This window comes from Sphingobacterium sp. UBA7249 (assembly GCF_002472835.1).
GTDB classification, from domain to species: domain Bacteria; phylum Bacteroidota; class Bacteroidia; order Sphingobacteriales; family Sphingobacteriaceae; genus Sphingobacterium; species Sphingobacterium prati.
In genome coordinates, this window is the sequence record NZ_DKST01000018.1 from 58062 (window position 1) to 148729 (window position 90668).

Annotated in this window: 59 protein-coding genes and 1 pseudogene (1 of these 60 only partly in view); 28 read left to right on the forward strand and 32 right to left on the reverse strand. The window is 39.5% G+C overall.

From position 1 onward, the window contains the following. On the reverse strand, window positions 1–1813 hold the 5' portion of the coding sequence (locus B4A24_RS14695) for a SusC/RagA family TonB-linked outer membrane protein (RefSeq protein ID WP_293945883.1). The gene continues 1304 nt to the left of window position 1, outside the view; 1813 of the gene's 3117 nt are visible here — the first part of the coding sequence; its start codon is at window positions 1811–1813; the stop codon falls past the left edge of the window. A gap of 374 nt (window positions 1814–2187) precedes the next feature. Between B4A24_RS14695 and B4A24_RS14700 the strand changes: the two genes are divergently transcribed. The 5 genes from B4A24_RS14700 to B4A24_RS14720 all read left to right on the forward strand — a co-directional run bounded on the left by B4A24_RS14700 (window position 2188) and on the right by B4A24_RS14720 (window position 8452). Beyond that, window positions 2188–3711: a PQQ-dependent sugar dehydrogenase gene (locus B4A24_RS14700; RefSeq protein ID WP_293945884.1), complete on the forward strand. Its 1524-nt coding sequence runs from the start codon at window positions 2188–2190 to the stop codon at window positions 3709–3711. A gap of 4 nt (window positions 3712–3715) precedes the next feature. Further along, entirely contained in the window at window positions 3716–4948 is a 1233-nt protein-coding gene (locus B4A24_RS14705) for an Nramp family divalent metal transporter (RefSeq protein ID WP_293945885.1), read from the forward strand. Window positions 4949–4955: 7 nt separating this feature from the next. Further along, window positions 4956–5978 carry an NAD-dependent epimerase/dehydratase family protein gene (locus B4A24_RS14710; RefSeq protein ID WP_293945886.1) on the forward strand — a complete coding sequence of 341 codons (1023 nt, stop codon included), beginning with the start codon at window positions 4956–4958 and terminating at the stop codon, window positions 5976–5978. An 18-nt stretch (window positions 5979–5996) separates the two neighbouring features. Beyond that, a complete protein-coding gene (locus B4A24_RS14715) occupies window positions 5997–7055 on the forward strand; it encodes a dihydrodipicolinate synthase family protein (protein ID WP_293945887.1) in 1059 nt (352 codons plus the stop codon). A gap of 197 nt (window positions 7056–7252) precedes the next feature. Further along, window positions 7253–8452 (forward strand): MFS transporter, encoded by a 1200-nt coding sequence (locus B4A24_RS14720; RefSeq protein WP_293945888.1) that lies wholly within the window; start codon window positions 7253–7255, stop codon window positions 8450–8452. Window positions 8453–8633: 181 nt separating this feature from the next. Here the strand turns inward: B4A24_RS14720 and B4A24_RS14725 are convergent, their stop codons facing one another. The 10 genes and pseudogenes from B4A24_RS14725 to B4A24_RS23900 all read right to left on the reverse strand — a co-directional run bounded on the left by B4A24_RS14725 (window position 8634) and on the right by B4A24_RS23900 (window position 33155). Beyond that, entirely contained in the window at window positions 8634–12809 is a 4176-nt protein-coding gene (locus B4A24_RS14725) for a hybrid sensor histidine kinase/response regulator transcription factor (protein ID WP_293945889.1), read from the reverse strand. A 62-nt stretch (window positions 12810–12871) separates the two neighbouring features. After that, window positions 12872–15565 (reverse strand): glycoside hydrolase family 88 protein, encoded by a 2694-nt coding sequence (locus tag B4A24_RS23810; protein WP_312399590.1) that lies wholly within the window; start codon window positions 15563–15565, stop codon window positions 12872–12874. A gap of 86 nt (window positions 15566–15651) precedes the next feature. Then, window positions 15652–16839: an alginate lyase family protein gene (locus B4A24_RS14735; RefSeq protein WP_293945890.1), complete on the reverse strand. Its 1188-nt coding sequence runs from the start codon at window positions 16837–16839 to the stop codon at window positions 15652–15654. Between the two features lie 19 nt (window positions 16840–16858). Next, the gene (locus B4A24_RS14740; RefSeq protein WP_293945891.1) at window positions 16859–19429 is read right to left on the reverse strand and encodes a glycoside hydrolase family 95 protein; all 2571 of its coding nucleotides are present in this window, start codon (window positions 19427–19429) and stop codon (window positions 16859–16861) included. A gap of 4 nt (window positions 19430–19433) precedes the next feature. After that, on the reverse strand, window positions 19434–21908 hold the full coding sequence (locus tag B4A24_RS14745; RefSeq protein WP_293945892.1) for a glycoside hydrolase family 2 TIM barrel-domain containing protein: 2475 nt from the start codon (window positions 21906–21908) through the stop codon (window positions 19434–19436). Window positions 21909–21938: 30 nt separating this feature from the next. Beyond that, the gene (locus B4A24_RS14750; protein WP_293945893.1) at window positions 21939–23393 is read right to left on the reverse strand and encodes an alpha-L-fucosidase; all 1455 of its coding nucleotides are present in this window, start codon (window positions 23391–23393) and stop codon (window positions 21939–21941) included. Between the two features lie 18 nt (window positions 23394–23411). Continuing rightward, window positions 23412–24980, reverse strand: a complete 1569-nt coding sequence (locus B4A24_RS14755) for a RagB/SusD family nutrient uptake outer membrane protein (protein ID WP_293945894.1) — start codon at window positions 24978–24980, stop codon at window positions 23412–23414. 11 nt (window positions 24981–24991) lie between these two features. Continuing rightward, window positions 24992–28081, reverse strand: coding sequence for a SusC/RagA family TonB-linked outer membrane protein (locus tag B4A24_RS14760; RefSeq protein WP_293945895.1), 3090 nt, complete (start codon window positions 28079–28081; stop codon window positions 24992–24994). Window positions 28082–28437: 356 nt separating this feature from the next. Further along, on the reverse strand, window positions 28438–29952 hold the full coding sequence (locus B4A24_RS14765) for a RagB/SusD family nutrient uptake outer membrane protein (protein ID WP_293945896.1): 1515 nt from the start codon (window positions 29950–29952) through the stop codon (window positions 28438–28440). Between the two features lie 114 nt (window positions 29953–30066). After that, a pseudogene (locus B4A24_RS23900) lies at window positions 30067–33155 on the reverse strand (SusC/RagA family TonB-linked outer membrane protein). Between the two features lie 322 nt (window positions 33156–33477). Between B4A24_RS23900 and B4A24_RS14775 the strand changes: the two are divergent. The 5 genes from B4A24_RS14775 to bglX all read left to right on the forward strand — a co-directional run bounded on the left by B4A24_RS14775 (window position 33478) and on the right by bglX (window position 45170). Then, complete coding sequence (locus B4A24_RS14775) at window positions 33478–36363, forward strand: triple tyrosine motif-containing protein (RefSeq protein WP_293945897.1); 2886 nt, start codon at window positions 33478–33480, stop codon at window positions 36361–36363. Between the two features lie 266 nt (window positions 36364–36629). Beyond that, on the forward strand, window positions 36630–39731 hold the full coding sequence (locus B4A24_RS14780) for a SusC/RagA family TonB-linked outer membrane protein (protein ID WP_293945898.1): 3102 nt from the start codon (window positions 36630–36632) through the stop codon (window positions 39729–39731). A gap of 20 nt (window positions 39732–39751) precedes the next feature. Further along, window positions 39752–41182, forward strand: a complete 1431-nt coding sequence (locus tag B4A24_RS14785) for a RagB/SusD family nutrient uptake outer membrane protein (protein WP_293945899.1) — start codon at window positions 39752–39754, stop codon at window positions 41180–41182. 74 nt (window positions 41183–41256) lie between these two features. Then, on the forward strand, window positions 41257–42642 hold the full coding sequence (locus B4A24_RS14790; RefSeq protein WP_293945900.1) for a glucoamylase family protein: 1386 nt from the start codon (window positions 41257–41259) through the stop codon (window positions 42640–42642). 251 nt (window positions 42643–42893) lie between these two features. Further along, a complete protein-coding gene (gene bglX, locus B4A24_RS14795) occupies window positions 42894–45170 on the forward strand; it encodes a beta-glucosidase BglX (RefSeq protein ID WP_293945901.1) in 2277 nt (758 codons plus the stop codon). An 87-nt stretch (window positions 45171–45257) separates the two neighbouring features. On the opposite strand, the gene B4A24_RS14800 is transcribed toward bglX, so the two are convergent. Together B4A24_RS14800 and B4A24_RS23905 are read right to left on the reverse strand one after the other, a co-directional pair. Beyond that, a complete protein-coding gene (locus tag B4A24_RS14800) occupies window positions 45258–46622 on the reverse strand; it encodes a sulfatase-like hydrolase/transferase (RefSeq protein WP_293945902.1) in 1365 nt (454 codons plus the stop codon). A gap of 42 nt (window positions 46623–46664) precedes the next feature. Then, window positions 46665–46775, reverse strand: a complete 111-nt coding sequence (locus tag B4A24_RS23905; RefSeq protein WP_409456465.1) for a RagB/SusD family nutrient uptake outer membrane protein — start codon at window positions 46773–46775, stop codon at window positions 46665–46667. 741 nt (window positions 46776–47516) lie between these two features. On the opposite strand from B4A24_RS23905, the gene B4A24_RS14805 reads away from it, so the two are divergent. Beyond that, entirely contained in the window at window positions 47517–48854 is a 1338-nt protein-coding gene (locus tag B4A24_RS14805; protein ID WP_293945903.1) for a cytochrome ubiquinol oxidase subunit I, read from the forward strand. A 6-nt stretch (window positions 48855–48860) separates the two neighbouring features. Then, complete coding sequence (cydB, locus tag B4A24_RS14810; protein WP_293945904.1) at window positions 48861–49937, forward strand: cytochrome d ubiquinol oxidase subunit II; 1077 nt, start codon at window positions 48861–48863, stop codon at window positions 49935–49937. 16 nt (window positions 49938–49953) lie between these two features. On the opposite strand, the gene B4A24_RS14815 is transcribed toward cydB, so the two are convergent. The 5 genes from B4A24_RS14815 to B4A24_RS14835 all read right to left on the reverse strand — a co-directional run bounded on the left by B4A24_RS14815 (window position 49954) and on the right by B4A24_RS14835 (window position 54528). Then, on the reverse strand, window positions 49954–50577 hold the full coding sequence (locus tag B4A24_RS14815) for a response regulator transcription factor (RefSeq protein WP_293945905.1): 624 nt from the start codon (window positions 50575–50577) through the stop codon (window positions 49954–49956). Between the two features lie 18 nt (window positions 50578–50595). Beyond that, on the reverse strand, window positions 50596–52563 hold the full coding sequence (locus tag B4A24_RS14820) for a sensor histidine kinase (RefSeq protein WP_293945906.1): 1968 nt from the start codon (window positions 52561–52563) through the stop codon (window positions 50596–50598). Between the two features lie 223 nt (window positions 52564–52786). Further along, window positions 52787–53359: an NADPH-dependent FMN reductase gene (locus B4A24_RS14825; RefSeq protein WP_293945907.1), complete on the reverse strand. Its 573-nt coding sequence runs from the start codon at window positions 53357–53359 to the stop codon at window positions 52787–52789. 6 nt (window positions 53360–53365) lie between these two features. After that, on the reverse strand, window positions 53366–53857 hold the full coding sequence (locus tag B4A24_RS14830; protein WP_293945908.1) for a DUF2480 family protein: 492 nt from the start codon (window positions 53855–53857) through the stop codon (window positions 53366–53368). A gap of 44 nt (window positions 53858–53901) precedes the next feature. Next, window positions 53902–54528 (reverse strand): superoxide dismutase, encoded by a 627-nt coding sequence (locus B4A24_RS14835; RefSeq protein WP_293945909.1) that lies wholly within the window; start codon window positions 54526–54528, stop codon window positions 53902–53904. 238 nt (window positions 54529–54766) lie between these two features. Here B4A24_RS14835 and B4A24_RS14840 point away from each other — a divergent pair, with 238 nt between their 5' ends. From B4A24_RS14840 to fabF, 3 genes are all read left to right on the forward strand, one after another. Next, complete coding sequence (locus tag B4A24_RS14840) at window positions 54767–55354, forward strand: helix-turn-helix transcriptional regulator (protein WP_293945910.1); 588 nt, start codon at window positions 54767–54769, stop codon at window positions 55352–55354. Between the two features lie 79 nt (window positions 55355–55433). Then, the gene (locus B4A24_RS14845) at window positions 55434–56027 is read left to right on the forward strand and encodes a TetR/AcrR family transcriptional regulator (RefSeq protein WP_293945911.1); all 594 of its coding nucleotides are present in this window, start codon (window positions 55434–55436) and stop codon (window positions 56025–56027) included. A gap of 59 nt (window positions 56028–56086) precedes the next feature. Continuing rightward, window positions 56087–57325, forward strand: a complete 1239-nt coding sequence (fabF, locus tag B4A24_RS14850; RefSeq protein WP_293945912.1) for a beta-ketoacyl-ACP synthase II — start codon at window positions 56087–56089, stop codon at window positions 57323–57325. A 368-nt stretch (window positions 57326–57693) separates the two neighbouring features. On the opposite strand, the gene B4A24_RS14855 is transcribed toward fabF, so the two are convergent. The 3 genes from B4A24_RS14855 to B4A24_RS14865 all read right to left on the reverse strand — a co-directional run bounded on the left by B4A24_RS14855 (window position 57694) and on the right by B4A24_RS14865 (window position 63848). Further along, entirely contained in the window at window positions 57694–59205 is a 1512-nt protein-coding gene (locus B4A24_RS14855) for a SusD/RagB family nutrient-binding outer membrane lipoprotein (RefSeq protein WP_293945913.1), read from the reverse strand. Window positions 59206–59247: 42 nt separating this feature from the next. Beyond that, complete coding sequence (locus B4A24_RS14860; protein ID WP_293945914.1) at window positions 59248–62490, reverse strand: SusC/RagA family TonB-linked outer membrane protein; 3243 nt, start codon at window positions 62488–62490, stop codon at window positions 59248–59250. Window positions 62491–62963: 473 nt separating this feature from the next. Beyond that, window positions 62964–63848: an AraC family transcriptional regulator gene (locus B4A24_RS14865; protein ID WP_293945915.1), complete on the reverse strand. Its 885-nt coding sequence runs from the start codon at window positions 63846–63848 to the stop codon at window positions 62964–62966. 461 nt (window positions 63849–64309) lie between these two features. On the opposite strand from B4A24_RS14865, the gene B4A24_RS14870 reads away from it, so the two are divergent. From B4A24_RS14870 to B4A24_RS14880, 3 genes are all read left to right on the forward strand, one after another. Continuing rightward, window positions 64310–65761, forward strand: a complete 1452-nt coding sequence (locus tag B4A24_RS14870) for an aminopeptidase P family protein (protein WP_293945916.1) — start codon at window positions 64310–64312, stop codon at window positions 65759–65761. Between the two features lie 78 nt (window positions 65762–65839). Further along, window positions 65840–68014 (forward strand): S9 family peptidase, encoded by a 2175-nt coding sequence (locus tag B4A24_RS14875; RefSeq protein ID WP_293945917.1) that lies wholly within the window; start codon window positions 65840–65842, stop codon window positions 68012–68014. 24 nt (window positions 68015–68038) lie between these two features. After that, a complete protein-coding gene (locus B4A24_RS14880; protein ID WP_293945918.1) occupies window positions 68039–69712 on the forward strand; it encodes a M1 family metallopeptidase in 1674 nt (557 codons plus the stop codon). 108 nt (window positions 69713–69820) lie between these two features. On the opposite strand, the gene B4A24_RS14885 is transcribed toward B4A24_RS14880, so the two are convergent. From B4A24_RS14885 to B4A24_RS14905, 5 genes are all read right to left on the reverse strand, one after another. Beyond that, window positions 69821–71086 (reverse strand): NAD(P)/FAD-dependent oxidoreductase, encoded by a 1266-nt coding sequence (locus B4A24_RS14885; RefSeq protein ID WP_293945919.1) that lies wholly within the window; start codon window positions 71084–71086, stop codon window positions 69821–69823. A gap of 27 nt (window positions 71087–71113) precedes the next feature. After that, window positions 71114–72112: a 4-hydroxyproline epimerase gene (locus tag B4A24_RS14890; RefSeq protein ID WP_293945920.1), complete on the reverse strand. Its 999-nt coding sequence runs from the start codon at window positions 72110–72112 to the stop codon at window positions 71114–71116. A 6-nt stretch (window positions 72113–72118) separates the two neighbouring features. Continuing rightward, a complete protein-coding gene (locus tag B4A24_RS14895) occupies window positions 72119–73588 on the reverse strand; it encodes an aldehyde dehydrogenase (NADP(+)) (RefSeq protein WP_293945921.1) in 1470 nt (489 codons plus the stop codon). A gap of 163 nt (window positions 73589–73751) precedes the next feature. After that, window positions 73752–74651 (reverse strand): dihydrodipicolinate synthase family protein, encoded by a 900-nt coding sequence (locus B4A24_RS14900; protein ID WP_293945922.1) that lies wholly within the window; start codon window positions 74649–74651, stop codon window positions 73752–73754. 569 nt (window positions 74652–75220) lie between these two features. After that, on the reverse strand, window positions 75221–75751 hold the full coding sequence (locus tag B4A24_RS14905) for an NAD(P)H-dependent oxidoreductase (RefSeq protein WP_293945923.1): 531 nt from the start codon (window positions 75749–75751) through the stop codon (window positions 75221–75223). A gap of 157 nt (window positions 75752–75908) precedes the next feature. Here B4A24_RS14905 and B4A24_RS14910 point away from each other — a divergent pair, with 157 nt between their 5' ends. After that, the gene (locus B4A24_RS14910; protein WP_293945924.1) at window positions 75909–76268 is read left to right on the forward strand and encodes a winged helix-turn-helix transcriptional regulator; all 360 of its coding nucleotides are present in this window, start codon (window positions 75909–75911) and stop codon (window positions 76266–76268) included. Window positions 76269–76501: 233 nt separating this feature from the next. Here B4A24_RS14910 and B4A24_RS14915 read toward each other — a convergent pair whose 3' ends face one another. Together B4A24_RS14915 and B4A24_RS14920 are read right to left on the reverse strand one after the other, a co-directional pair. After that, window positions 76502–77917 (reverse strand): Gfo/Idh/MocA family oxidoreductase, encoded by a 1416-nt coding sequence (locus tag B4A24_RS14915; protein ID WP_293945925.1) that lies wholly within the window; start codon window positions 77915–77917, stop codon window positions 76502–76504. Window positions 77918–77928: 11 nt separating this feature from the next. Next, entirely contained in the window at window positions 77929–79320 is a 1392-nt protein-coding gene (locus tag B4A24_RS14920) for a 3-keto-disaccharide hydrolase (protein WP_293945926.1), read from the reverse strand. Between the two features lie 645 nt (window positions 79321–79965). On the opposite strand from B4A24_RS14920, the gene B4A24_RS14925 reads away from it, so the two are divergent. Then, window positions 79966–80451 (forward strand): hypothetical protein, encoded by a 486-nt coding sequence (locus tag B4A24_RS14925; RefSeq protein WP_293945927.1) that lies wholly within the window; start codon window positions 79966–79968, stop codon window positions 80449–80451. Between the two features lie 33 nt (window positions 80452–80484). Here the strand turns inward: B4A24_RS14925 and B4A24_RS14930 are convergent, their stop codons facing one another. Both B4A24_RS14930 and B4A24_RS14935 read right to left on the reverse strand, forming a co-directional pair. Then, entirely contained in the window at window positions 80485–81057 is a 573-nt protein-coding gene (locus B4A24_RS14930) for a Crp/Fnr family transcriptional regulator (RefSeq protein ID WP_293945928.1), read from the reverse strand. Between the two features lie 111 nt (window positions 81058–81168). Next, entirely contained in the window at window positions 81169–82341 is a 1173-nt protein-coding gene (locus B4A24_RS14935) for a hypothetical protein (RefSeq protein ID WP_293945929.1), read from the reverse strand. A gap of 332 nt (window positions 82342–82673) precedes the next feature. On the opposite strand from B4A24_RS14935, the gene B4A24_RS14940 reads away from it, so the two are divergent. After that, entirely contained in the window at window positions 82674–83072 is a 399-nt protein-coding gene (locus B4A24_RS14940; protein ID WP_293945930.1) for a hypothetical protein, read from the forward strand. 143 nt (window positions 83073–83215) lie between these two features. Beyond that, window positions 83216–83824 carry a hypothetical protein gene (locus tag B4A24_RS14945; protein ID WP_293945931.1) on the forward strand — a complete coding sequence of 203 codons (609 nt, stop codon included), beginning with the start codon at window positions 83216–83218 and terminating at the stop codon, window positions 83822–83824. Window positions 83825–83866: 42 nt separating this feature from the next. Here the strand turns inward: B4A24_RS14945 and B4A24_RS14950 are convergent, their stop codons facing one another. Beyond that, window positions 83867–84163 carry a hypothetical protein gene (locus B4A24_RS14950; protein WP_293945932.1) on the reverse strand — a complete coding sequence of 99 codons (297 nt, stop codon included), beginning with the start codon at window positions 84161–84163 and terminating at the stop codon, window positions 83867–83869. Window positions 84164–84460: 297 nt separating this feature from the next. On the opposite strand from B4A24_RS14950, the gene B4A24_RS14955 reads away from it, so the two are divergent. From B4A24_RS14955 to B4A24_RS14970, 4 genes are all read left to right on the forward strand, one after another. Further along, the gene (locus B4A24_RS14955; RefSeq protein ID WP_293945933.1) at window positions 84461–85483 is read left to right on the forward strand and encodes an acetylxylan esterase; all 1023 of its coding nucleotides are present in this window, start codon (window positions 84461–84463) and stop codon (window positions 85481–85483) included. Between the two features lie 296 nt (window positions 85484–85779). After that, window positions 85780–86160 carry a hypothetical protein gene (locus tag B4A24_RS14960; protein ID WP_293945934.1) on the forward strand — a complete coding sequence of 127 codons (381 nt, stop codon included), beginning with the start codon at window positions 85780–85782 and terminating at the stop codon, window positions 86158–86160. A 131-nt stretch (window positions 86161–86291) separates the two neighbouring features. Further along, on the forward strand, window positions 86292–86825 hold the full coding sequence (locus tag B4A24_RS14965; protein WP_293945935.1) for a GNAT family N-acetyltransferase: 534 nt from the start codon (window positions 86292–86294) through the stop codon (window positions 86823–86825). 243 nt (window positions 86826–87068) lie between these two features. After that, window positions 87069–87599 (forward strand): NADPH-dependent FMN reductase, encoded by a 531-nt coding sequence (locus B4A24_RS14970; RefSeq protein ID WP_293945936.1) that lies wholly within the window; start codon window positions 87069–87071, stop codon window positions 87597–87599. A 316-nt stretch (window positions 87600–87915) separates the two neighbouring features. On the opposite strand, the gene B4A24_RS14975 is transcribed toward B4A24_RS14970, so the two are convergent. Then, a complete protein-coding gene (locus B4A24_RS14975; protein ID WP_293945937.1) occupies window positions 87916–88149 on the reverse strand; it encodes a winged helix-turn-helix transcriptional regulator in 234 nt (77 codons plus the stop codon). A gap of 188 nt (window positions 88150–88337) precedes the next feature. Between B4A24_RS14975 and istA the strand changes: the two genes are divergently transcribed. Both istA and istB read left to right on the forward strand, forming a co-directional pair. Then, a complete protein-coding gene (istA, locus tag B4A24_RS14980) occupies window positions 88338–89915 on the forward strand; it encodes an IS21 family transposase (protein WP_293945938.1) in 1578 nt (525 codons plus the stop codon). Between the two features lie 43 nt (window positions 89916–89958). Continuing rightward, window positions 89959–90668, forward strand: a 710-nt coding sequence (gene istB, locus B4A24_RS14985; RefSeq protein ID WP_293945939.1) for an IS21-like element helper ATPase IstB, incomplete at its 3' end; no start/stop codon positions are given.

Here is a 90668-nt window from a genome sequence, read left to right on the forward strand (position 1 = left end):
AATCATAATTCAAACGGCCAAAATAAGACTGAAGGGCATCGTCTGTTCCGGAACCATTGATCGCTTCAAGGTTTGCCCCCGCATCCAGAATATAGATCGCATCATCCCCCAATATATCATTCTTTTTTGCATCAAATTTGTCCATACGGTTATACTGCTGATCAAAACCCAGCAATACCGCCAAATGATGATTCTCCGCAATTGTTTCACGGTACCGCAACAGGGTATTCAGCACCGTTGTATAATTACGGATGCTACCATTGAACAAACTACTTACGCTTGGCTTTTTTTGATATTCCAATCCGGTCTGTAAGTTCCACAAGGAGTAAGGCCGCACATATTCCCAATTCCGGTTATTATTGTAATTAAAACCAAAACTACTCTCCCACTCCAGATTTTCCATGAAATTCACTATACTAAAAAACTTAAGCCCAAGCTTTTGCCTTTCGTAGTCACCCCGAATATTATCTACATAAGCTCTTGGATTAGACCCCTGAGGCAGCCCCGGAAACATCTCCCCTCCATAACGGCCGTCCTCATACTGTGGCACGACCCCCGGTGTCGTATTACGGATCGCTCCAAAAAAGCTATTCACATCCAGAGGCTGCCGGTTTGACCAGGTACCAAAAACATTTCCGCCCAAGGTCAAGATATTCTTGATCTTTGTATCGGCATTGATCCGAAAATCATATTTTTTGAAACCGGAATTATCCACCACCCCCTTGTTATCCAGAAAACCCAAGGACATGGCAAAATTTCCTTTTTTTCCGCCGCCACGAACAGACAGCGTATGTTCGGTTAACGGCGCGGTATTCAGCATTTCCTTGTACCAATCTGTATTTGGATACAGCGGATTACCGGCCGCCGACTCCTTTCTCCAGGTATCAATTAATTCAGCACCATATTTTTCCCGCCCTTCCGACTCGTTAACAAGCTCCATATGGGTTGCCATATCAGTTATAAAATCGATATTTTTAGCCACTTGCTGACGCCCGAAGTACCCATTATAGGTTACAGTAAAATCTTCTCCCTTCCCGCGCTTGGTAGTTACCAATATAACGCCATTCGCAGCCCGGGAACCATATATTGCAGCCGATGATGCGTCCTTCAACACGGATATGCTTTCCACATCATTGGGATTAACATCATTCAATGCACCGGGCACCCCGTCAATGACAACCAAAGGGGAAGCATCATTCATTGTCCCCTTACCACGAATCAACAGATCAAATCCTTCTGCACCGGGACTACCGGAGGTCTGCGCAATATTAAGTCCAGATGCCTTACCGACCAAAGCGGATGCCAAATTCATGTTTGGTCGGCTCACCGTTGACTCATCAAACCTAACACTGGAAATAGAACCCGTCAGTGTCTCTTTCTTCTGCTTACCATAACCAACTACAACGACTTCATCAAGCGTACTTTCATTCGTTTCAAGCACCAAAGCCTGCACATCCCTTGCCGAAGCCTCCTTTGGACTAAAACCGATCAGGCGAAACTGAATCTGATCCGAAGAAGACCCATTCAATTTGAACCGCCCCTCCTGATCTGTCACCGTGACGGATGAATTTTTAAGATTGCGCACCTCCACTCCAGCCAGTGGCTGACCTTTCGCATCGAGCACCTGCCCAACGATCTGCTGTTGAAAATTTGCTGCGCTCCCTGCCGAATTAAGAACGCGTTGAATAGGAATCTTTTCCAGATAGGGAAAAGAGGGAACAGAGGCAAACGCACCCATTGAAATAAAAGGCAGTCCAACCAAAAGACAGTTCCTGTTTATCACATCCCGTATTTTAATCTGTTTTAGTATCATGAATACTCAGGTTAAAGTGGTTAAATAAATGATTTATAAGCTCTTCAGTTTATTGGTATTTTAAAGAAGCGGCATTTCGTTTTATAATTTACAATGACTTCGCTCCTATACTTTATCATAGTGAATACAATAATATATATTTTTTGTATACAATTCAATATTTTTTTTACTTTTTTACAAAACTGCATACGTAATAAATACAGATCAACCTAATAAAACCATCTACAGAATTAATTGATGAGAACACTAAATCGAATTTAGCAATGCGTATTTAATAAATTTGTATACAAATTACATTATTTTTTGTATATTTATTTTTAATAAACTAATTTTGACATAACCAGATAAATTAAAAAAGTAACCATTGACCGACAATGAAACAACAAATAAACTATGTTTGGTTATTGCCATTGATGTTCTTCTTGTCTTCCTGCTCTACAAGGGACGAAAAGGAGACAGTGATAATCAATAGCATCCAATTGGAGAACAGCATACTTTCTTTATCCAAAGAGGCCACTGGCCTACAAGTTCCATGGGACTTACAATACGATCATGTAAACCGGGCTATTTTATTTTCGGAAATTGGCGGAAGTATCCGAAGGCTGGATATACAAACAAAAAAGGTCAGTTTAGTCGACAGCCTAAAAGACGTCTACCATCAGCGTACGCTCGGCTTGTTAGGTATGTCCCTGTATCAGCCTGAACACGAGCAGGCCTACCTCTATCTGTCGTATACCAGTAAAAGAGACAGCCTTATTTTTTCAAATTTATACCGCTACGATTATAGTGCCGATGGCAGACTGTCCAACCCAAAGCTCCTGTTGCAGATACCCGGCAATACCGGACACAATGGTTCGCGCGTCATTGTATCTTCTGACAAGAAAGTGTATTGGGCGACAGGCGATGCGGCAAGTGATACCTTTGCCCAGGATAGCAGTTCGTTAAATGGAAAGATCTTACGGTTAAACTTGGATGGTACGATTCCTTCGGATAATCCGATAGCAAACAGTTGTGTTTATGCCTGGGGTTTCCGTAATATGCAGGGGCTTACCCATAACGGCAAAGGAACAATCTACACCTCCGAACATGGGGATGCCATTGAAGATGAGATTAATCTTATCCAGCCCCTTAAAAATTATGGCTGGCCGCAAATTGAAGGTATGATTGATACCGAAAAGGAAAAAGCTATAGCCAAGCTAAGCCCTCGAACTGAACCGATAAAATCGTGGACACCAGTGGTTGCCCCCTCCGGAATGGCTTATTATGGTGCCGCAACCATCCCTGAATGGCAGAACAGCTTGATTTTAGCAACGCTAAAAAACCAGTCCTTACGGATTCTGAAATTATCAGCCGATGGCAAAAAGATAACCGATGAAAAAGTTTTATTTAAAGATCAGCTTGGCCGCTTGCGCTCGGTATTGGTTTTACCCAACGGCGATATCTATTTCTGTTCGAGCAACCGTGACTGGAATCCGCAAAAAGGATTTCCGAAGCCAGATGACGATGTTATTTATCGGCTTCGGCTTTCAGACAACGCGGCCGCTCCCATCCTTAAGCCACAAACGGCCAACAGTATCGCGCCGACCGTAAAAAACGGACAAACATTATACGATTCTTACTGCGCTTCCTGTCACAAATCTGATGGTAAGGGACTGGCAAATACATTTCCGCCATTAACACAGTCAACCACGGTCATTGGTGAGCCCAAAACACTATTAAAGCTGCTTTTACATGGACTGAGCGGTAAGTCGATCAATGGGGTTAACTATGAGGGCGCAATGCCTGCATTTTCGTTTCTCAAAGACGAAGAGGTCATCGCGGTTGCAAATTATATTCGAACTCATTTTGGGAATAATGCTTCTAAAATCAACCAACAGAACTTAACCTCTTTACGCTAAATTTATGGAACAACAACAGAGCCCCAAGCGCTCCTTATTCAAGAACTGGTTATCCATCCTGGGACCGGGTATCATTACTGCGGCGCTGGTTTTCGGCCCAAGTAAAATGACCATTACCTCAAAAATGGGCGCCGATTATGGTTTTTCACTCCTTTGGGTCGTCGTTATCGCCATCTGTTTTATGACAGTTTTCACCAATATGGCGGCACGCATCGGCATCGCCCGTGACGAATCCCTCCTTACTTTAATCCGAAATAAATTCGGGAAGACGATATCCATTGTTATTGGCATCGGTATTTTTCTCGTCGCCACCTGCTTCCAATCGGGCAACGCAACCGGGGTATCTATTTCCATTTCGGAGGCAACAGGAACAAATCCGCAAATTTGGATTATTGTGTTCAATGTGATCGGTATTCTGTTACTCTTCTTTAAATCATTCTACGTACTGCTGGAAAAATTAATGCTGGCATTGATTATTCTTATGCTCTTTGCCTTTCTTTCAACAGCGATTATGATTGAAACACCTGTAGGCGACTTTCTCAAAGGATTTGTACCGAGTATCCCACCCAGCTCAGTCGGACTGATCATTGCTTTTACGGCTTCCTGTTTTTCGATTGTGGGCGCTTTCTACCAGAGCTATCTCGTACAATCCCGGCGCAAATTATCCGGCGATCAGCAGACAACCCAAAGGCAGCTCATGGGAAGCCGGATCGGTATCATTATCCTTGGCATTATGAGTGCCGCCGTAATGGTATGTGCCGCGAATACCCTCCATCCTCAGGGTATCAAACTGAGTTCGGCTGCTGAAATGGGTCGTGCGCTGGAGCCGCTTTTAGGAACTTACGCTTCGCACCTCTTTTTCGTCGGATTGTTTGGCGCCTCTTTTTCGTCCTTAATTGGAAACGCCGTCCTCGGCGGATCATTACTCGGTGATACCTTTGGTTATGGCAACAACCTGAACCATCCGAAAGTCAAGCTGTTCATTTCCCTGGTTATGATTTTTGGTTCTGTCATTGCGCTTATCTTCGGAAACCTACCCTTGGAACTTATTGTTTTTGCGCAAAGCATCACCATTTTCCTCGTCCCTTTTATTGGCATTATCCTATTTCTTATCGCCAACGATAAGGAAATCATGAGCGATCTCCGAAACAAACCATTGACGAAATTGTGGGCCATCCTGGGACTTGTATTGCTCGTCGCCCTCGCTATCAGTAATTTTTACAATTTAATCAAATAAACCAGCTATGGATAACAACACTTTAACAGCATTAGAGCAACAGATACTCGCACCATCGGCGGAGCTCATTGAAGACATAAAAAAAATCGAGGGAGATATCCTATTCTTAGGAATTGGCGGAAAAATGGGGCCAAGTATGGCTAAATTGGCTATTCGGGCGATTGAGGCTGCTGGAATTGAAAAAAAGGTCATTGGCGTCTCACGCTTTTCGACAAAAGAGCTACAGCAGGAATTGGAAGACATCGGTATCTCGACTATTGCCTGTGACCTATTGGATCCCAATCAGCTCAAACAGCTTCCACAGGTTCCCAATGTCATCTATCTGGCTGGCCATAAATTTGGCACAACGGGAAATGAAGACTTCACCTGGGCGATGAATACCTACCTCCCTGGAATGGTTGCCTCACATTTTGAAAAATCCAATATTGTGGCCTTTTCGTCAGGAAATGTACTTCCTTTTGTCCCCATCAATCGAGCGGGTGTATCCGAAGAAACCACACCAGAACCTGTGGGTGAATACGCACAGTCTTGTTTGGGGCGAGAACGTATTTTCGAATATTTCGCCAAGAAAAATCATACTCCAACGCTCATCTATCGTCTAAACTATGCTGTCGATTTTCGCTATGGTGTATTGGTTGAAATAGCAAAAGCTGTCAAGGAGCAATTACCCATAGACCTAACAACCGAAAATGTCAATGTAATCTGGCAAGGAGATGCCAATGAAATTGCATTAAGATCTCTACTACATTGCCAGACACCAGCCAAAATATTGAATGTGACTGGTCCTGAGATCCTATCTATCCGTTGGATCGCCGAACGCTTTGCGGAACATTTTGATACCACACCGGTATTTGTAAACCAAGCTGCAGGAACCGCTTTGCTCAACAATGCCTCCGAATGTCACCGCCTATTTGGCTATCCAAAAACGACCATCAGGGAAGCCATTGATATCACCGCGCACTGGTTAATGAACGGCGGTGAGCTTTGGAACAAAGACACCCATTTTCAAGAAAGAAAGGGAAAATTTTAAGGAAAAACAATTATTCTAATGAAAAAATTAGACGCTAATTTACAACAACATCTCTGGGCTGGAACCGTCATCCCCGCCCATCCCCTGGCTCTTCACGAGGACCGTAGTATAGATGAAGAGTCTCAACGTCTTCTGACAAAATATTATATCGCAAGTGGCGCCGGAGGGATTGCCGTCGCTGTACATTCTACCCAGTTCGAAATTCGTGATCCGAAAATCAACCTGTTCGAAACTGTTTTAAAATGGGCCAGCGAAGAGGTGGACAAGGCAGAGATTCAACGTCCCTTCCTTAAAATTGCAGGTATCTGTGGGCCTACCGAACAAGCCGTACAGGAAGCAAAGACGGCGCTAAAATATGGTTATGATATCGGTTTATTGAGTATGGGAGGACTCAACGACTGGACAGAAAAGGCTATACTTGATCGCGTTCGTACAGTCGCTGCCATCATTCCAGTATTTGGGTTTTATCTCCAACCTTCGGTAGGTGGTCGTATTTTTTCCTATTCCTTCTGGCAGGAGTTTGTTGCGATAGAAAATGTTGTTGCCATCAAATGTGCTTCTTTCAATCGTTACCAAACCCTGGATGTCATGCGTGCGCTCGCAAATTCAAATCGTAGCGATCAAATCGCCATGTATACAGGCAATGATGACAATATCGTCAATGATCTAATGACTACCTATCAATTTCCAGTGAACGGGAAGACAGTTGCTATAGATTTTAAAGGGGGCTTACTAGGGCATTGGGCGGTGTGGACGCAAAAAGCGGTAACACTTCTGGATGAAATTAAGAATTACAAGCGCCATCCTGATAATCAGACAGCAAATCACCTCTTAAGCAAAGCCATTGCTATAACCGACAGTAATGCTGCATTTTTTGATCCAGCAAATGCATTTCATGGCTGTATACCGGGCCTCCATGAAGTCCTCACACGCCAAGGCTTGATGAAGGGTATTTGGTGTATCAATCCAAACGAGCAACTATCGCCGGGGCAAAAAGAAGAAATTGACCGTGTGTACAGCGATTATCCAGAACTAAACGATGATGCTTTTGTACAGCACTTCCTAAATTCCAGATAATACCGATAGCGCGGTCTGAAAATATTTTCAGGATCTTGGTCCGGCCATATTTCTACAGCAATGTTGAGTCATTTTTGGGTCAACATTGCTGTTATTGATGTCCCTGGGATGGGCTGTTTGATTTTCACAATAATTTGTTTGAATTCTATATATTTTGTATGCATCAATGTAATTATTTTTGCCGGCAAATTATCACAATGGAAAAAAACTCTAAACCCCGCCAATCTTTTATTCCGACGGTACTGGCTTTTGCACTTGTTCCCATTACAGGACTTGCTACAGATATCTATCTTCCTTCGATGCCACAAATGGCTTCGGAGCTTGGTCTCAACGAAAGTAGCATCCAGTTAACACTTTCCTTGTTTCTGATCAGCTATGGTGTCGCTCAATTTTTCACGGGCGCACTGGTAGACGCGTGGGGGAGGTATCGGATTAACTTAATTTCACTGTTTCTCTTTATCCTTAGTTTTTGGATAACGGCAACCACACATGATATCTGGGTTATTTATGGCATGCGTATTCTCCAGGGAATTCTGTCTGCGTTCGTTGTGATTTCCAAACGGGCCTACTTTGTGGATGTGTATGAAGGTGAGCAGCGCAAACATTACCTCAGTATCATGACCATCGTCTGGTCTATTGGACCTATTATTGCGCCTTTTATTGGCGGCTACCTGCAAACCCTGTTTGGATGGCGTTCTAACTTTATGGTTCTTGCCGTATATAGTGCCGTGCTTTTTGTACTGGAATTGATCTTCTCCGGAGAGACCATCAAACAAAGAAAACCTTTACACATCAGCTATCTTATCGGCGAATTTAAAATGATGTTAAAAACAAACGACTTTACTTTTGGGATATTGATGTGCGGAATATCCTATGGACTAGTGATGTTTTATAACCTTAGTGGCCCATTTTTCATCGAGCACCAATTGGGTTACGGGGCAATTACCACAGGCTACACATCACTTATCATGGGATTGGCCTGGATGTGTGGGGGCTTTATTGGAAAAGCATTGATCAAGAGAGCCCTCCTCCCCAAATTGCGAATTGCGAATTTTATTCAGATCATCTTGGTGTTAGTCATGATTATGGTCTCTCCTTATTTAGCAAATTTATATACGTTGACATTCTTCGCGTTTGCCATCCATTGCACGGCCGGATTTATATTTAACAATTATTTCAGTTACTGTCTGGGCAGATTCCCCTTGTCCGCGGGGATTGCAGGCGGATTAGTCGGTGGAATTACCTACTTGGTGACTTCCTCGCTGAGCTATGGAACCGTCAGCTTAGTCAACCCTTCCTCTCAACTTGAAATCGGCTTGGGATATGCCTTATTCGCGATACTGGGCTTGCTCGCTCTTCTTTTCATCAGCAAACTAGCTAAAACGAATAGGCTGTAAAATAAACAGATAAAACAACATTGTAGATTTTAAGCTACACATTTCAATAAGAGTGCTATTTTATTTTTGGAATAAGTTTAAAACAGCTATTTTTGTATCATCATAATTTAGGTTTATAATTGGTTATTGAAGGTTTTCATTCTCCCCGTTTGAAAACCTTTTTTTTGCGACACAAGTCCCCTTAATTTTCTTTCACACTAAATTTCTCGATATAGGTACGTGGGCTTTCTTTATAGAATTTCTTAAAGGTCTTACTAAAATATTTTGGATCATTGAAACCTACTTGATAGGCAACCTCACTGATACTCAATTCGCTGTCGTGTACTAATATTTGTGCGGCTTTTTTCAAACGGACCATATTGATAAATTCGACCAGATTCAAGCCAGTCTGCTGCTTTATTTTACGATATAAAACAGATCGGCTCACCCCTATTGCTTTTGTCAATTCCAGTACGCCAAAGTTTTCACAGCCCAGATTATCTTCTACAGTAACCAATACCTGATCCAAGAATCGGGTGCGTTCGGACGTCTCTGTTGTTCCCTGGCCTCCCATGAGATAGTTCTGAACAAACTTCTCCTCCAGTCGTTTTCTCGTCTGTATAATGTTTGCTATCTTCTGCATGAGATGTGGCATACTGAATGGTTTGGTAATATAGTCATCGGTACCAACTTCAAAGGCTTCAGTAATATAAGGGTCTGCGGTGCGGGCAGTTAATAAAATAACAGGGATGTGATTTGTGCTATTGTCATTTTTTATTTGTTGCAACAATGTTATACCATCACAATTTGGCATTGTTACATCTGAAATAATAATATCAGGTTGTCTGGTATGAACCAATGCCAACGCCTCATTTCCATCATTAGCTTCTAAAACCACATATTTCTTGCGTAAATTTTCGTAAAGAAAACATCTCAGTTCCACATTATCTTCGGCAACAAGAATAACCGGTTTCTCATCAGCCGTCCGGTCATTTTCAACTTCCACAAGCCCCCGATCATCTACCAATTCAGACTGTTCAGAGACATTCATTTCTGTAATTCCGCTTAAAATATCGGTTGTAGATGAAGCATCTATATGCAAATTCTGCTGCGGCAGACTGATCCGGAAGACCGTATTATAAGCTGAAGGTTTTGTAGCCATATTACTTTCAACAGTTAACAAGCCTCCATGTAAATGGATAATGGACCTTGATAATGCAAGTCCTATACCGCTACTTGTGGCGACAAAACCCTCGGTGTTTGCCTGATAGAATTGTTCAAATACAAAGGGTATATCTTTTGTGGGGATACCTCTACCGGAATCCGAGACGGAAACAAGTAATTTAGCTGCATCGCCATTGCCCTCGAGTTCAACTTGTACTTTTATCCGTCCCCCCTTATCGGTAAATTTAAAGGCATTGTAAATGAGGTTGACAAGCACTTTCTCAAACTGCTCAGGGTCAAAATATGCCTGGTAATCGGTGGAAATATTATTTTCAAGAAAAAATTGGATATTATTCTTCTCTGCTATAAAATGGAAGTTTAATAAAACGTTTTTAAAATATTCGGATACAAGAACTTTCTGATAGTTCAGTTTCATTTTTCCACCTTCTTGTTTTCGAAAATCAAGCAACTGATTGACCAAATTCATTAAACGGTCAGCATTTCGTGTGGCGTAGCCCAAATGTTCCTTTGCGTACTCGGACAGAGAATTATCCGTTTTCAATTGATTCAATGGACCTATAATTAACGACAAAGGTGTACGGAACTCGTGTGAGATATTTGTAAAGAAATTCAGTTTAGCTTCGTGCAATTCTTCTTGTTGTTCGGAGGCGAGTTTTCGAATCAAAAGGTCACGTTTTAATTTATTTCTACCATGAAAAAATCGAATAATCAAAAATACAACAAAGCCTAAAATCAAAAAATAACCGGTATAGGCCCACCATGTTTTCCAAGGTGCCGGGAGAATCCTTATTTTCAAAACCCGGGCATTTTCATTCCAAATACCGTCGTTATTGGATCCTTTTATCCAAAGTTCATAATTACCGGGATCTAAATTCGTATAGGTAGCTACTGGGTTTGTGACGTAGTTCCAGTCCTGTTCAAATCCTTTTAAATAATAAGCATATTGATTTTTTTCAGGATGGACATAATTCAACACACTGAATTCAAGGCTAAATACATTCTGATTATGATCTAACACCAATTCATCCATCATGGAAATATCCTTTGGAATCACTCCATCGACACCGGGTCTGACCGTACGATTAAACAGTTTGAGATCGGTAAACTGTATCGGCGGGACATAATTATTTACACTTAAGCTGTCAGGGTTGAACAGGGTAAAGCCAGAGAAGCTACCGAATGCAAATTTTCCGTCACGCAGTATGGTTGCTGCATTTTGGATATATTCGTTACCGGGTAAACCATCCACTTTTGTATAACTTCTAACGCTGCCTTCCTGTGGATCGAAACAAGTAATCCCTGTGTTGGTACTCAACCATAATTTGTTCTTCCGGTCACTCAGGATGCCAAAGACATTATTCACCGGTAAGCCATTTTGTTCATTGTAGCGTTTGAAGCTTTTTTTATCAGGTAGATATCGGTTCAAACCACCCATGTAGGTTCCGATCCAGATCTGTCCTTTTCTATCTTCATGAATACTTATTATATCATTACCACTAATCGAAAGGGAGTCATTTTTGTGGTTAAAAAAAGAGAAAAATTTATCGGTACCGGCGATTTTAACATTTAACCCATTGGAAGTCCCAATCCATAAGTTGCCATTGGAGTCCTCCAACAGTGCTCTAACCATGTTCGAGCTCAACTGTTTGCCAGCTACATTAAACGTCTGAAAATAGACAGGCTTTTGATTCTTCCTGAGCACCTGCAAGCCGCCACCGAATGTTCCGATCCAAATATCACCTCGGCGATCTTCCAACAGGGCATACACGTTATTGTTAGCTAGCCCATTTGTTAGATTTGGGTCAAAACGAAAATTTTCGTATGCCTGCTGTCCTTTACGTTTTAAATTTAATCCACCATCATACGTTCCAACCCATAAATTTCCTTCACGATCGCGACAGATAGACTTCACATTATTATGGCTTAAGCTTCCAACACTACTTTTATCATGTTTTTCATTAAAAAATTCACTCTTATAACGGTTAAAATAATTCAGTCCCCCACCCTCTGTTCCAATAATTAGCTCTCTGTTTGGGTCCTCTAGAAAAGCGCTCACGACATTGTAACTCAAGCTATTTCGTCGGGACTGATGCGTAAAATTCTGAAAATTTGGTATATCCTTATCGTAGATATTAATTCCTCCAAAATAAGTACCGATCCAGATAGATCCTCTTTTATCCTGAAAAATTGGCCGAATCGAATTGTTACTTAAACTATTGGGATTGTTATCATCAGCGTGTATAAATAATAATTTCCCATTTCTGTATAAATAGAGACCATTGAATGTTCCAATCCAGATGCTTCCATCATCAGCCTTCTTAAGCGAACGGACATCCTGATTTTCCAAATTTGCTGTATGGTTATGGTCACCGCTCAACGAAGATACTTCGCCTGTATTTTCATTGATTATTTTTATTCCGTTATACTTTGTTCCCACCCAAAAAATTCCGGGAGAAAATTCCAGTATCGACTGAAAGCGCTGATTTACTTTATTAATCAATCCTTTCTGATTGAAATACGTACGCAAAACCTTGAGCCTATTGCCGTCCCTTAATGCTGACTGCATCAGGACAATTGCATCATCTGTGCAAAACCATAATCTCTTTTTCCCATCCTCGTAGATAGTTCTAAAATTTCTAAAATGCGATCTGTCATTACTACCTTCTACCGTTATTTCATTGAAAACAAGCTCCGCCTCCAAATGAGCACCTTCCTTGATGCGATATAATCCGACATTAGTTGCAATCCAAATTACATTTCTAGAATCTTGAAAAATCTGGTGAACATTTACTTCTATCTTCCCGCTGCTACTCTCTACCACGGGTAAGGAGATCCGCATAAAATTATCTGCATCACGATTGTATAGGTTGAGACCGCCTGTTGTGCCCACCCAAAGCCTTTTTTTCTTATCTTCGGTAATAGCTTGTATAAAATTATGTTCCAACGAAAAGCTATCTTGGGGATTGCTTCTGTAAATGATAAATTTTCGCCCATCGTATTTGTTCAGTCCATCGCGGGTGCCAATCCACATAAATCCCAGGTGATCCTGTTCAATTGCAAAAACACTGCCTTGCGATAAACCTTCATTTACATCAAGATGTAAAAAACGATAGTTCTTTTCCTGTGCACGAGAAATCGAAAAGGCAGTTAGTGTACTGAAAAACCAGAGTATACAAATACGCAATAGCATCATGAGGAATATAATTGAAATTGGATACGATAAAAATAATCATTCCATTCTATAAACACCAATAGTTATTTATTTAATCTATCGTTCAATTGTTGCCCATAAAGTGACTCTATTCGCATTTTTTTATTTTGATTTTCCCAAAAACCTGCAGGCCTGTCTTTAAACCTTCCGGGGATTTTTTCACCATCAACTCCTATCGCAAAATTTTGACCTGACGCCCAGGGCTGTTGTACAGCAGCACTCCTGACCTTACAATTCCATAAGACTTGAGTTACTCCCGCCCAGCCGTGCCCACTTCCCCAGTTACCCCGATCTTGCACATTAATTTCGCCATCTGTCGTGATTTGATCGTACAAGGTACCTACAGCCCAACGATGATGCGGACCAATATCCGCATGCGTAGTCTTCGCGGTAGACATACTAAATACATTCGGTCCCAAAGTTCTTGCCCCCGTGACATAATCATGTCTTCCCTCCGTCGTATATAATTGGCTAAATAAATTGAGTTGCCCATTGTTATTGAATGAATACCTACGCCCCCCTGTTATTTGAGATTTGGCATCAAGACATTTAGACTGGATGACTGTCGTTTGTTTCGCCAACGGTCCTAAGCTCACTGCAGCATAACCAAAGTAGCGCGCTGTAATATTACGTACCCATGCATTTTCAATTTTATCCATCTCAATGGCTATCCAGCCATGTTTTTCGTCCGTTTCGCTGGCAAATTCAGATTCAAACCGTATCTTTTCAACTCCCACTTCCCGGATACGTCCAACGAATTTAAAGGGTGTGACAGACACTTTCCCAAAGTGCGGATTTATGGCCATAACAACCGGATTATCAAAAAAAAGCGTATCTCCGCGAATAGCGGAAATAACACGTTCAAATTTCAGATTATATTCTTTGGTTGTCCATTGCTTTGTTCCTTCACGTGCAACAATTTGGTCCATTTTAATTGCAGCAATCCAAGTCGCATTCAGTTCGTAAGATAGGAGCACCTGCTCTCCTTCCTTAAGATCTCGACTATTACCGACAAGCACATACTTGCTTCCAACAGGGATATATTTTGTTTCAACCGACTGTGTTTTAACAAAATCTTCAACATAATTACCGTCACCAGAAATGATCAATAAGCTACGTTGTTGCTGCCCAGTAGCACGTAATAATGTTTCACCCTCAGCATCCCCTTCCCCTCTCAGCACAATTCCACTCGATTTGATGTATAAGCTGCCGGGTATATTGTAGGTTCCCTTTTTTAATACAATTGCTCCGCGGTACCCATTCTTATCGATGGGTCTTGTTGAAATTTCATCAATAGCGCGTTGTATCATCTGCTGGTCAGTTCCGTCCGCTGTGGGACTCAGTGAAATAGCACTGACTACGGCAGGGAGCGGTCGATTTCCTTGATGATAGCCAACCTTACTGAAATCAGGGATGACATTTCCCTTATCATCTGGAAAATAGATGAGTTTTCCTTCAGGGTCTTTTCTAACCAAACTTGATTGAGTCAGTCCTGAGCGCAGGTTTTCCTCCCGAAGCAAGGCTTCTAAAAAATAGTAATCTGCATAACTTAAGGGTTTATCCACTTCGGAATTGGAGGGTTTTGATCCCGTGCTGTGTAACAGTATAAAACCTTTATTTTTATTTGGAGGAGACATATAATGATCAATCAGATTAGACATTATTGTCTGTGCTTTGGTCAAATAGTCTTTTCCTTGATCGCTGAATGTACTCAACTCCAAGAGTCCCGACGCGATCACGGAGGCAGCTGAAACATCCCTGGGCTCATTCGGAATATGAGGTGCATCAAAATCCCAGTAGGGGATCAGATCTTTCGGCATACGCGGATGTGCAAAAAGCCAATGTGCGACCTGCTCTGCTTGCTCTAGATATTTCGGGTTACCTGTTTCGCGATAACACATGGTATACCCATAAAGTGCCCATGCTTCGCCACGGGCCCAAGTAGACTCATCACTAAATCCCTGATGGGTATTTTTATGTTGTACCGCACCAGTTTTCAGATTATAATCTACAACATGATAGGTACTATAATCCGATCTAAAATGATTTTTCATCGTTGTATTTGCATGACTCACAGCGATCTGATAGTAGCTAGAGTCTCCGGTCAATTTGGTTGCTTCAAATAGCAATTCCAAATTGAGCATATTATCAATAATGACTGGAAAATCCCAACGATGGCTATTGTGATCCCAAGAACGAATACATCCGACCTTTGGATTAAAGCGTGTTGCCAAGGTTTTTGCAGACTGGATGATGACATCCCGATAATGCGGATTAGCGGTAAGCCGATAACCATTGCCAACACTACAGAAGATCTTAAAACCCATATCATGAGTCTTCCCATTATATTGCTCATCTTCTATTGTTGCTGTCAATTTGCCAGCCAGTTCTTTCCATTTTTGTTTTCCAGATTTTTCATATAAATACCATAAAACCCCGGGGTAAAAACCACTTGTCCAATCGCCTCGTTTAACGGCCACCAACTCGTTATTTTCGGAGAGTGTACGTGGAGATGCTAATGTAGAATCAGCTTTTTTTAGCACCTGTAGCTCTTTATAGAGCAATTGCGACTGTCGATCAGCAAGATCCCAGGCTTTTTTCAATTGGTTTGCGCTCTGCGCTTTTGTTTCCTGAACAGCACAAAGGATAGTTGTCAAGCCCAGGATAGAAATGATAAATCGCCTTTTTCGGATAAAACAATTCGAAATATCTACATATTTTGATAACAGCGTATTCATATTGAAAATCATATTACATTTAGGTTTGTTTAAGTAAAAGGTTAATCGGTAAGATTTATAACCGGAATACAATTATTATCCCTGTATTACAACCATATTAAGGGATTACGGATAGGCAAGTTGCGAATGACCTCTTCCTCCTTGGGGTTATGATCGAGCTTAGCCCAAAGTTGCAAATAGGTGTTGTCTTGGTAAGCATTTGCGGCAAAGACAAGAGCAGGTTGAGCGACAGGCCATTGATCCCAGTACATCACATCTTTTTGATAAGGCCATTTGTTCTTATCACTGATATAAGGCATCATAAAATCCACTCCTTTTTTGATCATGCGTCCATCGGGCAAAGTATATTGCCATAGCGGTACATTTGCTGTAGACAGGATATGGCAAATCATGGTCATGGCATCTAGATTAAAGAGCGAATATCCAAAAGGCTTGGTCCGTTGAAGCTCTCTCGGAAAACTGCCATCTTGTTCCATTTGATTGGGTAATAAAATTTGCCGGTAACGTTCAGCGCACATGCTGAGCAAAGTCGTATCCTGCACTAGACTGGCAAAGGATGCGACCTGCATCACCCAACAAGTTCCATGATTATTTGCTGCATTCATTTCGTCTTTACCATATTGGTGCTCCGTCAGCCAACGTAGATATGTCGCAAACCAATGATGTATGACATCTTTGGTCGACTGTGGAAAATTTGGATCATTTTCGAGCACTTTTACACCCTGCGCCACTTCCATTAAATGAATGGTATCAATAATACCGATACCGCGACCTGTAAATCGTCCATGTATAGCTTGGGCATACAGCAGGTTGGGGTTCATCATCGTCTCGGAATCGACAAACCAGGCCTTTAAATGAGCCAATGCCTGCTGTACATATTTTTTATCGGGATTCAAACGATAGGCCGAAGCTAGGGCACCAATAATTCGGCTAAAACGGATCATGGCTTTTCGATGTTCAACAAAGTTGGCTGGATTGCTCATACCATCCCGTTGGACATAGGGGGCGCCCGCATCCATTGGATCGGGCCACCAATAGTCGCCTTCCGAGTAAAAGTCATGGATACCACCGCTACTTCGAACTGCAGGGTAAGCCGTCACGGTCAAGGGCTTTTGCTTCATGGCCCATTTTGATTGCTTTTTTATAATAGGACGTAAAACCGTCATGATTTTACTCTTGAAAGATCCATTGGGTTCATTCGCCTCAACGAATAGGGGGAGCAGCACAATCCCAATAAATGTGCAAGCTAGTCTGAAGATTGATTTTAAATTCATTTCCTTAGATTTTTATATGCTATATCGGGATAATTCGGTACTCCTTGCCCTTGACTGTTTGAAATTCAATTTCAAAAGTTTCTTTGGTTGATAAAGGCGATAATTTTTCGCGGTCAAGGATATGATATTTCAATGAACCTGGTTTGTATAGCAATTCATTTTCAGCCCCATTGACTTTATTCCCACTCGTTCCAATTACCTTCACTGGCATAGAGGTGCGCAACTTGCATATTCCACCTATATTGGAAACGATGCGTGTCTGTTGCAATTTATTATCCTTCCAATCGATGTCTACTGTAAAGTTTCCCCTTGCCTTAATTCCCTTGATATGCCCTGTCGACCACTCATCGGGCAGCGCGGGCAATAGATGAATAGCACCATCGTGACTTTGCAAAAGCATTTCAGTCATTCCAGCTGTTGCGCCAAAATTGCCGTCGATCTGAAAAGGGGGATGTGCATCAAATAAGTTCGGATAAGCACCACCTCCGCTCATCTGAGCGCGATCCAGTTTGGGATCAATAAAGTTCAGCGCATCCTTAAGAATTTTATAAGCGTGGTTTCCATCCTGTAATCTTGCCCACCAATTTGTTTTCCATGCCATGGACCAACCTGTGCTCACATCACCGCGCAAAAGCAGTGATTTTTTTGCCGCAGCGGCCAATTCACTATTTGCTGTAACACTAATCTGATTACCCGGATAGAGTCCAAAAAGATGCGAAATATGCCGATGTTGATCTTTGGGGTCATCCCAATCTTTAAACCATTCTTGCAATTGACCATACTGTCCCACCTGATAAGGATATAACTTTGCGTTCGCTTGTTCCAATGTCGATTTAAACTCAGGGTCAATCTGTAATACGTCGCAAGAGCGAATAACCGCAGTAAATAACTCGCGGATAATAGCCATATCCATCGTGGACGCCCTAGTCAATTGATATTCCTTTCCTGCTATTTTAATCGTATTTTCTGGCGATGTAGAAGGATTTGTTATCAGGTATTTATTATCAGGATCAGCGATCAGCCAATGTAACATAAACTGAGCAGCCCCCTTCATAAGTGGATATGCCTTATTTTGGAGAAAATATTTATCTCCTGTAAAGCGATAATGCTCCCACAGATGCGTGCTGAACCAAGCAGCAGCCATTGGCCATGCGGACCATCGTGGCATACCTTTAGGATCCCAGTCATAGCCCCCCGGAGGAGAGGTCTTGGCCCAGAGATCCGAATTATGATGAACTACCCACCCCGCCTTTATGTTGTAATTTACAGCTGCAGTTTTGGCTCCATTGACAGCCAATTCCTCCATAAAATCAAATAGGGGTTGATGGCATTCGGACAAGTTGGTATTTTCCGCCAGCCAATAATTCATTTCGGTGTTGATATTTGTGGTGTAATTGCTTCCCCAAGGCGGCTGTACATGATCATTCCAGATTCCTTGCAAATTGGCTGGTCTCCCACCTTGTCTCGAACTTGCGATCAGCAAGTAACGTCCAAAATGATAATACAAAGTCAGTAAATCGAGATCAGCTGGGCCTTTTGAAAATTGCATAATCCGCTGGTCGGTCGGTAAATTTACATGTGTTGAAATTCCCGCCAGTTCAAAATCAACCCTGTCAAACAGAGACCTATAATCCTTCTGATGATCAGCAAGCAGTGTTGCAAAGTTTTTCGCAGCGACCTGTTTCAACAAGCTGTTAACTGTTGTCTTTACATCCTTTCCGGCCCGGCTCGGCGATTTGTCAAAACCATTAAAACTAGTCGCTTCTGTGAGTAATAATAGCACCTCATCAGCACCAATGATACGAAGTTTATCCTTTTCTTGCTTTACCTTCCCTCCTCTTGCCTGTACTTTAACACGCATTTCGAAGGTCATTCCTTTTCCTTCAATGCTATCGTAAACCACTTGTTTAGGTTCATAATCCCGATTGGCCACAAAACTGGGCGCTTTACCGACAAGACTCAGTACATCGTTGCCGAATGCCGAAACCGTACTTTTCAGTTTACTGGTCATGGACAGATCCAAAGTGATCGATTTAGCTTTATTTGCTTTTAAGCGAATGACCAAAGCTTTGTCGGGGTAGCTGACAAAGCTTTCTCTTTGATATTGAACTCCTTTATACGTATAACTTACGGTACTCACCGCCCCTTCTAAATCCAAATCCCGCCGATAAGCTTTTACCTCCTTCTCGTCTTGATGAAAATCCAGCCACAGGTCACCCATGGGTAAATAACGTGCTGAATAAGGGCCTTGCATTTTCTTCCAGAGAACAGCAGCCTCTTCATATTTCCCAGCTAAAATAGCTTCACGTACTGATGGTAAAATTTGCGGACCATTGGGGTTGTTTCCAGCCTCAGGTTCGCCCGACCACAGGGTATTATCATTAATCTGAAAACGATCCCTGTTCACCCCGCCAAAAACCATTGCTCCTGTCGTACCGTTACCCAATGGTAGTGCCTCCTCCCAATATGCAGCAGGTTTATCGTACCATAGTTGGCGCTTCTTTTGTTTATGTTGTGCATGACCACAGGTAGCAGTGGTCATTATCCCGAGCAAAAGAAAAAAGCTCAAATTAGTGCTTAATTTTATCATCTCCCTATTTTTCAATTGTCAACAGTGTAGTTTTCAATTTGTCCATACGTCCGGACACGACGGCTTTCCCTTCGGACAGGCGAAGCCTTATCAAAGCTCTTCCATTATATGCCTGCACTTTTTTAGCTCCTATCGAGGTTCCCTGGTTAACGATCAATTCACCATCTCCCGTTGCATCAAAATAGATCCAGTTTTTAGCATCGAGGCAGAGAACACCGTCTTTATCCAACACCTTTGCCTGCACAGTTATCACATCGCCTTCCCGTCCAATCTCTTCAACCAGCAATTTTGCGGGTTTGTCCCAATGCTGTGTTTGATACACCTGTTCGATTTGGTCCGTCAATAGCGTCTTTCCATTTTTAACAACTGCTTTGATCACATTTTTCCCCTCCTGTAACTTGACCATCCAACGTAATCCGGCAGCGGGGAAATCTTGGCTATTTCTTTTCTTTATCCCCTGACTTTCGCCATTAACAAATAGTTCGACCGCCTTTGCATTGGAATATACTTTGATCATCTTTGCTTCATCCGGCTCTCCCCAACGAACAGGCCAAGAGTGTCCGTAGATATGCAACATGGGTTTTGAAGTCCAATACGATTGAAATACATAATAGGACTCCTTCTTCGTAAAATCGCGTTCGACAACACCTTTCTGGTTGACATAGGGAACCGGATTATCTGGCCGAACAGGTGTCGAAAAATCTTTGAAGGGCCAATATGCGGTACCCGTAAGCCAAGGCATGGTTTCCTGCTCCTTGAGGTGCCAATCGATCAAATTACAGATATAGCTTTCACTCCAGTCTCCATCCTTGGAAACTCTTGCAGCACCCCCCACGAGGGATGCATCGCCAGCCCGTTCATCGGTGGCACCATCACCTTCTATTTTGGCTAGTGCCCGATCCGGATCCTCTGCATGGCGGCGAGCATGGCTATCTCCGCCCCATTCCACATGAAGAAAATGTTTGACCTTTTTCATTTCCTCTGCCGAGGCCGTTTTATAGTCTGTATACACTCCACGATACCAACCAGCCCAGATAGAGGGTGAATACACATCAACAATATCTTTACAAAAGTCACAACGTCGTATGGCTGTTTTTCGACTGGGATCCAATTGGTGGGAAAGTAAATGTAATTCCCGCATAAATGTCCTGATTTTCTCTTTGTCGAATTCGGGGAAATCGCCGGGCCAATCATTTTCATTACCGAGCCCCCAAATAATGATCGAAGGGTGATTATAGTGCTGCTCAATCATATTTGTCAACATCCGCTTCCCTTGTTGCTGATAAATTTCTCCGCCTAAGCCACCTCTACACCAAGGGATTTCCTCCCAGACCAAAATACCGAGGCTGTCGCAGGCTTCTAGCACCCTGCGGCTTTGTTGATAATGACCCAACCGAATGAAATTGACGCCCATCTCTTTCATCATCGTCATTTCTTGCAAGATCTGGGCATCAGTCATCGCTGCTCCGACACCAGCATGATCTTCATGCCGATGCGTTCCCCGAAGCAAAAGTCTTTTCCCATTTAATAAGAAGGGACCATTCTCTTTAAATTCTACATAGCGGAAACCGAAGACACTTTCTTCTTTGAATGTCTGTCCATTGCTCTTGACAGTAGTCACTAGACGGTACAATGCCGGGTGGTCCGGGCTCCACAGTTGGGGTTTCTTAACCGTTAGCTTTCCAAAGTCAAGAGATCCTTCCACCAAACGAACAACCGGTGTCTGACTCAGTAGCAATTTACCTGAAGGATCATAAAGCTGTGTTTCGACATCAAAATTTGAGCTGTTGGATGGTGTTAATAGGCGACCACGGATTTGCAATACCCCCTGTTTTCCATCTGCATCCACTGTAGGGCTAACAAAGACTTTTTCTAAGGCCGTCTGTGGTACATATTTTAAATTCAGATGGCGATAGATACCACCATATAGGTTAAAATCGGATAGGTCTGAGGGAATCATTTCGAGGTCACGTGAGTTGTCTACCCGAATTGAAACCGGTATCTTCCCTTTAAACTGTGTTTTATAGGCTTCCGTTTTTTTAAACTGTTCGACAGCCTCAGTAATATCCACTGTCCATTCGTCATAACCGCCGACATGTTCCCCAACCTTTTGCGTATGGATATAAACCGTAGACTTTTGTCCTGCACCTTCAAAATGAAGCAATGTACGACCATTTGGATACGGATTTTCAATGGTTAATGTCTTTCTATACCAACCTGGGCCCTGATAATAATTGACAGCTGGATCAACAGCATCTAAGGCATTGTAACAATGCGGCAAACTAACTGTTTGCCATAGTGGAACTGATTCTGGGTTGCCCGCCCCGACCGGCCGTACAGCTTCCCAAATCCCCCCAAGATCGCTCTTCAGAAAGTCCCATTCCCGGTCAATTCGCTTTGATTCCTGAGCTTGGAGCTGTAAAGCGCCAAATCCCAATAATAGTGTAAGTATTTTATAAAATTTATTTTCTGTTATCATTAACGTGTTTTTCTTTTTCTTAACAGTAGGTTATTCGTCCAAGGCTCCTGTTTTCATTTTCTTAGCTGTAGCTTTCTTATCGCTTTCTAGTTTTCCAGCCAACTCAATTTTGATCACAGTTGCGACAGGATCAATTGCCTGTTTGGGAACTCCAATTTTGATCGCATCAGACTGCGATTTCACTTTAAGCGTTTTACCATTCGCTAAAAAACTGGCTTTTAAAACTTTATTTTTTATTGGAAGAACGATCGTTCCATCTTGAGGCCAATCAAATATGGTTAGGTAAAGCAGGGTCTTGTCGCCCTGTTCCTTCATTGTACATCTTCCCCACTCAAAGGGTTGCAGCGGACTGCTTTTGGTTGCGTAAATTGCTTCACTGTTTATTTTCATCCACTTGCCTATCGTCGCCAACCTATCTATGCTTTCCTGCGGAAAGCTTCCATCTGGTTTCGGGCCGACATTGAGCAAATAATTCCCGCCTTTTGATGCGATATCAACCAAATTACGGATCAATGTTTCTGCCGACTTCCATTTCTGATCAGACGTACGAAACCCCCAGGTTCCATTCATGGTCATACAGGTTTCCCAATGCTTTCCTTCCAACTCGCTCCAATCTGGGATTTTCTGTTCTGGCGTCTTTGTATCACCCGGAAAATTTGGTCTTTTCAAGCGATCATTGGTAATAATATTGGGTTGCAGGCGCAGTTGTTCCTGTAACATGCTTGCCGCTTCATCCGTCATATTTGTTGGTGTATCCCACCACAAGACGGAAATATCACCATAATTACTCAAAAGTTCTTTCACCTGTGGTACAGATACATTTTTGATATAGTCGTCAAAACTCGCAGTTTCTTGCTTTGGGTCCCAATGGCCTTTATGTGCTAAGGTATAGGCATCTATTTTGGCTGAGTCAGGATTGGGCCAGCCTTCCCGCATTACCTTTCGAGCAGCTGAACCTCCAGGGTTATTCCAATCTTGTGCTTGCGAATAATAGAAACCTAATTTGACGCCGTACTTTTTACACGCTGCAGCCAAAGGCTTTAACAGATCTTTACCATAAGGAGTCGCATCAACCATATTCCATTTGCTGGTTTTGGTTTCGAACAATGCGAAACCGTCGTGATGTTTGGCCGTAATAATGAGGTATTTCATGCCAGCATCTTTCGCCATCCGCACCCATTCGTCGGGATTATATTGTAGGGGATTAAACTGACCTGCCATAGCCTGATATTCGTCAACAGGGATTTTTGAACGGTTCATAATCCATTCCGCTCCACCCCGAGCCTGTTCATGACCACGATAGACACCGCCAAATTGTGCATATACGCCCCAATGGATAAACATCCCAAATCTGGCTTCCTCCCACCATTTCATCCGGAGACTATCAGGTAGTTTATTTTCCTGCGCTATTGAAGCGCCACTGGATATTCCTGAGATCAGGAGTATCAGGAATAATATTTTATACATCTTGAGTTTAGTTTTCATGCCTATAATGGTTATATTTTAGAAACCTTTTGTCTGCGTAAATTTATCATTTCCCAAACTTTTAGCAATATCTACTTCGGACTGTGGTACAGGCCATAAGGTATCCCGCTCAGCAAATAAGCGCATTGCACCATCGGGATCTTTGGTTTTGTCCATGACTTGTTTTATAAGTCCCCAACGCTTTAGATCAAAGTAACGCTGTCCTTCCAGCGCTAATTCAACACGTCGCTCGTGACGGATAATAGCGCGAAATTCTTCTTTTGTCAACCCGGAACTAAATTGCAGCAAAGGCATTTTCACATCTGCACGGGATCGTACCTGATTCAATGCATCTACGGCTGTTTGCTCAGGTCCAGCACTTTCGTTTTTTGCTTCTGCATACATCAGCAGAATATCCGCGTAACGAAGAAATACCCAATCTTGATCACTTTGTGTAGCGTAGCTGGTTGGCCATTTGGCTTCATTGATATATTTCCTGGGCAAGAAGCCTCCCTTAACATCCGCCGCTACAGGATCAAAGGCAGAAGAAGCTGTCGTTCCACGCCATACCCCCTGATAGATAATAGTTGCCTTCAATCGGGGATCACGATTTTCATAAGGATTTTTCGCGTCATATTTGGCAGAAGTACTAATATCTTTGCCATCAATACAATAATAAGAATCAACCAGATACCCCAGCGGTTGTACCGTCATTAAATAGGAGTACATCATATCTGCGGGGCTATACATATTAGGTGGTAAAAAACGCGCTGAAAACATAATTTCAGGATTACTATTTTGGCCAGGTTTTCTAAATAAATCCCGATAGCCACCTTGATAAATTGAAAATTTGTTTTCATCCATCACCATCTTTGCTACTTCAGCAGCTTCAGCCCATTTTTTATTTGTCAATAATACTTTTGCTTTATAACCGAGTGCAGCACCTCTGACAGCATGTCCTTTATACGCGGTATTTGGCAACTTTTCAATGGCATAATCAAGATCTGCTAAAACAGCTTCTAAAACTTTGCTCTTTTCAGTCCTTCCCAGTCTTGCACTGGCATCATCCATTCCTAAAGGCTCAAGTGTCAATGGCACATCCCCGTAGAGATTCGTTAGCAAAAAATAATAGTGCGCACGAATGAAACGTGCTTCGGCTCTATAACGATCGCGGTCCTGTTGGCTCATGCTTGTAATTCGATCGATGTTAGCAACCAATGTATTACAGGCCGCAATTGCCTGATAAGAAATTTCGTAACCTTCCGACTGCATACCACCCGTCGTTGAGGTCAATCCACCTCTGGAAATGGTATTAAAATTATTGGATGAACTGGATATGAAAGCATCATCAGACAGTCCATCCCAGAACATACTTGCTCCCCCCCAGCCTCCTCGGGCATTGGTAGAAGAAGTAGAGTTGTATCCGCGGCATAGGAATTCATACACGCCAGATAAAGCGAGGTCTGCGTCCGCCTGAGTTTTCCAAAACGTCGATTCAGGTATTTTATCGGTTGGATTTTTTTCTAAGAAATCTTTTGCACAGCTGCTCAGCGCTGTTGTTGCCGCCAAACAAAAATATAGATACGTCTTTTTCAGTTTAATTTTCATGATCTCATCAGTTAGAAGGTGATATTCGCACCAAATGCAAAAACTTTATTTTGAGGATGGGTTACATAACGTCCTGAGGTCGCCCCACCACTGGACGATACGCCGCGTTCTGGATCTAAACCTGGGAACTTCGAAAAAGTAACCAGATTATCCACGGCAAAATAAACACGTAGTCCCGAAATACCTGCCTTTGATAATGTATTCTGTGGGATACTGTAACCTATTTGAATATTTTTCAACCGTAAGAAAGATCCGTCTTTCAGGAAAAATGTAGAAGCAGTTCTGACGTTATTTGCTGCAGGCGAATTATCCAAGCCTACAATTGGTAAGGATGCATTCGGATTTTCTGGCGTCCAGGCAGCCATCCAGTCACGCGTAAAAGTTCCTCCTTGTCTGAAAGGCACGATACCCCATTCGCTAACAAATATTTTTTGGCCTTGAGATCCAAAGAAAAATGCTGTAAAATCAAAGTTTTTCCATACTGCGGTTGCATTAAATGAATAATCAAAATCTGGAAATGCCCCAGGTACTACAACGCGGTCATTATTGTCCACCTTGTTATCACCATCAACATCCGCAAATTTCAAATAGCCAGGTTGCGCTGGGACTTGTTGTTTTGGCGAACTTGCGATCTCTTCCTTCGAGCGAAATATGCCTACACTTTCCAGCAAGTAGAAACTGCCATATGGTAAACCTTCCCGAATAATTGTATTACCGGAAATTCGTTCGGCACCATATTTTATCACCTTGTTTTTATTTGCTTGAATATTTCCATTTAATGTCAGGGAAACTGCACCAATTTTTTCGCGATATTGAAGTCCGAGTTCAATTCCCCTGTTGCGCAATGTTCCATAGTTTACTGTCGGTGCAGTCAGACCGATGTAGGATGGAAACGCAGTGGATGAGGATAGAATATCAGAGGTCACTTTATTGTACCAGTCAAAAGAGGCCGTCAACTTATTATTCCAAAATCCAAGGTCGATACCAAAGTCCAAGACCTTTGTACTTTCCCATTTGATGCGTTCATTTGCCATAGCAACCTGACGTGCTCCCTGCTGTAGCGTTTCTTCGAAAGGATAAGCAAAAGCAGAACTATAAACAGTCTGATAGGGATAATTTCCGATATTCTGATTCCCGAGGGCTCCGATGGAAGCCCTAAGTTTAACTTCATTAACTGTCTCTTTAAGTCGTTCTCCAAAAAAAGCTTCATCTGAGATCTTCCATCCTGCTGATACAGATGGGAAAAAGGCCCATTTACGATTTTCGGGAAAACGTGAAGAAGCATCATAACGGGCATTTCCTTCCAACAGGTACTTGCCTTTGTAGTCATAATTCAAACGTCCATAATAGGATCTTAGAGACCATTCATTCGTGATACCACTATTGGACTGTTGTCCCGCACCACCACCATCCAATTCAAGCAGATCTTTATTAGGGAATTGTAATCTACTACCAAATAATTTTTGCGTTTTGTTATATTCTGCTTGTGTGCCGGCTAGTACTTTCAAATTATGGTCTCCAAATGACTTGTCGTAAGTCAGTTGGGTATACCCCACAGGATATACATTGTTATCATCAGTCACCTCCAATCCTTGTCCTCCGACATCCAATTGACGTGCTGGCAGTGCATCTGCTGTTGCCTGCCACATGTATTGATTGATCACAGGCTTGTTGGTATAGTTTTTGGTAAATCCATAGGTCAGACCACCACTGGTTTTCCATTCTAAACCCTCCAACAGTTTTACATTGACAAAAATATTGCCCTGCATAAAGTAATTGTTTAGTCTTGTAAATGCATTTTCAGCAACGGCTACAGGATTTTTATTGGGTGACTGAAAAGGATATGCTCTTGAGGTATATCGCCCACTGCCATCCGGAAGTACAGGACCATATAATGGAGATTGACTTATTGTTGAAAGGAACTGATCTTCGGCTCCATTTCTGGGATATTTCCGATCACCGTAATTCAGCGTAATGCTTGAACCAAAACTTATTCTATCATTGATTTTTGAGTTCAGATTCAATTGGAGATTATATTTCTTAAAGGAAGTCCCGATCATAATATCGGGCTGATCAACGTAACCGAGGATAACGTTATAATTGGTTCCATTGGCACCACCGCTTAAACTTAAGTTATGTGTTTGCACCGGTACAGTTTTAAACACGGCATCCAACCAATTAAAGTCAGGATAAAGTGTTTTATCTGTCGCATTTTTATAAGCATCAATCATTTCTTGACTGAACAGCGAATTCGCATTGGTGATCCCTGAATTTTTAGCAGCTTGATTATATAAGGTCATATAATCTACCGAATTATAGACCAAATCGGGTAATGCTGAAGCCTTTGTGATTCCAACATTGTAATCGTAACTCAGCTGTGCTTTTCCGGATTTACCCTGTTTGGTTGTCACAAGGATCACACCATTTGCGGCTCTTGCTCCATAGATTGCTGCTGAGGCGGCATCTTTTAATACCGTAATATTTTCAATTGCCTGTGGATTCAGGTTTTCCAGACTACCGGGAATCCCATCCACAATGACCAATGGTGCGGAAGAAGCACCATAAGATCCTAATCCCCTAACTTGTAAATTCACATTTTCATTACCCGCCTCTCCGGATCCTTGTGTCACACGAAGTCCTGGCATACGCCCTTGAAGTAATTGGGTAGGATTAGTCGCAATTCGTTTATTCAAGGTTTTTCCGTCTACTGCAGCAACTGCTCCCGTCAAATTGCTCTTTTTCTGTGTTCCGTACCCTACAACGACGACTTCGTCCATTAAGCTATTTGACTCCTGTAATACGAGATTGATGTGATCTTTTTTATCAACAGCGATTTCTGTTTTTTCTCTTCCCACTAAAGAGAAGATCAACACATCAATGTCCTTGGCAAGAATCTGATAATTGCCGGATGCATCTGTAACGGTTCCATCCTTCATGCCTTTAATCTGTACTGTCACCCCTGCGAGTGGTTCGCCCGCTGGGGAGGTTACTTTTCCGGATATTTTCAGCTGTGACTGAGCAAACACTTGTGGTGCAGCCATACTCATCAGCGAAAACAAAAGCACCCCTTTCCCTACCGTTTTGGTTATCGGTGTTATCATAGTTCTCTTGGTTTATTTGGTTATTTAACTCAATAAATGAAACCAAAGATCAAGAATAGCCCCCAGCTATGAGGGGTATTTTTCGATCAAATAGGTGGAAAATTTGGTTTCTTTCCCAATTTTCAAGCCCTTGAAACGGATTTTTAAGAAAAAAAGGTTTTTATCGCTGTTTTATTCTGATTGAGCGTTAAATAATAACTTTTTACAAAAAAAAATGATAAATCGTAAAAACGAATCAGTTGAGAACGAAACGGTAAAAATTGTAAAATCACAATTTTCTAAACAAATTAATGAAGGATGGGGATGTCCAATTTTTCTGAACACCTCCATCCTACAAATACTTTAATACTTCTGGTTTAATACCCTGGATTTTGAGGTAGTAAATTTGTATTACGGGCGATTTCATCCTGCGGAATAGGCATCAGCGCATGAAAATCTTTTACTTTCGGTTGGCTTTCATAAGCTCCTGGCTTGGTAAATACTTCTACGACCTGTCCCCAGCGTTTGATATCGTACCATCTTTTCCATTCAAAAGCCAGCTCCACACGACGTTCCTCCTGTACAGTTTTTCGAAACTCAGTCTGTGTCATCCCCGTCTTCAAATCGGTAGGATAGTTCTGCATTCCCTGAGGCGTATATCTCGCCCTAGTCCGAACTGCATTTATGTAGCCATAAGCCTGCTCTGTAGGTCCACCCTTACTCTCATTTATGGCTTCTGCAGCCATTAGAAGAACTTCCGCATAGCGAAAGATAACATGTTTTATATCCGAGTCCGAACCATCGGCTCCAGCATTCGTTCCCGGATGTAGACACCATTTTGCAGTATGTATGCGAGGCCACTTCCATTTCTGATAGGAAGTCATCACTCCTTTCACTGGCGTTTCGGTCAAAAAGCTAATTTTTTTCCGGTAATCTTGATCAGCAAAGCTAGCATACACACCATTTGATGGCACAATAACACTCCATCCCTGCATATCTGCATCCCGAACGCCAGTCATTGCCGCTGTATAATCCTGATTGGATGAATTTTCCCCCGTAATCCCTCCTAAGAAATCTACTACCCAAACATGTTCAGTTTGAAATCCAAGATCGGCATCCCACAGACTACGATAATCTTTTACCAATGCATATTGATATTTGCTTGCATCATTGATCACGGCTTCGGCCATTTTTGCAGCGTCATCCCATTTTTTTAGGACCATATAGACGGAGGCTAATAAGGTTTGCGCAGCTCCTTTAGATGGGCGTGCTTTATTGTTGTTGACATAGTTATCGGGTAAATTTGTTATCGCGTATTCACAGTCAGCGATGATATTGTCATAGACTGTTGCTGCCGGAGTTTTGCTAATAGCTACTACCTTGCTTGGATCACTGACGAATTCACCGATATAGGGAATATCACCAAATAGTTGAACCAAGTGGTAATAATATAAAGCGCGTAGCAATCTAGCTTCGGCAATAAGTGCAGATTTTTTAGCTTCATTCATTTTTACCCCTGGAATGCCATCGATCGCTGCATTTGCAGCTCCGATACCCAAATAAGCTGTTTTCCAAACGGCAAGTAAATCCTGGTTGCTTGCATCATGTGTAAAACTGTTCAACTGGATCCGGCTGGACTGTGTACCAATATCCGCAATATCGCAGTCGTCGCCCAGCAATTGCAATACCATGGTTAATCTTCGTCCATAAAAATCTGCGTTGGCCAAAAGCCCATAAATCCCCATCACTGACGCTTCTGCATCTGCTTCGGTCTTAAAATATTGTTTAGGGTCCAAAATACTTACCGGTTCTTCATTCAATTTAGTACAGGAGAACAAGCTGGTAAAACACAGTATTGTAAGTATAGTATGATATATATTTATCTTTTTCATTAGCATGAATTGTTAACGAGTGTATATTTCAACAGATTAATAAAATGATACACTCAGCTTATTTATTTGTCATTTTTCATTCACCGATGACGGTGCCTATTGTACTCAGTGCGTTTAAAACCGCAGGTTCAGACCAAGAGTATAGGATTTAATATTAGGATAACCCATGTAATCTAATCCAATATTTCGATTTGAATCCTGATAGCTTACTTCGGGATCAAAACCAGTATAATTGGTCCATGTCCATATATTTTGCGCGCTAACATATATCCTTAAATATTTTAAATGGATCTTTTCGAGTGACTTTTCTGAGAAATTATAACCCAGGGCGAGGTTTTTTAACCGGAGGTATGAACCATCTTCTACCCATCGCGAGGAAACCTCAGGACTATTTGTTGAGCTTGCCCTTGGCACGTCGGTATTCGTGTTGGTTGGTGTCCAGCGGTGCAGCGCATCTTTAGTGGCGTTCCCTTTTCCAGCCATCCAGTCCAGCTCCATCCTTGTGATATTCAACATGTCATTACCATAGCTCCCTTGCATAAAAATATTCAGGTCAAAATTTTTATACTTGAAGTCATTATTAAAACCAAAGGTAAAATCAGGATTTGGATCACCTATAATCGTCCGGTCATCGGCATTCACAACACCGTTAGCTCCGACGGTCAATTGATTATTTTTATCCCGGCCAAATAAATCCTTGTAACGAATATCACCGGGTTTCTTATTCGGCTGTGCGCTAAAATCATCCCCTTCTTGATAAATTCCATCTGTTACCCATCCAAAAAATGCCCCCAACACTTCACCTTCACGTAACAACTGCGAATCCGTTGAAAGCATATGACCAGGAATTGTATTATATCGAATCTCACCTCCCGGAAGCTGCAAGATCCTGTTTTTATTGAAACTGATATTAAAATCTGTTTTCCATCCAAAAGTACCGTTCAGATTTGTTGTCTGCAACCCGAATTCCCAGCCCTTATTCTGCACGCTGCCAATATTTTGAAGTGCTGTCGTAAAACCTGAATAAAGTGGCAAGGGTACCTGATACAATAAATTGATTGTTTTTTTGTAATAGTAATCTATAGACAAGTTAATTCTACTCTTTAGAATGCCAATGTCCAATCCAGCATCCGTTTGCTTTGTTGTCTCCCAAGTCAAGTTTGGGTTGGCAACATTTGTCGGACGCACGGCATTTACAGGACTCCCCCCCATTGTTGTCAAGGTAGGTGAAAATCTAGCCAGAGATTGGTAGGAACCAATTTCTGAGTTTCCGGTTTCGCCATAGCTGGTCCGTACTTTTAAATTGCTTAACCAGTCAACAGATTCCATAAAACGTTCCTGACTTACATTCCACGCAAGCGCTCCGGAAGGAAAGAAAGCCCATTTATTGTTATCACCAAACTTTGAAGAACCGTCGTACCTTCCAGTCGCTGTAATAAAGTAACGATTTTTGTAATTGTAATTTACACGCCCATAAAATGAGGACATTACCCAGTCTTCGAGATTGGAAGATGCATTCTGATAATTGGAACCAGCGCCCAGGTTCCAATAGCTAAAATTGTCAGAAATGAAATTTCGGTTATTGGCCTGCCAGGTTTCATTTCTAGAACTTTGGTAAGAATAACCGGCCATCGCATTTAAATTGTGGTCTGCGTATAATTGAAGAAGTTTTCATTGATTAAATTGGTATTTTTATGCGCTGAGATTGAGCCAACTCCACCAAAATTTCTCCCCTCAACCAATTCTTTTGAAACATAATTACCTGTGCGCTGATTACTGACCTGTATGCCAAAGGTACTGCGAAAGGTTAGATTTTTCAGAATCCCCAACTCGACAAAGCCATTTCCCTGGAACAAGTCGGTAATCACCTCATTTTTTCTTTCCATCGCAGCCGCCACTGGATTATCATGCGGATCACCGAACTGCTTCAACGTATATTTTCCCTCCTCATCGTAAACCCCTTGTGTAGGTTCGAAACGTAAAGCTGCAGAGATGACTCCCGCTCCAGTAGCTCCACTGCTCCCCTCCTGGGTTCTTACACCATTTAATTTATTTCTATTAAATAATAATCTGGTTCCGATTTTAATTCGGTCAGAAACTTTCATTTCTAAATTTGAGGTCCCCGAAAGTCTTCTAAAATCGGAATTGATTACCGTTCCTTTTTGTCCAAAATGACTTACAGAAGTATAGTATTTGACATTATCACTACCTCCAGATACAGATAATTGATTATTTAACTGGCCGCCATTTCTAAAGATAAGGTCCTGCCAGTCTGTTCCTTCGCCTAGGGATTGAGGATCGCGAAAGGGCACATTTGTATTTCCGGCATTAGTGTAAGCCTCATTAATATAAGAAGCAAATTCCGAAGCATTCAATAATGAAAGACGCTTACCTACCTTTTGGGAGGCAAAAGAATTATTTAGCTCAATCACTGGTTTACCTGAGCGTCCTTTTTTTGTCGTTATCATAATCACACCGTTGGCTCCCCGTGAGCCATAAATAGCTGTCGCAGAAGCATCTTTCAACACTTCAATAGATTCAACATCTTCTGGTGCTGGAGCAGAGCTGCCGGGGAATCCATCCACAACATATAATGGATCACTACTGGCATTTATAGAACTACCGCCTCGAATACGCACCCTCGGGGCTTTACCGGGCTCACCATTCGTACTCGTTACCGAAACCCCTGGAGCTCGTCCCTGTAAGGCTTGAGCAGTACCGGCTAATGGAAACGCATTAATTTGATTTGCATTAATGGAAGAGACAGAACCTGTTAAATCACTTTTTCGTTGTGTTCCATAGCCCACGACGACAACCTCATCCATAAGTGACTCGTTCGACTGTAAGGTGAGCTGTACCGTCTTTTGATTCGCCCCAAGTTTAATTTCTTGTCCAGCGTAACCTATGGACGAAAAAATTAATGTTGCACGGGAGGGTGCCTTAAGTATAAATTCTCCTTTATCATTCGTTTGGGTACTCCGACCAGCGACTCCTTTTACACTTATGGAAACACCCTGCAATGCAGAATTTTCTTTGTTGACAACCTTACCTCTGATTTCTGTTTCTTCCTGAATAATTTGATGATAGATATCTCTATTTTCGCCCTTAGTGATCCCCAGCGATAATCCCGGTGACAAAAATATTGCCATGGAAGCATAGGGAATAAGCGCACATGGCCCTCTTCTGAAAAGCTTTGATTTCATAATTTTAAATATTTAGTGTTTTTGTGGTTTATATTTTGATTGATGGATTCACTCCTTGAGCAATTCGTTTAAATCCAAATCCAATTTTTAAAGGTTTGTTTAAGTCATAGTCGTGTTTTGTCTGGTTATTTGTTTCCAAGGTAATTAAAAAACGAGTAGGCTTCAATGAATTGGACGATTAAAAATGCGAAAACGATTTCGAATATTTAATCCAAAAAGACAGCCTAGAATGTCTATAACGATATTCATCTGCGCCCGTATTCTCACATTTGCAATAAAATCTATATATTGCTTTTCAAATCAGTTTAAAGTGAGGGATTCGATGATATCAAAAAAATATAGCATTACCTATATCTTTTGGTTTTGCGCTTTTTTTATTCTTAATATGAAGGTTGGCCATTGCCAGACAATCATACCCACAGGCACACCATTTGTAAAGCAGTACAAAAAAAGCCAATACAAAGCAGGCAATCAGAATTGGTCTCTAGCTATTGATCAAGAAGGGCGAATCTACAGCGCCAATACAGAGGGACTACTGCGATTTGACGGACAGTACTGGCGGATATACCCACTTCCCAACCACTCAACAGTTCGCAGTGTTGCTGTTGACAAAGCGGGGAAAGTATACACAGGTGGACGAGGTGAATTTGGTTACTGGACATCAAAATCATTTGGAGATATGACCTATCATAGCCTATCCAAATTAGTCGCAGATAAGATTTATTTTCCGAACGAAGAGATCTGGAAAATTATAGTGGAGGATCATCGTGTATTTTTCCATACTTTTTCCAAGTCCTATATCTGGGAAAACAATACAATCAAACAACTCACTGCTAAAGGTGAACCATTTCTATTTCCTCATCAGCTCAACAATCAACTATTTTTTGAGCAACTTCCGAGTGGTCTACATGAATTCAAATCAGGCAAATTAGTCCCCATACGGGGTAAGGACGTTCTTAAGGACAAAAATGTCTTAGCAATATTGCCCTTTGATAAAAGCAATTCGATGATAGCGACCGCTCGCCATGGACTCTATCTAATGGAATCCAATGGAAATATTAGGCCCTGGTCAATTCCGGCCAATTCTATCCTTAGTCAATCTCAAATAAACAATGGAATTTATTTATACAATGGGCAATACGCATTTGGAACCATTCAAAATGGGGTAATTATTATCAATAAAAATGGTGAAGTTATCCAACATATCAACAAAAACAATGGTTTACAGAACAATACGGTGCTCAGCATCGTAAAAGATAAACAACAAAATATTTGGGTAGGATTGGATAACGGAATCGACCGCATCGAAATCAACTCATCGTTATCTTTCTACACCGACTTTGTGGGTAAAATTGGGACTGTATACACTTCAATTATCTATCAAGGGAAAATTTACTTAGGTACAAATAAAGGATTATTTGTCAGTGAATGGAGAGGACTAAACAATTATAATTCATTAGATTTCGTGCAAGTCCCTAATTCGAACGGTCAAGTCTGGACATTGGCCATTTTCGGCGATGACCTCATCTGCGGTCATAATGATGGAACCTTCAAACTGGTCAGTGGTCAACTTGTAAAGATTTCCAAAATTACTGGGGGCTGGATATTCAAACCTATCTTTGGGACAAAAAATATTCTCCAGGGGAATTATACCGGATTATCAAAATTCGTTTTTGATGGTACACAAATTCAATTTGTACAGCAATTTTCTTCAATCAAAGAACCTGTTCGATTCCTTGCCCAAAAAGATAACCATTCATTTTGGATTGGGGATTGGGGACAGGTACAGTTAATTGATTTTGATCCGAGCTTCCAAAAAGCACATATCCAATTTACATCGATGCAAGACAGTCTCGCTGCTAAACGAAGATTTAATGGAATTTATACCTTAGAAAATAATCTCGTTTTCGCGACAGACAGTGGCTTCATGCAGTTTGATAACATTGTCAAACGCTTTAGCTATTCCGATGAATTGAACAATGCATTAGGAAGTTACAAAAATTCAAATAAGATAATTCCCATCAACACCAATAGTTATTGGTTTATTCAGAAAACAAAAATTGCCAAAGTGGATTTTGATAGCAAAGGAAAACTGAAGATAGACTCCAACCTCCTCAGCCCTTTGCAAGATCGTATGATGAATAATTATGAAAACATCCTACCCATAGAAAATCACTACTATCTCATTGGGTTGGATGACGGTTTTGCCATTTACCGGAATTCTGATGAGCCCGCTAAATTTATATTGCCACCACCGCAGATTACTCAATTGACCAATCTCACAACCGGAGAAACTATCCTACCGGGGGCTGACCTTAAATTGGCCTCATCCGAAAACAATCTCCGGGTGAGCTTCTCAAGCCCTTATTATTCCTCTTCACCACTACAATACCAATATTATCTTGAAGGGTATTCGGATAAATGGTCTGAGTGGAGTGAAACAGCCTTTCAAGATTTTACAAACTTGCCCTATGGGCATTTCGAAATTAAAGTTCGGGCCAGAACCAACACTGGCTTGACTTCGGAGGTACAGACGGTTGCTCTCACCATTAAATATCCCTGGTACCTCTCCTGGTGGGCAAAAAGCATTTATCTTTTGATGTCCGGCGGAATGGTTTATCTCCTTTATAATTTCAATCTTCAACGAGAAAGAAAGAGACAGTTTCAGGCGAAGCGAAAATGGCTGGAAGAGAAGAAAATTGCATTGGAAAGAGAAGCCGAGCAGCAGGAAAAGGAATGGATTAAATTGAAGAACCAACAATTAGAAGATCAACTTAATCTTAAAAACAAGGAACTAGCCAATGCTGCACTCAATATTGTTTATAAAAACGAAATGTTGAACAATCTGCACGATGAACTCAAACAGCTTAAAGATGCAGAAGGCAACAAGCTCAGTTCTGATGAACTGAAAAAAATAAATAAACTGATCGAAGACGCACATAACGATGATCGTGACTGGCACATTTTTGAGAAGAGTTTTAACGAATCGCATGAGAATTTCTTTAAAAAATTAAAGCATGAATTTCCAGACCTTGTCCCCAATGATCTAAAATTATGTGCTTACCTGCGGCTCAACATGTCGAGTAAAGAAATTGCTTCGCTACTCAACATTAGTACGCGGGGAGTCGAAATCAGACGTTATCGTTTACGCAAGAAATTGGGTATTCCAACAGATAAAAACCTCTCTGAATTCCTATTGGAACGTTAAAATTTCGCTACAAACACTACATCATTACCACACACATGCGTTAGTGTCAGCCTCACACTAACGCATACTTTTTTTTGTACAAAATCACTTCTTTAGATTCTTAATATCAGCTATTTAACGTAAAAACATATTTTCCGTGAGAAAGTAAAAATTAACTGTAGTAGTGATGTGAAAATGTTAAATTTTGGCAAAGTTGTACTACATCAACATATTTGCTCCAGGGAAATAACCAACTGTATTTTAAACAAACACCAAAAATTTACGATATGAGGAATCTATCCGCATTATTTTTGACATCCATGGTCGTCTCGGTAGCCTATGGACAAACTTCTATACAAGGGGTAGTCAAAGATGGCTCAAGCATGGTATCCATGCCTGGGGTCACCATTAGTATTAAAGGGAAAACAGTATCTACAAAAACCGACGCAACGGGGAAATTTCAGATCAACGCCTCTCCTACCGATTCTCTAGTCTTTAACTTTTTAGGGTATCGTAAACAAACGGTATACATTGGAAACCAAACGCAACTAAGTGTATTTTTAGAGAATGAAAATCAAGCCTTGGAAGAAGTTGTTGTCATCGGTTACGGTACGCAAAAAAAGGCTGACTTGACAGGATCAATTAGCTCCTTGAAGTCATCCGATATTACGAAGCAACCGGCAATGTCAGCGATGCAATCCATACAAGGTAAAGCTGCAGGTCTAAATATTGTTGCCAATGAAGCCCCGGGCTCTTCACCAAATGTCATTATTCGGGGTTTAGGAACAGCATTGTCAGGAAGGAATCCATTATACATTGTAGATGGCATTGCGCAAACAGACATCAATAATATCAATCCATCTGACATTGAATCCATGGATGTTTTGAAAGATGCATCTTCGGCCTCAATTTACGGTCTTCGGGCGGCGAATGGTGTTATTATCGTCACGACGAAGAAAGGTAAGGCTGGAACTACAAATATCAATTATGAAAGTTACGCCGGGATGAAGAAGATTCTCCACCGCGTAAAAATGGCTAACGCTGATCAATTCAGAATATTTGCCAACGAATACTTAACTTCTACTAAAGGATCTTATCGATTGTCAGAAAATCAAAGATATAATACGGATTGGTATGACGAATTGTTGCATACGGGATCAGTATTTAATAATGCTGTAAATATTTCTGGTGGAACAGATAAGATAGATTATTTTGTATCTGCAAATAATTACACTGAAAACGGCATTTTAGATGGATCTAAATATGTAAGAAATACCGTCCGTAATAACAACGTTTACAAGTTTTTAAATAATCGTCTGAAATTCAGCCAAAATTTAAATCTTACATTAACCAATGCAACGCCGAAGCCTTATAGTGCCTTCACCACAGCTTACCGTCAATCACCACTTGCTCCGCTCATGTTTGATAATGGCCGTTATGGTCTTGGTCGCGTAAATACGACAACAGGTGTGGCGGGAATTGAAGCAGCTCCAGGACAAGCCATTGGAAACCTCAACTCTATAGGTAATCCTGTATATGAAGTTCTACGCCAAAATGAACGGACAAACACCCTTCGTTTACAAGGAAGTTTTGAAGGAGAATTTAAAATAACCGATTATTTAAAAATCAATTCGCGTATCGGTGGGAATAAATTCTATTCGAAACAAAGAATTTTCAATAATGTGAAGGATCAATGGTTAAATGCAAACACTTTACTGGATGAATCTAGATTTATCGCATTAAAGCAAGCAAATCCTAAAGCTATTGATTATGTCGACAACAGTTTAAAATATGAAAATCTCGAACAATTTCGTTGGTCATTTGAGAATTTCTTGACATTTAATAAAAGTTTTGACAAACATCATGTCGAAGCTGTCGTAGGTATGTCTCGTGAAAAATACGACATTAACAGCATGAACAGCCAAACTGGCTATAACGTACCTGAACAAGAACAGTATTGGAATATTAATTTAGCCAAAGGAACAAATGATTATGGTATTGTGTCTCTACAAACCTATTACACGCCCAGGGCATTAGCATCCTATTTTGGAAGACTACAATACAATTATGACAGTAGGTATTATTTAACAGCAACCTTACGAAGAGATGGATCTAGTGTATTTCGCAATACTGGAAAATACTGGGGCACATTCCCATCTGTGGGCTTAGGCTGGACAGTGACCAATGAAAGCTTCATGAAAGATGCCAGTTGGATCAATTTATTAAAAGTCCGCGGAAACTGGGGTAAGTTAGGAAACCAAGATATTCCATTAAATGTTTCGACGATCTTGACGAGCCCTGAAAGCTCAAACTACAACTATGTACTTGGCCCTGAACAGAATATGGTTTATGGAAGTGCAAAGGGCACACCAGCAGTAGATTTGACTTGGGAAGTAACTAAAGAGACTGGTGCTGGCTTAGACTTTGCATTTCTGAACAATCAGCTTTCAGGATCCATTGACTATTATCATAAGCTAAACACAAATACGATTTTGGATGTAACACCCATCTATTCTTCACCAGACGAGAAAAATTATTATGCTCATGGAGCCAAAATATTGAACCAAGGTGTCGAAATTGCTTTAAACTGGAATAAAAATATAAGTTCCGATTTTAGCTATAATGTAGGAGTGAATTACGCATACAATAAAAACAAAGTAACCGAAGTTGTCAATACATTCGACGGCGCCACTGGCGGAAGTTTAAATAATGGCGAAATCACTAAACAACTACGCGTCGGACAACCTATCTATGGTTGGTGGATGTTTGAAGCCAATGGCGTATATCAAGATGACCTAGATGTTGCAAATACACCGGCATTTGGAACAGCTAAACCTGGTTACCTAAAATACAAAGACCAAAATGGAGATGGCGTAATTGATACGAGAGATAAAAAATTCTTCGGTTCATTTCTCCCTAGCTCTACCTATGGAATTAATATAGGGCTCAATTATAAAATGATCGATTTCAATCTTTCTGGCTACGGCGTTGCAGGAAACAAAGTATATAATGGTTTAAATAGTGTACGCTCCAATGCGGGGGAAAATATCGCGCTTTCCACTTTTGAGAATCGCTGGACTGGAGCAGGTTCAACAAATGAACATCCTGGTGCAGAAAGAGCTTATTGGGCTTCTAGTTATTTTCTTGAATCAGGAGCCTACTTCCGGATCAATAACATAACTCTTGGATACACTTTCAATAATCTCTATAGCTCAAAGTCTAAGCTAAGATTATATGTAACCGCACAAAACCCTTTTATGTTTACAAATTACAGCGGTTTCTCTCCTGAACTTGCAGGTGATGGCAGTCCAAATCTTACCTCTGGTATTGAGCTTTCAGCTTACCCTACTACGCGTAATTTCCTCTTCGGGCTTAACATGCAATTTTAATCACTTTAGTTTTGAAAACAATGAAAATTAACAAACTCTATATAGCGCTCTTATTCACCGCAGGAATTGCAATGCAGAGCTGCAAAGACAATAAATTCCTAGATGTACCATCGAAGGAACTGGTTGAAGCTGAGGACAGTGAAGAAATCTTCACACCAGAGCGATATGTCAATGGAATTTACGGTATGTTTACCGACTGGGACTATTCCTTCTCTTATATTGGTATTACGGATATGCTGTCCGATAATGCCGACAAAGGTAGCTCTGAAACAGATGCTGGTGGCGATAAACTGAGCCTAGACAATTTAACATATACTTCTACTACCGGTTCTTTTGAATCAATGTGGACACGATGGTATAAGTCAATTGGCCGTGCAACGAGAGCCATAGAATATACCGAAAATTACGGATTAACTGATGAAACATATAAAAATAGACTGATTGCTGAAGCTCGTTTTTTACGTGCTCTCAATTATTTTTATTTAGTGCGTGGGTGGGGTGACGTCCCTATCCAAGAACGAGATTATATAAAAAGGGAACCTGCATCGGAGGTCTACGCTTATATTGAAGCTGACTTACAGTTTGCTATTGACAACTTACCTATCAAATCAGCATATGCTGCAAAGGATTTGGGCAGGGCGACCAAAGGTGCTGCTCAGGGGTTACTATCGAAAGTATATTTATATCAAAGTAAATGGCAACAGGCGGCAGACATAGCAAAAGTTGTGATCACTTCTGGTGGCTACAGTCTTGAACCTGATTATGCAACGATTTGGCGACTAGCCGGAGAGAATGGTCCGGAATCTCTATTTGAATGGCAAGCAAGGGGTACCTCTATCGCACACGGTATTCAACAATATAGTCAGGTACAGGCTCCTCGTGGGGGAGCCGTAAATTTAGGCTGGGGTTTTAATATCCCAAGTCAAAACTTACTGGATGCATTCAATGCCGAAAAAGACAATATTCGTCGCGATGCAACCATTATCTTTAGAGGTGAGACGCTCTACGACGGTCGACTAATTGACAATGGCGTAGAAAATCCAATGTATAATGAAAAAGCCTACTCTTCGGCAAATGGAGGTGCTGCAGATGGCGATAAAAACGTGCGTTATCTTCGTTTAGGTGAAATCTACCTTATTCTAGCTGAAGCTGCAAATGAGACTGGTAATAGCAGTGAGGCTCTTAATGCTTTGAATACGGTCAGAACACGGGTAAAATTACCTAGTGTAACGACAACTGACCAAGCCCAGCTGCGTCAATTGATCTGGAAAGAAAGAAGACTTGAGTTAGCATTCGAACATGACCGCTGGTTTGATTTAGTGCGTACAAAACAAGCAAAAACGGCTATGGCTGCAAATGGAAAGACTTTCCAGGATAAAATGTTGCTTTTCCCTATCCCAGAAAAGCAACGTATCCAAACTCCAGAAATGCCTCAAAATATAGGTTGGTAATACAATCCATCGATAACTTGGTTCAAACGGCCTTAGGCCGTTTGAACATTTTTAAGACTTAAACAATATCCCTCATGAGAAAACGAATAGCATACCCTGCCCTTACCGGTATCGCTTTGGCGCTTATTCTCAGCAGTTCGTGCCAAAACGCCCCCAATAGTCATACAGACAGCCCATCAAAAACTGATTCAATCAGTGGTCATCATTTCAACGAAGATTCGCTGTTGACCAATATTCAACAACATACCTTTCAATATTTCTGGGAAGGCGCCGAACCTACTTCTGGCCTTGCTCGAGAACGTATTCATATGGACGGTGTCTATCCAGAAAATGACCGTAATGTAATTACCATAGGTGGTAGTGGATTCGGGCTTATGAGCATGATTGTCGCTATGGAACGTGGATTTATCAGTCAAGAACAGGGTATCCAAAAGTTGGATCATATTATGGATTATTTGGGCAAGATCGAACGGTTCAAAGGTGCATGGGCACATTGGTATGATGGAGAACTCGGGACGGCCAAACCTTTCAGTGAAAAAGATAACGGAGGCGATATTGTGGAAACCGCTTTCTTGGCTCAAGGTCTAGTTACTATACGTGAATATCTAAAGGACAAAGGTGAGTCAGCTCAATTGGTTGCCCAAAAAGCCGACAAACTGTGGCAAGAAATTGATTGGAATCACTATACAAATGGACAAAACGTCATTTATTGGCATTGGAGTCCAAAATTCAATTTTCAGCAAAACCACCCCGTTAGAGGATATGATGAGTGTCTTATTACATATATTTTAGCAAGCTCCTCCCCTTCTCATCCCATCTCACCAAAAGTATATCATGAGGGTTGGGCAAGATCTGGAGCGATCAAAAGCACAGCCAAAAAGTATGATATTCCGCTAGTACTTAAACATAATGCCAAAGAAGGTGAAGTTGGTCCGCTTTTTTGGGAGCATTATTCTTACTTAGGACTAAGCCCCAAAGGATTAAAAGATCAGTATGCAGATTATTGGGAAGTAACAAACAACCATGCTAAGATAAATTTAGCCTATGCCAACCTAAACCCAAAAGGTTATAAAGGATATGGTGCTGAAAAAGGCTGGGGCTGGACTGCTAGTTATTCCATTAAAGGCTACGATGCACACCACCCGGACAACGATCCTGGTGTAATCTCACCAACAGCAGCCTTGTCATCCATGCCTTATACATCTCATGAAAGCATTCAGTTTGCCCAATACTTGAACAAACAATTGGGTAATAAAGTCTGGGGAAAATATGGATATTATGACGCTTATAGCGAAACTGCAGACTGGTACCCTCAACGTTATCTTGCCATCGATCAAGGTCCCATTATCGTCATGATCGAAAATTATAGAACAGGAAAAATCTGGGACTTATTCATGCAAGCACCAGAGATTCAGCAGGGATTGAAAAAACTTGGTTTTACGAGTCCCTATTTAAAGTAGTGGTTAAATTAGGAATCATTTTTAATCTGTCACACGTTGAAAATGGTTCCATCCACGAAAATATAAAATTGCCAACAAGAAGCTCTTAGTCGACCCAAGCTTATAAATAAATATCGATGAAATCGAGCTGTAAGTAACATTGATAAATAATCAATGGAATAACAGTTCATTAAGATTACAAGCACCAACTAAATCGGGTGTTATGCGCTCAATTAAAACATTTAGTTCATAACGTACAAAAAAATAATACAATGAAAAAAGTAGTAGGAACATTCCTTCTTGCATTTTTAGCTTGGCATGTGAGTCCAGCGCAGTCAAATCAAAAAATGGATGAGTTCATTAACCAGCTTATGGCCAAAATGACTATCGAAGAAAAGATCGGGCAGCTAAACCTGGTTACCGGCGGCGAAGCGACAACTGGAACAACGGTCTCCACGGATGTAGAAGCTAAAATCCGAAATGGCCAAATTGGAGGTATCTTTAGTATGAGCACACCATCCAAAATTCGCAAGACCCAAGAAATTGCGATCAAGCAGTCTAGGCTCAATATTCCGATTATCTTTGGAATGGATGTCATACACGGCTATCGCACTGTTTTCCCTATTCCTTTGGGCCTTGCGGCGACATGGGATATGGGTTTAATTCAACAATCTGCCCGCATAGCAGCAGAAGAAGCGACGGCAGATGGCATCAACTGGGCATTTTCGCCGATGGTAGATATTTCCAGAGATCCGAGATGGGGGCGTATTTCCGAAGGCGCAGGTGAAGACACTTACTTGAGTTCCAAAGTTGCTGAGGCTATTGTCCATGGCTTCCAGGGGGATAACTTAGCAGCTCACAATACCATGATGGCCTGTGTCAAACATTTTGCACTATATGGTGCAGCAGAAGGCGGGCGGGACTATAATAGCACAGATATGAGCGTTCATCGCATGTACAATGAATATCTACCGCCCTACAAAGCAGCTATAGATGCTGGGGCTGGAAGTATAATGACCTCCTTTAATGATATTAATGGCGTACCTGCATCGGCTAATAGATGGTTAATGACCGATGTCCTGCGCAAACAATGGGGTTTTAAGGGCTTAGTTGTAACAGATTATACGGCTGTTAATGAACTAACGGCTCACGGACTTGGGGATCTCCAACACGTATCTGCGCTAAGTTTACATGCTGGCGTTGATATGGATATGGTAGGTGAAGGTTTTCTCACAACACTGAAAAAATCGCTTGATGAAGGCAAAGTTAAACTCCTTGACATTGACAGAGCTTGCCGTTTTGTGTTGGAAGCAAAATATAAATTGGGGCTGTTCGAAGATCCATATCGTTACTGTAATGAGCAGCGAGCGAAAAACGTGATAGGTTCAGCTGCCAATCATGCAAAGGCAAGAGAAATTGCCGCTAAATCATTCGTTTTATTGAAAAATGAAAATCAGATTCTTCCATTAAAAAAAACGGGCACAGTTGCTGTTATTGGCCCTTTAGCCAATTCAGGAGCTAATATGCCGGGTACCTGGAGCGTGAGTGCAGAATTGGAAAAAACAGCATCATTAGTAGAAGGAATGAAAGCCGTATTAGGCAACAAAGTAAACATTCTTACACACTTAGGAAGCAACCTATTGGAAGATCCGAATTACCAAAAGCACGCAACAATGTTTGGTCGAACAATTGCACGAGACCCTCGAAAAGAAGATGAGATTATTGCAGATGCCGTAAAAGTTGCTCAACAATCAGATGTTGTGGTTGCCGCACTTGGTGAATCTTCAGAAATGTCCGGGGAAAGCTCAAGCCGCTCAGAATTGGACATACCTAAAAATCAACAAAACCTTTTAAAAGCATTATTGGCGACCGGAAAGCCAGTCGTACTTGTCTTATTTACCGGTAGACCGCTTACGCTTACTTGGGAAGATACTCATGTACCGGCAATATTAAATGTTTGGTTTGGTGGATCGGAAACAGGAAAAGCAGTTGCCGACGTACTATTTGGTGATGTTGTTCCTTCAGGTAAAATTACAGCGACTTTTCCAAGAAATGTGGGGCAAATTCCGATTTATTATGCGCATAAAAATACCGGAAGACCCTATGGAAACTCTGGTGATTTCGAAAAATTTAAATCCAACTACCTCGATATAAGCAACTCTCCCCTTTACCCTTTTGGTTATGGGTTAAGCTACACGACTTTTGCTTATGGTGATATTCGTCTTGACCGAAATACACTTGATGAAAAAGGGTCTCTTCAAGCGAGTATCGATATCAGCAATACTGGGAATTATGATGCGGAGGAAACAGTGCAGCTCTATATCCAAGATTTAGTTGGTTCTGTCACTCGTCCTATAAAAGAACTAAAAGATTTTCAAAAAATATTCTTGAAAAAAGGAGAGCAAAAAACAGTAAAATTTGAGATCAAAATAGAAGATCTCAAGTTCTTTGACAACAACTTGAATTATGTTGCCGAACCTGGAGACTTCAAAGTCTACATTGGCCCCAATAGTCGGGACGTCAAAGAAAAGAATTTTAAATTGCTTTAGAAAAACCGCTATGGCATATATATAAATAAAGCGGCATTTAAAAGATAAGTGCCGCTTTATTTATGATAAAAGATCATTTTTTATGAACTATTTCATATTGCCATCAAAACTTTCGAACAGTAATCGGAGTTCTGCCGCTTTTTCCGGATAGTCCTTTAGTACGTTTGTTCTCTCACTTGGGTCCCAAGCGATATTATGCAATTCCTCAATAGCATCATACGGTTTACCTGAGATTTGATTTACTCCTGCTGCAAGCCTGCGATATTTCCAATCGCCCGACCTGACGGCCTCAACGTGACCATAATTAACCAAATATATTGGTCTATGTGGAGTTTTTAAATCTTCCGATTTACCATTCAACAAGGAATCAATAGCCTGTCCATCAATAGCTTTCTTCGGCAATGGAGCTCCCGTCCATTTAACTAATGTTGGCAGTACGTCCAAATTACTGATTGCCTGTCGAAGGACTTTGCCCTCTTGTGCATATCCTTTTCCATAGACAATGAAAGGCACACGAACACCACCTTCCGTCGTTTCAGCTTTAGAACCTTTGAATACACCTGCAGTACCCACGTGCCAATTTTTGGTAGCGGCATCGTCAGACATTCGTGACGGATAGGCTATCCACGGCCCATTATCACTTGAAAAAATCAAAATGGTATTATCAGCTAAGCCTTTTCGTTCGACAGTCTTCCAAAGCTCGGCAAAATTATGATCCAGTTCTTGCATAATTGCACCGAGCGGACCTGCATTTTGCTGATCTGCAAATCGGTTCTTTTTATTGGCGAACGCTAAAGGGAGGTGTGGAAAATTGTGTGCGTAATATAAAAAAAATGGATGCTCTTTGTCCTGCTCTTCTATAAATTTCACTGTTTCTTTGTGGTAGAGTGTGCTTAGATCCGAATCTTCCGGAGTGATAACTTCTGGTTTGCGATTTCTAAAGATCTTAATAACAGAATCCGTCTTAACATAGGGATCACGATAATCATGACTGTAAAGCATACCATAAAAAGAATCAAAACCTTGCTGATTTGGATGATGATAAGATTGTTTGTCTCCTAAATGCCACTTCCCGATCAGCGCAGTTCTATATCCTACTTTTTTTAATAATTCAGCAATCGTTTCCTCATCATTAGGCAATCCCAAATTTGAGCCAGGACCTATTGGTGCTGGAAGATTATAACGTGAGGCATATCTTCCTGTGAGTAAAGACGCCCTCGAAGGGGTGCAGGAAGGCGTAGAAACCATAAAATTTGTTGCTCGTACTCCTATACTGGCTATCGAATCCAAAAAAGGAGTTGAGATATTGGGGCTTCCATAACAACCAATGTCACTATATCCGAGATCATCGGTCAGGATCAAGATGATATTCGGCTTTTTCTGTTGGCCGTAGGCAAAAGCCACCATTAAAAATAATGTCGTTAAGAGAAAGAGTCTAGCGTATCGCTTCATATTTGTATGAGTTAATTGGAACGTGCCACAATATAACAATTTTTAACAATTTGGATTCTGTTTCAAATTCGTATTGAGATTAATTTCTCTTTGTGGAATTGACCAGAGATAATGCTTTTTAGAGTCAGAAACACGGTTTTCTGAATAAGCCAAGTGGAACTGTTACATCTTTGAGTAGGACTTTTTTGGCTATCATCATGATATACGGATACAGAGGCATTAATAATGGACTTCGGTTCGATCTGCACAGAGTTATGTTATCCATAACAGGAAAATCCTAAAGATAAAGACCGTGTAGAATACCTTAGTACCCTATAATTTTTCATAGCTAAAGAATTAATGGTGAATACGAACAAGTGCCAACGCCAATCGAAAACTCGTTTCTATATTGAAGACATTTAGGGAGGCGAGCGCCTCCCCTGCTGTCAGTTTGAGAAAAGATAAGGGAAATTATCCTATATTACACATTCGCATTTTCTTACCTGGGGGTATAGTTATTAAAGATTTAATAGTACTATTAGTAAGGAATGCGATTTTTACAAAGTTGATATATTTCATAATTGTATTAAATTTTATGGTAAGAAGATCCTATTTTTATTCTTAGTACCTTTTGACGCCTTCACAAATATAAAAGATATTTTAATATAATCTACTAATTCTATAGATTTTATTAAAATAAAAAATTACTCCATTATGTTCTAGTAATAAGATAAAAAAGACTCTTAACGGCGGCACTTTATCAGGTTGGGTGATCATCTGCCTTGCTATTAAACTAGCGATGGATTACAATGATGAATAATCGTCTAGCGTTCCATTAAAAAATAAAACCCATAGAAAAGTAGTTACGGTAAAAAAACGTTATATTTAAATGTCATTAACCAAAACTTCGGATCCATGGAGGACATGATTCTTTACAATCGGCTTCAATTTGCCTTTACTATCACATTCCACTATCTATTTCCCCAATTGACCATGGGATTATCATTGATGATCGTTTATTTCAAATGGAAATTTCTACAGACACAAAATGAAGATTACAACAATGCCTCAAAATTCTGGATGAAAATATTTGCACTTAATTTTACTATGGGCGTTGTAACAGGTATTCCTATGGAATTTCAATTTGGCACAAATTGGGCAAAATTCTCTGAACTTACTGGGGGGATTATTGGGCAAACCTTAGCAATGGAAGGAATGTTCTCATTTTTCCTAGAGTCCTCTTTTCTGGGAATGTTTCTCTTTGGAGAAAAATTACTCGGCCACAAACTTCACTTTCTTTCGGGTTTGATGGTATTTATAGGCTCTTGGGCAAGTGGATTCCTGATTATTGCCACGCATTCTTGGATGCAGCACCCTGTGGGCTATGAAATCCTCGAAAATGGAAAATTTGTGCTTACCAATTTTAGTTCTTTATTCAGTAACCCATGGTTATGGCCATCTTATCTTCACAATCAAGCAGCATCACTGGTGACAAGTTCTTTTTTTGTTGCCTCCATTGGAGCTTTCTACCTCCTGAGTGATAGACATAGCAAATTTGGAAAGATATTCGTTAAAAGTGGTGTTATCTTTGGCGTCGTCTCATCAGTTATGCTCGCATTCCCTACGGGCGATCTCGCAGCCAAAAATGTGGTAAAATATCAACCTGCCGCATTTGCAGCCATGGAAGGTATCTTTAAAACAGAGAGAGGTGGATCCGAAATTGTTCTGATCGGCCAACCTGATATGGAGAACAAAAAACTGGACAATAAAATTGCAGTCCCTAATGTATTAAGTTTCCTTACCTATCAACGTTGGGATGCTGAAATAAAGGGGCTCAATGAGTTTGATGACTCGTTACATCCAACTAATGTTCCCGGACTTTATTATAGCTATCACATTATGGTAGGACTAGGTACAATATTCATCGGAATAATGGTATTGGGTACTTTTTTGCTTTGGCGAAACAAATTATATCAAGCCAAATGGCTACTGTGGATTATTATGTTTATGATCCCTTTTCCTTATATCGCCAATACTGCAGGCTGGTATACTTCCGAACTGGGAAGACAGCCTTGGCTAGTCTATAACTTGATGCGTATGGTTGACGGCGTATCGCCTACAGTGTCCTCTGGTAATACGTTATTCACCTTACTAGGATTTGTCGGGCTATATATCCTTTTGGGTTTACTATTCCTTATGCTTGTACTGAAAATTATTAGAAAAGGCCCAGAGCCTCATATTACTTTAAGCTAATTTGTTATGGAAATATTCTGGTTTATTGTATTAACCTGCATGTTGGGCATATACGTTGTCCTTGATGGTTATGATTTTGGAGCGGGAATTGTACACTTATTCTTTGCAAAAACTGAACAGGAGAAAAGGGCTGTGACAAATGCAATCGGTCCATTTTGGGATGCGAATGAAGTTTGGCTTATTGCAGCCGGCGGTGTTTTGTTTTTTGCTTTCCCGACACTTTATGCTTCCTCTTTTAGTGGTTTCTATCTTCCGTTAATGCTTGTACTATGGTTATTGATCTTTAGGGCAATAAGCCTTGAACTGAGAGGACAAGTGCATCATAGGCTTTGGGAAGCATTATGGGATAAAGCTTTTGGCTTAGCGAGCCTGCTTCTTGCGCTTTTTTTTGGAGCCGCTTTAGGCAATGTGGTCCGCGGAGTTAACCTCGGTATGGTCGAAAATGGGATATCTACCCAGGAACCGCATTATTTCTTTCTAGCACTTTGGAATCCAACGTTTGATCCTTTGGCCGAACATCAGGGTATTATTGACTGGTTTACATTAATATTAGGTCTAGTTGCAGTCATCACGCTAACTATTCATGGTGCTGGATGGGTCATTTTAAAAACATCCAGTACTTTAAATCAACGCCTTAAAAATATCATATTTAAATTGAACTTCATATTGCTTGTATTGGTTCTCTTATCTGCTTATGTCTGGCATTATGTAAAACCAATCTCCCTAAATAACTTCCAAAATTATTATTGGCTCTGGATATTTCCATTAATTGCAACCATTGGCTTACTTGGACAGTTTTGGATTAGAACATTCAAAAGAGATGGCACCGGTTTTCTCTTCTCATCGCTGTTTATACTTGGAAGTTTTGCGACGACAGTAGCCTCGATGTTTCCAACCTTACTTCCCTCAACCAATGCAATAAACCCATCACTTACTATAAAGAATGCTGCTGCGCATGAATATGGACTTACAGTAGGTTTAGGATGGTTTATTTTTGCAGCAGTTCTGGTCATCGCTTATTTTATCATCCAGTTCCGGGTTTTTAAAGGCAAGCTGGATGATGTAGGCTATGGCGAACATTAGAAAAGCATGCATTGTCTTAAAGCCCTAACAATTTATTTTTTAGGGCAAGTTGTACCAATTCTACCATATTTTTCACCTTAAATTTGGTCAATAGGTTGCGTCGGTGTGTTTCTATGGTAACTGGGCTTAAAAATAATTTCTCTGCGATCTGATTGCTGGTATGTCCATTGGATATCATCATTAAGATCTCCTTTTCCCTTTGTGTTAAACGTGGAAGAGAGCCCATAGTAGACATCGCCCCAGCATAAAGCTCTTTTGCACTATCGCAAAGTGCTTCCTCTCTATTTAATGCAAGTTGTACACAACGAAGAAACTCGTCATTGGAAACATCCTTTAATATATAACCATTTCCCCCGTTTCGCATAAATTGAAAAATAAGATTACGATCAGCTAGATTACTCAGTGCAACGACTGGAATCTTGGGGAACAGTTTCTTTACTTGTAAACATACCTCCAATCCGCTTGTATTCAAAAGTTGCATATCCATAAGCAACAAGTCAACGTTCGTCCTATCCAAGAATTCGATCAATGCTACCTCTTCTATAAATGAATAAACATTATACTCCCTTTGACTAATGAGAAAAGAACTTACACCTTCCAATAATAAAGGATGGTCATCCAATACAGCTATAATTTTCATATACTCGCTCTTTTTTAACTAAACACTTAATCCTATTTCAATTTGAGTACCAGAGCCAAGTTTACTGTGAATATCAATAGATCCACCGATCCACTTAATTCGGTTTATCATATTATTTAAGCCCATTCCATAATTGGCAACGGAAGGATCGAACCCCTTTCCGTTATCTTCAATCAAAACGAGTAAAGTTTCCTCCGATTTGCTTACCTGGACAATAATTAAATCAGGATCGGCATATTTCAGCGCATTCGAGATTGCTTCTTGTACAATACGATAGATTGCCAGTCCTTTTTGGAAATCCAGAAGGACTTCTTTCTCATAATTTTCAAATTGGATTGTAACTTTACTATTTCGCATTGAAAGGCACAATTGTTCCAACGCTGCTATTAAACCAAATTGCCGCAACGACTCGGGCATCAAATTATGTGATATTCGTCGCACCTCGCCTAAGATATCGTTCAACTTTTGTGGCAGTTCGTTTGTCAAATCATTTTTTTTAGAATGATCACCAGCGATCTTAAATTTCAATCCTGTCAGCATCCCACCGATGCTATCATGCAAATCTTGCGCAATGCGCTGCCGTTCCTGCTCTTCACCTTTGAGCATCGATTCCGAAATTTGCAACTGTTTTTCCTTGGCCAGTTTCTCCAAAGCAACCTCATGATTAATTTGAATCTGTCCATTCAATTTGCGCTGCTTGCGATAGGAAAAGGTGACAAACAAAACAATTATAAAAAGTAAAATAGCGATACTTAAAACAAGGAAGATCTTTAATTGACTGCTGCCTTTTTCTGCACGTAAATTTAAAATCAATTTTTCTTTTTCTACAGCCTTATATTTGGCTTCCATTTCATTCATTTTTTCCAAAAGCTGTACCTTCTGTATGCTATCCGAGAGTTTATTTGCCGTATTGGACATTTTAAGCGCTTCTTTGTAATCTCCCATCAATTCATTCACGCTTGCCAATTGGCTATAGACAATTTTGCTGTTATAGAGGTCACGTGTCAACAAACCATTTTTTATAATCTGTTGCAATGGTAATTTCGCTTCAGCATATTTTTTCTGCATCAAATAAACATTAAACTTTCTAAACAACATCATCTGATAGAATTTCCAGTTGTTCATTTTCTTAGACCAATCCAACCCTACATCTAGCATACGCAACGCTTCATCTGTTTGTTGTTTTGTTGTAAAATAAAGGGCTTCGTTGTAAAAGTAACTGGGAAGTTGGGAGGAGTTTGGATTCTCACCTAAAAGCAGTTTAGCTTTATCCAATAATAGCCGAGCCTCTTTTGATTTGACTTGATAACAATATGTACTGACGGCATTCAAATAGGCTACTAACAAGGCTGTACTCTTAGGCTGCTGTTCGAGCTGTTTGATCGCAAGCTGATGGTATTCATCCGCCTTCACCAACTGATTGGATGACATAAAAGTCAAGCCAATCATTGTATTTATAGCGCCTTCCATGAGCGGATCGTGCGCTTTGGCATATGGCATACACTTACCATTGAGTATATCCAGAAAATCAGCGAACCCTTTTTTCGGAAATCGAATTAAACCCAGATTATACCAAGCTTTGGCCAAAAGCTCCTGTTGGAAGTGCTCCTTGGCATTACCCAAAATATCTACGCATTTCTGGGCTTCAATCTCTGCACGTCGACTATCTAAAAATTGGCCATAATAGAAGCTTTTGTAAAGCGCTCCCATTGCCTGAAGACTTTTAAAAGCCTTACCCTTCCGCTCCCCTTGTCGTATATTCTCCCAAAATTTCAGTGTATCACGAAACCTGTAGTAATCCGCCAAATAGAAGTACTGCAATGCTTGTACACTATCGCTTGAAGCCGATTTCAATAGCATCTCGGCATCAGCTCGATATTTATCTTCATTTAGGGGCAAAAAACTTTGCGCGCTCGTCATTTGTACAGTAAAATACATGATCCATACAGCAATGAACTTTAGCAAAACGCGGCGTTGTAACTTCATTAATCAGATACCTTATTATAATATGAAATAAAATTTGTTGCATTTTTATTGAGATGCGTCTCTTTGTGTTATTCTGGAAACTCTGCGGATACTAACTCTTCGACAGATGATCTTTCAAAACTAAGCAATTTTAAAAACATATAAAGCACCTCAATCGTCATCAAGGTGCTTTATATCGTCGACGCGGCAATATATGAAGTCTGCTTTTATTAAAATACAATTTTTACGAACGTCCTAACGGTGTTTCAACCACTGTGGTTCTAGTTGTCGCTATATTGATCAACAGATCTAATTTACATGTATACGTTGAAGACAGCTTTCCCGAAACGTTGTTTTCAAATAATCCACTTTTAATAATAGGTACACTAAATGGTAAAGTCCATGCCCGTAATGATTTTGCTATCGTATCCATTGCGTTGATCCCTTGCAAGGCCTGTACTCCATCTGCCCAACAAACCAGCCCGATCGTTTTATCCGTAAGATAAGCCGGCCTATTTTTTGCACTTATCTCAAGCCAGTCCAAACAGTTTTTCATTACACCGGGGATACTTCCATGATATAAAGGAGACAGCCAAAAATGTACATCTGCCTCTAAAAAAAGATTATTCATAATCTTTACACTATTTGGAATTCGGGTAAGACTATTATCAAAAAGCGGAATACCACTATCAGCGAGATTAAAAACGCTGTTCGCTATCCCCAGCTGACTCAATTGTTCAGCAAAATAATTAGACAATATACCCGAAGTAGACTCCTGTCTACGCTCCAAGGCCCCATTAAATATTAGTGCTTTCATTGTTTATTATGTTCTTTTAAAAATAACCTTTGGCATTCCGACTTCTCCGTACATCAATGTTTTGACAATCGGAATTAAGCGCGAAGTAGCCAACATATAAAGTGATTCAGGTATATTTGGACGTGCCCTTACAACAACTTTCTGATCTTGATAGCCTGAAAGATCTGCATGAATCAAATTCTGTGTCCATAATTCCAGTTCCATTGTTTCCACGCTTTTAAAATCGTAATACGCTACTTTAGCATGGAATTTCTCTGCCAAAGCCATATATACCCAAGGTGGAATAATTGCATCAACGGAACAGGTAAAAGCAACAGCTTTACTCAGAAAGGAACTCAAATCCAATGTAACCAAAGCCGCCCTAAATTCCTTTTCCCGGACAATCATTTCTTGGTAAAAGAGTATTTTGATGTCGAATTCGATAATTTCAACTACATTTTTGAAATCAATAAGATCAAGCGCCAATATACCCGAATTTTCAACTTTATTTACAAACATATTTTAATGTTATTATTATCCTTACCTGATGGAAATTCAAACGGTTAAATCAATTTATCGATTATCCGGTCGTACTTCTTTTCGACTACGGACCAATCCAAGACAGACCAAAATGCGTCCAAATAGTCTGCTCTTTTATTCTGATATTTCAAATAATAGGCATGCTCCCATACATCGACACCTAAAACTGGTACTCCTCGGCTCGCCAACTGAGTATTCATTAACGGATTATCCTGATTAGATGTAGCCACCACGTCCAAAGTACCATTATACTTAACATAAAGCCACGACCATCCAGAGCCAAATTGTCCAAGCCCTGCATTTTTTATTCTCATTTTCAACTCGTCTAAAGAACCAAAAACTGCATCTATTTCATTTGCTAGCCTCCCAGTAGGTATCGTTTTCGGTGTCGGAGATAAAATTTCCCAAAATAGGGAATGATTGTAATGGCCACCAGCATTGTTCCGGACAGCAGAACCATATTGACTCACCTGCCCCAAGATATCGTCCAATTCAATACTTTCGATCCTTGTATCCACTAGTGCTTTATTTAAATTATCAACATAGGTTTGATGATGTCTCTGATGATGGATATGCATCGTTTCCTGATCAAAATAAGGTTCCAGTGCTCCATAAGAATATGATAAATCTGGTAATTGAAATCTGTTCATGCTATTTAGTTTTGTTATTTTATTATGATAAGTCAAAGCTAAATAATAGATTTTAATAAAACAACAATTTAGTTGTTTTATTAAAATCATAAAATAAATTGCTTATTGCAAATAAGCTCAGAAAAACCCATTACAATAACGTTTAGAAAAAATAGTATCTTTGCCTAGAATATTAAAACAACTTATTTATTGTCAAATGCAAAAAACACCGGCGGATAGGATATTAATGTTATTAAAAATGCGAGGCGAAGTTACTGCAGCCCATATTGCCTTGGAGTTGGGCATCACGAAGGAGGGTGCACGCAAACATCTACTCAATCTTGCCAACCAAGGACTTATTGAATCTTATGCAAGGAGTGAGGGTATCGGCCGGCCGTCAACCTATTATTGCCTCTCCGTACAAGGGCTTTCAAAGTTTCCTGATAGTCACGCTGATGTTACCGTCCAACTGCTCCAATCCATTAAACAACTGCTTGGTGAGAATGCGCTGGATTTATTGATTGCTGATCGGGAGTCAAAAATATATCAAAAATATACAAATGCACTATCCGGTACTGAAACGCTCGAAAATAAACTTGATATTATCGCAGCGAAGCGAACAGAAGAGGGATATATGGCTGAATGGAAAAAAGAAGCCGAATCTTTTCTCTTTATTGAGAATCATTGCCCTATTTGTGCCGCGGCAACAGAATGTCAAGGTTTTTGCCGTTCTGAACTTCACAATTTTCAGCAACTTATCGGTCCGTCTTATACAATCAGCAGAATAGCATATATTCTCGAAAATGATGCTCGCTGTACTTATCGCATCACAAAAAAAATAATGTAACTTTTTTAGTTACTCCTAAATAAATTAATTATATACCAAAAAGTATTTTTTATCTTTGCAATCAAAGAACAGCGCGATTATGTCAAAGGCAGAACAAACCCGGCAATTTATCATTGAAAAAACGGCCCCTATTTTTAACAAAAAAGGATATTTCGCTACTTCCTTATCAGACATCACTACAGCTACGGGTTTAACAAAAGGCAGTATCTACGGAAATTTTAAGGACAAAGATGATCTAGCTATACATGTCTATACCTATCAAAGTGAAAAGATTGCAGAAGCCGTTAATCAGCAGATTACACTGCAAAAGACAGCCCTAAAGAAACTTTTCGCTTTTTTTGATTTCTACAAAGAAAATTTTAAAAATATTACTGCTTCAGGCGGCTGCCCGCTAATGAATGCTGCTATCGAAGCTGATGACTCCTTACCTTTTTTAACACCGAAAGTCAAACGATCATTTGCACTTTGGAAGCAACAATTGATTTCGATATTAGAAGAAGGGATTAACAATGGAGAGTTTAAACAGGATATTTCTGCTGAACATTTTGCGGTCATCTTCATGGCTATGATTGAAGGCGGCATTTTACTTTCAAAAATTTCGGGACGTGCTAAAGATTTCGCCATTCTCTTGGATAATATGAAAGAAATGGTGAATCGCGAGATCAAAATATAATTTTTTAAAACTACAAATACCAATCGGTATATTATTACATTAATTTTAACATAATAAAAATGAAAAGAGTTGTAATTACTGGCATGGGGACAATCAACCCGCTAGGAGAGAACATTGATATATTCTGGGATAATATTTTACGAGGCGAAAATCGCACAGCTATCATCAGTCGCTTTGACGCATCTTTGTTTCGGACACAGATCGCGAGCGAAATCAAAAACTTTCAACCGGAAAAATACCTCGATAGAAATGAGATCAAAAGAAGTGATTTATTTACTCAATACGCCCTGTACAGTGCATCGCAAGCGCTAGAAGATTCTGGTTTGGATCCAAATACTATGGATCCATTTGATATTGGTGTTATTTGGGGAGTTGGACAAGGCGGAATGGAAACATTCGAAAATGAAGTTGAAAACTATGTAACGGGCAATTATATTCCTCGATTCAGCCCATTTTTCGTTCCTAGGCTTATTGTCAATATGGCTTCGGGAATGATATCGATGAAATTCGGATTAAAGGGAATCAATTATACAACGGTATCTGCCTGCGCCACGTCCAATACCGCTTTCATGGATGCATTCAATTACATTCGATTGGGAAAGGCAAAAGTTTTTATCAGCGGCGGTTCAGAAGCACCCATTACCCCTGCTTCAGTAGGAGGTTTCTCTGCGATGAAAGCAATGTCGAGTAGGCATGATGATCCCAAAACTGCAAGCAGACCATTCGATCGGGATCGGGATGGATTTGTTATGGGGGAAGGTGCCGGAGCTCTGATATTGGAAGAATACGAGCATGCCAAGAAAAGAGGCGCAAAAATATATGCTGAACTTGTCGGCGCTTCTATGACTGCTGATGCCTATCACATGACTTCGCCTCATCCAGAAGGCATAGGCGCGGCCAAAGCTATGTCACTAGCGCTAGAGGAAGCCCAAATCAACAGTGATCAATTGGATTACTTAAATCTCCATGCGACTTCTACTCCCGTTGGCGATATTGCTGAACTGAAAGCAATGCAACTTGCATTTGGTAAGTCCAGCAACCTTTGGGTTAGTTCTACCAAATCAATGACCGGACACCTGCTCGGTGCGGCAGGAGCAATTGAAGCAATTATTGCGATAAAGTCCATAAACAATAATGTAATTCCAGCGACAATAAACATCGAAAATATCGATCCTGCAATTCCTGAAGGAATCAAAATTGTTGTCAACCAACCTTTGGAAAAGACAATTCAAACAGCAATGAGCAATACTTTCGGTTTTGGTGGACACAATTCAAGTATTCTCTTCAAAAAGATTTAAGATTTTTTAAAAAAAATCTTGACAAAGTGTAAAAAAGACACTATCTTTGTTGTATCATAATTTAGGTTTATAATTGGTTATTTAAGGTTTTCATTCTCCCCGTTTGAAAACCTTTTTTTATACTCGTTTATTTCGCCTAATATATCGTTTCACAAATTCATATTACTCAGTCTTCCATCCGGTACTATCTCTTTAGAAGCAGATCCGCCTATCAGGTTTCTCAAGGAGGTCCATCAATAGATTTCATACTAGCTTTTTAGATTTGAATAACTCCAAAAGCACCAATTCAACGATGAAAAGGAAGGTTCACCAAAAAAAACAGCGAGGGAACCGAAATCACCTCGCTGCATAAAAATAAACATATGAAACTAAAATTTTCCTGTACGCTTATCCCACCACATCTGTTCGCCCCAAACATTGTCAACCACTTTGGTGGCAGCCTCATTCGTATTAGCTTTATTATATAAATACTCATTATTTGGATAAGGCAATCGCCAAGGTTGATCATTGTGCTTTTTACCAAATATGGAATTCAAAGAAGGATAATTTGTTGTTGGAACTCCAGTTCTCCTGTATAAGCTCCAAGCTTCAAAATTTTCTTTGAATAAAGCCACCCACATGTCCCACCAAATACGCTCTTTTGTATTATTCCATTTTCCTGCCCCCTCTAAATACGCATTTGTAGCCTCTGAAGATATACCATTGTCAGCCATAGATAAATTTACTGCTTTTTCATAAGCAGTCTTGGCAGATATACCCACGTTATACCCTAGCATTGCCGCCTCAGCCAAAATATAGTAAGTTTCACAAGATTTAAAAAATGGTGTTGCACCTGCTGCATTGGCTATATAACGATCACCTATCCAAGAAACAGAAGTTAGGCTCGAAGGGCCTTGTTTTGCTCCGTTAGGATAACCTCGATACTCACCGTCATTTGCTTTTAAAGCCACCGCAGCAATACGAGGATCCTTAGTATCAATTAAATGATCGATAAAAATATCAGACAGCGCCCAGTTATTTCTTCTATTCCCTATCATTCCAGAATTATACCACGGTTCATAATATGGTGGAGCTCCAGGATAAGTCAAGGCGCAATTTTCACTATTCTCTTCCAATACTGGATATTTCCCTTTATTTCCTGCAATTTCTTCTATGGTCGATTTTGCTAAATCCGATGCAACTCCAGAAATGCGTAATGCCAAACGGAGTCTTAAGGAATTACAGAACTTCCGCCACTTCAGCATCTCTGCTGTTAAAGATTCTTGATCGTCACCCATATAATAGATTGCATCGGCTTTCCCCAACGCATCGTCTCCATATCCTACTGCCATCTCGTCAGCAATCTCTTTTAAACTTTTCAATATAGCAGGGTAAATATCTTCTTGTTTATCATACTTTGCTCTTAAAACACCTCCTTGCTCTTCGGTACCCTGAAATGTCTCCGTAAAAGGCACGTTTCTCCACCCGTCCGTTAAATAGGACCACATATAGTTTTGCCAAATTCGTGCGATAAAGCGCACATTTTTATAGCCTTTTGCAGTACTTTCAGTATATTCCAACATGTCTTTTAGTTGCGTATTGTTATAATAACACGCATACCAACGATTGCCATAAGTATTATTTGTCGGCACCAATCCAGACATAAAATCCATGTATTGAATTTTAACAATATAGCCTGCAAATGTACCATAACCATCAACATCCCCACCAAACTGCTCTCCCGTATTACGGAGTACATTAACCAGTGTATTTGTTGGTGGGCTATAAGGCAATGCATCTGGGTTTGTATTTATATCTTCGAAATTCTTAGTACATCCCGATAATAACAGGAGTGATAACGCCGAAGCTGCTAACCCTGTTTTCTTAATAATCTTATTCATACTCATTGTATTTGTTAAGAACATAAAATTCCTAAAATCTAATTAAAAAGTAATACCTAGTTTCAATCCGATACTGCGAGAACTTGGAACTGATGCTTGCTCAAAACCAACACCTCTACTATCACTCGACACGCCACTAGTTTCCGGGTCTATACGCATTGTATTTGATTTATCAACCCATAATAATGCTAGATTGGATCCTATTAATGATACATTTGCACGTTTGACTCCCTTAATTTTACCATAGACATGTTGAGGAATTGTATAAGTAATATATCCTTCCCGCAATTTCAAGAAAGATCCATCAAATACATACATCTCCGCTATTCCTCCTGATTCATACCAATCTTGAGTATTTACGGCAATAGTATTTTCTACCCAGCCTCCTTTCCCATCTGGCATTGCAAATCGCTCATTTTTCATAACATCTTTTCCTGCAACAATAGCACGTTCACGCACGCCATTTTCTGCTGTAATAGCAGCAATACCAGCACCATAAGCATGACTCATTGTTTGTGACCAGACATCACCACCTTTTCTAAAGTCTAACATGAAGCCTACTGTAAAATCTTTATATTTAAATTCATTTCGAAGACTCATCATATAGTTAGGCGTAACATGGCCAATAACCTGAGTAGATTTTGTATTATCAACAAATCCCTCGTCAGTCACTTTAATAGCTCCTTTCATTGGTCCATCCTCTACACGGTTATATCCGGGACCAACTAATGCTCCCCAAGATTCACCCACCTTGGCCATATTAGCAATCCCCCATGTCCAACCAATTTGGTAAGTATCCAAATTTAATTGAGGATACAGTTCCAAAATCTTATTCTTATCTTTTGCAAAATTGAACGATGCAGTCCAGTTTACACCAGTCTCACTTTTTAAGATATCACCACGTAACTGGATTTCAACTCCTTTACTTTCAATATTCCCTGCATTCAAGACCATACTACTAAACCCGACAACATTTGAGGTTGTAACCGGTAGAATCTGTTTTTTAGCATTTTTGTGATAATATGTAAAATCAGCATGTAATCGATCCTTAAATAAACCTATCTCGGTACCAACTTCCCATGTCCGTATACTTTCTGGTTCCAAATTAGGATTTGGATAAGTCATACTTTTATAGATTTGAGCAACCCCATTAAACGAACTATTCTGCGCATAGTAATATCGTTTATTTCTGTATGCAGAGGTTGCATTACCAATTTCAGCTAAGTTGAAGCGCAACTTCCAAAAGGAAAGTACATCGCCCTTCAGAGCTTCAAAAGTCGTTGTAGGTAGCCAGCTTAAGTTGAAAGATGGATAGAAAAACGACTTTGTTATTGTAGACGACCAGTCATTTCTTGCCGTTACATCTACATATATCTGATCTTTCCAGCCTATTGAAGCCAAACCATAAATAGAATTCGAACGAATATGACTATGGTCCATTAAGTTGACAGCATCCCCTACTCGATTAGAAATCGTATAAACTCCTGGTACTGTTAAGGCATCTGCGCCAACTGTACTGTTTTCATTCTGTGCATCCCTATAATTTGCTCCAGCGCTTGCAAGTAAATTAAAATCACCAAATTGTTTATTGAACGTAGCAATAAAATCTAAATTCAACTCTGTATTATTGGTTTTAAGATCTCGGAAACTACCATTCGGATTATCATAGTTGAAATAGTTTGATTGGAACATCTTCGCATTATAATAATCTAATCCTACGCGTCCCTCAAATTTTAAAAATTCATAGGGCTTATAATACAATGAAGACTTTCCAAAAACACGATTTCTATTCAATGAATTTGTTGTCTTGTTCATTGTGAAATACGGATTCACATGATAAGATGAGTTCCAGTTGTAATAGGTGTAGTTTCCAGTTTCTGGATCTCTTTGGTCCCAATTATCTTTTAAACTTTGCATATTTACCTGCCGACCAAACCAAATAAAACCATTAATCGGATTGGCCCCATCATACCCTTGCATAATCAAGTTATCGCTCTGTGTTCTCGAATAGTTCGCCATAACATCATAAGATATTTTATCTGATAATTGATAAAAATTATTGAGTTGCATGGAGTATCTAGTCTGATCTGTATTAGGTACAGTTCCAATTTGATTTCTATAAGATAAAGCCGCTCTAGTAGAAGACTTTTCTCCTTTAGACAATAATGAAAGATTATGATTCTGTGAGTGTCCTAATTGAAAAAAATCTCGCACGTTGTTTTTATGCGAAACCCAAGGTGTCGCTTGTCTCACCCCGTTTACAACAGGACTATCAAATTGCCGTAAGTTCAAGCCAATATCCAAACGAGGTCCCCACGATTCATCAAAGCCATCATTTACACCATCATCTGATTCACCCGTACCATCGACATAATTAAAAGAGTTTTGTTCTGCATATTGCTGATAAGTCAACCCCTTCCCATTCAGATTGTAATGATACTCGTCTCCTCGTGATCCCTGTCCATATAAGTTTTGGAATTTTGGCAAGGTTGCAACCTGATCGACGCTAAAGTTCCCGTCATAAGCCAAGCTCACTCCGTTTTTTGCCTTCTTTCCAGATTTTGTGGTGATTTCAATAACTCCTCTTCCTGCACGCATACCATATAGCGCCGCGGATCCCCCCTTCAGAATCCGAATATCTTCAATATCCTCCGGATTGATATCATTTAAACCGGATCCATAATCGACACCACCGTAAGTGTTATCTCCTGAACGTTGTGTATTATTGGTAATTGGAACTCCATCTACAACAATCAACGGCTGTTGATCTGCCTGTAGAGAAGAGTTTCCTCTTAGTGAAATCCTCGCTGATGAGCCAACTGCACCGCCAAATTGATTGACTTGAACCCCAGCAACCTTCCCAGAAAGGGAGCTCGTTACATTCAATTGTCCAGCATCTGTTAAGTCTTTGGCTTTTACCTCTTGAATTGCGTATCCCAGTGATTTTTTATCTCTGGTAATTCCCATCGCAGTAACAATTACCTCATCCAAACTCCGTTCATCAGATTGTAAAGTAACTTGAATTGAAGTCTGGTTTGTTAAGTTAACTTCTTTACGACCATAACCAATAGCAGATACACTTAAAGTACCTGCTTGCTTATAGTTTATCGTAAATTCCCCATTTTGCCCCGTCTGTGTGCCGGTTCCATCTCTAAGAGTGATTGTAACTCCGGGGATAGGTTTCCCATCTTGGTCGACCACCTTCCCCTTCAAAACTGTTTGCGCATATACTGCCGAGCTTACTAAGATTGTAGCGGCTAGCATAGCAATGCTTTTTCTGTTCATAAGTTTAGTTTCAGATGTGTTAGTTTATAGTGCTTTTTTACAATAACTAAGTTATAAGTATCTCGCTTCTATTGTTAACCGAATCTTCACTACTATTGCCCAATTCTTAACCTGAAATGTTAAATAATACGAATGAGGCAAGCCCCTTTTTATGAATTTTTTAACGGTATAACGTATAAAACAAAATCATTGATATTAGCTTTATAAATACCGCTTTTTAACAAAAAAACATCACCATAACTAAGGGATTTCACAATCTCGTAAAGGAATCCACTTTGCTTCAGGAACAAAGTATTCTCTTAGATCCAGGTTAGAAAAACTATCCTACAACAACCACAATCATTAATGTTATAATTTACTTTTATTCGGTATATCGGACTTTGAACAAAGCTCGAAGTAAAAAAACATAAATTGATTAATAATGCAGGAAGTTACTTTGGTAATCTAAATCGTCCAACTATTAAATCAAAATTCTAAATGACAGAATATAAGGTTTGCTTATACTGTTGTACATACTCTTTTGGATTACAGCCAACAATCTGCTTAAAAACTCGATTAAAATTAGTGATACTGTTAAAACCACAATTGTATGCAATGAAGGAAACGCTATCCAAATGATCCTCGTTAAGCTGATTACAAACCTCCTTAACGCGTATTCGATTTAAATATGCTACAAAGGTAACACCGCAATGTTTTTTAAAATACCGGCAAAATGCCTGTGGCGTGAGGTTTGCATAGTTAGCAACATCCTCAAGACTAATATCATGTTTATAATTTTCTTTAATATAATTACAAATTAAATTGATACGGTTTGAAGTGTGAATTGTATCGAATACCATCTCACCTCGCTCTGCACAAAGCGGTTCCGTCTCCCTTGATATATTTGCCAAAGACCTTAATAGGTAGAAAAAATGCATCAATTTATCCATCTGATCTGAGGACTTTAATTGTAAAATTCTTTCTGAAATTTGGTTAAAATATTCATCTGGAATTTTAAAACCATACGAATTATTGTAAATAAACTGATTTAATGATTCAAACTCCTCTAAGGAAAACAATAGCTTGAGTTTACCATTCGGATCAAAAAAAATTGAGATAGAACGAGATTCATTTGAAAAACCATCTTCAGAGGCTGACTTAAATACATGCGGTTGGTTTGCCCCCAAAAAGAAAATATCATTTTCCTTAAAAGGATGTAAAGTGTCTTCGACAATTAATATTCCTCTGCCCTTTACTATCCACATGAGTTGTGCTTCTTGATGTCTGTGAAGATGTGGATAAAAAGTTTCTAAAATATCTTCTTGTACAGTTAGGCTTTGGCCTTGCATAGTTGGCACATTAAATTGGAGCGTTTTCATAGGATTTCATAAGTTTATGTTCGTAGTACTACTGTTTAGTTAACATAAATATAACAACTACGAAACAAGTAAATATATCGATTACAGAAGATAGAAAAACAAAAACAAAATATGTATATAATGTGATAATATTTAGTAATTCATGAAAAATTCAATCAATGTTCGATTAATTCACGTTATAAAACCCGATATCTCACAAAACCAAGGTTAAAATACAATTAGACTTTGATAAATTCTGATAATTAATATCCAATAGAAACACAGAACTTTATTTTTTACCAATGTTATTTGTTTTTATATATAAATTATCAACAGCAGGCTATTGTAACAACATAAAAAACATAGACCTGATAAATAATTTCTTGAAGTCGTCTCTTTATGGATCAAAAGATTAAATTTTGCGATATTAGCTGGCATATTATAAATATTAATATCACAAATTATCTTTGGCACACTTCAGAATGAAAGATAATTTTGATATTTTATCGGCGGATAAACACATTACTTTCTTATTTTCAAAACTTATGTTCAAAAAAGAGACATATATTAATCGTCGAAACTATTTGTTATCGAGCTTCAATTCGGGTAAAATTCTTTTGTTAGGGAACATCGAAAATCCGATCAATTTTGAGCACAACACATATCCTTTTCGCCAAGACAGTAGTTTTTTATATTATGTAGGCATAAAAAGTCCCCGATTGGCCGCTATATTAGATATCGACAGTGGCGAAACTATATTGTTTGGCGACGAAATGACCATCGATGATATTGTTTGGATGGGGCAACAACAAACTTTATCAGAGAAAGCTGCTCTTTGCGGTATCAGCAAGTTACTTCCTTTTAAAGAACTCTTCGACTATCTAAATAAGAAACCACAAGATATAATCCGTTATCTTCCTCCTTATCAATCGCATAACAAATTGCTGCTTGCAAAATTGACCGGCCGTCCGGTTGATCTACTTCAGCCTTCTGTAACTTTGATTCAGGCGGTTGTTGCGCAACGAAGCATCAAATCGGAAGAAGAAATTATTGAGTTGGAAAAGGCTGTTGATGTTGCTGTTGATATGCATCGTCTTGCCATTCAAATAACAAAACCCGATTGTTATGAATATCAAATTAGCAATGCCATGCAACATTTTGCACAAGATCAAGAAATGTTCTTTTCCTATCCTCCTATTGTGACTAAGCGAGGGGAAATTCTACACAATCATATGCAATTTCATCAACTTCACGACGGAGACCTTCTTCTCAATGATTCAGGAGTCGAAACCTCGATGGGATACGCATCAGACCTTACACGGACTTTTCCTGTAGGAAAACGTTTCACTTCTTTACAAGAGGAGATTTACCAAATTGTATTACACGCATTCAAATCAGCTGAAAGGTTGTTAACCTCTGGGACCCACTTTAAAGAAATTCATTTAAAAGCATGCGAAGCCCTTGTCGATGGACTCATACAGACAGGGTTTATGAAAGGTAACGCCCAGGATGCTGTTATGAATCATGCACATGCACTTTTCTTCCAATGTGGACTAGGCCATATGTTAGGTCTCGATGTACATGATATGGAGGATTTGGGTGAACAATATGTTGGGTATACAGAAACAGAACCAAAGGACACCAAGACCTTTGGCATCAAATCCCTTCGACTCGGCAAAAAATTAGCGCCGGGCAATGTGCTAACCGTTGAACCCGGAATCTATATCATTCCTGAATTAACGCAGCTTTGGGAGCAACAAAATTTACACAAGGACTTTATCAATTATGATTTCTTAAAAAAACATCTCGATTTCGGAGGAATTCGTATTGAAGATAATTATGTGATCGAAACAGATAGATACCGTCGTTTAGGAAAATATCTTGAACGTGAAATCCAGGAAATCTATCAACTCAAAGACAATCCAATTGATTAAATAACGAACAACTAACATAATGATAAACCCGAAAAGTGAACTTAACTCCTTTTAGGGTCAACTCAAACAGATAAACAAATGAACAGCATTAAACAGTCGATCTTTATTATTCTAATACTGATTTTTCAGGTTCCAGGTTCCATTTTTGCGCAGCGACTTTGGACAGACCATGGTGATCAATATTATGAATTTTCTGACAAAGGAATAGAAATGGTCAATCCGAAAAATGGGAATCGATCAATCTTCCTTTCTCAACAATCGCTTATCCCTCAAGACCAAACGACCGCGTTAAAGGTTGAGAATTTTTCCATTTCCCAAAACAGGGAACTTATTTTGATCTATACCAATAGCAAAAGAGTTTGGCGCGAGAATACAAGAGGTGATTATTGGGTCTATAATAAGAAGTCCAGTCAGTTACAACAGCTAGGCAAAAAATTTCCGGCGTCACAACTGATGTTTGCGAAGTTTAACCCGCAAGCAGATAAAGTAGCCTACGTCAATAAAGCCGACCACAATATTTACGTAGAAGATCTGATCAACGGCAACATCGATGCTGTTACCAAAGATGGTACAGATCATATGATTAATGGCACTTTCGACTGGGTCTACGAAGAAGAGTTTGGTTGTAAAGATGGCTTCCGTTGGTCCCCCGACGGCTCGGCTATTGCCTACTGGAAACTTGATGCCCGCAATATCCGGAATTTTCTGATGATCAACAATACCGATAGCCTCTATTCCTACACTATTCCAGTAGAATATCCTAAAGTTGGTCAATCGCCCAGTGCCTGTTCGATATGGATCTATGAAATTGCAAATGCCAAGACTACTATGCTGAATATCCCCGGAGATCCTTACCAGCATTATATTCCCCGCATGGAATGGTGTCTTGATAGTAAGCAGGTCATTCTAGAGCAGCTCAACAGGAAACAAAATGAGAGCAAGATCTATACTGTTGCCCTCTCCGATAATAGGGCGAAAAACATACATCAAGAGCAAAGCGATTCCTGGATTGATATCAAAGCGCGATGGAACAACAACGATCCTTCCGGATGGGACTGGGTTCAAGATGGAAAGGCCTTCATCTGGGTATCCGAGAAGGACGGTTGGCGCAAAATTTACCAGATTGATCTAGCGGGTAATGAAAAACTGATCATGAAAGCGGATTATGATATGATCAATCTTGATTATTTTGATCCAAAAAATGAAACTATTTATTTTACAGCCTCTCCAAGCAATGCAACACAAAAGTATCTATATAGTGTCTCTACGAAAGGCGGAGTTCCCAAAAGACTAACGCCGGCCTCATACGAAGGGACCTGCGATTATGATATTTCAAAAGACGGAAAGCTAGCCATCTTCAGTTTTAGCAACCGTTCCACATTACAACGCAATGCGGTCATTGAATTACCAACTCACAAAGTACAGGTAGATTTTGAATTCAAACGCGAGAGAAAAGTCAGTGATGGTATTAAAGAGTTTTTTAACGTTAAAACCGCCGAAGGAGTTGAATTAGACGGCTGGATGATAAAACCGATTGATTTTGATCCAAACAAAAAGTATCCTGTCGTCTTTATGGTGTATGGCGAACCAGCATCACAAACCGTCTTAGATGATTTTAGTGCCGGTTACAACCCGCTATATAAGGGAAATATGGCACAGGACGGTTACATTTATATCTCGCTGGATAATCGTGGAACGCCAGCTCCTAAAGGTAGCTTATGGCGAAAAAGTATCTATCGCAATATCGGTCAGCTCAATATTCGCGACCAAGCACTGGGAGCACAAGAAATACTGAAATGGCCGTTTGTCGACAATTCACGTGTGGCCGTTTGGGGATGGAGCGGAGGGGGATCAAGCACGCTTAACCTACTGGGGCAATATCCGCAAATCTATAAAACGGGTATCGCCATTGCAGCTGTAGCAAATCAGTTGCTATACGACAATGTATATCAAGAACGCTACATGGGCCTTCCACAAGAAAATCTTGCAGACTTTGAAAACGGCTCCCCACTGAAATATGCAAAAAATATTAAAGGAAATCTACTATATATCCATGGAACTGGAGATGACAATGTTCATTATCAAAATGCCGAAGTTCTAATAAATGAGCTTATCAAAAATAATGTACAGTTCCAACTGATGTCCTACCCTAACCGCAGCCACTCTATCAGTGAAGGCCAAGGTACACACGAACATTTAAGAACTTTATTTACAAACTATTTAAAACTTCATTGCCCTCCAGGCGGGAAATAGATTGAATTGATAATTATTTTACAGATGAAAAGGACACTATTATATGCATTAGGCACCTACAGTATTTTGGCAGCAGGTATCCAGCAATCCACAGCCCAGCTAATGAAAGCAAAAAATGAATTCACGAGAGCGGATTCGCTTCGTGGATTTCTTACACCATTACGAACTTGTTATGACATCCAATATTATCATTTGGACGTAAAGGTCGATATAGACAATAAGTTTATATCCGGCTCTAACCTCTTTCGCTTTAAAGCGACCACTGATTTTAAGCGTTTGCAATTCGATCTTTTTGCAAATCTTAAGGTCAATAAAATAATTTACAAAGGGAAGGAAGTTCCATTTACAAGAGAATATAACGCTGTCTTTATCGACTTTCCTGTTAGCATCTCTCGAGGAACGCTGGATGAATTTACAGTATATTACGAAGGTCATCCTACTGAAGCTTTAAAAGCTCCTTGGGACGGTGGATTCGACTGGAAAAAGGACAGTAATGGAAAGCCATGGGTAGCTACAGCGTGCCAGGGCATGGGCGCTAGCGTATGGTGGCCAAACAAAGATCACCAATATGATGAAGTAGATAGCATGTTGATTTCAGTTGCTGTTCCAAACGATGTCATGAATGTCTCCAATGGACGCTTAATCAAAACAGAAAAAATGAAAGATGGTTATACCAAATTCCATTGGAAAGTTGTCAATCCGATCAACAATTATAATGTCGCCATCAATATTGGAGATTACATTCATTTTAAAGAAAAATACAAAGGTGAAAAGGGACCTTTAGATGTAGACTATTATATTTTACGAGAGAATGATAAAGCCGAAAAGAAGGCCCATATACAAAAAAATGCCAAACAGACATTGGAAGCTTTCGAACATTGGTTTGGACCATATCCTTTCTATGAAGATGGTTATAAGCTCGTTGAAACTTACCATACTGGAATGGAACACCAAAGTGCCATTGCTTATGGTAATCATTATCAAAATGGGTATCGTGGCAGGGATGCATCGGAAACAGGTTGGGGACAGAAATGGGATTTCATTATCGTCCATGAATCTGGTCATGAATGGTTTGGCAACAATATAACTTCAGCTGATTTGGCGGATATGTGGATTCATGAGAGCTTTACCAATTATTCCGAAGGTTTATTTATTGACTATTTCTATGGCAAAGAGGCCAGCCAGGCCTATGCCCATGGCATTCGAAGCGGGATCCAAAATGACGGTCCTATCCAAGGCCCCTATCATGTAAACAAAGAAGGATCTGGAGACATGTATCCAAAAGGCGGCGTTATGCTCAATATGATACGTACCATGATCAACAATGATGATAAATGGCGTAGCATTCTTCGAGGCTTGAACAGCAAATTTTACCATCAGCAGGTAGATTATAAAGATATTGTCAATTATGTAAGTCAGCAATCTGGTTTAGATCTTTTAAAAGTATTTGAACAATATGTTCAACACACTTCCATTCCTATACTGGAGATTAGACAAGATCCTTCAGGCAGAATAATGGGACGTTGGATCAGCGAAGTCAAGGGGTTCCATATGCCAATACATATTGGTATAAAAGGTCAAAAAAGAGATCTTATTGAACTAGATCAGCATTTTCGGCCGATTAAAATAAATGGTTTAAATAAAGAAAATATTGATGTAGACACATTCAATTATTATGTAGGTGTTTTATCAGAATAACTTTTCTTATAAGAATTAGACAACCTAATAAAATAACCCAAGAATGAAAATTTAAGGCTGTACCCAAAAAAAGCTATTTTTTGGATACAGCCCTTTACAAATAGGTTGTTAATGATCAAAACGATCAGGTTTAAATCCCTGAATATTCGACGCTATTTCCCTCTCGGCCAATAGGTCGCAAACAATTTTACCATAGGCGGGGCCTAAACTTAACCCCATCATTCCTCCCCCCCCAGCCACAATAGCATTATCATATTTTTTTAATCTTCCCAAATAAGGCAGTCCATCTGGTGAACATGGTCTATAGCCATACCATATTTTATCTTGAGGATAATCGACCTTTAGTTCGGGATAATATTTGGGGATGGATTCCACAATGCCTTGTACACGATTTTCATAAATCTTATCATTTGCTGGCCCCAATTCCATTGTACCACTAAATCGGATCTGACCATTCATAGGCGTCACAGCAACTCGCGCCTCAAGCAATAATGCGGCATGGTTTAATGTATTTCCCTCTTTCGGTTCATACATAAACGAATAACCTTTTCCCGGCATAAGCGGCGTATTGCAGTTCAACTTTGATGTCAACTGGGGCAAATACGCTCCACCTGTCAACACAAAAGCATCCGCCTGAAAACTTCCTTTATTGCTTATCACTTCTTTAATCCTATTTCCGAAAGTAACAAATTTATTGACTTCGGTTTCCTCGAAAAAAATTACTCCCGCTGTTTTCAAGTATTGAATCAATTGTTGCATTAACTTTGGCGGATATAACTTTCCATCACATCGATATAGTATCGCTCCCAAAACATCCAGCTTAAGATTTGGTTCTAATTCCTGAACAGCATTTCCCTCTAAGATATCTACATCCAATCCTAGGTCCTGCGCACGATGGGCAAGTTCAATTTCTTCATGCTGCATTTCTCTCGATCTGTACATCATCAGAATGCCATTTTGTCTCAACTCAAAGTCAAAACCATCTTGCGATGCAAGCTCATCATAGAGCCTGCTACTATAGAGATTTAGGTCACGTATGGCGGTCGCATGTTGATCGACATGTGCTCGATTGGCATGACTTAGAAATTTCAGTCCCCAATTGATCAATCGCGGATTTAATGAAGGCCGTACATAAAATGGACTTTTACTATTGAACATCCATTTTATTCCTTGAGCAACAATACCAGGCGCAGCCAAAGGGGTAAAATGGCTTGGTACAATCATCCCTGCATTACCATAGGAACAATTATTGTCTAATGTATTTTTCTCCAGAATTTTCACTTTCCAACCGTCTTTGACAAGGTAATAGGCAGAAGCGAGCCCCGCAATTCCTGCACCTATCACCACAACTGTACCTCTATTGTTTTCTTTCACGTTTCTATTTATTGTCTTAATAATCTTTTATATCACCTGAAAACCACCAAAATAAGGGTCTTCATCATCCAAAAAGATAGTATTATATCCCGTTATTCTTGCCCAACCTTCTACCGATGGGATAATAGCCGGTTTACCATCAATCGTTGTTTCGGCCTCGATTTTACCTGTGAATTGTGACCCAATGTAACTTTCATGCACAAATTCCATCCCTTTTTTTAGTTTTCCTTTTGCATACCATTGCGCCATGCGCGCCGAAGTACCAGTTCCACATGGAGAACGGTCCAAAGCATTGTCGCCAACTAGCACTGCATTTCGTGCGGAAGAATTCGGATGGGTAGGCTTTCCGGTCCATTGTATATGGGTCAATCCATGAATATTTATGTCTTCAGGATGAACAAAAGAATAGTTATCGTTAAGTAACTGACGAATTATTTTGCCATAATGAATCAGTTGACTTGCGGAGTAAGAGCTGATGTCTTCAAAATTATCTTGCGGATCAATAATTCCGTAAAAATTTCCACCATAAGCAACATCAACTGTAATGCGTCCTAAGTCCGGACAGTCTACTGTCAACCCCTCCGCATATAAAAAAGATTTTACATTCGTAAGCTTTACACTTTTGACTTTTGGTCCTTCTTGAATATAATCGATATGTACAAGCCCAGCTGGAGTCTCCAATCTCAGTTTTCCCGGAGTTTTCGGTCGCACCAACCCTTCTTCTATTGCGATCGTCACCGTACCGATTGTTCCATGTCCACACATTGGCAGACAACCACTGGTTTCAATATAAAGAACTCCAATATCGTTTTCAGAATCAAAAGGCGGATAAAGCATACTTCCGCTCATCATATCATGGCCTCTAGGTTCGAACATCAATCCCTTACGAATCCAGTCAAATTCATCCATAAAATGCAACCTGCGTTCCATCATTGAATTTCCTCGCAACAATGGAGCTCCACCAGCCACCAATCTCACAGGACAGCCGCAGGTATGTGAATCTATACAAAAAAAAGTCTTCTTCATTTTTGGTTACTTATCTATATTAGCCTTCGTCCATTGTTGATTGATCAAACGATCGATCTGTAACGGATTCCCGTCTTGAAGTTCTTTCGGCAAAAATTCGTTTGGCCAATTTTGGAAGCTAATCGGCCGGATGAACCTTTTTACTGCATCTGGGCCGACAGATGTGAAACGTGGATCTGTCGTCGCCGGAAATGGTCCGCCATGCTGCATCGCATACTGCACTTCTACTCCTGTCGGCATACCTTGGAAAAGAAGTCTTCCACATTTGTCCTGTGCAATCGCAAAGAGCTCAGTACATTCACGAATATCTTTCTCCGATGCCGCAAAAGTTATCGTAATCTGTCCATCAAGCTGTTGCAGTAAAGCCTTCATTTCAGCTTGATCCGTACAGGAAATAACCAGTCCGAAAGGCCCAAATACCTCTTCCAAGAGCTTAGGATTTGCCAAAACCTGAGTTGCCTCAGCTTCCACAAGCACCGCCTGAGCAAACTCGCCCGGAGTATTCTCCTGTCCCTCTTCTAATATACCTACGCCTTCATATTGAACCATTTCGCTTTTTAAGCGATTATAGCTTTCCAGTATACCAGTATGTAGCATTTTACCTGTAGAAGCAGATTTTAGTTCGTTCTTTAACGCTAGTTTGAGCCTCTCTAGCTGCTCGCCCGAGAAGCCTACCAATACACCGGGGTTAGTACAAAACTGGCCAACCCCCAAGAGCAAGGAGCCAATGTATTGCTTGGCGAAAGTTTCGAGGTTATTCGCTAAATAATCGGACAATAGAAATATCGGATTTACACTTCCCATTTCAGCAAATACCGGAATAGGGTCAGGTCTCGACTGCCCGAGATCAAACAATGCCTTTCCGCCGCGAAAAGATCCAGTAAACGCCACCGCCTTTACCAATTTATGACTAACCAATTGCTGTCCAACAGTGAAGGAATCCGCTAAAACATGATTAAAAACACCGTTAGGAGCACCGTATTTAGAAACAGCTCGTCGGATAGCGTCAGCCATCAATTGGGAGGTTTTAAGGTGGGCGGGATGAGCTTTAACGATAACCGAACATCCTGCACCAATGGCACTTGCTGTATCACCACCTGCCGTTGAGAAAGCAAAGGGAAAATTACTTGCTCCAAAGACCACAACAGGACCAAGCCCTTTATTATATTTACGTAAATCAAATTGTCCGTTTGGGTCACGGTCTATCCGCGCTTCACTATATAAACCGGTCTTTACCGCATCCGCATAACGTCGCCATTGATTGACCGTTCTCGCTTTTTCTCCATGAAGTCGTGCCAAAGGAAGTGCTGTCTCTAAATGAGCTGTTTCAATCAATATTTCATCCAATGCTTCGATTTCTGTGGCAATGGCATACATTAATTCTGCCCGTTCAATTACATCACTTTGTTGAAGAAATTGAAATCCAACTTCTGCCTGTTTCAACACGTGATCAATCTCATTTTTGTTGCTATCCATTCCTTTTGTTTTTAAAGTTAGTATATCTCTTCAAAACCAAAGAACCTTCAATAGATCTTTACACCATCCGGGATTGATTACTAAAAAAGGTCCTTTCGCATATATAAAAGTTTATAAAAAAAGGATTCCTGAGTCTTCATCTGAATAAAACTCAGGAAACTCCTTATAATTGTGGTCTAGTTGCAATTGAGTCTGCAATAATTTTTTTAACACGTTGCTCTTCCTCGCCGATCAACGGTAATCTAGGAGCACGTGTATACGGTGTTGAAATCCCTTCTGCTGTTGCAGCCAATTTAATATATTGAACCAGTTTAGGATGAATATCCAACTCCAATAATGGCATAAACCAACGGTATATTTCTACCGCTTTCTTGTATTCCCCCGCTTTCACAAGATCGTACATCGCGACCGTCTCTCTTGGAAATGCATCCACCAATCCAGCGACTAGGCCATCTGCACCCAACATCAGTGATTCTAGACCCAATGTATCTACTCCAGCTAAAATCTTTAGTCGATCACCGAAACGATTTTTCAATCGGGTAATATTGGTTAAATCACGGGTCGATTCTTTCACCGCTTGGATATTTTGTTCCAACAATAATTCTTCAAACATATCAAGCGAGACATAAGTGCTATAATCAACTGGATTATTGTAAATCAGAATGGGTAACTTGGTGCTTTGTGCAATAGAACGAAAATAAGTAACAGCCTCTCTATCATCAGCTCTATAACGCATTGGAGGCAACAACATCAAACCATCAGCACCTAATTCCTCACTGGTTTGAGCTATTCTAATCGCATCTGCAGTTGTATTTTCTGCAATATTGAGTAATATAGGAACACGTCCCTCAACAACTTTCAAAGCATATTTCAATAGCTCATACTTTTCTTCCGTAGTCAAGACGCTTGCCTCACCTAGAGAACCAGCGATAATCAGGCCGTGAACACCTCCCGCCAATTGCGCGTTGATGTTTTTACCAAACATATCAAAATCCAAATTCCCATTTTCGTCAAATGGAGATAACATTGCAGGATAAATCCCCTCCCACTTAAATTGTGCCATAGCTTAATATTTTAATATTTCTTTATCACAAATCTATTTGGAATACAAAGTCCAATCTTCTTATGAATTAATCAACACTGACCTAATATTCACCTTTTATGGAATGCCTTTAGTAAAAATGCTTAGAAAACAGATATTATAATTAATATCGGTATATCAAACCATAATAACAAAGCTTATTCCATGCTAATCGCAATAAGTATCTGATAAATTCAAAATATTTTTAAAAAAAAATTGCCAGTGTGTATAAAAGACACTATCTTTGTACTATCATAATTTAGGTTTATAATTGGTTATTAAAGGTTTTCATTCTCCCCGTTTGAAAACCTTTTTTTATTTCAACCTCTCGCAGATATTAATTTATAGAATGATAATAGTGCTTGAAAAAGAAACTCTGCTCAAATTAATTCAATTAGTGGGTATCTCCTCCATTATATACAGAATTTATGGATAGAGCATGAATCCGAGCGATTAGCTATCGACATATACTTCCTTCAATATGGATAGAAACAAATAATTTAAATCCAGTACTTTAAATTACCGAATTGTCATTTATCCGAAATAATTAATTACAGTCTTTTTAAAAAATTCAGATAAAGCGGTACACTCCGTTCGACCCATTCTTGGGAAGCATTCTGTTCGATGCCATAATATGCAAAAAGTGGCTGATAACTAGCCTGAACATAGTTGAAAGTAATTTCGAACGGGCTAGTTAATTGATCTAACTTATATTTATATTTACCTGTGGCATTATACTCTATTTCTTCAATCCCCACGGACAATGCTAATGCAATTTTCTTTCCTGCTAACTTATAACCGCTTGATTTTCCATATGCCCATCCGTAAGTTAGCACCTGATCGAGCCACTTTTTAAAAAATGGAGGGCAGTTAAACCAATAAAATGGAAATTGAAATACGATTTTATCATATTTTTCAATCAATTGTTGTTCTAGCTCAACGTCTATTTTTTCATTGGGATATCTTTCATGCAATTGATGGATTTCATAGTCATCTGGGTATTTTTTCAATTCCGCAATCCACCTTTTATTAATGATTGATTTGTCTAAATTTGGATGTATTACGATTACTAATGTTTTCATTATAGCTATTTATTAAAGAATTTGAATACTATTTGTCACACATGTAGACAGCTGTAATAATTTTATTAACGCATTCATTATGGGTTAAAAATAGCTAGAAATTCCTTATTTTGGTACGGTGATATCCCAATGTTCGCTACTATAAAAAATGTACGTGATGACAAAAATCAAAGAAAGTTCAAGCAATTTTAACAATAAAAAAATGTTGATTGATGAGTGTCCTGAAGTGTTTGCAGCTCATATTATTGGCGGCCAATGGTCTCTAGCTATTTGTTGCTACTTAATCAATGGAAGCCTTCGATATAATGAAATCAAAAAGTGTCTTCCTAATATTACCGAACGCATGTTGACATTACAATTGCGAAAATTAGAGGAAAGTGGTATTGTGAAGCGTACCGTATATGCAGAAGTACCACTACGTGTAACTTATGGATTGACAGTTATTGGCCGTGAATTGTCTCCTATCATTCACGAGCTTGGAAAATGGGGAACAAAATTAAAAGCTATTTTAAAATAAATTTTCATAGTGCCAAGAACACACTTATATTTCCAGTATCATAATTTAGGCTTATAATGGTTATTGAAAGTTTTCATTCTCCCCGTTTGAAAACCTTTTTTTGTTTTATCTGAACAGCTATCTTAATTCCTTGAGCACATAAGTGTTTACTTCGAAAAAAGTCTGATAAATAAAAAGCGAGGAATAAGTCTAATTACCCCCGCTTTTATTTTATAAAGACCAATAACGTCTGTTTACATTTTATAATATTGTTCCCATCCCCTTAAAGGAGGAGGTCCTGCCAAAAGCGCATTGGCAAATTTATCATTGGTGATTTCCTTTTTTTCAGGATTAAAGATTACTTTTGTGTTCAACCGCTGCGCAATGACCCCCAAACAAAATACTTGACTTAAAGGTCCTGCGATCTCAAAAGCTGATCTTGTTTTTTCCTCCCCTTTACATGCTCTCAGAAAGTTAGCAAAATGATTAGATGGCGATTTTGGTATCTCTGGAAGGCGTGATTCCATTTCCTTTGCTTTAGCTTCGGGAATGATCTGCAAAACACTTGCATGGGAACCTCCTTTAAAAGTCAGTTCCTTTCCATAAATAATCTTGCCGGGGTTTAATTTTGCTGGTTCCAATTTGCCTGTACTAGGAGCCGGGATATTCGGATCTAATCCCGAAACTCCGTACCCCTCTGGGATAGGCGGCAAATTATTTAGCCCATCATACCAATTAATGTCAACTGCAGGCATTTTTTTTCGCTTTGGAAAATGGAATTTCAATGTTGAAGACATAGGAAAAAAATAAGAATTATGTCCCTCAAGCTTGACAGCGCTGACCTCTGTTGGTAGTCCAAGATCCAAAAATTCATGTGCTGTGTCTAATATGTGAGCGCCCCAATCACCAAGAGCTCCCATCCCAAAATCATACCAACAACGCCATTGCCCATTCACAAAATCCTTATTATAATTATGACCTAGGGTCTGCATTTGCCACAGTTCCCAGTCCAAAGTTTCTGGTGTTATTTCGGCAGTAGGAAATCCTTTCATATTCACATCCCATCCATGCCATCTACGTGGCATATTCATATGTGCGTCAATACGAGTAATATCTTTAATTATCCCAGCTTCCTTCCAAGCTTTAAATTGAAAATAATTTGCTTCGGAATGTCCTTGGTTTCCCATTTGTGTCACAAGTTTTGTATTCTTCCTAGCCTTATTGGTCATTAATTCAACTTCGAGAAATGTCCTTGCCATTGGTTTTTCCACATAAACATGTTTGCCAAGATCTAATGCCAACATCGTAATGGCAAAATGGGAAAAATCAGGTGTCCCGATACTAACCGCATCAATCTGACTCCCCATCTTATCAAACATAACTCTAAAATCTTTAAACTTAGGTGCATCAGGAAACATCGCTAAAATTTCATGCGTGTGCTTTGCGCCTAGATCGACATCGCATAACGCAACAATATTACAAAGCCCTGTTTTATAAAGTTCCTTTATAATCTCCGCAGCCCTGTTCCCTAAACCTACACAGGCCAAATTAACCCGCTCATTTGCCGCTGCCAAGTTGATTTTACCAAAGGTGCTATTCGATAGCATCACAGCACCCGCTGCAATAACAGATTGTTTAACAAAGCTTCGGCGTGATAAATAATGATTCATATATTCTAAGCTTAGTTTGATGTATTAATCTTTATACTGCGAAATGAAACCCTATCCCCATGATCCTGTAATAGAATAAACCCCTCTTTTGCTTCACCAAAATTATCCCAGTCCTTATACTTACTGATAGCGACCAGTTCCTTAAACTCTTTTGATCCTCTTTCGTAACTCAGCATCTTAACCCCATTCAGATAGTGTTCAACCCTATTATCAGCTGTCACCACAACTCTTCCTCTATTCCATTCACCGATCGGTCTCCGAGCTCGTTTATCGTTATTCGATGTAATGAGATCATAAAGAGAAGCTAAAGTACGATTTCCAGCCCGACCCAATTTTGCATCAGGATGTAAGACATCATCAAGCACCTGGTATTCAAGACCAATAGCTGATCCTTTAGACTTTTCTTTTAATGTTACAAAATACTTGACACCACTATTAGCCCCAGGACTAAGTTTAAATTCAAAAGAAAGATCAAATACTGAATATTTATTCTTTGTTACAATATCACCACCGTTGGTTGACTCTCCCCCGTCGGATTTCAAAACGGTCAATTGACCATCCTTAACTTCCCAGCCGCGATCAGGAAATTTATCTCCATGAATGCTGCGCCATCCGTTATTTGTTTTACCATCAAATAATAGCTTAACACCATTCTTCCTTTCTGCATCAATTAATTCATTTGGTTTTAAGTTGACGATATAGACATCTTTCGGAAAACCTTTCGACTTTAGATCTGTAGTCTTTATTTTAACATTTTTGAAATATACCTTCTTTCCATCTAGTTCTGAAGGGATGCTATGTACTTGTAGTCCGATAAATCCAGTCCGATCAATCGTGTCCACTACATAAGAAACAGGTACATCGTTGATCCAGGTACGCAACTCATCCCCAATTGCCTCAATTCTAACGTGATTATATTCTTCAGTTTTATACGCTTTTTTTGCATTTTCATTAAGATCCAAGGGATAAATCCAGCCACGACGTGCTTCATCATAAATACCCCCTGTCCAGGCTCGGGAAGAAGGGTCTATTTCGACTTGCCTTCCATAAACCCTGCCACGACCATCATTGGTATTGGGGTCAAGATGACTTCGGGTCTGAATTCCTGAATTTGTTTGACTACCTTCGAGCTTAACATCTAATTCCAATATGAAATCGCTATATTCTTTTTCTGTAATCAAAAATGAATTAGGTGTCCCTTTGGTCATTCGGCCCACGATTGCATCTCCCTCAATAGAATAGGGAGCCTTTCCACCTACAGATTTCCAGCCATTCAGCGTTTTCCCATCAAAAAGGTTTATCCAACCTATTTCTGTACTCTTATTTATCTGCGCATGCGATAATAATGTATTTCCAATCATCGCTGCCATCAAAACAGATCTAAATAATGTGTTTCTTTTCATTGTGATAGTTATTTCTTGAGCTCATATGCCCGGTTTATTTGTTTGAATATTGGTTTATTACTCGTATGATTTGTACTACCTTTTCCAAGATGTTAAAAGTATGTAAACAGATCAATTCCTTCCGATTTAGGCCATCAGGATATTATCTTCCTGTATAGTCCCCTAATGGTTATTTATCCAATTTGCTTAGTAAAACAATATATAAATTAATATAGCTCAAATGAATATAATTTCACGATTTATTTACGAAAACGTTTGAAACACCACAAAGTTGATATGTAAAATAGTAGCGTACAAAACTGCAATCTTTATACAGATATCATATTGAGATTAATTACCCCCTTTTTCCTGTTATGAAATTTTTTAAGATTTTTATTTTTCGATATTTAGCGAAAAAAGCGCAGCAATACAAGAACATATCTCATTACAAAACATAAAATAAAAAACAATCAGTAAAAAATTTGGAGAACACGAAAATTATACACAACTTTAAAGCACAATCATATATTCCAAATCAGCTACACAGTAGACAAAGGAAATTTTTTTATTTTAAAAAGACGTTTTTATCTTTTTCCATCGTATCGATAAAATTTTAAATTAGTTTTTTTGCAGAAAAACTTTACTTAACATATAGGCAGTAGCAATATGACAACCAACGCCATAAAGGTATATACAGTAGTTTCAAAGGAAATTAAGGAAGATCCAGATGTATTCACGAATCTAGAAGGTGTTTTTTCTACTTATGAAAAAGCGCAGGAATATATTGACCATTTTTTTGGCAACGCAAAATATGGCCATCGTTCTATAGTAATTACTTTTTTGGATCCTTTCCAAGATGAAATCCAGAATAATGACGCTTATTATAGTATTTCTTCTCAGTTGATAGACAATAAATTGGAAGTAGAAATTTGCAAAACCTCATTTGCCGTAGTTCTTTCCGAGGTCGGAAAACTACGTATAGATGAAGCTACTCCAGAAAAACCCCTGGAGATCGCCCTACATTGCTTTGCTAAATCTGAAGAAAAAGCGATTGAGAAATTTAATAATTTGGTCAGCAATTATACGAAAGAACACAATCTAGATTTTCAAACTATGCCTTATAGAATAACAGATTCCGATCAATGTTATTAGTTTTTAATTATTCTTTGGAGCATATAGCATATTTTAAGAGCCTATTTTTTTTCGAATTTCACTCAAATATTCAGGAGTAAAACCCAAATAAGATGCAATAAGATATTGCGGTACACGCTGCACAAATTCAGGATACTTACCTAACATATCACGATAAAACTCTTCTTTAGATAACGAAAAAAGATATTTAATACGTAGTTGTGCTGAGGCATAAGCTCTCTGATATACAAAACGAAAATAGCGTTCCATTATCGGAAATTCTACTATCAGCTTGTCTTGGCTTTCTTGACTTATATACAATACCTCAGATTTTTCAACAGCCTGGATATAAAAGGAGCTTACAAGTTTATGTTCATAGGCCATATTATCTGTAAGCCACCAATTTTCTATAGCAAATTCTGTTGTTTGTTCTACACCTTTCTCACTCACAAAAAACTTACGCAATATTCCCTTCAACACAAAATAATGATACCGACAGACTTGCCCTTCTTCCAACAAATTCTCCTTTTTAACTATTGAGGTTACGTTAAAGTACCTTGTTATTCTTTCAAATATAACATCATCAATTTGGATAAATTTCTCTAAATGTGCTCTAAATCTTTCCAAGGTCTTGCTTTTTATTTTGTATAACTGGAATTTTGCTACTTAGTGCAAAGTACGATAAATAGTTAGGTCTCACAAAATGGAAGTTCTTTTACCAAAAGGAGTCTATGCCGTTTAGATTTTAATAGATGCATCCCAACCCGTACGGGGATAATTCTCCTGATTGTTTAAGAAGTGTTTGACATGATGCCCCCTAAGCCCTTTTCCAGTTCGTAAAATTTCATTAAGCTGCTCCTGATCCATGTTTTGTAGCAACATTTCCGCAACAAAGGGTTGTAGTTTCAAGTCATCTGCCACACGTTTGATAGGATATTGTACAAAGAACATATTGATTGCATAATTCTTTGATATTTTGACAAGCCAGTTATCCATGCCACCCCTCTTTAGTTGATCGAAGATTGTCGGACAATCCAATGTTGTTCCGTTACGTAAGATAATGCATTTGGTTTCGGCTGTTGTATATACTGCAACAATATCAATAAATCGAAGCTGCTGCAGATTAATATATTGGACAAATTCTCCTCGTTTAACTAACAAATCAGCCAACAGATAGATATCGATGTTATGGATATCTATTCCAAAGAATTGCTCTTTCCTTTTTTCGCTGCTTTCTTTTAAACTCCAGGATTCGTTTAGCGAAGTCTGCGATCTCTGTTCGGTTTGTTCAACGATAGGTATTTTTTTTATCAAAGGTTTACGCCTTTTTACCATTGATTCTAGTATTGGTAATTCTTTCTCTAAACTTATATTATGCACTACCCGCATGAGCGGTCTGTTATAAATTACTGCAAGGTTTTGCCGCCGTCCGATAGAATAGTAAAGTAGTGACCAGTTTTCACGCATATAGACCATGAGACTGTATGATACAAAAATTGTTGCATAACGTATTCCATAAATTTGCATATGAAGTTCGAAAAGCATCGATCGTTCTGCCGAAGACTGACTATACATAAAAATAACAGCAACGTACAATAATAGAAATGGAAAAACGGACACCAATAAGAGCGAAAAAAAAGCGATAAAATGCAAGAAAATATCTAGACCAGGTATATATTTTGCTTGCTCACCCAATCGCTCACGCATATATGGAACACTCCAATATGTGGGCAGATTAAGCACCAGCGACACCATTGTTGCCCCAATCCAAAAAACACAGACCATAATGACAACCAAAATCCAATATTTATACTGATCTGACCGTTCCAAAAAACCTTGAAACGATATTGTCTTCAAATTAAAAACAATAGACAGCATCAGCGAGCTCAAAAAATAAACAATAGATTTCATGACATTTCTCTGAAATAATACCTGATTAGGACAATAACTTTAATGCAATTACTTACAAAACTATACCAATATAATAAATAATATCGAAATTATAAAACACCAACCCAATAAACGATAAGATTTACAAAATAATTAACAAAAACATAACATTATTCAGAGCTGAAATTTAAGAGAAGCAGTGGATATTTGTTATTTCAGATCATCTCTTGGCATCTTAGGGGAGTATAAAAGGCAATAACCTACATCTCACTGCCGTGTTATCATATTTTTTAGCAAAAAATAGATAGTTTATAATCAAATATTGAGATATTGTAATATAATAAATTTAAATAATGAAACAACAATTCAACAACCATGGCGTAGCCAAAGTACAATTTCGCATCTTGGCCTTGCCGGAGAATTTATTGGCGATCGAAACAACTGCTATTCGCAAAAATTTTCTATCCTGGATGGAGAAAAATTTCGCACTTACCACTAGGCAAAAATTTCAATTGATGACCATGCCTGACGATCTGCAGGAAACATTGAGTCAAGCTATCGCAAATAGTTATGAACTTGGACAGCCCGTTCAGTTTTTCAAAGAAACAACTTCTAAGGACGATCAGCCCGATTTGAAGGATATTATAATCAATGGTGCCGAAACGATGGCTGACATGGATAGCAGCAATAGTAGAAAATCAGCTTTTGTGGGACAACTGGCAATCAATATTCGCTATAAAGTAAGCATATAATTTACCGAACAATACTATCGTCCAAAGTGGACTAATCTAGCAAGTGCCTTTAACATCAATATCCCGTTTACGTCCAATCCTTCGGATAGAAAATAAACGGGATATTGCATCAAGAATTTTCCGGGCCACCAACTTTTGACAATATGAATAGATTGTACAAGATAATTATCAAGCGATTTAATATGCTATTTATATCGCCAAAGAAATTATATACCTCTGGTCACTTAGATCAACAGTTTAATAGGAATAAACAATATCATATGCATCGCACCAATATCGCCCAAAGTCTTGCACGGTTTTCAAGTAGACAAATTATAATAGATCAACCAGCATGTCCCATCTACAATAAAGGATGTGACAATTTAAATGAGCGAGTGCCTCTATCCTTAAAAACGATCTATACAGTTTGCCTTTGGCAACCTTACTTTTGGCTCAAAGATACATACACAACATTGATCCAAAACAACGAACAACTCAATCTGCTTAATGACAATCACCTGTATAGCGCAGCAGCAAAAGCAGATATTCTCCTGTTTAGCAGTGGCGGAAATTATTCAGTCAATGGAATTCTGGAACGGATCGACCTCAGCAACAAATATGTGGTTATCATCTCTACTTATAGTGAGCAAGAAATACGCTCCCATATCAAATACCGTATCGATTATTATCAAAATGCATACTTGGTCGATTCACAACTAGCGTTTGACCAATTTATAGCCAATATACTTGACCTGGCAACCAAACAGGGGTAACAACAAAGTTTCTAATAAATAGAGCAACCAAGCCGCATCTTACTAGATCTGCCATTGCAGACGGATCCAGTTTAAGACAAAAAGCAGTATAAAAGTACCAAGAATATATACTTCTATTTTATTTACCTTAGCCGTCCCAAATTTCCATACGCAGATCCGATCGATAATAAGCAATAACAGAATTGGAATCAGTCCAAAAATCCCGATGTATATAGCCATCAATTTATCCGGCGCAGAATGTCCAGTGCCTAATATTGCAACAGTGGTCACTACGCCAATAAATCCTAATATTCCTAGGATTAAGAAAAAAGTCCCTTTTATTTTTAAGAATTTTATCATTATTGTTTTTTATCGCCAGTTTTTCTTATGTAATATTGAAAGTATTGGTTGATCTCCTTGTTTTCCAATTTACATATCTCAATGCGTTAAAATTAAAAACAAGCCCCCGAAAGTCGGGGGCGAGTGGCTCAAAGCCGGTTCATTTTTCTAGTTCGCTAGGGAATGTTCCGAACCTCGCAGCCAAGGATAATAGCTAAGTTAGTTAATTTAAATCATAGTATTAGATCCCTTCCTGAAAAATATCTATATTTAAAAACTAGAAACGTGACAGTTCTCCTACTTTATTTACGCAAAAAAATGAATTTTAGAGTTTTAACATTATTCTTATTTGTCCATTATTTATGTCCCGCTCAACAAAAGAAAGTCATCAATGATGAAGTAACAACCTATAGCCTACAAACAAAAAAGGATACCATTGATTTTATTATTGTCGACAAAGTCGTGAACGAAAAGAAACCGATATTTCTGTGGTGTCAGGGCTCCTTGCCAGTTCCTCTCTATATCAATTTTGAAAATTATGGACTATGGTTGCATGGAGGGGGAATCGCAAACTTCGATTATGAGAAAATTAGAAAACATTACCATCTTGTCGTAATATCTATGCCCAAAACCCCTTTGATTGTCAATGACTCCATGCTGAATGACGAAAAATGGTATTATGGAGACTCACCTAATAAAAATATTCCCAGTATTACTTTTCAGATGGCGAATTATTACCGGAATTATATAACAAGGGCAATCAAAGTTCTTAAATTTTTGAAACAGCAAAAATGGGTAGATAATTCGAAGCTTGTAGTAGCTGGTCACTCCCAAGGCTCCAAAATAGCTACCGGTATCGCTGCGAATTATAAAAATGTAACTAAACTAGGTCTTTTTGCTTCAAACCCGCTTGGTCGAATAGACCAAAGTATAAGGAAACTTAGAAAAGAAGCAGAACAAGGGAGAATATCTTGGGAATTAGCAGATAAACAGATGGAAAAACAGTATGAATACTTTAAGACAGCAATCGATCCCGAAAAAATGGCAAAGGACCCAAGCCTGCTGGCTTGGAGTACCTTTTCAGACCCGATGATAGAAGACTGGTTGATGTTTAACAAACCCATCTATCTCGCCTATGGCACAAACGACATAGCAAGCGATTTTTGTGACCTGATACCATTATACTTTATTAGGCAAAGAAAGAACAACCTCACCTATAAAAGGTACTTTAATCTTGAACATAATTTTTTTGAACTAAATGATCAGAATGAAATTGATCATACCAAACCGCATTGGAAAGAAGTCATGGATAGTTTTCTCCAATGGACGTTATTACCTTAAAACATAATAATTTGACTGATTGCCGGTTACTATGGAAACCTATTCGTGTAATTTTCAAAATAATCTAACCATCTAGATCTGTTAATTTTAGCAAATCACACTCAAACACTGCTATAGGTTATCAAAAGCTGCTAACAAATAATAAGGCTTAAAATAAATACAAAGTAAGCGACTCGGAAAGGGAAGAAAACAGATTAATGTAAATATTAATTTTTATTATTAAATAAATTTAACGATATTTAATTAACACTGTTTATTCTCGAATATTTTTGTAGATTTCCCTCGAATTAACCCGTATGAATAGTATAAAGGCCACTGTAACGCATTTTCGCTATAAAAAGCATCCCGGAGATTTATTTAGGGATACCTCCGTTCAATTACTACCACACCCCTATAAAAATCAGTTAGAGTTTTGGGTCTGGTTTCATCCCTCCTACCACCGTAGTGAAGACATTGCCGATCTAAACGAATTGTATAAACAACTCCATGATTTTTCCTGCCATGATGAAGCCAGAAAAACAAATCCGGAATTATGCTATAATGGGGTTTCCAAGGAGCGAATTACCGAAGAAATTAAACATCTTGAGTATAAGATATATCAGGACTGTTTCGAGAACTTCTATCTGTTGATGATTGATGGACATATCGAATTAATAGAGAACTATCAACACGACTGAAATAAGACGGTATTATCTTAATTATTATTTTAGCTCACTTTGTTTAAATAACCAGAAAATAATATTTAATTTTGCTCTAAATACAAAATTTCCTTATCCTATTTTTGCAACCTTTTTATAGCACAATTGGCATGAATGACTTTCCAAGATTAGAAACCGAAAGACTTATTCTCGACAAAATAACAGTGGAAGATATTCCACAAATTGTATTGTATCTTCAAGATAAAGTATTTTCTGATTATACATCGAATATTCCGTACCCTTATCGGAAGGAGGATGCTGAGATTTGGCTAAAACTATCAACCGAAAGCTTTAAAAACCGCAAGGGGTTCACCTTTGCAATTCGAGAAAAAAACGGGAAATTGCTCGGTGCCATCGGACTTCACGACGAAGGCTCCGATAAAGCCGAATTAGGTTATTGGATAGGCATTCCATATTGGAATAATGGCTATGTCACTGAAGCCGCGAAAGCTGTTATTAATTATGGATTCAGGGAACTCAGTTTCAACAAGATATTTGCAACCTATTTTCCCCATAACCCAGCTTCTGGAAAAGTTCTGAGCAAAATAGGGATGCAAAAAGAGGCTATACTAAAACAGCACCTAAAGAAAGATGGCAAATATTATGATATCCCAATGTATTCTATTTTTAAAGATGATAGATAATATTTAATCACAGAAAAACAGAGTAATTTTAAAAATATCGCCGATATTCAGTTTATTTTTGTTACCGTCAAATAATAAGTTATTTCAAAAGATAAAATACTGATTGAAGCGCTGTTCATTTTTTTTATGGATATCTACAATAACTGTATAGACGAATATTGCACTACAAACGAATAATGAAATGGTGGATTATTTGTCGAAAAATTAGGTAAATTTAGATGTAGATACCACAGAATAGACAATATGAAAATATTTGCATTTGCCGGAAGCAATTCTTCCACCTCGATCAATAAACAATTAGTCAAGTTTGTTCTAAAAAGTTTTGATGATCATGAAATCAACTTGATTGATCTAACCGATTACAATATGCCTATTTTTTCTGTCGATTTGGAAAAAAATGGTTTTCCAAACGCAGCTCATCATTTTCTCGATAATATTGCCGAAAGCGATATTATTATTTGTTCATTAGCCGAGAATAACCGTTCTTACAGCGTTGCCTTTAAAAACGTTTTTGACTGGGCGTCCCGAATAAATATTAAGGTATTTCAGGACAAACCGATGTTATTAATGACTACCTCCCCCGGCGGCTATGGCGGTGGAAACGTGATGGCCGAGGCGCAAAAATTCTTTCCTCAATTTGGCGCTATCATTAAGGAAACCTTTTCATTACCAAAATTCTATGAAAATTTTGATTTGAACAATGGTGTCATTGATCCGGAGCTACTAACTGTTCTTAACGAAAAAATAGACAACTTCAAAAAACAACTCGCATAACGATATTTCTATTACATGTTCAGATTGTTTTATAAGATCATTTCCTTTCTATATCTATAGGCTTTTTTTTGTTAGTGCACAAACAAAAAATACTGGTCTTTTTCCTACGGTAGATTCTTTGCGCTACACGGGCCAATATTATTGCATCCTATCTCCCAAAAATGAGATTTAAACTATATGGTCGCCCAACTGTGAAAGTAATCGGAAAACTGGGAATAGAAGTCCTGGAAAATGGCAATCAATCACCTTATTTTGCCTAGCAACAACTGATGGCAAAAAGAAGTTAGATACAGATAATTTCAAATGAATCTGCTTATCAAAGGGCAATTTCTTCCGCATAATATTCCTCATTCCATTTCGCAAGCTGACACATAATCGGAATAAGTGCCTTCCCTTTCTCGGTCAGAGTATATTCTACACGAGGAGGTAATTCTTTAAATACTTCTCTTAAAATAATGCCATCTTCCTCTAATTCTTTTAATGAGGACGTTAGTACTTTTCTTGAAATATTTTCAATCAATGGATATACTTGAACAAGCTGACCCCTCAAAATTGAATTAGATTTAGGGATGCGTATTGCGTTTAAAGCTGTTATTCAACTGCCATACTGGCTCATGTTGACCCCCTAAATGTGTTTTTCAATTCATTGCGCTGGAGCATGCTGACCCCTTAGCAAGTAGTTTTTGTTACTTAGTGATCAAACAATTCGGATCACTGATGGCTGGAAAACCAAAACGAATGAGTCAGATAAAGCAATTAATCAGATTGTACCAGAGCGGTAGCGGAATAAAAACAATCGCCCGCATCCTTGGTATGAGCAAGAATACGGTGAAGTCCTATCTTAAAAAGATGGCCGACGGCGGTTTCAATACGGAAGAACTTCTTAAACAGGAGGATCCCCTGTTGGAAAAGTCGTTCCACGCAGGGAATCCTGCTTACAAGGCAGACAAGTTTGAATACCTAAAAAGCCGTCTTGACTATTATGAAAAAGAACTTAAGCGTACCGGAGTCACTAAGCTGCTGCTCTGGCAGGAATATATAGAAAGTGATCCCACCGGTTATAGCTATCCACAGTTCAACTATCATTTAAGGCAACAGCTTGTCTCGCGCAAGGGCAGCATGGTGATTGAACATACCGCCGGTGATAAACTATATATTGACTTTTCCGGAAAAAAGCTCCATTATATTGACAGGTCCACCGGGGAGCTGGTCGCCTGTGAGGTATTTGTGGCCTGCCTGCCCTTTTCAGACTATGCGTTTGCCATCGCAGTACCATCTCAGCAGACCCCTGACTTTTTTTATGCACTGAGCAGCTGCCTGGAGTCCCTTGGCGGTGTTCCAAAGGCCATTGTCCCCGACAATCTGAAAGCAGCGGTCATCAAGGCCGATAAATATGAGCCGGTCCTGAACCAGTCCATGGAAGACTTTGCCAATCACTACGGCACAGCTGTGGTTCCGGCGCGTGCAGGCCGCCCAAAAGACAAGTCATTGGTAGAAAATCAGGTAAAAATGATCTATACTCGTGTTTTTGCACCACTGAGAAACAGGCAGTTCTTTGATATCCATACGCTCAATGAAGCTATAAAGGTCTGTATGTTAAAGCACAACCAGACTAGGATGCAGCAAAAGCCATACTGCCGGGAAGAGCGGTTCTTAAGTTCCGAAAAATCAACATTGGGCGAACTTCCCAAAGAACGCTTCGAGCTGAAGAGCTATGCTGAACTCAAAGTTGGGGATAACGGACATATCTATCTGCAGCGCAATAAACACTATTACAGCGTACCCTTCGCTTATATCGGAACAAAGGTAAAGATCATTTACACACGCAATATGCTCTGGATCTATTGTCGGGGCAAACAGATTGCCTCGCACATACGCAGTTACAGGGAAAATGCGTACACCACTGTCGCGACACATTTAAAGTCCGAACATCAGGCGTATAAGAACCGCTCGCATGAAACATACCTGACAAGGGCAAAAGCACACTCTGCGGAGTTCGCCAAACTTCTGGAGATACTCTTTGAGCGAGCGCATTATCCCGAGCAGTTATTCCGTACCTGTGACGGACTGTTCAGGCTAAAACGGGACTTCCCGGCAGAAGAGTTTGATAAAGCATGTAGTTACGTACTAAAAAACAAGCTATATACCTACTACTACTTTAGGAATGTACTTGAAAACGGAACAGCAAACAATCAGGAAGAAACTTCCGTAAAAAGCTCCCTGCCGGAGCATGCCAATATCAGGGGGAGAGCATACTATGCAGGCAGCCAGCCGACACTTTTTGATCAGCCAAACGATGGACTGACAATACAATGATGGGCAGGAATAAACAGAATAAAATAAACAATAATAAAATAAGATGAATATTGAAACACAGATGAGAGCGTTGCGCTTACATGGTATGGAGCGTAACTGGAAAGCATTGAATGAAACCCGCCGCAGTACAGAACTCACCCTTTCCGAAGGACTGTCCCTATTGCTGCAGGCAGAATCAGATGAACGGGATGAAAAAAGGTTTGAGCGTCTTAAACAGAATGCCGGGTTCCGCTATCAGGCTTCGATAGAAGAGATAAACATGGTCGCTACCAGAGGTTTGGACAAAGGATTGATCACTACGCTGGCTACTGGCGAGTACATCAAAAAAGGAGATCCGATACTCATCAGCGGTGCTACGGGCTGTGGGAAGAGCTTCCTCTCTTCAGCATTGGGCCATCATGCCTGTGCCCAGGGGTATAAAGTCCTGTACTTTAACCTGCAAAAACTACTTCTAAAGACTAAAATGGCCCGCCTGGAAGGTACACTGCACAAGCTGATGGACAGGATATCAAAAACAGACCTGCTTATTGTCGATGACTTCGGCCTGGTAAATCTGGACCAGCAGCAAAGGCTGGATCTGATGGAAATAATTGAAGATAGACACGCTAAGGCCTCCACAATAATTGCCAGTCAGCTACCTGTGGCCAGTTGGTATGATGTAATCGGTGAAGATACAATTGCAGACGCAATACTCGATAGACTGATCCATGGATCTTACAGAATCGAACTTAAAGGTTATGACCACAATATGGT

Coding starts and splice junctions, on each gene's coding strand:
- B4A24_RS14890 (WP_293945920.1), bottom strand. CDS start 72,112: ATGAAGAAGACTTTTTTTTGTATAGATTCACATACCTGCGGCTGTCCT.
- B4A24_RS14790 (WP_293945900.1), top strand. CDS start 41,257: ATGAGAAAACGAATAGCATACCCTGCCCTTACCGGTATCGCTTTGGCG.
- B4A24_RS14940 (WP_293945930.1), top strand. CDS start 82,674: ATGAAACAACAATTCAACAACCATGGCGTAGCCAAAGTACAATTTCGC.
- B4A24_RS14905 (WP_293945923.1), bottom strand. CDS start 75,751: ATGAAAACATTAGTAATCGTAATACATCCAAATTTAGACAAATCAATC.
- B4A24_RS14860 (WP_293945914.1), bottom strand. CDS start 62,490: ATGAACAGAAAAAGCATTGCTATGCTAGCCGCTACAATCTTAGTAAGC.
- B4A24_RS14745 (WP_293945892.1), bottom strand. CDS start 21,908: ATGATAACAGAAAATAAATTTTATAAAATACTTACACTATTATTGGGA.
- B4A24_RS14815 (WP_293945905.1), bottom strand. CDS start 50,577: ATGAAAATTATAGCTGTATTGGATGACCATCCTTTATTATTGGAAGGT.
- B4A24_RS14960 (WP_293945934.1), top strand. CDS start 85,780: ATGAATAGTATAAAGGCCACTGTAACGCATTTTCGCTATAAAAAGCAT.
- B4A24_RS14725 (WP_293945889.1), bottom strand. CDS start 12,809: ATGATGCTATTGCGTATTTGTATACTCTGGTTTTTCAGTACACTAACT.
- B4A24_RS14835 (WP_293945909.1), bottom strand. CDS start 54,528: ATGAACAGATTTCAATTACCAGATTTATCATATTCTTATGGAGCACTG.
- B4A24_RS14780 (WP_293945898.1), top strand. CDS start 36,630: ATGAGGAATCTATCCGCATTATTTTTGACATCCATGGTCGTCTCGGTA.
- B4A24_RS14845 (WP_293945911.1), top strand. CDS start 55,434: ATGTCAAAGGCAGAACAAACCCGGCAATTTATCATTGAAAAAACGGCC.
- B4A24_RS14800 (WP_293945902.1), bottom strand. CDS start 46,622: ATGAAGCGATACGCTAGACTCTTTCTCTTAACGACATTATTTTTAATG.
- B4A24_RS14760 (WP_293945895.1), bottom strand. CDS start 28,081: ATGATAACACCGATAACCAAAACGGTAGGGAAAGGGGTGCTTTTGTTT.
- B4A24_RS14875 (WP_293945917.1), top strand. CDS start 65,840: ATGAACAGCATTAAACAGTCGATCTTTATTATTCTAATACTGATTTTT.
- B4A24_RS14755 (WP_293945894.1), bottom strand. CDS start 24,980: ATGAAAATTAAACTGAAAAAGACGTATCTATATTTTTGTTTGGCGGCA.
- B4A24_RS14710 (WP_293945886.1), top strand. CDS start 4,956: ATGGATAACAACACTTTAACAGCATTAGAGCAACAGATACTCGCACCA.
- B4A24_RS14965 (WP_293945935.1), top strand. CDS start 86,292: ATGAATGACTTTCCAAGATTAGAAACCGAAAGACTTATTCTCGACAAA.
- B4A24_RS14915 (WP_293945925.1), bottom strand. CDS start 77,917: ATGAATCATTATTTATCACGCCGAAGCTTTGTTAAACAATCTGTTATT.
- B4A24_RS14880 (WP_293945918.1), top strand. CDS start 68,039: ATGAAAAGGACACTATTATATGCATTAGGCACCTACAGTATTTTGGCA.
- istA (WP_293945938.1), top strand. CDS start 88,338: ATGAGTCAGATAAAGCAATTAATCAGATTGTACCAGAGCGGTAGCGGA.
- B4A24_RS14820 (WP_293945906.1), bottom strand. CDS start 52,563: ATGAAGTTACAACGCCGCGTTTTGCTAAAGTTCATTGCTGTATGGATC.
- B4A24_RS14955 (WP_293945933.1), top strand. CDS start 84,461: ATGAATTTTAGAGTTTTAACATTATTCTTATTTGTCCATTATTTATGT.
- B4A24_RS14765 (WP_293945896.1), bottom strand. CDS start 29,952: ATGAAAAAGATAAATATATATCATACTATACTTACAATACTGTGTTTT.
- B4A24_RS14700 (WP_293945884.1), top strand. CDS start 2,188: ATGAAACAACAAATAAACTATGTTTGGTTATTGCCATTGATGTTCTTC.
- B4A24_RS14900 (WP_293945922.1), bottom strand. CDS start 74,651: ATGGCACAATTTAAGTGGGAGGGGATTTATCCTGCAATGTTATCTCCA.
- B4A24_RS14935 (WP_293945929.1), bottom strand. CDS start 82,341: ATGAAATCTATTGTTTATTTTTTGAGCTCGCTGATGCTGTCTATTGTT.
- B4A24_RS14895 (WP_293945921.1), bottom strand. CDS start 73,588: ATGGATAGCAACAAAAATGAGATTGATCACGTGTTGAAACAGGCAGAA.
- B4A24_RS14785 (WP_293945899.1), top strand. CDS start 39,752: ATGAAAATTAACAAACTCTATATAGCGCTCTTATTCACCGCAGGAATT.
- B4A24_RS23810 (WP_312399590.1), bottom strand. CDS start 15,565: ATGAATACGCTGTTATCAAAATATGTAGATATTTCGAATTGTTTTATC.
- B4A24_RS14735 (WP_293945890.1), bottom strand. CDS start 16,839: ATGAATTTAAAATCAATCTTCAGACTAGCTTGCACATTTATTGGGATT.
- B4A24_RS14750 (WP_293945893.1), bottom strand. CDS start 23,393: ATGAAAACTAAACTCAAGATGTATAAAATATTATTCCTGATACTCCTG.
- cydB (WP_293945904.1), top strand. CDS start 48,861: ATGGAAATATTCTGGTTTATTGTATTAACCTGCATGTTGGGCATATAC.
- fabF (WP_293945912.1), top strand. CDS start 56,087: ATGAAAAGAGTTGTAATTACTGGCATGGGGACAATCAACCCGCTAGGA.
- B4A24_RS14740 (WP_293945891.1), bottom strand. CDS start 19,429: ATGATAAAATTAAGCACTAATTTGAGCTTTTTTCTTTTGCTCGGGATA.
- B4A24_RS14910 (WP_293945924.1), top strand. CDS start 75,909: ATGACAAAAATCAAAGAAAGTTCAAGCAATTTTAACAATAAAAAAATG.
- B4A24_RS14805 (WP_293945903.1), top strand. CDS start 47,517: ATGGAGGACATGATTCTTTACAATCGGCTTCAATTTGCCTTTACTATC.
- B4A24_RS14865 (WP_293945915.1), bottom strand. CDS start 63,848: ATGAAAACGCTCCAATTTAATGTGCCAACTATGCAAGGCCAAAGCCTA.
- bglX (WP_293945901.1), top strand. CDS start 42,894: ATGAAAAAAGTAGTAGGAACATTCCTTCTTGCATTTTTAGCTTGGCAT.
- B4A24_RS14970 (WP_293945936.1), top strand. CDS start 87,069: ATGAAAATATTTGCATTTGCCGGAAGCAATTCTTCCACCTCGATCAAT.
- B4A24_RS14830 (WP_293945908.1), bottom strand. CDS start 53,857: ATGTTTGTAAATAAAGTTGAAAATTCGGGTATATTGGCGCTTGATCTT.
- B4A24_RS14705 (WP_293945885.1), top strand. CDS start 3,716: ATGGAACAACAACAGAGCCCCAAGCGCTCCTTATTCAAGAACTGGTTA.
- B4A24_RS14950 (WP_293945932.1), bottom strand. CDS start 84,163: ATGATAAAATTCTTAAAAATAAAAGGGACTTTTTTCTTAATCCTAGGA.
- B4A24_RS14870 (WP_293945916.1), top strand. CDS start 64,310: ATGAAAGATAATTTTGATATTTTATCGGCGGATAAACACATTACTTTC.
- B4A24_RS14925 (WP_293945927.1), top strand. CDS start 79,966: ATGACAACCAACGCCATAAAGGTATATACAGTAGTTTCAAAGGAAATT.
- B4A24_RS14855 (WP_293945913.1), bottom strand. CDS start 59,205: ATGAATAAGATTATTAAGAAAACAGGGTTAGCAGCTTCGGCGTTATCA.
- B4A24_RS14825 (WP_293945907.1), bottom strand. CDS start 53,359: ATGAAAGCACTAATATTTAATGGGGCCTTGGAGCGTAGACAGGAGTCT.
- B4A24_RS14945 (WP_293945931.1), top strand. CDS start 83,216: ATGAATAGATTGTACAAGATAATTATCAAGCGATTTAATATGCTATTT.
- B4A24_RS14715 (WP_293945887.1), top strand. CDS start 5,997: ATGAAAAAATTAGACGCTAATTTACAACAACATCTCTGGGCTGGAACC.
- B4A24_RS14840 (WP_293945910.1), top strand. CDS start 54,767: ATGCGAGGCGAAGTTACTGCAGCCCATATTGCCTTGGAGTTGGGCATC.
- B4A24_RS14775 (WP_293945897.1), top strand. CDS start 33,478: ATGATATCAAAAAAATATAGCATTACCTATATCTTTTGGTTTTGCGCT.
- B4A24_RS14920 (WP_293945926.1), bottom strand. CDS start 79,320: ATGAAAAGAAACACATTATTTAGATCTGTTTTGATGGCAGCGATGATT.
- B4A24_RS14720 (WP_293945888.1), top strand. CDS start 7,253: ATGGAAAAAAACTCTAAACCCCGCCAATCTTTTATTCCGACGGTACTG.